The following is a 115,343-nucleotide window of genomic DNA, read 5'->3' as shown; positions in this document are numbered from 1 at the left end:
GACGTGGCGATGGAGTGCAGCCGGGGCGGCGAGTGGTCGCTGACCCGGGTGGCCGTCCGCGAACACACCGGCCGGCTCACCCGCCGTGGCCAACTCCAGCAGGTCGACTGGGACCGGGTACGCGGCCTGAGCGGCATCGGCGAGAACCGGGGCACGGCGAACCTGCTCGCCGTGCTGGAGGACCTGCGACCGGCCGACCTGGCCAACGCCCTCCAGGATCTGCCCGACGCCCGGCGGAACGAGGTGGCGGCGGCGCTGGACGACGAGCGGCTGGCCGATGTGCTCAGCGAGCTGCCCGAGCACGACCAGGTGGAGATCCTCGCCGCACTGGACCGGGAGCGGGCCGCGGACGTGCTGGAGGAGATGGACCCGGACGACGCCGCCGACCTGCTCAACGAACTGTCCCCGCCCGAGCAGGACGTGCTGCTCGACCTGATGGAGCCGAACGAGGCCGACCCGGTGCGCCAGCTGCTGAAGTACAGCTCCGGCACGGCCGGCAGCGTGATGACCTCGGAGCCGGTGATCCTGCCCCCGGACGCCACGGTCGCCGAGGCCCTCGCCCGGATCCGGGAGGAGCAGCTCTCCCCTGCGGTGGCCGCCCAGGTCTTCGTGACCCGCGCGCCGATGACCACCCCGACCGGTCGTTACCTGGGCATGGCGCACTTCCAGCGGCTGCTCCGCGAGCCGCCGGCCGACCTGCTCGGCGGGGTGGTGGTCAACGACATCGACCCGCTGCGCCCCGCCACCCCGCTGCCGGAGATCACCCGCCGGATGGCCATGTACGACCTGGTCGCCATGCCCGTGGTGGACCGGGCCAATCGGCTGCTCGGCGCGGTCACGGTCGACGACGTGCTGGACCACTCGCTGCCGCGCGACTGGCGGGACCGGGATGCCGAGTCCGCCCCGGGCGGGCCCGTGGTGCTGGACGGCACGGATGAGTGAGCAGCGTCGGGCCGAGCGGCTGGACCAGCCGCGCGAGCCCCGGGGGGTGAAGCTGCCCCGGTTCGACGCGGAGGCGTTCGGCCGCTGGTCCGAGGGGATCGCCCGGGGCATGGGCACGGCCAACTTCATCGTCTACATGACGGTGGTGATCGCCGCCTGGTTCGTCTGGAACACGCTGGCCCCGGCTGACCTGCGGTTCGACCCGTACACGTTCACCTTCCTGACCCTGGTGCTCTCCCTCCAGGCCTCGTACGCGGCGCCGCTGATCCTGCTCGCGCAGAACCGGCAGACGGACCGGGACCGGGTGGCGCTGGAGGAGGACCGGCGCCGGGCGACGATGCAGAAGGCGGACACGGAGTACCTGGCCCGGGAGGTTGCCGCGCTGCGGATCGCCTTGGGCGAGGTGGCGACCCGGGACTTCCTCCGCTCGGAGCTGGCCCGGCTGGCCGAGGAACTGGGCCGGCAGCGACTGGAGCGCCGGCAGCAGGACAAGCCGGCCCCCCGCGAGGCTGCGGAGTCCCGCGTGGCCGGGGCGCCCCGCAGTCGCGGGGAACAGCGCGGTCGCGGGGAACAGCGCGGTCGCGGGGAACAGCGCGGTCGCGGGGAACAGCGCGGAGGGGAGCCTCGTGGGGCGGAGGAGCCTCTTGGGGCCGAGGAACCGCCTGGGGCCGGGGGGTCTCGTAGGGCCGGGGAGCCTCTCGACGAGCCGATCGACGAGCTGGACGGCGACTTCAGCCAGGACGGCCGCCCGGAGGGCCCGGCGCAGGAACGCTGACAGCCGGCCCGGGAACGGTCCGGCCGGGACCCCGCCGGCCTAAGGAGATCGGGTCGGGGCCACCCGCCGTCCGGCGGGCCGGAGCGGTGATCGTCGGGGTCATCGATTCGCTCACACCGGTCCTGCCAGCGGCAGGCGCGGATCGCCCCCGACGTAGCATTGCGGGCATGTCAGCACCCGTCAGCACCGTCGAGGATGCCGTCCAGGCCGCCCTGGCCACCGTCGACGACCCGGAGATCCGCCGGCCCATCACCGACCTCGGCATGGTCCGCTCCGCCCAGGTCGGCGACGACGGCGTGGTCCGGGTCGAGCTGCTGCTCACTGTGGCCGGCTGCCCGCTGAAGGACAAGCTGCGCACCGACATCACCGCCGCCGTGGGCGCGGTGCCCGGGGTGACCGGGGTGGAGATCGAGTTCGGGGTGATGAGCCCCGAGCAGCGCCAGGGTCTCCAGGCGAAGCTGCGCGGCGGCGGTGCCGCCGCGGAGCCGGTGATCCCGTTCGCCCAGCCCGGCTCCCGCACCCGCGTGTACGCGGTGGCCAGCGGCAAGGGCGGCGTGGGCAAGTCCAGCGTCACGGTCAACCTGGCCGCCGCGCTGGCCGCCCGGGGCCTGTCTGTGGGCGTGGTGGACGCTGACATCTACGGACACTCGGTGCCCCGGATGCTCGGCACGGACGCCCGCCCCACCCGCGTCGAGGACATGATCATGCCGCCGCAGTCGCACGGCGTGAAGGTCATCTCGATCGGCATGTTCACCGCCGGCAACGCCGCCGTGGTGTGGCGCGGCCCGATGCTGCACCGGGCGTTGCAGCAGTTCCTGGCCGACGTCTACTGGGGCGAACTGGACGTGCTCCTGCTGGACCTGCCCCCGGGCACCGGCGACGTGGCCATCTCTCTGGCCCAGCTCCTGCCGAACGCGGAGATCCTGGTGGTGACCACCCCGCAGGCCGCCGCCGCCGAGGTGGCCGAGCGGGCCGGCGCGATCGCGTTGCAGACCCACCAGCGGGTGGTCGGCGTGATCGAGAACATGTCCTGGCTGGAGCTGCCCGACGGCACCCGGATGGAGATCTTCGGTTCCGGCGGCGGCGAGGCGGTCGCCGAGTCGCTGACCCGGACGATCGGCGCCCAGGTGCCGCTGCTGGGTCAGATCCCGCTGGACACCCGGGTCCGGGAGGCCGGCGACGCCGGCAACCCGATCGTGCTGGCCGAGCCGGAGTCGCCGGCGGCAAAGGCCCTGGACAGGATCGCCGACCGGCTGGCGGTGCGGCGGGAGTCCCTGCTCGGCAAGCCGCTCGGCCTCAAGCCCGCCGGCCGCTGACCCGGCCACCCGTCGTACGGAACGGGGGCGGCGCGCTCGGACGGAGCGCGCCGCCCCCGTTCGGCTACCAGCCCGGGGCGGGCCGGTCAGGTGGCGTCGTCGTAGCTGGCCGTACGGGGGGCGGGGGCCGTCGCGGCACCGCCCGCAGCCGAACCGCCAGGGGCCTTCTTCCGCAGGTCGACCGCAGCCGCCACGTCCTTGAGGTCGTCGTGCACGCCGGTGACGTCGGCCCGCAGGTTGTCGTACACGCCCTGGAGGGGCTTCCGGATCGCCTGCTCGTCTTCCTCGCTGAGCAGGTGCTTGCGGATGAACGCCTTCGGGTGCAGGTCCTCAAGCTGAATGTCGGTGCCCAACTCGCGGCTCAGGTCGCCGGTCGCGTTGCGGGCCATGGCGCGCAGGTTGCGAACCATCCGCAGCCCGTCGTTGATCACGACAGGCAGCCGGTCACCGAAGATCAACAGCGCCAGGAGCAGCAGCGCACCGATCTCCCACCAGTTCAGGTTTTCGAACACTGCTGGGCCTCCTCGTCGGCGTCAGGCCAAGACTACGCACGTCGGGCACCCGACCGGGAGGGGGTAACGGGTCTCACTTGGCGTCCGCGGCGAGGGTCACCGACGCGTTCTGCCGGCTCGACCCACGTCGATACTCCACGGTCACCACCGACCCCGGGGCGAACTTCCGCACCAGGGCGATCAGGTCGGTGGGGTCGGTCAACGGGCGGCCGTTGAGCCGCAGGATGACGTCCCCCGCCCGCAGCCCGGCCCCGGCCGCCGGACCGCCCGGTTCCACCGCCGCCAGCCGTACGCCGCCCGCGCCGCCGCTGGCCGCGCCGGTGCCGCCGACCTGGGCGCCGATCACCGTGCGCCGGGCCTTGCCGGTGCCGATGATGTCCTGGGTGACCCGTTTCGCCTGGTTGATCGGGATGGCGAAGGCGAGTCCGATGTTGCCGGCCTCCTGGCCGTCGGCCACCAGCGACTTGATCGTCGAGTTCACCCCGACCACCCGCCCCGCCCCGTCCACCAGCGGGCCGCCGGAGTTGCCGTGGTTGACCGCCGCATCGGTCTGGATGGCCGCGTAGTAGCGGGTGGGGCCGCCTGGCTCGCCGGCCTGCATCGTCCGGTCCACGGCGCTCACGATGCCGGCGGTCACCGTGTTGGCCAGCGACAGCGGCGAGCCGACGGCCAGCACCGGATCGCCGACCGCGAGCGCGTCGGAGTCGCCGAACTCCACCGGCCGCAGGCCGGTGCGGGACACCTTGATCACCGCGATGTCGGACTCCGGGTCCTGGCCGACCACGGTGGCGGCGGCGGTGCTGCCGTCGTTGAAGACCACCGTCGCCTTGCCGGCGCTGCCGGCGACGACGTGGTCGTTGGTGACCACGTGCCCATCGGCGCTGACGATGAAGCCGGAGCCCTCGCTGGTGCCGCCCAGGCTGGCCACCCGGATCGTCACCACGCTGGGCAGGACCTTCTCGGCGACCCCGGCCAGCGACTCCGGCCGGCGCTGGGCGAGCGCGGGCGGGTCGGTGGCGCCGGCACCGAGCACGACCCCGCCGGTCACGCCGCCGCGCACCGCGAAGGCGTACCCGAGGGCACCGCCGAGGGTGCCGGCGAGCAGCGCGGTGATCAGTGGGATCAGCAGCAGCTGGCGCAGGGCCGGCCGGCCGGGCGCGTCCGGGTCGGTGACCGGCTCCGGCTCGGCGTCGGCGTCCCCGACCGGGCCGGGCACGACCACCGCCGCGGGGGCGTACGGGTCCCGCCACGGGTCGGCGAGCGCGTCGGACCACCAGGGGGAGCTCGTCGGGCCGCCAGGAGGGCCGCCAAACGTCCCCGGGGACCCGGCCGGCGTCCCCCCGCTCCCCGGCGGGCCCGCCGGGGTCGGAGTTCCCCCGGGCTGGCGCCAGTCCCAGCCGTCGGTCACGTAGGCCTCCCAGTCGTCCCCGGCTCCCCCGCTTCGGACCGGCACGGGAGGCCGGTCCCGACGACGGGGGATACCGCATCCAGGATTACACGAATGCCGTGAGTGCAGTCAGGGGTTGCCGTCCGTGATCGTCGGCCGGCAACCCCGTCCGGGCACACCCACGTGATCGTCCGAGACCGGACTCGCGGCTGCATCCGTCCGGCCCCGCCTCTAGGCTCATAGCGCCAACCCGCCCCTGACGGAGGTGTCCTATCGCCACGGCCGCCAGTTCCGGCAGCTCGACGATCCAGACGTTGCAGTTCGCCGAGTCGTACGTCACCGAAGACCTCGTGCTGCGGACCGCCCGCAGCCTCGCCCACGAGGTGGGCCTCGACGCGGTGACCCCGGGTGCGGGGGCGGCACTGCGGCTGCTCGCCGCCGCCGGCAGTGCCCGGGCGGTGGTGGAGATCGGCACCGGCACCGGGGTCAGCGGGGTGTGGCTGCTGCGCGGCATGCGCGCGGACGGCGTCCTCACCACGATCGACGTGGAGGTGGAGCACCAGCGGATCGCCCGCCGGATCTTCGCCGAGGCGGGCTTCGCCGCCGGGCGTACCCGGATCATCACCGGCCGGGCGCTGGACGTCCTCCCCCGGCTGGCCGACGGCGCGTACGACCTGGTCTTCGTCGACACCGAGGCCACCAGCTTCAGCTCCTGCGTGGATGCGGCGCTGCGGCTGCTGCGCCCCGGCGGGGTGCTCGCGCTGTACGGCACCCTGGCCGGCGGCCGGATCGGCGACCCGGCCGCCCGGGACGTGGAGACGGTGACCACCCGGGAGACGATGAAGGCGATCCGCGAGTCCGAGCACTGGACGCCTGCGCTGCTCCCCGTCGGGCACGGACTGCTCGCCGCGGTCAAGTGCTGAGCGGCCACCGCCCGCTCGCCCCCGGCTGCCGCTGAGCCACGGGGTGCCCGCCCCGATCAGCGGCCCTCCGCCATCCGCGGCCCGGCGCCACCCGCTCAGCGGCGACGCCGGGCCGGGCGGCACGAAAGCGGGCCGACCGGGGATGTTGGGCCGGTGGGTGCCACGGCGGGGCGGTCAGTCAATGGTGCCGAGCCAGCGCAGCAGGCCCCGGACGCCCCAGCCGGTGGCGCCCCGGGACAGCTCGGCGGCGTCGCCGTCGGCCCAGGACGGCGCTGACATGTCGATGTGCAGCCAGCGCCCCCGCAGGTCGCCGGTGAACTCGCGCAGATAGAGCGCGGCCAGCACCGAGCCGGCACCCTGGTTGGGGGCGCTGTACAGGTCGGCCACCTCGCTGCCGAGGTGCTCGACGTAGTCGGTCGGCAGCGGCATCCGCCAGGCCGCCTCGCCGGCCGCGTCGATCGCCGCCAGCAGGTCGGCGGCCAACTCGTCGTTCTCGGAGTAGAGGGCACCGGTGCACTTGCCGAGCGCCACCGCGTTCGCGCCGGTCAGGGTGGCAAGGTCGAGCAACAGGTCGGGCTTGAGCTCGGCGACGGCATACGCCAGCGCGTCGGCGAGCACCAGCCGGCCCTCGGCGTCGGAGTTGGTGGTCTCGCTGGTGACGCCGCCGTAGTGCGTGACGACGTCGCCGGGGCGGAACGCCGACCCGCTGACCGCGTTCTCGGCCAGCGGCACCAGGGTGGTGACCCGGACCGGCAGCCGCAGCGCCGCAGCGCCCAGGGTCGCGGCGACCACCGCAGCGGCCCCGGCCATGTCCTTCCGCATCAGCTTCATCGCCGCCACCGGCTTGATCGAGATGCCGCCGGTGTCGAAGGTGATCCCCTTGCCGACCAGCACCACGTGGGTACGCGCCCCGGCCGGCCGCCAGTCCAGCTCGACGAGGCGGGGCCCGCTGGCCGAGCCGCCCCCGACGGCGAGGATGCCGCCGAAGCCCTCGGCGGCCAGCTCGTCCGGTTGCCGCACGCGCACGTGCAGGTCGGGCTGGTCGGCCACCGCCGCCTCGACCTGTTCGGCGAACCACTGCGGGTTCTTCACCGAGGACGGGGTGTTCGTCAGGTCCCGGGCCAGGTGGGTCATTCGCGCGGTGACCTCGGCCGCGGTCACCGTGTCGGCGTACCGGGACGGGTCGGTCACCAGCACGTCGACGCCGGCCAGGGCGGGCCGCTCGCCGGCCTCGGTCAGCCGGAACCGGTAGGACGCCAGCAGGAGCCCCTCGACGAGGCCACGCACCGCCTCGGTCGAGGCGTCGCCCGGCAGCCCGATCGTGAGATGCGTCTCACCTCCCGCAGTACGGGCCAATGCAGCGCCCGCCGCACGCCATCCGGCCTCGTCGCCGGCACCGATTCCGGCCAGCAGCAGCCGGCCCGGGGCACGCCCGGGGCGCAGATGCACGTGCACTTCGCCGGCCCGGCCGGTGGCCCGGGCCGCGGGTACGAGGGCGGCAGCCTCGGCCAGCACGTCGTCGGGCACGGGCAGGCCGGCCGGCAGCGCGGCCGGGGCGTCCCCGCCCTCGGCAGCCGCCGCGGGTCGGATGGGCAGGGCCAGGGAGTCGGGCCACTCGGGCCTGCTCACCAGACGGATGGCCAGCACGCTGCAACGACCTCCAGAACGATCGGGAGAACGGGTCCGGTGCCCGTACAAAAAGACGAAGGCCCTGAGCCACCGGCGGGGCCGGTGGCTCAGGGTTGTATGAACTGTCCGCTCGACGACCGCCGGCCGGACCGCTCCTCGGTCAGCCTGCGGCTGCCTTCAGTGCGTCACCGAGCGCGTTGGCCTCGTCGGGAGTCATCTCGACGACGAGCCGGCCACCACCCTCCAGCGGGACCCGCATGACGATGCCCCGACCCTCCTTGGTGACTTCCAGCGGACCGTCGCCCGTCCGCGGCTTCATCGCCGCCATGTTGTCTCCCCTCAGACCTACGCCAGGGTCGGTGGGTTGCCCCACAGCCTCTTCGCCATCGCCCGCCGCAACTTGCACGGCGGCACCGATGACGATTTTCCCTGATGAACACCGCCGGACCCAAACCGAAGCAGCATTGATGTAACAGCATCTAGCATATCCTGAGAAGGCCTGTCACAATGTGCGGTCATGCAGGCACGGTCGGCACTCTTCGACCTGTACGGCGACCACCTCCGACCCAGGGGTGGCCGCGCGCCGGTCGCCGCCCTGGTCAAGCTGCTCGCGCCACTCAGGATCGCACCCCCGGCGGTGCGGACAGCGGTGAGCCGGATGGTCCGCCAGGGCTGGCTCGACCCGCTCCGCCTGGTCTCCGGGCCGGGATATTCGATCACACCGAAAGCCGCCCGGCGACTCGACGAGGCGGCTGCCCGGATCTACCGGACCGGCCGGGTCAGCTGGGACGGACGGTTCGATCTACTCGTCCTGTCGACCCCCACCTCCCGCCGGGAACGGCAGCGGCTCGCCGCGAACCTGAGCTTCCTCGGCTACGGCACCCTCGACGAGCAGACGTGGGTGGCCACCCGGCCGGCGGAGGACGTCGACCTGCTGCTCGACGACGCGGGCGTGCGGTACGAGCGGTTCACCGCGTCCCACGCCGCCGGCACCCGGGGAGCGGTGGAGGTGGTCCGCCGGGCGTGGGACCTCAGCGAGATCGGGCGGGCCTACGAGCAGTTCGTCGCCGAGCAGCGCCCCTTGCTCGCCAAGGTGACCACGCGCAGCGACGACGAGGAGGCGTACGCGGCACGGTTCCGGCTCGTGCACGCGTGGCGTACCTTCCTTTTCCGGGACCCGCAGCTCCCCCCGGCGCTGCTGCCCGAGCGCTGGCCCGGCACCGCCGCAGCCAGTTTCTTCGACCGGCACGCCGCCCGACTGCGGCCGGCCGCCGACCGGTACGTCGAGCAGTGCCTCGACGCCACGAACCGCACCCCCCGACAGAAGGGTCGTTAGAACGTGACCGAGCCGCTGCTCGTCGACCGCACCGACTCCGTCGTCACCCTGACGCTGAACCGCCCGGCGGCGATGAACGCGCTCGACGTGGCGCTCAAGGAGGCGCTGCGGGACGCCCTGGCCGGGCTGGAGTCCGACCGCAGCTGCCGGGCCGTGGTGCTGGCCGGGGCGGGCGGGTCGTTCAGCGCGGGCCAGGACCTGCGCGAGCACGTGCAGACCCTCGAATCGGCCGGGGCGGACCCGCTGGCCACCGTCCGGGCCCACTACAACCCGATCGCGGCCCGGCTGGCCAGCCTGCCCAAGCCGGTGGTCGCCGCGGTCCGGGGAATGGCCGCCGGGGCCGGCGCGTCGCTGACCCTCCTGGCCGACTTCCGCGTCGGCGGGCCGAAGACCCGCTTCCTGATGGCCTTCGCCGGGGTGGGGCTCGCCGCAGACACCGGCGCCTCCTGGACGCTGCCCCGGCTCGTCGGCCACGCCAAGGCCGTCGAGCTGCTGATGCTCGCCGAGCCGGTGTCCGCCGAGGAGGCGCACCGGCTGGGCCTGCTGACCCGGCTGGTCGACGACGACGAGCAGGTGCTGCCCGCCGCGCAGGAGCTGGCCGCCCGGCTCGCCGCCGGCCCGACCGTCGCGTACGGGGCGATCAAGCGCCAGCTCTCCGTCGCCGACGCCGGCACCCTCGCCGACGCGCTGTCGGCCGAGGCGCAGGCCCAGTCGATCTGCGGCGCCACCGCCGACCACCGGGCCGCCACCACGGCCTTCGTGAACAAGCAGAAACCGGTCTTCGAGGGACGCTGAACGCGATCCGGCGGTCAGCGGGCCACGTAGCCGCCGTCGATCGGGACGGTGTGGCCGGTGATCCAGGCCGCGTCGTCGGAGGCGAGGAAGAGCACCACCCCGGCCACGTCGTCCGGGGTGGGGATGCCCGGCTTCGGGTTGAACGACTCCATCTGCCGGCGCATCTGCGCCGGGTCCGGCGCGCTGGCGATGAAGTGCTCCACCAGCGGGGTCATCACCACCGTCGGGGCGACCGCGTTGATCCGGATGCCGCGAGCCGCGTATTCGACGGCGGCCGAGCGGGTCAGCCCGACGATGCCGGCCTTGGTGAACGTGTACGGGGAGATGTTCTCCTGGGCGGCCAGGCCCGTGGTCGAGGAGGTGTTGATGATCGCGCCCCCGCCGCCGTGCAGCATCGCCTCGATGCCGTACTTGAGGACGTGGAACACGCCGTCGCCGTTGATCCGGCTGACCCGCGCCCAGTTCTCCACGTCCATCTCGTGCAGCGGCTGCTGACTGCCGTCGATGCCGGCGTTGTTGAAGATCACGTCGATCCGGCCGTACCGCTGCACGGCGTCCGCGAAGGCCTGCTCGACCGACGCCGCCTCGCCGGTGTCGGCGGTGACCGCGAGGGCGTCCGGCAGCTCACCGGCCACCCGCTGCCCGCCGTCGGCGTTGATGTCGGCGATCACCACCCTGGCCCCCTCGGCGGCGAACCGCCGGGCGGCGGCCGCACCGAGCCCGGAGGCGCCACCGGTGATGAACGCGACCTTGTCCTGGAACCGCATCGCACCTCCCCGGGGCCGGCCGTCGGTGCCGGCCCGTCACGAGCCCTCGTTACCCGGCGGGCACCGGGCTAGTCGTCCTCCTCCGGGTCCTGGTTGGCCTCGGCGCCGAGCACGAACGCCTGCATGGCCAGCTCGTCCCCGGACGGCGAGACGAACGCGGGCAGCTCCTGCGGGCCCAGGTCGCGCACGTACGACCAGAACACCCGGACCGCCTCAGCCGGGGTCTCCGCCTCGATCGGGAGGTCGAGGCTGACCAGCCACGGACGGCGTGCCGGCGGTGGCCCGAGCCGCTCGGCCAGCTCCCGGTAGGCGCCGGCTGGCAGCGCGGTGACCGGCCCGCCGAGGGTCAGCCCCTCGACCCCCACCGGCTCGTCGAAGGCCCTTCGGGTGTACGCGACCACGAGCGAGCCGGAGGCGGGATCGGACTGGGGATCGTCCGGATCCTCCCGGCGCTCGACGGTGGGCCGGGCGACCCGGCCCAGCGCCACCAGCCGCAGCGGCCCCTCGGTCAACACCGCCACCGGATCGCCCGGACGGGGCCCGGCGGGCGCGGCCGGCCCGGCGGGCGCCGCACCCGTCGGGTAGGCCGCACCGGCGGCGTCGACCCCGGTCAGCTCCAGCGTGTCGTGGTGGACGAGCCGCTCGGCGTCGTACCGGCCCGGTGGGAGGAGCACGGCCCAGGCGCCGTCACCCGGCCCGCCCTCACCCCGGACATGGATCGTGCCGCTCACGCGGCGATCGGTGTCGGTCATACGGCCAATCCCATCACGCCGGCCCCGACCCGCTGACGTGGCAGCCGGCCAGGTGGTCGTCCACCATCCCGGTGGCCTGCATCAACGCGTAGGACGTGGTGGGGCCGACGAACCGGAACCCGCGCTTCTTGAGCGCCTTGGCCATCGCGGTGGACTCCGGGGTCAGCGCCGGCACCTGGGTGAACGACTCCGGCCGGGCGGCCCGGGGCGGCGGCGCGAGCGACCAGAGCAGGGCGGACAGCCCGTCGGGCAGGTCCAGGGCGGCCCGGGCGTTGGCGATCGCCGCCTCGATCTTGGCCCGGTTCCGGACGATGCCGGCGTCGGCCAGCAGCCGGGTCACGTCCGCCTCCCCGTAGCCCGCCACCGCCTCGATGCGGAACTCGTCGAAGGCCAGCCGGAAGGCGGGGCGCTTGCGCAGGATGGTGAGCCAGGACAGCCCCGACTGGAAAGCCTCCAGGGTCATCCGCTCGTAGAGCGCGTCGTCGCCGCGCAGCGGCCGGCCCCACTCCCCGTCGTGGTAGGCGGCGTAGTCCGGGGTGCTCGCCCCCCACGCGCAACGGTGCAGGCCGTCCGCGCCGATCACCAGGTCAGTCACGGCGTACACGCTAGACCGGGAAGCCGACAGCCCGCCGCCGTGCCGCCGTAACGGGGGTGTCCGGGCACCGGGAAACCGCATTGTCACCGACCTGGCGGGCGCCCCGGGCCGACCGTCAGGGCAGGCGGCCCTGCTCGACCAGCCGGCCGAACCTCTTCAGCACCTGGGTGAGGCTGACCTTGGAGCCGGGCCAGAGCACCGGCCAGGCCACCCGGCCGGCGGTGCCGCCAGGGAGGTGGAACCACTCGTGCCAGACCACCTGGGTCCGGCCGCCCTCGATCTGGGTGCAGCGCAGCACCCCGGGGCCGCGCAGCAGCCGGCCGCAGTGCACCACGCCGACCTCGTAGGGCGCGTCGACCCGCACCACCCGCATCTCGTCCCGCAGGACCGCCGGGCCCAGCGCGGTGACCGCCTCCACGAGGCTGCCCTCGCCACCGTCGCCCTCGACCACCTTGACCGTGGTGAACGGGATCCAGTCGGACTGCCGCTCCCACGCGACGAGGGCGGCGAACACCCGCTCGGCCGGGGCGTTGACGATGACCGTCGCGGTGACCTCACCCGCGCCGGGCTGGGCCGCCTCGCCCAGGCCAGCGCCGTCGGCCCCGCCGGTCACGCCGGCTCCGGCCGGACCGTCTGCCCCCGCCCACCGGCCGGGTCCGCCAGCTCGCCGGCCCCGGCCGGGGCCGTCTCCGGGGCGTCGGCGTCGGCGGCCCGAGCGGGCACCGGTGCCGGCTCGTCGACGGGGCCCACCGGTGCCGGCTCGTCAACCCCAGCACCCACCGTTGCCGGCTCGTCGGCGTCGCCGGACACCGTGCTCCGCCCATCGGCGTCGGCGGACGCGGCCTCCCCGGGGTCGCCGACGGGGGTGGCGTCGGCCGCCTCGGCGGCGGCCGCCGCCTGCTCGCGGGTGCGACGCAGCTCGTCGGCGTCCGCGGCCCGTCCCTCGCGCAACGCGGTGACCTCCGCCTCCAGCACGCCGATCAGCTCGGACTTGTACCCGATGTCGTAGGCCGTCCGGCGCAGCGCCTGATCGACCTGGGCCATCCGGTACCCCCGCGTCGCCGTGTCGAAACGGACGTCGCCCACGTCGGACTCGCGCAGCGGCCGGCTGGCGGGCAGCGGGACGGCCCGCCCGTCCGGCTCGACCGGCACCAGGCCGGGATCGCGGCCGGTGACCAGCACCGTCACCCCGAAGACCACCGCCGCGACGGTGAGCGCGACGACCAGCAGGAGCAGCACCTGACCCATGTAGGAGATCGTGGCACGCGGACGGGCCGGGAGCGACCCCGCCGGGCAGTCCTCCCACAGATCGGTGCGGATCTGTGGGGCCGTGCCGGGCGGACCGGACGCCGGCCGACCGGCTAGCGTCGCAGGGCAGGCCGGGTCGCACGGCCGTGGCGAGATCGGGAGGCGAGCATGACCGGGGCGTTTCGGCTCGGAAGTCGCACGTTCGCGCCGGGCGAGCTGGCGGTGATGGCCATCGTCAACCGCACCCCGGACTCGTTCTTCGACCGGGGCGCCACCTTCGCCCAGGACAGCGCGCTGCGCGCCGTGGAGCGGGCGGTCACCGACGGGGCGGAGATCATCGACATCGGCGGGGTGAAGGCCGGCCCCGGCGACGAGGTGGACGTGGCCGAGGAGATCCGCCGCACGGTGGACACCATCGCCGCGGTCCGGGCCGCCTTCCCGGACGTGGTGATCTCCATCGACACCTGGCGGGCCGAGGTGGCGGTGGAGGCGGTCGCGGCCGGCGCCGACCTGCTCAACGACACCTGGTCCGGCGCGGATCCGGCACTCGCCCGGGTCGCCGCCGAGACCGGCGCCGGGCTGGTCTGCTCGCACGCCGGCGGGCTCGCGCCGCGCACCCGCCCGCACCGGGCCGCCTTCGACGACCTGGTGGCCGACGTGGTCGCGACGGTGACCGGCCTCGCCGAGCGCGCGGTCGCCCTGGGGGTACGCCCCGACGGCGTCCTCATCGACCCGGCGCACGACTTCGGCAAGAACACCCGGCACTCGTTGGAGATCACCCGCCGGCTCGCCGAGCTGTCCGGCACGGGCTGGCCGCTGCTGGTGGCCCTGTCCAACAAGGACTTCATCGGCGAGACGCTGGATCTGCCGGTCGCCGAGCGGCTGGAGGGCACCCTCGCGGCGACCGCGGTGTCGGCCTGGCTGGGCGCCCGGGTGTTTCGCGCCCACCAGGTGCTGCCCACCCGTCGGGTGCTGGACATGGTGGCGTCGATCCGGGGCGACCGCCCGCCGGCCGCCACCCGACGCGGCCTGGCCTGAGCGCCCGTCGGCGCCGGGTACGCGGGTCGACGCGCGGCCGGCGGGTCAGGTCCAGCGGAGGATGTTCCGGCGCCAGGCGTAGAGGATGCCGAGCGCCAGCACCGCCACGAAGATGCCCATCTCGGCGACGGTGACCAGGCCGAAGCCGGGCCGGTCGAAGACCACCGCCCAGGGGAAGAGGAAGACCGCCTCGACCGCGAACAACACGTACAGGTACGCGTAGACGTAGTAGCGGATCTGCATCTGCGCCCAGTCGCCGCCCACCGGGTCGAGGCCGCACTCGTAGCTCGCCCGCTTGCCGGGGGGATCGGCCGGGCGGGCGGGGCGTAACACCCGGTTGGCGGAGAACGCCGTGACGAAGAAGAGGACGCTGGCGAGCAGCAACAGCCCGAGCGTCGCGTACGAGCCCAGGTAGCCGGTCACGGTGGGTCAGCCTACCGCGCCCCGCCCGGCCTCGTACCGGACACGTTACGGAACTGTTTCCCGGTGGGACTGGTGTCCTGCGGCAACTATTGCCGAATAATGAATTCGCCCTGATGGTCCCGGAAGAGAGATGGCCCGCGTGGACGTACGCCCCGTTCGGCGGGCAGCCGACCGACGTGTCGCAGTGCTGCTCGCTGCGTCCCTCGCGTTCGGTGTCGCGGCGCTGCCCGGCTGGGCCATCGCCGCCCCCACCGTGGCCCGCACGGCGGCCGCGCAGGCCGACCCGCCCGGGGACCCGGCCGGCGAGCCCGGCGACGAGACGCCTCCGGTCGAGCCCACCGCGACCGACCCGGCGCCCACCGAGGCGCCGCCGACCGTGCCACCGCCCCCGGAGACCACCGCTCCGGCGCCCACGCCCACCGAGCCTGGGGCCACCACTCCGGCCGGGCCCGTCGACCCGCCCCCGGCCACCACCGCTCCGGGTACCACCGCGCCGCCGCCCCCGGCGACCTCCGCCCCGCCGCCCCGCCCATCGGCCCCCGGCCCGGACGCACCGGCGCCGGGCCGGCTGGGCGTGCGGGTCAGCACCGAGGACGTCACGCTGACCGAGGCGTACTGGAACGCGGAGGACACGACGACCACCCTGCGGGTCATCGTGACCAACACCGGCGAGGTGGCAGAGCTGATCCGGCTCTCGTACACCCTCCCGGCGGGCCTGACCGACGCTGGCACCCCCGGGTGCGCCGAGGCCGGCGGCGGCGAACACCACTGCGGCGGATGGCTGACCGCGGCCGGCGACCGGTTCAGCGCCCTGGTCAAGGTGCGTGTCGACGGTGCCGCCTGGCGGCAGATGCCGCTCAGCGGCGCGGTCCGGGTGAGCGCGAGCGCCCCCGGCGTGGCCGGCTCGACCGAGGACAACGAGGGCTTCGCGGTGCTCTTCCCGCCGGGGCCGCCCGTGCCAGGCATCTCCCTGGACGCCGACGGGGTGGCCTTCGACATCAGCGGGGCCGCGAGCGAGCTGGACGTCCGACTGGGCAACACGGGCAAGGTCGATGCCGCCGGCCGGGTCGAGGTGGTCCTGCCCGCCGGGGTGACCGTGTCGACCCCGCCCGCCGGCTGTGCCGCGCTGAGCCCCGCCCGTACCCGCTGCGACGTCGGCGCGGTGCCGGCCGGCGGCACCGTCACCCTCCGGCTCCCGGTGAGCGCGACCGCCGAGGCCCAGCGGGACGCGCCGCTGGCCGGCGCCGTGATCGGCCGGGTCGACCCGCGCAGCGGCCGGGCCCGGCAGCTCCAGATGAGCTTCCGGATCACCGCGGCGGCCGCGATGTCCACCCCGATCGCCACCCCCGCCCCCGCCGGCTCCCAGGGCGTGCTGGCTGCGGCCGGGGCGGGCCCGGACCCGGCCGGCGGTCTCACCTCGGTGCAGCGCAGCGCGGTCGTCCTGATCGTGGTGTCCGTGCTGCTGGTCGTGCTGGCGCTGGCGCTGGCCACCACCTCGCTGCGCCGCCGGCTCGCCGGCCCGGCCGGTCCCGCCCCCGCGCCGGCCCCGTCGGACTGACCCGGGCCCGCCGCCGACCGCCCGGCTCCGGTAGCCGCGCGGGCCGGGCCGGTGCCCGGCCGCGGTCCCCCGCCAGACGACGACGGCGGGGAGGGCCGCCCGGTGATTCTGATTACGGCGGGCGGGCCAAAACAGCATCAGACAGGGCATAACCGCCCCGAATTCGATCCCAGTCGGCGGACCACAGGGCAAGTTCCGCCCCCCACTCGACGTAGGCTCTCGGGTGAGGAACTACAGCGGACCGGACCAGCCACGGGCGGTGCGGGGCAGCGGTGCGTCAAGGAGGTCGCGTGGCCGGGCGAAGCGAGGTCACCATCATGTTCAGTCGCCCGCGCCACCGCGCCGAGCGAAGCGAGGTTCAGGCGTGACCAAGCAGATCCGTCAACTCGACCGGGTGGTCATCCGGTTCGCCGGGGACTCCGGCGACGGCATGCAGCTGACCGGCGACCGGTTCACCTCGGAGACGGCGCAGCTGGGCAACGACATCTCCACGTTGCCCAACTTCCCGGCCGAGATCCGCGCCCCCGCAGGCACCCTGCCGGGCGTGTCGAGCTTCCAGGTGCACTTCGCCGACTACGACATCCTGACCCCCGGCGACGCGCCGAACGTGCTGGTGGCGATGAACCCGGCCGCGCTCAAGGCCAACCTGGCCGACCTGCCGCGCGGCGCCGACATCATCGTCAACACCGACGAGTTCACCAAGCGCAACCTGGCCAAGGTGGGATACCAGTCCAGCCCGCTGGACGACGACTCCCTCACCGGCTACGTGGTGCACCCGGTCGCCCTCACCTCGATGACGGTCCGGGCGCTCGCCGAGAACGCGGTGTCCAAGAAGGACGCCGAGCGGGCCAAGAACATGTTCGCCCTCGGCCTGCTGTCCTGGATGTACTCCCGGCCGTACGGGTCGACCCTGCGCTTCCTGGAACGCAAGTTCGCCAAGCGTCCCGAGCTGGTCGCGGCGAACATCGCGGCCTTCAAGGCCGGCTGGAACTTCGGCGAGACGACCGACTCGTTCTCGGTGCGGTACGAGGTGAAGCCGGCGAAGATGCTGCCGGGCACATACCGGAACATCACCGGCAACGCGGCGCTGTCGCTGGGCCTGGTGGCCGCGGGCGTGCGCTCCGGCCTGCAGGTGTTCCTCGGGGCGTACCCGATCACCCCGGCGTCGGACATCCTGCACGAGCTGAGCAAGCACAAGCGGCTCGGCGTGGTCACCATGCAGGCCGAGGACGAGATCGCCGCCGTCGGCGCGGCGCTCGGCGCGTCCTACGGCGGGTCGCTCGGCGTCACCACCACCAGCGGCCCCGGCGTCGCGCTCAAGAGCGAGACGATCTCGCTCGCGGTGGCGCTGGAGCTGCCGCTGGTCATCGTGGACGTGCAGCGGGCCGGGCCGTCGACGGGCATGCCGACCAAGACCGAGCAGGCCGACCTCAACATGGCCCTGTACGGCCGACACGGCGAAGCCCCCGTCGCGGTGATCGCGCCGAAGTCGCCCTCGGACTGCTTCCACGCGGCCATCGAGGCGGCCCGGATCGCGCTGACGTACCGCACCCCGGTGATCCTGCTGTCGGACAACTACGTCGCCAACGGCTCCGAGCCGTGGCTGCTGCCCGACGTGGAGTCCCTGCCCGACCTGCGGGTCGAGTTCGCCACTGAGCCCAACGGCGAGGACGGCACCTTCCTGCCGTACCTGCGGGACCCGCAGACCCTGGCCCGGCCGTGGGCCGTCCCCGGCACGCCGGGGCTGGAACACCGGATCGGCGGCCTGGAGAAGGCCGACAAGACCGGCGACATCTCGTACGACCCGGCGAACCACGACTTCATGGTGCGCACCCGGGCGGCCCGGATCGAGACGATCCCGGTGCCGGACGTCGAGGTGGAGGACCCGGACGGCGACGCCCGGGTGCTGGTGCTCGGCTGGGGCTCGACGTACGGGCCGATCGGCGCGGCCTGCCGAGGGCTGCGCCAGCGCGGCCTGCCCGTCGCCCAGGCGCACCTGCGGCACCTGGCCCCGATGCCGGCGAACCTCGGCGAGGTGCTGGGCTCCTACGACCGGGTGGTCATCCCTGAGATGAACCTCGGCCAGCTCGCCCACGTGATCCGGGCCAGGTACCTGGTCGACGCCATCGGCTACAACCAGGTCCGCGGCCTGCCGTTCACCGCCTCCGAGCTGGAGACGATGTTGGAAGAGGTCCTGAAGAATGTCTGAGCCCGTCGCCCTCAAGCTCACCGCGAAGGACTTCAAGTCCGACCAGGAGGTGCGCTGGTGCCCCGGCTGCGGTGACTACGCGATCCTCGCCGCCATACAGCAGTTCATGCCGGAGCTGAACATTCCCCGGGAGCGGACGGTCTTCGTCTCCGGCATCGGCTGCTCGTCGCGCTTCCCGTACTACATGAACACCTACGGGATGCACTCGATCCACGGCCGGGCCCCGGCGATCGCCACCGGCCTGTCGGTGTCCCGCCCGGACCTGTCCGTGTGGGTGGTCACCGGCGACGGCGACGCGCTGTCGATCGGCGGCAACCACCTGATCCACGCGCTGCGCCGCAACGTCAACCTGAAGATCCTGCTGTTCAACAACCGGATCTACGGCCTGACCAAGGGGCAGTACTCGCCCACCTCCGAGGTCGGCAAGATCACCAAGTCGACCCCGGCCGGCTCGGCGGACGCGCCGTTCAACCCGCTCTCGCTCGCCCTGGGCGCGGAGGCCAGCTTCGTCGGCCGCACCATCGACTCGGACCGCAAGCACCTCCAGTCCGTGCTGCGGGCCGCGGCGGAGCACCAGGGCTCGGCGTTCGTGGAGATCTACCAGAACTGCAACATCTTCAACGACGGCGCGTTCGACCAGCTCAAGGAGCCGGCCACCCGGGACGACTTCCTGATCCGGCTGGAGCACGGGCAGCCCATCACCTTCGGCTCAGACGGGCAGTTCTGCGTGGTGCATCCGCCGGGCGGCTTCGGCCTGGAGGTGCGGGAGACCGCCTCGGTACGCCCAGAGGAGATCGTCGTGCACGACACGACGGTCAACGAACCGGCGTACGCGTTCGCGCTGTCCCGGCTGCCCGGGCTCGACCTGCGGAACACCCCGATCGGCGTGTTCCGCTCGGTCGACCGCCCGTCCTACGACAGCGTGGTGCAAGAGCAGCTCGCGGCGGCGAAGGCCGCGGTGACCGAGACCCCGGAGCAGCAGCTCGCCGGGCTACTCGCCAGCGGCGACACCTGGACGATCCGCTGACCCGCCGCTGACGGCGGCACAAAGTCGCCGCCCCGCGACACGGAAAGGGCCCGCAACCTTCGCCGGTTGCGGGCCCTTTCGTCAGTGCGGGGGAAACCCCGGTCGATCAGAAGACCAGGTTGACGCTGCCCCAACCGGTGGAGATGACCTTGCCGCTGGCGTCGATCCAGTTGCCGTGGCCGTCGGTGGTGTAGAGGCGCATCTGGTTGCTGCTGTTGACGCCCAACATGTCCATCATGTTGTCGCCGTTCCAGTCGCCCGGCGTGATGATGTTCTTGAAGTTGGCCCAGCCGCTGCCGATCTGCGTGCCGGCCGGGTTGGTCCAGCCGCCAGCCTGGTCGGTCTGGTACATCTTCAGGATGCCGGTCGAGGTGCGGCCGATCAGGACCTCCTTGCCGTCACCCTTCCAGGCGCCCGGGGTGAGGAACAGGTTGAACCCGTTCCAGCCGGTGCCGATCCGGGTGCCCGCCGGGTTGGTCCAGCCGCCCGCGCCGTTGCTGGTGTAGCGCCACAGTTCGCCGTTGGACTTGCGGACCATCAGGCTCGGCAGGTTGTTGCCCAGCCAGTTGTTCGTCACCATCAGGGCGGTGAAGTTGCCCCAGCCGGTGCCGATCCGCTTGGGGGTGCCGGCCGCGTTGCCCTGGCCGTCGGTGTTGTAGATCCACAGCTCGCCGGAGGTGGTCACCTCCATGATCGACGGGGTCCGGTCGCCGTTCCAGTTGTAGACCCGGAAGACCCGCTTGGAGCTGCCCCAGCCCGAGCCGATGTTCCCCTGGGCGTAGAAGCCGCCGTTGCCGTCGTTGGAGAACCCGCGACCCACGTACAGCCGCAGGTTGCCGGCGGTGTCCCGCGCCATCAGGTCGGTGTGGCCGTCGCCGGTCCAGTCGGCGTTCACCAGCGGCGGGCGGGTCAGGTCCGCGTTGATCGAGTCGGCGTAGTAGCTGATCCGCTCGTAGTAGCCCGGCTTGTCGCCGCACGGGCTGTAGCCCCAGTCGGTGATGCCGACCTGCTTGCCGTTCACCAGGATCGGCCCGCCGGAGTCACCGTCGCAGGTGTCCGCGCCGTTGTCCGGCCCCGCGCAGATCATCCGGTTGGCGTCGTACGCCTGGCCCGCGACGCCGGCGCAGTCCGCGTTCGACTTCATCGTCACGGTCGCCTTGCGCAGCTTCGTGTCGGCGTTGTCGCCGTCGGCCACACCGTAGCCGAGGATGTCCGCCGCAGTGCCCGCCGTGTACGGCGCCTGGTCGCCCTGGCCGCTCAGCGTGATCGCCGGGTACGCCGACGGGAGGTTCTGCTTGAGGGTCAGGACCGAGACGTCGTCCAGGAAGGCCGTCGCGGTCCCGGCCTCCTGCGCGGCGAGGTTGTAGCCCTGGTGGGTCCAGGTGGACGCCACCGCGCCGACGTACCCGCCGGGCGGGATGTTGCCGTCGTCGTCGAGCAGCTGGTTCTTTCCGGCGAGGACCAGGGTCGTTCCCGGCACGTCCACGGAGCAGTGCGCCGCCGTCAGCACCTTGTTCGGGGCGATGACGGTGCCGGTGCACCAGTAGATGCCGTCGAACGCGTAGGTCAGGATGCCGACGACGTACGGGTGATTCGCGACGTTGACCTCGGAGCCGCCGACGATGCGGGGCGTGGGCCCCTTCGTCGACGGGAGCAGGTCGCCCTTGACGCCGGGGCTGGGCGGGGTGAACTTGCCCGCCCGGAAGTTCTTCGACGAGGTCGTCCGGCTCTCACCCTGGATGTCGCTTGCCGACTTGAGCACGCCGTCGCTCGAGGGGGCCGCCTGGGCGACCGTTCCCGGCGCGACGACCGCCACGCTGCCGAGGGCGAGGCCGGCGATGATGCCCGCCGCCCGCCGCCGGACTCCTGCGGTGTTTGCCACTTCAGCCACTAAATTTCTTCCCGTCGTTCGATTAACGAGGTACTCGAAACTGCCGACGTGCGGTGCGTCGACCGGACGGAGAGATGACGACGAGGCCGGGGCATGATGTTGTGCACCCCGCGCGTTCCGTTGGATCCCCCGTGCCTGAGCCAATCGAGGGGCGCCGGCGACAATCGGATGCCACGCCCATTGGCAATTCCAAGCGGCCAAACGGTAGCAAGCTTCGCGCCGTCACAAAAGAACCGACAGGATGAATCTTCACTGACCGAACCCGCAGTAGTCGCAGGTCGATCGGCCGGCGACACTGGCCCGGAGGGCACGGACCCGGCGTCGCCAGCCGCCGCCGTTCTCCGGCGTCGGCGTCAGGTGCCGGGGTCAGCCCGGAGTGCTCGCCTGCTGGGGGCGGTCGTCACGGACGTGCACGAGCATGTCGCCGGTCTCGATAACCGCGCCGGCCCGGTCGCTGAGCGTGACCACCTTGCCCCGGCGGACCAGCGCGATGACCAGGGACTCCAGCTCGCGCGGCGAACGCCCCACCTCGCTGCGCTCGGCCGAGCGCATGGCCAGCGCCATGCCCTGACCCGGCGTGAGCAGGTCCTCCACCACGTCGATCAGCGGCGGCGCGGAGGTCGACAGCCCGAGCAGCCGCCCCGCAGTGGCAGACGAGACGATCACGTGGTGGGCGCCGCTCTGCTTGAGCAGCGGCGCGTTCTCGGCCTCCCGAACCGCGGCGATGATCCGCACCTGGCCAGCGGTGAGCTGCCGGACGGTGAGCGCCACCAGGACCGACGCGTCGTCGCTGTCGGTCGCGATGATCACCGACTTGGCGTTCTTCACGTGCGCCTCGATCAGCACCGACGAACGCGTCGCCGAGCCCTCGATCGCGACCAACCCGGCCGAGGTGGCCTGCCGCAGGGCGGCGGGGCTGCGCTCGACCACCACGATCCGGGACCTGTCCAGGCCGTTCTCCAACAGCGCCGAGACCGCGCTGCGGCCCTTGGTGCCGTAGCCGCAGATGATGACGTGGTCCTTCACGCTTCTCCTCCACCGCGACAGGCGCCGGCCGGTCCGGTACTGCTCGGTCAGGACTTCCAGGGTGGTGCCGACCAGGATGATCAGGAAGATCACCCGGGCCGGGGTGACGAACAGGACGTTGACCAGCCGCGCGAACGGGGCGGCCGGGGTGATGTCGCCGTAGCCGGTGGTGGAGAGGGAGACCACCGCATAGTAGAAGCAGTCAAGGAGGGTGAGGCCGTCCTCGTTGACGTCGCGGTAGCCGTCCCGGTCGAGATAGACCGCGGCGACCACGGCGAGGACCAGGCCCAGGGCGGCGGCCAGGCGCAGGCTCAGCGCGCTCAGCGGGCCCCGCCGCTGCGCGGGAAAATGGATCACCGTCGGACCCGCTCCGCCTCCGTCGCCTGCACGTGCACAACATAGCCGGTACGCGGGTATCCGCACCCCGGGGTGCCACCGGGACGCGTCCGGCCGTACCTGCTCGCCGGACCGGGACTGCCCGGCGGCCCCGCACCGGGCATGATGGGGTTGTCGGCGGAGAGATGACCGGGGGTGAGACCGCATGTCATTGCTGCGACGGGTCATCGGCGGGGTGCTCCGCCGGATCAGGACGCGACAGGGCCGCACCCTGCGTGAGGTCGCCGAGGCGGCCGGCGTGTCGCTGCCCTACCTGTCCGAGGTCGAGCGGGGCCGCAAGGAGGCATCGTCGGAGGTGCTCGCGGCGATCTGCCGGGCCCTCGGCATCCGCCTGTCCGACCTGCTGGAGGAGGCCCGGGACGACCTGCGCCGGGTCGAGCCGCGCACCCCGGTGGGTCCCCGGGCTGCCGTGGCGGCGCACGCCGTCGCGCTGCCGCTGCCCCGGTACGGCGACCGGCTGGCCCGGCTGGAACAGCACGGCGACCGGCTGACCGGCACCCGGCGGGGGGCCGACGTGCACCGGGCGCTGTCCAGGGCACCGCTCGCCGTTGGTCCGCGTACCACCGGGTTGGTGCACTGCGGGCGGGCCTCGGTGGGCCTGCGGCGGCCGGTGACCGTCTAGCGGCGTCGCCCTGCTGCCGACGCCCGCCCGGTTCTGCCGTCGGCGAATCTGCCGGCGGCAGAAGCGTTGGGGTCGGCGCCCCCGGCGGGCGCACCCTGGACGGGCCGGTCCCCGGGGCGGTCGAAGTCGCCCACCGGCGCGGTGGAGGTCGACATGATCAGGTACGACGTACAGATGCTGGACGGCGGGCAGCCGGCTTTCGGCGACCAGGTGTTCCAACGGTTGCTGCGGGAGCGGATCGTCTTCCTCGGCACCGAGGTCACGGACGAGTCGGCCAACCAGATCTGCGCGCAGCTCCTGCTGCTGGCCGCAGAGGACAGCGAGCGGGACATCCACCTCTACATCAACTCGCCGGGCGGCTCGATCAGCGCCGGAATGGCCGTGTACGACACGATGCGTTACATCCGCAACGACGTGGCCACCCTGGCGCTCGGCTTCGCCGGCTCGATGGGGCAGTTCCTGCTCTGCGGGGGGACGGCCGGGAAGCGGTACGCGCTGCCGCACTCGCGGATCATGATGCACCAGCCGTCGGGCGGGATGGGTGGCACGGCCGCCGACATCACCATCCAGGCGGAGAACATGCTGCACGTCAAGCGCACCATGCAGGAGCTGATCGCCCGGCACAGCGGGCGGAGCCTGGACGAGATCCAACGGGACTGGGACCGGGACCGGTGGTTCACCGCGGAGCAGGCCCGCGAGTACGGCCTGATCGACCAGGTGCTCACCCGGGTTGACCAGCTCTCGGCGTGACAGCCCCGGCGGCGGGCCGGCCCGGGGCGACACGGGGCGACACGGGGCGGCCCGCCGCCGCCGGTCACCGATGGTCCGGCGGGCGTCCCCCTCAGCCGTGTCCGGCGGGTGAGCGCGCTGCCGGGCGGACCCGGTCACCGGGTCCGCCCGGGCGGTCGGGTGGTCGGCCTGGTCAGGGGTAGCTGACCACCGGGCTGGTGCCGAACGAGCCGACGACTGGGGTGCCGACGTCGTTGACCGTACGTTCGATGCCGCCGCTGCCGTCGAGGAAGACGGTGATCATGTCGTGGAACCGCACGCCCGGCCGGCGGGGCGCCTCGATCGCCCGGTCCGCCCGGATGTCGACCCCCTGGTTGAAGTACGAGTACACGCCGAGCCCCCACGCCTCGTGCCGGCGCACGGAGTCGGCGATCTTGTACGACGCCCAGCCGCTACCGGTCGGGCTGACCCAGGCGGCCTGACTCGGCGGGTCGTAGGGCAGTTCGCTCTGGTAGAAGACGGTCCGGCCGCGCTCGCCGGTCCACACCGTCTGGTACCGCTGGTAGTGCTCGACGAAGAGCCCGTACGCCGTCACGTCGTCGCCGGTGACCAGCACCCCGGTGTCGGCGGTGTTCGCCGTCCAGCCGATGCCGTTGCCGTGGTCGCCGCGCCAGGCCCAGATGTTGTCGAGCAGGGTGTCGTCGCTGTGCACGGCGAGGCTGGTCCGGGCCCGGCCGACCCAGGGGCCGCCGATACGGAAGAAGACGTCCTGCACCGAGGTCGGGTTCGCGGCGTGGTCCCGGCGGCCGTCGCGCCGGCCGATCTCGACCAGCACGTCGGACTCGCGCCGGCCGGCGTCGACCAGCAACCCGGCGACGCGCACCCCGTCGACGTCGGCGACCCGCAGCGCCGCGTCGCCGGTGGTCGGGGCGAGGCTGGGCATGCCGAGTCCGAGCACGACGGTGCCCGGCCGGGTGACCCGCAGCGCCCGGTCCAGCCGGTACACGCCCGGGGTGAGCAGCAGGTGCCGCCCCCGCGCCAACTCCCGGTTGATCCGCTGGGCGCTGTCGGTGGGCCGGGCGACGAAGAAGTCGCGCAGCGACAGCGAGGGGGTCGGTCGGCCGCCGGCCGCCCAGGTGATGCCGGCGGTGTCGTGCCGCAGTCCCGGTACGGCCACCCGCCACCGGTCGTTGCCGTCGACGAACAGGTACGGCTTCTCCCGGGTGACCGGGCTGGTCGGGAGCGTGGTGTACGGGGGGTCGGGGAAGCTCTGGGCGGGTGCCCCGGTCACGCCGGAGAAGACCTGGTTCCAGACCCCGTTGCTCCATTGGCCGCCGAGCTCGCTGTCCCGGGTCAGCCACTGCTGCTGGGAGCCGTTGATGGTGGTCCCGTCGACCTTCGAGTCGGCGATGTAGCCGCCGCTGGAGTACCCGCCGTTGCCCGGTTCGAGCCAGAGAGGGCCGCGCACGTGCACCCGGCGCATCGGGGACGCCTGGGAGACCGCCCACTGGTTCGACCAGTCGGCGGGAATGACGGAGAGGTTCTCCGCCGAGCGCCAGAAGTTGGTCAGCGCGGAGATGCCCCCCGGCGAGTTCGGGTCGGGCTGGCCGACGACCCGGACCGCGCCGTAAATGTCGACGTCGTCCGGGGAGCGGCCGAGACCGGCCACGGTGGTGTAGTAGCCGAGCTTCGCGTCGACGTCGTACCGGCCGGGCTTGAACAGCACCGCGTGCCGGTCGGTGCCCATCTCGTTGCGTTCCTGCTTCGTGAAGATCGCGTCGAGGGTGGACTGGATCTCGGCGGTCGGGGTGGACGGGTCGTAGACGTGCACGTACGGGCCGAGGTCCGGGTCGCGGTCGTCGGGATGGCCGGGGTGGGCCAGTGCGGGCACCGGGGCGAGACCGGCGGCGGCGAGGGAGACGGTGGTGGTGGCCAGGGCCAGGAGGTGGCGGCGGGTGCGAGGTGTCATCAGCCTGCCTGTCGGGTGGCGGTGGCGAACCGGGCGGCTGTGAGAGCGCTCTCTCGATCCGCCGTCCGGCATCCCTTCACGATTTGGGGGATCGTCATGTTTCTACCCCCTCCCGCCCGGACGCGCCAGCCCCGACAGCCGGCGAGGATCAGCGGGCGTCCAACGGGAAGTGACGGGAGGAGCGCCATGTTGGTACCGGACGACGGATCATCGACATTTCCCGAGGAGTCACATGTCCATCGTCGTAACCGGAGCCACCGGCCACCTCGGCCGCCTGATCGTCGAGTCGCTGCTGCGTCGGGGCGTACCGGCCGGAGAGATCGTGGCGCTCGGCCGGGACACCGGCAAGCTCGCCGACCTCGCCGGACGCGGGGTGGTCACCCGGCGGGCCGACTACACCGACCCCGCCTCGCTGCGCGCCGCGTTCGCCGGGGCCGAGAAGCTGATGTTCGTCTCCAGCAGCGAGGTCGGGCAGCGGGAGACCCAGCACCGCAACGTCGTCACCGCCGCCCGCGAGGCCGGCGTGGGGCTGGTCGTCTACACCAGCATCGCCAACGCCGACCGGTCCAGCATGATCCTCGCCGGGGAGCACCTGGCCACCGAGCGGGAGATCGCCGCCGCCGGCCTGCCATACGTGATCCTGCGCAACGGCTGGTACCTGGAGAACTACACCGACCAGCTCCCGACGTACCTCCAGTACGGGGTGACCGGCGCGGCGGGCGACGGGCGGGTCAGCGCCGCCACCCGCGCGGACTTCGCCGAGGCCGCCGCTGCGGCGCTCACCGGCGCCGGCGAGGCCGGCCGGGTGTACGAGCTGGGCGGCGAGGCGTTCACCCTCACCGAACTGGCCGAGGAACTGTCCCGGCAGACCGGCCGGAGCGTCGGCTACACCGACCTGCCTACGGAGAAGTACGCCGAGGTGCTGGGCGGCGCGGGCGTCCCCGCAGGGTTCGCCGCCATCCTCGCCGACAGCGACCGGGGCCTGTCCCAGGGCGAGCTCTACGTCGAGGGCGACGACCTGGCGAAGCTGATCGGCCGCCGGCCGACCACCCTCGCCGAGGCGCTGCGCGCGGCGCTCTGAGCCCTTCTTTGATTCGTTTGCCGGCGTCCGTCGCCCCGCCCCGCGCCCTGTCTGTGCGGGGCGGGGCGACGGACGGCTCAGGCCGTGACCCGCTCCACCGGGATCCACAGCTCGGCGTCGGCCCGCGTGCCGTCCGCCGACACCCGGGCCTGGAGGATCTCCGGGCCCGGCCGGCTGCGGTACGGGTTGGCCGGGAACCACTCGGTGAAGACGTCCCGCCAGATGTTCTGGAGGGTCTGCGGGAACTCGCCCGAGCTGGAGAAGACCGCCCAGGTGCCGGCGGCCACCGGCATGGCGTCCAGGTCCTCCGGCGGGGTGGCTCCGGTGACCACGCCGTGCCAGTAGTCCAGCTCGGCGCCCTCCTCCCGGTTGTCCCCCAGCTTGTCGCTGACGTTGACGATCCCGCGCGGCTCCTGGTCGGACAGGGCCTCGATCCGCTCGACCGTCCCGGCGTCGATGCTCCTGACGAACGTGACGATGGCCGGATTCATCCCCTCGTGCACGAGGGGGACGCGGGCCTTCCGCCCGACCAGGTGGAAGGCGTCCTTCTCGGTGACGCGGTAGTGCATGGTGGCGCTCCCTTCGACGACGAGACGGAAGGACATCCGGGGCTGGGACCGCAGTACCGCGCCGGTCCGCCGGGCCTCGCCCGGGCCGACCCCGTGCACCGCCTGGAACGCCCGCCCGAACGCCTCGGCCGAGCCGTAGCCGTACCGGACGGCGATGTCGAGCAGCGTCGCCTCCCCCGCGAGCACCTCGGCGGCGGCGACCGTGAGCCGCCGACGCCGGACGTACTCGGAGAGCGGCATGCCGGCCAACGCGGAGAACATCCGCCGGAGGTGGTACTCCGACGTGACGGCGATCCGCGCCAGCTCGGCCACCTCGACCCGCTGGTCGAGATGCCGCTCGACGTACGCCATCGCCTCGTTCAATCGGTCCAGCACCCGGGCCTCCTTCCCTGCTGCCCACCACGCTAGGAACGACGACCCCGGCCGGACCCGACATCCTGTGCCCGATCCGATCGGGTGCTACCGGAGGGCCCCGGCCCGAGCCGGGCCCGACTCGTTCCCCCTGCCCGGCGGATCACACCGGCTGCGTGGTCAGCGCTGCCAGCGCACGACCCCGCCGACCACGGTGAGCGCCACCGTGAGGTCACGCAGCTCCGCCGGCTCGACCTGGTACGGATCGGCGGGCAGCGCGATGAAGTCGGCGAGCATGCCGGGGCTGAGGCGCCCCTTCAGGTGCTCCTCGTAGGAGGCGTACGCGCCGGCGACGGTGAATCCGTGCAGCGCCGCGTCGAGGCTGAGCCGCTCGTGCGGGTCCACGCCACCGGGCGGGGTTCCGTCGGGCTGCTGCCGGGTCACCGCCGCGTGGATGCCGTAGAACGGATCCGGGTCCTCGACCGGCGCGTCGGAGCCGAACGCCACCGTCGCGCCGGCGTCCAGCAGGCTGCGCCAGGCGTACGAGGCGAGGTCCCGGCCGGCGAGCATCCTGCTGGTCAGGGGAATGTCGCTGGTGCAGTGGGTCGGCTGCATCGAGGCGATCACGCCCAGCCGGGCGAGCAGTGGCACGTCCTCCGGCCGAAGATGCTGGGTGTGTTCGATCCGGTGCCGCAGCCGCCGTGCCGCCCCGGCGACGGTCGGGTCGGTGCGCGCCGACTCCTGCCAGCGGGCGTACGCCCGCAGCACCATCCGGTTCGCCGCGTCGCCGATGGCGTGCGCCGCCACGGCGATACCGGCCCCGGCCGCCTTCGCCACCAGCCGCTCGAACTCCTCCGCCGGGGTGACCGCGATGCCGTGGTTGTCCGGCTCACCGTCGTACGGTTCGCTCATCAGGCAGGTGTGCGAGCCGAGCGCCCCGTCGGTGAAGATCTTCACCGGTCCCGTACGCAGCCAACGGTCCCCGTCGCCGGTCGCCCAGCCCAGGTCGATCACCTCGTCCAACGAGGTCGACGGAATCGACTTGTGAACCCGCAGCGGCAGCTCGCCCCGCGCGTACAGGGTCTCGTAGGCGGCCCGGCAGTCCTGCCCGTCGAGGTCGTGGATGCTGGTGAGGCCGACGGCGAGCAGCCTGGGCAGGTGGGTGCGCAACTGCTCGACCATGTCTCCGGCGACGGAGGAGCGCAAAATGTCGTAGGCCGCGTCCCCGGCCGACTCCCGCAGGATGCCGGTCGGCTCGCCGCGCTCGTCGCGGGCGATCTGCCCCCCGATCGGGTCGGGGGTGTCGGCGTCGATGCCGAGCCGCCGCAGCGCAGCGCTGTTGACCCAGGTGGTGTGCCCGTCGATGCTGGGCAGCACGGCGGGACGGTCCGGGCAGACCCGGTCGAGGTCGGCCCGGGTCGGCTGCACCGGACGGGCCCACTTGTGGCTGTCCCAGCGTCCGCCGAAGAGCCAGGCGTCGGGCGGCAGGGTGGCGGCGTGCCGCCCGATCCGGGTCAACGCCTCGTCGAGGCTGGCGGTGCCGCGCAGGTCCACCTGCTCCAGGCCGCGCACGTACAGGGCGGAATGGATGTGGCTGTCGATCATCCCGGGCAGCACGGTCATCCCGGCGAGGTCGACCCGACGCGCTCCGCCGCCGGCCCGGTCCCGGCACTCGTCGCGGTTTCCGACGGCGACGATCCGCTCGCCGCGCACCAGCATGGCCTCGGCGCGCGGCCGGGCGGGGTCGAGCGTGTGGATCCGGGCGTTCTCGAAAACCGTACCGGTCATGGGGCTGCCTGCTTCGACGGTTGGACAGGGGCCAACCATGCTAGACGGCTTCCGGCGACGAGCAAGGTTGGCTTCGCGTACCGCCGGCTTCCCGCGCCCGCACCCCGGTGGTGCCGAAGGCTACAAACGGCGGCTGCGGGTGGCATCCGGCTGCGCCGGCCAACCGATCCACGTCGAAACGTATCCGCTGGCCAGGGACAGTTTCGGCTGACCTTCGAGGTGCCCCCGGCAGGATTCGAACCTGCGACACACGGTTTAGGAAACCGATGCTCTATCCCCTGAGCTACGGGGGCGCGAGGGCCCAGTCTAGCGACCTGCGGGTTCGCACGGGGTGGCAGGGAGTGGCCCGCGTTGACCTGGGTTGCCTGGGCCGGGTTTTCCCAGGTCAGAGCACACGCCGAGCACACGAACCCCGGTTTGCGACCACGGGTGTCGCGCAATCTACCCCGGCTGACACGCGTCGACCTGTGCCGGCACCCGCTGGGGAGCACACATCGCGCACATCATCGAAGATCATGTCGTGCTGTAGGTGCTTCCGCAGCCGTCGCTGGTACTGCACGCCCTGACGACCAGCGGCGTGGTGGCCTCGATGACCCGCATGTCGAGCACGAAGTCGTCGTCGGTGACGACGTCGGGGTCGGCGGCGGGGGCGTCGAGGACCGCAGTCGGCGGAGCCATCGACATCACTCTCCTCAGCTAGAAGGGTTGGGTGGTGCCACCTGGCCTAGGACCAGGAGATCGTGACGACGCCATGCGTCTTGTCCATAACCGGAGCGTCGGCGGGGATGAGAGCGTGGCCGCTGTCGGCGGGCCAGTAGCCGAAGGCCGGCTCGATGTGGCGACCGTCGCGATCCCACGCCTGGATCTGTTCGACCATGGCGGCGGCAGCTCGCTGCCCGTCCGGGCCGTAGGCGCGGGCACCGAACTCCACGCTTTCGCCCTCGATCGCCGGCCGCACCGCCAGGTAGGCGAAGCCCGACCCGCGAACGACGCCGAAGGGGAACCAGCCGCGCTCAGCGGCCAGGTCGGTTCCCTGGTCAGCGACGATCCGGCAGAAGCCGGGAAGGAACCACGCGAACCACAGGTGCAGGTCGGCGAACGAGACACCGTTGTCGATCGTCACACCGGACCACCACTCGGCGCGCTCCGTCGCCAGGACGCCGTCAAGTCGGCTCATCTCGCGGGGGATGCCGGAGTCGAACGACAGCCGGACGTTACGCCCGTTGCCGTCGGGCAGGAGGAACACCCGGTCGGGATGCCTGCCGTCACCCTGCATCGGCACGAACCCGGCGACCTCCACCGACGTGCTGGAAAGATGGCCGCCCTCCCGGCGGAACCCGATCGTCCTCGTGACGCCGTTCATAACCAGCGGCAGGACGAGGACGCCCTTGTCCCGCAGTTGGTTGAGCAAGGCCGGGGCGATGTCCCAGGCGCCCACCGTGACGACGATGGCGTCGAACGGACCCTCGTCCGGCACACCATGTTCGGCGTCGGCGACCAGGACCCTGACCCGATTGCCGTAGCCGTTCTGGTCCAGCAACGCCGCCGCCCGATCGGTGACCTCCGGGTCGATGTCGACGCTGACAACCCGACCATTCGGTCCGACGACCTCGGCGATGTACGCGGCGTTCAGACCACCCGAGCCGACCTCCAGCACGGTCATGCCCGGCCGCAGCTCAGCCGGCTCCAGCATCCGCGCCTGGATGTAGGCCGCGGACACCGACGAGATCGCCACGCCGTGCTCATCGCGCTTGGTGACCACCGAGTTGTCGAACCCGTAGGCAACGGCGAGATCGGTACCGGCGGGCATGAACCGCTCCCGCGGCACCCGGCGGAACGCCGCCTCCACCGCCCTGGTGACGATCTTGCCCTGCACGCGCAGCTCGTCCACCAGCACGGCGCGCAGGTCGGCCGCCCGGTCGGCACCGTCGTGCGTATCAGCCATCTGGATCACTCGGTACTTCCTTCTCCTCGGGTCGACAGGGCACCTTGAGCTGTGGTTCTCCGGGCGTCGCGGACTGGACCGCCGGCAGCGTCAGGGCCAGAGAACCCGTGCCGTTGCCCGCTCCAAACACTCTCGGACGGACAGGCGACTGAGTGAACGCAGGCCATGCGGACGAAGCACGTGTCCGCATGCCGAGGCACACATGAGCCCAGCGAGCCGCTCCCGGACAACACACGCGTCTTGACCTGGCCATGGCGCGCATACAAGACCAGCCATGGAGGTGATGCGTGATGACCGAATGATGTCGCGCTGTCGCTCTGCGGAAGGTAGCGTTTATCGATGGCAATGACGTTTGCCGCACGTGCCCAGCCGATCGGCTCTCGGGGGTTGCATGCCATGCCTGCGCGGCAAGCTATCAACCCAGCGTTCGGGGCGTGTCTGAAAGCGCTACGGCTGAAGCGGAACCTGTCTCTTCGTCGGCTCGGTCAGCAAGTCCACTGCTCTCACGGCTACCTGTGGGATCTGGAGGCCGGTCTCAAGCGACCGAGTCCTCCCGTCCTGGCGCTGCTTGAGACAGCGTTGGACGCGGGCGGTGAGCTACTCACGTTGGCCTCCGTGGTGTCAGCCGACGCTGGCGAGGCGTTAGCAGCCGTCGCTACCTCCGGCCACACCACAATCCCGGGGCTAGAGTTCGCAGAGGATTGGCAACGCGGTGTTGCTGTCGCGACCGAGCTGTGGCGGGAAGATATGCAACGGCGGGATCTGCTCCGAGGCGTCGCCTTCAGCGCGGCGGCGTACCTCTCACCAGCAGTGCGCTGGCTGACCGCTCCGCTGGATGAACGACCCTCAAGCGCCGGTGAGCGCCTTGTCGGGGAACCGGAGGTCGAAGCGGTCCGGCGCGTCACCGGTGTCTACCGGTCGCTAGACAACCAGTACGGCGGGGATCGGGTTCGGGACAGTTTAGTCCGGTTTCTCGACTCCGAGGTAGCTGGGCTACTGCGCGGCCGTTTCGACCCACGGACCGGCCAGGCCCTGATGTCCGCTGCTGCTGAAACGACTCAGGTGGCGGGTTGGTCGTCGTACGACGCTGGCATGCACGGGCTCGCGCAGCGATACATGGTGCAAGCGTTGCGACTGGCCGCTGCGGCGGGCGACCGGCCGTTGGGCGCGGAGATCCTGGCGGCGATGAGTCACCAGGCGGCTTATCTTCATGCCTCGACGGAGGCGGTCGATCTGGCTCGTGCGGCCGGGCTGATGGCGGCTCAGGCCGGGGTCACGGCGATCGAGGCAGAGTCGGCGGTACTTGAGGCGCAGGGCCATGCGGTCGGCGGCGACGAGGCGGCGTGCGCCGCTGCGCTTGACCGGGCCGAACGCGCCTTCGACCGCGCCGACCGCGGCAGCGGCCCGCAGTGGATCAGCTACTTCGACGAGGCGTACCTGTCGGCGAAGTTCGGGCACTGCTTCACCGCCCTGGAGCAGGGGAAGACAGCGGCGCGCTTCGCGGTCCGCTCGTTGGACATGGACGGCCAGGCATACGCCCGTGGGCGCCAGTTCAACCTCACGCTGCTGGCGGTGGCTCATGTGCAGGCCGGCGATCCTGAACAAGCAGCTGTCGTGGGTGTGCAGGCGGCCACGGCCGCAGAGCAACTGCACTCACGCCGAGCGCGGGACTACCTGGCTGACCTGGCCGATCGGCTCGGCCCGTACCAGGGGCTGTCTGCCGTGGACGAGTTCAGCGAGCAGGTCCAGCCGTTTCTGCGGTCTGCCTAGATTCGCCCGGACGCCTTGGCCAGCAGGGTGGCGAGCAGGCCGGTAACGGAGCCGGCACCAACGATCTCGCCCGCCTGGATGCGCTGCTGAACCTCTGTCAGCGGGATCCACCCGAGCCGTTCAGTCTCGTTGACGTCCGGCTCGGCCCCGGTGGGCTCGGCACCTCGAGCGAGGTAGACAACGTTCGGTTGGTCGATCGTCCCCACCATGGGCTGGAAGGCGATCAGCGGCTCCATGCTTTTCGGCCGCCACCCTGTCTCCTCCTCGACTTCCCGGGCGGCGCATACGGCCGAGTCCTCGTCCGGATCGAGGTAGCCGCCGGGGAGTTCCCATACCCAGCGGTCGATGATGAATCGGTGCCGCCACATCATCAGGACCCGGTCGCAGTCGTCGAGGACAACCACCATCGCAGCAGCCGGAACGCGCAGCACGTACTGCTCGAATCGCACGCCGTCCGGTAGTTCCACGTCGGCGACGCTGAGCACCGCGCGTCGCGTGTCATCAATGACGCGCTCGTCGTGAATTGTCCACTCGCTGGCCCGCCGGGCGTCCGTGGTCATGGCCTCACTCTAGTTCAGCCATCGGTGGCCTTGCTTGTCCGGGCGGTGGCGTCGGCTGACACCGGCTGACACCGGCAACGTTCATCTCACGTTCTGTTGGGGCGAGGCTACTGATCGACGGATGCGGTGGGTCGGATAGTTCGGCCCCCGTGCAACGGACCTTGGGCGGTGCTGGGGGTGAGGCTCGCCGACGATCGAGCGGATCCCACTGCCTTCGTCAGTCCTGCCGCCCCCCTCGACGGGAGATTGTGATGACCAGCGCCACGGCGGCCACATTCACTGCTGCGGCTGACAGCGTCCCACCCAGATTCAGCCAGAATACGCTCCGCGACTTCCTTCACGACAGGTCACCAACATCGGATGAGCGATGGCGTCGATGGTGCACCGGGCTGATCCATGATGGTCACCTCAGTGTCTCGGATCTGCTCGGCTGGTGGACCGAAGTTGTCGAGTTCGACCCGGCGCTTCGCAGACACATCGCACGGCCTGTTGCCGTGCCGGACGGCACGGTGGTCGTCGCCGGCAGCGGCAAGGAGCAGTTCAAAACGTTCAATGTCAGCACCGCCGCATCGATCCTCGCCGCCGCGGCCGGCACTTTCGTCGTCAAGGGAATCTCCCGGTCGGTGTCTGCGATCTCTGGTGCCGCGGACATCCTCGACGTCCTGAGGATCAGGCCGGCGGTTGACCTGGCGAGCATTCCGGACGCGCTACAACAGCACAACATCGCCTTTGTCCCCTATCCGCTTTTCTGTCCCCACTACGCGGCCAGGTACGACGGCGTCTTCGACGCGATCAACCCCGCAAGCTTCTTCATGCCAGTGGCGACGCTGTGCGTGCGCGCCTCCCGCTTCCTGTTCGGCCTCGCACACACCGACGTAGAGCTGTCAGCCCGCGCCCTTCGGGGCATCCGCCCCGACATCGCCGCCGGGACGGTCGTCTCGACCAACCTCAGCGACGGGGAGACCGTCGACGAGTACTGCGGCGTCGGCACCGCTCACCTCGCGCACGCCACCCCTGAACTGGTCAACGCGACCACCCGCGCGAGCCGTGCCCCCACAGTGGGGTGGCGCAGCGCGGTGGCCCATCGATCCACTCACGCCGGCAACGCCGCGCTCGCCACCGAGGCACTCGCGCCTGGCGGCGACTCACCCATCACACGACTCGTGGAGCTGAACGCTGCCCTCATCGTCGACTCCGGCGCTCCCGCCGAGGACTCGATCCATCGCGTGGAGCACGCCCGACGATCCGGCGAAGCCATACGCCTCCTCGAGGCGCTGTCCGAGAGCCGATAACCCAGCACAAGGAGGCCAAATGCCAGCCACCCCGATCGATCAGCACACCACCGAGGCTGTCGCCCGGTACTTGGGCCCGGTCGCGATGCGCTTCACTCACGTCGACGGTGCCGTACCAGTACTGGACCCTGCGGTGCGCGACTCACTGGCCATCGTCACCGGGTTCGGCCCGACGAATGCGCCGACTGCCGGCACCCTGTCGATCATGCTCGGCGCGGTGGACCTTCAGCGGCAACTCCGCGCGCCGATGACGGTCATCGTCTCCGACCTCGGCGCATGGAACTCCCGCAACGTGGCATGGTCGGCCCTGGTCCAGGTCCGCGACCAGATGTTCGCCTTCCTCGTCGCGCTTGGGCTGGACCGTGAGGTCACCGAATTGCGCTCTCACCTCGACCACTCCAACCTCGTGCGCGCTGGCCGCATCGCCCGATACCTGTCCCGGGCCGACTTTCAGGAGCACCGCGAGAGCCTGCTGGAGCTGTACGCAGACCATGGCCTACTCGGCAGCGAAGTCGGGGTGGTCACCGACTCGCTGTACACCGTTGCCGACGTACTCGGCCCCTTCGACAACGGCGCCAAACACGTGCTCATGGTCTCCGGCATGGAAGAGGCGTACTTCACCGACCTCGCCCGCCTCGCTCTCGAACGTCAGGCCAACGCCGACGAACTGAGCCTGGGGTGGACCGGGAACATCGGCGCTTTGTACTTCCGCGTGCTGGAAGGCCTCGCCGGCTATCCCAAGATGTCCAAGAGCATTCCGGCGTCGAGCATCCACCTCAACATGCCACCAGACGAGGTAGCCGAGCGGGTGATGAGCGATGACGAGGCGAGCCAGACTGCGGTGCTCTCGGCAATCGAGCTGGCCAGCGGTTGGGGCGCCGCCGCCACCGCTACCGCCCGCAAGAGGTTCGCGCACCGCGGCACCCAGCCGGGCCCGTGGCGCGAGGTCCGGGCGGACTTCTGTCACACCTTCAACCGGTACGCCATGCTGTGGAAGCAGTGCGCCTCGTGAAACCCACAGCGGTGCTCCTCGGCGCCTCCGGCCGCCTCGGCAGACATCTGGTGCCGCTGCTGTCGGCCGCTGGCATCGACACGATCGCAGTGGCGCGCTCACCCGACACCGGCCAGCCAGGCGCCGCCGAATGGATCGCCGCTGACCTGATGAACCGTCAGGATCAGATGAGGGTCGTTAGCGCTGTCGGCGTGCAATGCGGTAATGCGAAGCGGGTGGCCATAATCGACCTCGTCCTCGACCGCAGTGGCGTCGAGAGCATGCGGGGTAGCGTCCAAGCCGCGACCGACACCGTGCTGCGACTGCGGGACCGCCTTCGAGAGTGCGCCGCCCAGCCCCACTTGGTCGTTGCCAGCACCACCGCCGTTCTCGCACCCGGCCTCTACCAAACGCCGTACGGGCTGGCCAAACGACGCCAGGTCATCACCTACGCCCGCTCCGGCTTACCTGGCGTGGCGGTGCTCCTGCCCGTCCTGGGAGAACGTGCGGGCGACGCAGCTCCGCAGCGCTGGCCGGCGTGGTCGTTCGACCACGCCGCACACAGGCTGCATACGGCCGCCGGGGCGGCACCCGGCTCTGCGTTCATCATCAAGGTGCCGAGTTTGGACAGTGACCGTGTGGTCGCCACCGACGGGCGGGAAGGTCCTCTGATCCCAGCGGTACTGATGGCCCACCTCCGGTGCCTACTGACCGACCGGAGCAGCATGCAAGCCCATCGCAGCGCGGCGCGCTCCCGGCTGGGTCTGTCTCCGCCCCAGCTCCGGCGCCGCGTCGACCACCATCTCGCGCCCGCGGAGCTGGTCCGCCGCTTCGCCAACCGATACCACGTCACGATCGTCCGCGACCGTGACGTCTCCAGCCCTGAGCGAGAAGGAATGCCACCTCATGCCTGATTCGAGAAGGAGGGTCTTTGTCATCGGCGCCGGACTGTGCGGCCTCGCTATCGCCGTCACCGCCGCCCGGCGCGGCTTCGACGTCGCCTGCATCGGCGACGGCCGTCGCCGGGCCTCGCTGGCGAACTTCGGACAGCTGCACTCCGGCGCAGTCCTGGCACCGGTTCTACCTCACGTCGCTCGGGCCTGCTGGCAGTACCGGAACCACTGGCCCGACGGATTGCTCCGTCCCGCCCAAGTCGGCGAGCCGCACGGCTACGCGCTGTTCACCTCCGCCGAGGCCGTGCACGCGTACCGCTCCGCCTGGCAACACACTGGAATCAACGCCGAAGAGATCAACCCGAACCTTTCACCCGCCCCGCCGGCTCATCCGCCGGCTGCCGCCTTCCGCATCCCAGACTTCAGCGTCGACCTCGACCTCTTACATGCCCGCACCACAGCGCTCGCGCGCGACTGCGGCGTGTCGCTGCTGTCGCAGCGCCGGATCACGCTGCAGCGCAACCAGGAAACGGGGCTGGTGATACTCGACGACTACTGCGGCAGCCCGGACCTGGTCGTGTTGGCGACTGGTGCTGACACTCCCGACCTGCTGGCTCAGGCCAGCGTCACGCATACGCTCCGGCAGCGTCGGATCGCCTGGGGCCGGCACGCGAGGATCCGACCGAGCGCCCTGACCTACTGGCTCGACGGTGACCTTCTGGCCATCAGCCCCGATCGCGCCGACGCGCGCATCGGCCTGCCAGGCAACAACGGCGAGTACGGCACGAACGAAGCCGAGTACGCGCGGATCCGCACCGCGCTCGTCCAGCGCGGGCTGCACTTATCCGATGCCGATCTCCGCTTACAGTGGGGAACTGTCTGCGAACCTACGACAACTCGCGCCGACCCGACCAGCTTCGTGGCGGACCTTCGTGATCCCCCCACTGGTTGGAGTCGAGTTCCGAACCTCGTCGTCGCGGTGCCCGGCAAGTGGACCACGGCGTGGCACTGCGCCGAACGCGTCGGCAACGCCCTCGAACAGGAAGGTCAGCTCAACTGATACCGATGGCGTCGCGAACTCGCTCAAGTACCGGCCGGGTCTGCTTGCGCGCCTTGTCCGCGCCATGGGCCAACAGGTCGTCGAGCTCGCTACCCGATGCCACAAGCGCCTCGTACCGGTCGCGCATCGGTGCGAACCGGTCATTCAACGCATCGGTCAGCTGTGCCTTGACCTCTCCCCAGCCCATGCCACCCTCGATCAGGCGAGCTCGGGTCCCGGCTACTACGGCGGGGTCACCGAACCGCTCCAAGAGCGTGAACACTGCGGAGGAGTCCGGTTCCTTGGGTGCCTCTACAGGCACGCTGTCCGTCGTGATCCGCCGGATCACCTTCTTCAAGGCCGATCCCGGGGCGAACAGCGGGATCGTGTTGCCGTACGACTTGCTCATCTTCCGGCCATCAGTACCAGGCAGCGTGTGAGCGGTCCCTTCCTCGGGCACGACGGGCTTCGGGATCTTCAGCTTGTACCGGTCTCCGTAAATGCTGTTGAACGAACCCGCGATATCGGCGGCGTACTCGACGTGTTGAAGCTGGTCACGGCCGACTGGCACCACGTCAGCCTCCACGATCAGGATGTCCACAGCCATGAGTACCGGGTAGTTGAATAGCCCCATGTTCACGCCCACGTCGAGGTCTTCCCTACCGGCCTCACGGTTGCGGTCACGCGCCGCCTTATATGCATGCGCCCGGTTCATCAACCCCTTGGCAGTCATGCAGGACAGCACCCACGCCAACTCGAAAATCTCCGGAATGTCGGACTGGCGATAGAAGGTGGTCCGGTCCGGGTCCAACCCCGCAGCCAGCCAGGTCGCCGCGACCGACCGGGTAAAGTGCCGCAGCAGAGCGGGATCCCGGACCGTCGTGAGCGCGTGGTAGTCGGCGATGAAGTACATCGACTCGTAGCTGTTCGCCAGGTCGAGCGCAGGCAGGATCGCACCGACGTAATTGCCCAGGTGCGGCTCACCCGTCGGCTTGATGCCCGTCAGCGAGACCTTACGCGGCGTAGAACCCATACACAGACCTTACTATGCGCCCGAGGGTGGGCGAGTCCTTGTCGGCCTTGTCGAGCAGTGGTGGGGTCCGTCAGTTCGTCGGCATGGTGAGCAGTTTCGGCAACTCCGCCATGCTGTTGAAGAGCGCGTCAGCGCCGTCGAGCGTCCGGTCTCTCGCCGACACGAAGCCGAGTACCCGCATGCCAGCTGCCCGAGCAGCGGCAATCCCGGACTCGCTGTCCTCCACCACCACACAGCGCTGCGGCTCCGCCCCACAGCGCTCGGCTGCTAGGAGGAAGACATCCGGGGCCGGCTTGCCCCGTACCACGTCGGCGGCGGTGAAGATCCGGTCCTCGAAGAAAGCTGCCAGCCCACTCGCCCTCAGCGTTAGGGCCACCTTCTCGGGCCGCCCGTTCGACGCTACGCAGAACGGAATATCCAGCAGGCTTATCACGTCCAGCACGCCGGGCACAGAACGTACCCGAGCGCGAAGAGCCACGTCGACGGACTGCGTGAGCGAGTCGAACCAACCCGCCGGGACGGCTGTGCCCAGTAGCGCGGTGATGCGTTCGGTGGCCTTGCCCTGGGCTAGGCCCGCGAACTCTCGCTCGCATTCCTCGTCGGTAATCTTTACGCCGAGCTGTCGTAGCTGCTCCGCCAGCACACCCGCAACGATTGCTTCGCTGTCAACGAGCACCCCGTCACAGTCGAAGATGACGAGATCAGGGCGACGACCGACGGTCACGTCACTGTCCGCTTCACGATCACCTCCCACACCCTCGATTCTTGCCCATCGGGGTGCCTACGGCGAGATGGGGATGTGACGCCAACCCCTGGCGCGCCGAGTCCGCGCAGGACTGGAACTCGACGATCTTCGACTTGCCTGCACCGAGGGTAGAGAGCAGGCATTACGGTGGCGTCGGATCGCTGCGGTGCGCCGCGAGCACGGACCCGACGACGATCGCTCCGAGCCCGAGGACCGCAGACACGCTGATCTGCTCGCGGAGGAAGGCCACGCCGAAGGCGACGGCGAACGCAGGTGACAGGTAGAACGCCAGTGCCGCGCGGGCGGGGCCGACGCGGGTGATGAGCGTGTAGAACAAGGCAAGCGTCGCGCCGGTGCAGACTATCCCGAGGACGAGCAGGGCACCTGTCGCTTCCACGCCGGGCAACCGGGTCGGGACCGTCGCGGAGGCGGGAGCGACCACGGCTACGGTGGTGACGAGCATGGCGGAGGTGGCGACGCCGAGGGGCGGGGCCTCGGCGTACCGACGGTGGATCATCATTGCGCCAGCGGCGTAGCACACCGCCGCGACGAGGATGAGCGTGCCGCCGAACAGCGCCATCCGGCCTCCACGCAGGTCGACGCCGAAGAGCATGATCAGGCCGACCAGGCCGAGGACTATCCCGGTCAGGCCCTTCCAGCCTTGCGGGCGTTCATCGGGTGCGAACCAAAGGGCGAGGAGCGCGACGAACAGTGGTTGTGCGCCGACGAGGATGCCGGCGACGCTGGCCGAGACGTACTGCTGCCCGTAGGTGAGCAGCAGCAGCGGCGCGGTGGACTGCACCAGCACCGTCTCGATGATCGCCCGAGGGTTGCGCCAGATGGGCTGAAGTGCGTCCCGGCTTACCGCGAGGGGGAGCAGCAGGAGCGCCGCAAGTAGCACTCGCCCGAGGACGACGAGCGCTGGCGAGAAATCGTGCAGAGCGACGGTGATGAGCGGGTACACCGCGCCCCAGAGGGCGGACAGGACGACGAGTTCGATCCAGGAGCGGCGGGTCACAGCGGGTCGTGGCGGGTCGACGTACGCACGCGTTCTAGTTAATCAGGACCTGCCGGTACAGGCTCTGCACGCAGTCGAGGCCGGTCCAGGGCAGCAGGTCGACGAGGAGTTGGCGTAGCCGCTTGCGGTTGCGCTCTGATCCGGTGCGTCGGGCGAGCGCGTCGGCCTCGGTGGCGGCGTGGCAGGCCTGTTCGATCTGGTTCATCTGCGTGTACGCGATGGCGAGGTCGATGAACGTGCCGGAGCGTTCCCGTACGAAGTCGGCGGGCAGCAGGGTCAGCGCCTCGTAGAGGGACCGGGTCGCGTCGGTGGGGCGGCTCAGCCGGGTCAGGCAGCGGCCCTTGAGACGGGCGGCGTGGCAGTCGGCGTTGAAGAAGCTCAACCATGCGGGGGTGTTGTCCATGCTGACGCCGTCGAAGGCCCGTTCGGCCCCGGCCAGGGCGGTCATTCCCCGGTGGGGCTCGTTGAGGAGTCCGTACGCCTCCCCGGTGGCCTCGCCGAGCCAGGAGTTGACGGCGGGCGGGATGCCTCGGCCGCCGACGTCCCGGGCGGTGCCGAGCAGGCTGAGCGCGGTGCGGCCGTCCCCGTTGTGGAGGTGGATCTGGCTGAGTACGCCCAGGCCGTACGAGTGCAGGGCCCGGTCGTTCGCCTTCTCCGCGAGCGAGATGGTGAGCCGGCAGTATCCGTGCGCCTGCTGGTAGCGCTGCGCATCGATGGCGAGCCAGGCGGCGAGTTGGGCGGCGTCGGCGGCAGCGCGCAGCAGCCGGCGGTGGGTGCCGGTGTTCGTCGTGCGGTTGCTGACCTCCAGCATGCGGTGCAGGTGGGCACCGACATCCGCGCTCACCTTGCCGGAGCCCTCCCGGTAGTCGAGGCACCGGTACGTGTCGGTCAGGATCTCCAGGTCCTCGACGACCCGCTCGGTGACCCGTGTCAGGACGGCGCCGGAGGGCAACGGGGCACCGGTGGTGCGTTCGCTAGTGGAGCGGCCAGCGGGCGCTTCCGGTGCGCCCGCGTGTAGGGCCTCGGCATCGAGGTGGCTGTGGTCCTCGCCGCCGAGCAGGTCGCCGGCGGCGCACCGGTAGAGGAACGCCAGCTTGTTCAGCGTGTCCAGCGACGGTGCCCGGCCCGCCGGGCCCGGCCAGATCTCCCAGTACGAGATCTGCTTGGCGGTCTTCGGCGCGTCCGCGTCGGGCCACTGCTCGTTCCAGCGGCGCGCCACGTCGGCCTGCGTGAGGCCGTGGGCCAGTCGGAAGGCCACCCTCGGGTTGATGCGGTACCGCTGCTGCCAGTGCGAGGCGATCTGCCGATACGTCCATCCGCTGGCGCGAAGCTCGTCGGCCTCCCGCTGGAAACTACGCGCGCTCCTCGCCATCCCTGCCTCCGAAAGTGACCCGCCCCCGGGCCGACCGTCCGTAGCACGGTAGCGATCACCGTCGCCGCAGCGGAAGTCATCCATGCGCTACTCCCCGTGATCCGTGGAGTAGCGGGAGGTCGATGGTCCCCGCCAACGGGGGTCGATCTTCCCCGCTGCGGACGGGACCCTCGAAGACGACGCGGAACGCCTGTTCACGGCGCCTTCTCCCGACGGCGGACCCTCCGCGCCCTCCGGCGGCAGGCGCTGACGGCGACGCACCACAGGCCGGTTGGCCGCGACCGGCACACGACGTCAGGCGCGTGCAGTTGATCTACATGGAGAGGCTCGCTGATGCATGAGCAGAACGAGTTGGGCCGCTACGGCTATCGGCAGGAGCTGGCCCGGGGGCTGAGGTTCCGGGACCTGGTGGCGTACGGGTTGGTGTACATGGTGCCGATCGCGCCGATGGCGATCTTCGGCAGTGTGTACGCGGGGTCGGGTGGGATGGTGGCGCTGGCGTACGTGGTGGGTGTGGTGGCGTTGGTGTTCACCGCGTTCTCGTACGCGCAGATGGTGCGGGCGTTTCCGATGTCGGGCAGCGTCTACAACTACGCGGGGCGTGGGATCGGTGCGCCGGTGGGGTTCCTGGCGGGCTGGGTGATCCTGCTGGACTACGTGCTGGTGCCGGGTCTGTTGTATCTGGTGGCGTCGGTGGCGATGCACGCGAGTGTGCCGTCGGTGCCGGTGTGGTGTTGGCTGCTGGGCTTCGTCGTGGTGAACACCGTGGTCAACTCGGTGGGGATCCGGATGACGGCGCTCGTCACGCGGGTCATGCTCGTCGGTGAGCTGCTGGTGTTGGCGGTGTTCCTGGTCGTCGCGGCCGGTGCCCTCGCCGCGGGCAAGGGTCGGTTGAGCTGGGAGGCGTTCTACGACTCCGACACGTTCGGCTGGTCGGTGGTGGCCGGGGCGGTGTCGATCGCGGTGTTGTCGTTCCTCGGCTTCGACGGCATCTCCATGCTCGCCGAGGAGACCAGGGGCGGGCCCCGGCAGGTCGGGCGGGCGATGGCCGCCGTCCTCGTCCTCGCGGGGGTGTTGTTCGTCGGGCAGACGTGGCTGGCCGCGATGCTCGTTCCCGACCCGGACGCCCTGCTCACCGACGGCGACCCGGCGGGAACGGCGTTCTACGACGCCGCGCGGGTTGCGGGTGGGGGCTGGTTGGCGACGGTGTGCGCGGTGGCGACGGCGGTCGCATGGGGGTTGCCGAACTCGATGGTCGCCCAGGTCGCCACCAGCCGGTTGCTCTACGCCATGGCCCGCGACCGGCAGCTTCCCCGGTTCCTGGCGAGGGTGTCGCCCCGTCGGAGTGTGCCGGTCAACGCGACCCTTCTCACCGGCTTTGTCTCCTTGGTCCTGGGCCTGTACATGGCGGGTCGGTCGGACGGGGTGACGGTGTTGTCGTCGCTGGTCAACTTCGGGGCGATGGTCGCGTTCCTGGTGCTGCACGTGTCGGTGGTGGTGCACCATCTCGTCCGTCGGCGCAGCCGGAACTGGTGGGCGCACCTGGTCATGCCCACGCTGGGGTTCACGATTCTCGCCTACGTGGTGGTCAACGCGAACATCGCCGCCCAGCGTCTCGGTCTGGTGTGGCTCGGACTCGGAATGGTGGTGCTCGCCGGCCTCTACCTGGCCGGCCGGCGTCCCGTGCTGTCCGGCCTGGTGCCGGCCCAGCCGGCGCGCCGCGACGTGGAGCGGGTGTGACCGGCGTGGACAGGATCGTCTACCGGCCGGGCCCGGGGGAACTGGCGCACACCTTCGGTGCTCGTCTGCCCGTGGCCCACGTTCGCTCCGGGGATGTGCTGGAGGTGTTCACGCAGGACTGCTTCGGCGGGCTCGTGCGGGGTCCGGCAGACCTGCCGTCGGAGGTGTGCCGCATGCCGTACCTGAACCCGGTGTCCGGGCCTTTCTTCGTCGAGGACGCCGAGCCCGGTGACACCCTCGCCGTGCATATCGCCGCGATCACGCCGGCTCGGGACTGGGGTGTGTCGACGACGTTCCCGCACTTCGGGGCGCTGACCTCGACGTCCCGCACCGCCACCCTGCAGCCGCCGTTAGAGGAGCGGGTGTGGGTGTACGGGATCGACCAGCAGACGCGGACGGTGCGGTTCCAGGCCACCGGCAGCGACCACAGCGTCGACCTGCCCCTGGACCCGATGATCGGCACCATCGGGGTCGCGCCCGGCGGGTTCGAGGCCCGCTCCACGATCGTCCCCGACTCCCACGGCGGGAACCTAGACACCCCGCAGCTACGCGCCGGCGCCACCCTCTATCTGGGGGTGAACGTGCACGGGGCGATGCTGGCCCTCGGTGACGGGCATGCCCGCCAGGGCGAGGGCGAGGCGTGCGGCACCGGAGTGGAGATCGCCACGACCACCACTCTCATCGTTGAGGTGGTCAAGGGTGTGCCGACGCCGTGGCCGCGGCTGGAGACCGATATGTCGATCATGTCGGTCGGCTGCGCTCGTCCTCTGGAGGACGCCTACCGTGTCGCCCACCACGACCTCGTCGGCTGGACCAGTGCGCTGACCGGCCTGCACGTCCTCGACGCCTACCAGCTCGTGTCACAGGCGGGGCGGGCGCCGATCGGGAACGTGTGCGACCCGAACTACACCGTCCTCGCCGCGGTCGACAAGGCGCTGCTCCCCGTACCCGGCGCCGCTTATCAGGGGGCGCACGGTCGCATGCGGCGACTCGCGGCCGGGCTGCGGTAGGCGCGGACGATGACCGGAGTGCCCCGCCTGCCGCTGCGCGACGAGCTGTTCCTCCTTGGCCACAACGACGACACCGGCCGGCTGCATGTACACCGCAGGGCCCTCGCCCTGGGCTTGGCCGGCGCGGTCCTGATCGACCTGTTTCTGGCCGGGCGGGTCACCCTCGACCCGAATGACGCCACCCGCCCGGTTCCCGACCAGCGACTCCGCCTACACAGCGACCGGCCCGTCGGCGATCTGATCGCCGACGCGGCCATCGCCTCGCTCCGCCACGCGCGGCCCGCCCCGCCGCTGCGGGTATGGCTGCGGGGGTTCGCCGTCGACCTGTACGAGCGCACCCGCGCCGGCCTGGTGACCACCGGGATCCTGCACCAGCACCGTCGGCGGCGTCTCGGTGGGCTCGTCCACCGTGCGTCGTACCTGCCCACCCACGCCAGGTGGTCGGTGATTCCCCGAGCCCGGCTCTGCTACCTCGCCAAAGGCCGTGAGCGGCCTGACAACCACACGGCCGCCCTCGCGGGCCTCGTCGCCACCCTCGGCCTGGTCACCCATCTGTACCTCGACGACGACACCGCCTCACTGACGGCACGCCTCACCGCGGTGGCCGACCAGCACTACCGGCCCGTACGGGACATCACCACCGCCGTGGACACCGCCGTTGGTGACCTCGCCACCGCCGCCTACCGCTGACCAGCTTGCCCATCCTCCTGAGGAACGATCCACGTGAGCCCGCCGCCCTTCTCGCCCACCGCCGCCGCCCAGCCGTCCCGCCCGACACAGGGCCACCTGCGCATCACCGCCGTGCCGCTTGCCGGCCTGCCCGCCGCCGTCTCGGCGGTCCCCCTGGCCACCACCGCCTCGGGCGATACGCCCGAGGAAGCAGCACTGACCCGCCGGTGGGTGGACGCTGTCCGCCCTCCGGTCGAGTCGCCCCACCTCGGTGCCGGTTCGCACGCCGGCCGTTGGGGCGACAACGGCAGCCGACCCCAGCGGCTGCCGGGCCGGCCCCTGTCACCGCATAACCAACGCGCGGGAAGACACGCCGGCCAGTGGCCGGCGGCGGGGCGCTCCCCCAGCGCCTCGCCGCCGGCCGCACCACCGACCGCCGAAGAAAGCCGCCCCATGCCCACCCTGCAAAGCCGCCACGCGCCACCACCGCCAACAACAGCGCACCATCATTCGCACGACGCTCCCACCGGCAGGCAAGACGGAGCAGCCGACGCGGTGCGACGCAGCACGGCGCTGCGAGCAGCCGGCGCCCTGACCGACGCCTACAACTGGGCGCACTACGCCCACCGCCTCAACCGCCACCTAGCCATCGACGACCCGCACAGGATGCGAACCGCCGCGCTGCTTGCCTCCCTCGCCGCCCAGACCGGGGAACCCCATCTCGCCGTCGCCGTGTACCAGGACCTCATCACGGCCACGACCCGGACGCTCGGCGACGACCACGCCGAGACGCTGCGGGTCCGCGCTGCCCTCGCCCACCTGCGGCACACCCTCGGTGACTGCGACACCGGACTACGGGACCTCGCGGCCGTGCACGCCGCCGCCCGCCACCGGTACGGCCACCCCAGCCGACTGGCTCTGCGGGCCCTGACCGGCCTCGGCGGTCTCTACCGCGACTGCGGACACCACGACCTGGCCACCCGATGCCTCACCAGCGCGCACGTCGGCGTCGCCAGATACCTACCACCCGGCGACGCCCTCTCCACAGCCGTCACAGCCGCCATCGCCGCCCCACCCAGCCTCAACCACCCCGCCGTCTGCACCCAACGACGTCCACAACAAGGGACCAAGCGGTGACGGCCACCCACCAACCCATCCTGATCAGGATCAAGGAGTCGGTCTCGTGACACCGTCCGCTGCCTCTCCGGCCGGTATCTGCGCCTCTTGGACGGCCCTCAGTCCCTGTATCAACCATGCCGCCGACCACTTCTGGGGCCTGCTGGCCGACCGCCGGATGACGCTCCTGCCCGAGCGCGAGGCGCCCCTGTTCCTGGCCACCCTCGGCAGTCTCATCGCCGGCGATGACGACCACGCCGGTCGCACCGCCCTCCTGGCGGCGTTCGCTCCCACCTACCGGCACCTGGGCCTACAGCCCTACCACCACGAGGTGCTCGTCGACGCCCTCACCGCCACCGTCGCCCGCTTCGCACCCGCCCCCTGGACACCCGCCATGGCCGAGCGGTGGAGCCGTCACGGCCACCACGCCCTGAACCTCACCCACCGCGCCACCGGCCGCCTGACCGCCGGTCCCGCCTGGACGGCCGCCGAGATCATCGACCGCCACCAGGCGGCCGACACCATCACCATCCTCACCCTGCGCCCCCGACACCGCGTGCGTTTCGAGGCCGGCCAAGCCGTCCCCGTCACGACATCCCGCCGGCCTGGGGTGTGGCGGTGGTACTCCCCAGCCAACACACCACGCCCCGACGGCACCATCGAGCTGCACATCCGCGCGATCACCAGCGGGCCCGTCTCACCGCTGCTCGCCCAGCACGCCACCGTCGGCGAACGCGTGTGGCTCGGCCCTCCTTACCATGCGGGGCTCACCCTCGACCCCAGCGACCACGGGGATCTGCTCCTGGCCGCCGGCGGCACCGGCCTGGCACCGCTACGCGCCCTCGTCGAACACCTCGCCACCACTGGCATCCGACGCCGGTCACCCTCATCGTCGGCGCCTGCACCCTCGACGACCTCTACGACAGCATCACCCTCGACACACTCCAGACGGCCCACCAGGACTGGCTGGCCATCAGACCCACCTTCTCCGAAGACCCGCTCGTCGACCCGGCCGCCCGGGCCGACGTGTTGACCGCGGTCCTGGACCACTACCGGCCCGGTCAGCACGTCTACGTCGCCGGCCCACCCGCGCTCATCGACCACGCCCGACACCGCCTCCCCCTCGCCGGCGTGCCCGTCGAGCACCTGCACCTGGCGGAAACCTTCACCCACCCCGGACTGCCTACTGCCGTAGCCACCGGCCCCCGTCGAGACTTCCGCGACGCATCGAAAGTGCCCAACCCATGACAACACCGCTGACCTACGAGCGCCTCGCCGAGCTGCGACGACTGGCGAGGGGCGACCGTGGCCCAGCGCCCGGCGAGGCCGTGTCCGCCCACACCGTGTCGGCCTTGAACGCAAGCGAAGCCTTGCCAGCGACGGTCAGCGTGGATCACCTGCTCTCCCAGGCGCTGCGCTCGGAGAACGGCCGCACCCGCGCGCTCGCCGAGAAGATCCACACCCTCGCCGCCGACCTCGCCCAACGCGTACAGGACGAATACCACGCCCGACGGCACCGCATCGACGCCGAGGTCACCTCCCTCGAACAACAACTCGCCGAAGCCCGCGCCCGACTCCACTCACTCGACCGCGACGCCACCCCACCCACCGCGCACACCTCTCCCACCACCACCCCCACCCGACGAGCCGGCGCCAAGAGCGGCGTCGACGCAGCCGCCGTACGCGACTGGGCCGCCGACAACGGCTACCAGGTCAAACCCCTTGGCCGCATCCCCGCCAACATCATCGACGCCTGGCGCGACGCAACCATCAACGCCACGCCCTCCTTCAACACATGAAGCACAACCCGAAGGACTATCGGATGGCAGAGACGAATCTGGTTCCCCGCCACAAGGTCACGTTCGAAGACTTCTCGCGCCTCGCGCAGAGGCATGGTTGGAAGCTGGACCAGAGATCGGCGCGGACAGCCAGCCAGGACGAATCCCCCGCCTTCCTCTGGCACATCGGCGGCAGCGGCGCGGTCAAGCTGGTGCAGAGCGCAACCCTCAACCGCTGCTACATGGTGATTGCCGGAGACGAGCACGGTGTTCTGGCGGCCCACGTCCGGGAAGCGTTTCCCATCTTCTCCCCGGCTGAGATCATCGATCGGCTGTCCGTGGCCCGATCCGCCGAAGATCGGAAAGCCGCGCTCCATCTTGTGGCGGCAACCGCGACTCCCTGCTACGACCAGACGATCTACAACGCGGTGTGTGCGGGCCTCGAAGAGTCGGACCCATTTGTCCAGCTCGCAGCACTTGCTGCCGCCTTCTACTGCCGGTGGCAACAGTTCGAGCCCATGATCGAACGCATGGTCGGATCTCCGCGAGTGGGCGAGAACGTCAGGATCGTGGCCAGGAATCTACTCGGACTCACCCGATGGGACTGCGGGTAGAAGACCCCTTCCATGTCGGGCCTGCCGCTGAGCAGAGGCTCGGCTGGTGTCGCTCTCAGCTATGCGGTCTCGCGGCGGTTTCGGTTGATCTTCTTGGCGACGGCGTCGGCGGCGTTGTGGTGCATTTTCTTGGTGACGCTCTGGTAGGTGTCGCGGGTGAGGGTGGTGGTGGAGTGGCCGGGTTGTTCGGAGACGACCTTGATGTCGACGCCGGCGTCGAGGGCGATGGTGGCCGCGCTGTGCCGCAGGTCGTGCAGGCGGATCGGGGCGAATCCGGCCTGGCGTACGAGCTTGCGGAACCGTTGGGTGACCCCGTTGGGATACCAGGGCTGGCCGTTGGGGCGGACGAAGAACAGGCCGGTGTCGGGCCACGCCTCGCCGGCGGCGAGGCGCCACTCGGCGCGGCGGGCCTTGTAGGCGGCGAACACCTTGACGGTTTCGGTGTCGAGGGCGAGGTCGCGGTTACCTGCCCTGCTCTTGGGCTTCTTGCGCACGGCGGTGTAGCCGTGGTTGGCGATCTGGTGGTTGATCGTCGTCTCGCGCTTGTCGAGGCGGACCTCGGCGTCGAGCAGCCCGCATGCCTCGCCCCTGCGGGGCCCGCGGTAGGCCATGAAGTGCCACATCGGTACACGTCGGGCGCGTGCTCGCGGGCGTAGTCGAGGAACGCGACGATCTGCTCGTCGGTCCACACCATGACCGGTCCGGGAACCTGCCCGGTGGTCTTCCACCGCTGTACGCGTTCGGCCTCCCACACGATCGGCACCGGCCGGTCGCCGGGGCCAGAATCGTGACTGGCGTGCGGGATCCGCGCAGTGCCGGCTGCGCATTAGGAGAACAGCAGGAGTGGTACGTCGTCGAGGTGGGGTCTCGCTCGCGTTGTCGGAACTCGACACCGACAATGTCCGACTCTGACACCGCACCTCTTGACTGCCCTTGGAGTGTGGTCGTGCCGCAGTTCATCCGCGGCGTCACCGATTTGGCTCGTGCCCGACCACAGCACTCCGGTAAGCTTGACGAATCCACCCACCTGGCGGTTCGCGCAATCCCGCTCGTTCAGCACCGTTGTCGCGGCGTCCAACCAGACCCCTGCCAGCGAACCGAGCCGATTTCGCGGTCACGCTGTAGGCATCAAGCAGTCGAAATGCCACCGATACGAGCAGAGAAGGCCGTAGCCGCCTGCAGCGACGGCGCAAGGCCGGGAACCGGGGCCGCGAGCCGCCCCGACGCTCTCGCGTGGTCGATCGTGGCTCGGGTGTCGGCGTACCAGTCGATGAACCGGCGACGTGGCGGACGGGCTGCGGAAAGGTCGGCCACCGCCGTCGGATCCCGGCGGGTGGTTGACGGCGTGTGCGTCTCGGCGGTCGTCGGCAGGCGACGGCGGCTGATTTGCTGGGCTCGCTGGGCAGCCCGTACCGGCAGGCACGGGTAGTGCTGCCCGACGCAGAGCAGGCTCGCACAGCGGTCCGGCTGTCCCGGCTGCGGTTGGTGAACGGCGATGACTCTGGCGGCCGTACGCCACAGCAGAACATCCGTGACGTCTCGTGGGGCGTCGTGAACCGGGTCGTGGGCGGTGTTCGCAGCGGACATGGCTCGCCTCTCGTGTCGATCGACGTGAGTACGGTCGCCGCCACAGCCACACCCCTGCGGGGTACTGCCGGTTCCGACGTCGACCAAGACGATTCACGCTCGCATTCGGCCCGAGATCAAGTCCTTCAGAGCGGTCCGGAGTCGCTCCCGCCAGACCGCCGCCGCGGCGGCACCGAGCCAGGACACCAGCGCCCGTCGACGACCTCGTCGAGGGCTCAGCCGCAAGCCCGACGAACGTCGGTCCCGTCCGAAGATCGACCGACACTGAGAGTCCCTGTCAGACGGTGGCGTCGCCCTGGTCGCGCACCGGCTCGTCACCGGGATCGTCACCCGTGACCGCCGGACACCCGCAGAACAGTGCTGACCAGGGCTGTCAGTGCTGCACACGCCCCCTGACAGACCCTCCGTGCCGTCCCTACCCGGCCCAGACACCCCTCCTGATCGGGAGGGGACCCCTTCCTGCCTGGGAGCAACGTCGTGTACTCCCCTGTTGCCCCCGCTTCCCGCAACCCGGCGCGCCACCAGGCCCAGCACACCGAGACCGCTATCGTTCAACCTGAGCCCGTCGGTGCCAGATAACCAACTCCCTTCGGCAAGCCGGGGGAGCCTCACCTGCGACTGGTTCCGTTGACGTAGGGGCCCATATGTCGAGTCGGGAAGCCGGTCCGCCCCGAACCGGCTTCCCGTACGCCGACTTCGCCGACCCGGTCGGCGTGTCCCGTTGCCTGCGGAGGTGGAGCGGCGGGGGTGGTCGGATCTCGCTCGACGCGCTGATCATCGGTCGGGAGACTGGCGGTCGTGAAAGCCGAGATGGTGTTCCCGGACGGCGCTTGGCACGAGGTCAGGTTCGGCCTGTTCGAGCCGACCCTCGACTACAGCGGCAGCGCATGGGGTCGGGACGTCCTCGATCCGTGGGTTACTTCCCACTCGTCGATCTTGGCGGCGTTGCGGCAGGTCGGCGAGGCGAGGATGGCTGCCGTCGCGCTGGCGCACGAGGACCTGTGGACGTTGTACGCGTTGAGCAGGGTGATGGAGTTGCTGATCCTGCCCAGCCAGCCGCCCGCCACCGACCCCGGTGACCCCGTGGACTGGCTTCCGTCATCGGCGTACCGGCGGTTCGTCGCGGCGATCGGTGGCACGTTCCCGGAGGGGGAATGGTTCCATCCGTTCCTGCACGAGATCGTCGGGGTCGAGCCGGCGGACGATCCGCAGGCGCCGCCGGTGTTGGTCGGGCAGTGGTGGCCGGGTTGTCTCATCGGGTCGCTGCTGCTCATGCGTGGCGGCGTGAGCGTCCGTGCCGGTGCCCGTCACCTGGATCCCGCGCTCACCTCGACCTCGACGTTGTACTGGGCGTGGCGGCGGCGGTACCGGCAGGTGGCTGACCTGTCCCACGGCTGGGGCGGCAATTCGCAGTGGCGCACGGACTTCCGCCGTGACTACCGGCTGGCCGACCGGCTGGTCTACAACGCGGACGCCGCTCTGGACATGACGCCTCCACATCCCGGCGGCCCGGACCCGAGCACGGACGTGGACCTGCTGCGCTACCGGTGCAGCACCCTCGTGGACCACGGCGACGAACAGTGGGTGTGGGACAGCCATCACACCGAGCCGACGGTGCCCACCGCTACGCCGCCTGAGTAGGCGCCCCAGGCGGGAAGTAGTCCCGCCGCCCGACAGGGCAGAACGCCGACAGAGCGCCGGCTCGCGGCTCCGTCAGGGGCTGGCTGGAGTGACTCGCAGTTCGGGGAGGTGTTCGGTGGCGGCGTCGATCACGGTACGGGCGAGGGCTGCCGGTAGGCCGGCCTGTGCGGCGAGGTCCTCGATGGTCGTGCGCTGTTGGTCGAGGAGGTCGACGGCCCTGCCGAGGAGGGAGGGTTGTTCGCGGGGGCCGAGGTCGCCGGGTTCGGGGTGGCCCCACTGGGCGAGCAGGCTCATCCCGCGCCGGTAGGTGTGGTCCCGGTAGATGCCGAGTTCGTGTCCCCGGTACACGAGGGCTTTCAGGCTGATGCCCCAGCGGCGTTTCAGCTCGTGCAGCCGGTCGAAGTCCAGACGGGCGGGAAGCTCGCCTGCCAGGGTAGTGCTGGGGGCGAGGAACTCGGAGGCGAAGGCGGTGGCCTCCCGTTCCAGGATCTGGCTGCCCGGCTCGGCGTCGTGGTGCAGCAGCAGGTGGCCGAGTTCGTGGGCGGCGTCCATCCGGGAGCGGGCCTTGTCGTTCTTGGCCGGGTTGAGGAAGACGAACGGCCGCTGGCCGTACCAGTGCGAGAACGCGTCGACCCGTTCGGAGGCGTCCGGCAGGGACAACACGATCACCCCGTGCGCCTCCAACAGCCGCACCATGTGCGGCACCGGACCGTCGTCGAGCCCGAACTCCGCACGTGCCGCCGCGGCGACCGCGCGGACGTCCTCGGCCCGCGCCGGTTCCGGCCAGTCGAGCTGCGGCAGCCGCAACTCCGGCAGCCGCAGCTGCCGGCCCACGACCTCGACCACCCGCCAGGCGACCTCACCGAACGCCTCCGCCTGGTCCCGCTCCGCCTGGCTGGTGGCCCGCAGGCTGCGGAAGTGCGCCCGCCCAGGCGATGCCGGAGCCGGGACACCGGCGGCGAAGAACTCCACCGGCATCGCCAACGCCAACGCCAACCGCGCCAGCACCGCCGCCGACGGGCGGGCCTGCCCCAGCTCGTACTGGCTGACCGCCGCCGCCGTCACCCCGACCTGCCGGGCCAACTCGTTCTTCCGCATCCGCCGCCACCGCCGCGCCAACCCCAGCGCGTGCGGCTCGAACCCCGCCACGGCCGCGGTAACCGGCACCGGCGGACGAATCCCGCCCGTCACGCCCGTCGGCCAGCGACAACACCGAGAGTACGGCCGGCGCCGCCAGCGGGCCGCAGCGTCCCGATCGGCAGCTCGGGGACGGGCAGCTCGTCGTGCCGCTGCCCCGGCACCCCGGCCGGGCCGCCGACGATCGGCAGCGGGGTCCCTACCGTGACGGCGTCACCGAACCAGAGCGTCACCTCGAACCACGGCGACCCGCCCTCACGGTTGTCGCGGGGCAACCCAAGGTACGCCGTCGCCTCACCCGTGGTGATGTCACCGGTGTGCGCGACCCGCAGGTGCCGCTTCGGGGGCACCACACCGGCGAAGACCTCCGGGAACTGCTCGGCGTCGTCGAAGGCCAACTGCCCGTCGCGGCTGTTCTCCACCGCCCCACCGAGGCGGGCCTCGCTGCCCTCCCACCGGATCGACTCGATCCCACCCTGCAACGAGTACAGCCGCACCACGTACCCGGCGCAGAGGATCTCCAGGGAGTTGTCCTCCACCCGCACCCGCACCCCGTCGACCCCGTCGAAGGACGCCTTGCCCAGGTTCGTCAGGTTCCGCCACACCGTGGTGCCGAAACTCATCGCGTCGTCGCCGAGCTCCGGCTCGTGCCGGTCCGCAGCCCGCCGGTACACCTGCCGGATCAACCCGCCCAGCGGCTCCAGCACGCCCCGCTCGTCCAGCACCGCCACCGCGTCATCCAGCAACCCCATGCCGCAGAATCTAGCCGACGCCGCAGTTGATGTTGCGGAAATCAAGCGGCCGACACGCCCGACGTCGAACACGACGCTGTCGGCACGGCCCACCGAGATGACACCAGAGATACGCGCTTCCACCCAGGCAGCCCTTCCGATGCGGCTTCGGGTGCAAAGGCCTACTCCTCGTCGGGGTTCTCGATGCGGACGCCCAATGCCCCGGCGAGGGCGTACGACAGGGCAACGAGATCCTGGTGGGCGAGGATCGCGCCGGTCATGCTGGTCACGCCGCCGATCCCGGTGAGGTCGCAGCCGGCGAAACGGGTACCGTCCATGCTCGCCTGGGAGAACTGCGCGCCGGTCAGGTCGCAGTCGGTGAAGCGGGCGCCGCGCAGGTCCGCGTTCTGGAAGTCGGCCCGGGTCAGGTTGCAGCCCTCGAACGCCACGCTCGAGAAGGTGGAGAACCGCCACGACGACAGGTCCAGTCGGCAGTCCGAGATCGTGACGTCCCGCAGCGCCCCGTTGACCCACTGCAGGCCCGTCATCCGCGCCGTCGACAGCCGCACCCGGAGCATCGACGACCTCTCCGTCCGCAGGTTCGCCAGGTTCGTACCCTCGAACCCGCAGTCGGTGAACCGCGCTGCCTCCAGTCGGGTACCGCTGATGTCGGTGCGTGTGAAGCGGCACCGCGTGAACTCGGCCCCGTCCGCCGACCGCCCGGACAGGTCGAGGTCGCCCAGGTCCAGCCGCTCGAACGTCGCCTCGTCGCCGATGGTCAGGTCCCCGGCGGAGGTCAGGTCCGGCGACGCCGATAGTTTCGGTGCCGCGGGAGCCCGCCATCGGGCGGCACCACGAGCGGACGAACGCGCGACCATGCCGCGCACGCTAGCCGAGCCGGTAGAGACCCGCCGACGGCGGCACGCAGGCGGCTACGCGGTTCTGGGCCGGTTCTGTCGGATCTTCTTCGCGACAGCGTCGGCGGCGTCGTGGTGCATCTTCCTGGTGACACTCTGGTAGGTGTCGCGGGTGAGGGTGGTGGTGGAGTGGCCGAGTTGTTCGGAGACGACCTTGATGTCGACGCCGGCGGCGAGGGCGATGGTGGCCGCGCTGTGCCGCAGGTCGTGCAGGCGGGTCGGCGGGAACCCGGCCTGGCGTACGAGCCTACGGAACCGTTGGGTGACCCCGCTGGGATGCCACGGCTGGCCGTCGGGGCGGACGAAGAACAGGCCGGTGTCAGGCCACGCCTCGCCGGCGGCGAGGCGCCACTGGGCGCGGCGGGCCCGGTAGGCGGCGAGAACCTTGACCGTCTCGGCGTCGAGGGCGAGGTCGCGGTTGCCCGCCCTGCTCTTGGGCTTCTTGCGCACGGCGGTGTAGCCGTGGGTGGCGATCTGGTGGTTGATCGTCGTCTCGCGCTTGTCGAGGCGGACCTCGGCGTCGAGCAGCCCACAGGCCTCGCCACGTCGGGGACCCCGGTAGGCCATGAGGTGCCACATCGGGTACAGGTCGGGCGCGTGCTCCCGGGCGTGGTCGAGGAACGCGACGATCTGCTCGTCGGTCCACACCATGACCGGTCCGGGAACCTGCCCGGTGGCTCTCCACCGTTGTACGCGTTCGGCCTCCCACACGATCGGCACCGGCCGGTCGCCGGGAACCTTGACCAGCGCGGCGGGGTTGGAACCGACGATCACCTCCTCGGCGAGAGCGTCATTGATGGCCTTACGCAGGCAGGCGCGGATACGCTGCCGGGTCGACGCGCCGGTGGGCCGGACACCGACGACGGACGCGCGCACGTCAGGGTCGCCGCTGGCCTTCGCCGCACGGATCTCCTGGTTGCGGCGTTCGATCGCGGCGAACATGGCCTTGATGTGGCCGGTGCGTAGCCTGTCCAGCGGGATCTCTCCGAGGTGCGGGATCAGGTGCACCCGGGTGAGCGACTCGTAGCCACACGCGGTGTTGTCATCGACGGTGAGGTGGGTGAGCCACTCGGTGAGGTACTCGCCGACGGTCACCATGTCAGCCAGCGAACCGTCACCGCGCAGCCGTTGCCGGATCCGGTCGACCTCGGGCAGCGGCCGGCCCGTACGCACGCAGGTCTGCAGCAGGTCGGCGATCTCGGTGCGGCGGCCCCGGTCCCGGACCACGAGCGCGAGCAGGGCCCGCGCGTGGTCCAACTCGGCGGCGGCGTCACGGCGGGTCGACAGCCCGGACCGGCGCAACTGCCGACGGCGACCGTCACTGGTGGGCTGCAGTTCCAGCTGGTAGGCCCAGTGACCGTGCTCGAAGCTCCAGGCCCGGTTGGGACGGCGGAGCTTCGGGCACTCGTTGCCCAACGGCCTGCCGGTATCGGGATGGCGGCAGCCGCAGCGTTTGAAGATGCTCCCGTCTGGCATAGCTTGTGGTGCTCCTCGGGTTCGTGGTGCGGCATCGGTTTGTCGATCGACATCCACGCGTGACGCGCCGCGACGATCAAGTCATCGACGGACACAGGCCGGCGGCGGGGTCGACGCTGCGGCCGGCGGGGTCCGCCCTCCTGTCCCGGCGAGACCGGAGGGCACTGCGGGACGTGGCTGACACGCTGAGGGCGGTCAGGGCGGGTCCCCGAGGTTGTCAGCGTCCCCTGCGTCCGGCCCGGGACCGGTCGGATGCGGCAGGTGCAGCATGGCCATGATCGGCGCGGTCGGTACCCGGTAATGGGCACCGACCCGGTACAGCGGCGTGGGGAACGCGTCGCGGCGGGCCAGCTTGTAGGCGGCCGATCGGGACATGCCCAGGATGGCGGCGGCCGTGGCGAGGTCGGTGCTCGGACCCAGCGCGCGGATCCGCTCGGCGGTCCAAGTCTGCCGCTCCTCACAGCGGGACGCCTCACCGGTGGCGGGCGTAGCGGTTCGGGTTCGTCGTGGCGGTCGCATGGTCGGTCTCCCTGATGAAGAAACTCGCGGTGGCATGGTGATAGACCCGGCGACGAAGGACGCCGGGTCTGAACGGTGCGAGGCATGTCCTGCGGTACGGGCCGTGGCGCGGCGGTAACGTGGTCGGCCGGCGGCAGCAGGAGGTGAACGGTGGCCAGGACGTGGTTGTCGATCCGGGTCGAACTCGTCTCCGGGCGAGGCGAGGACTACTGGCCCCGGCCGGGCCGGATCCTCGCCGCCGCCAGATCGCACACGTTCGAGCAACTGGGCGATGCCATCGACCTGGCCTTCGCCCGCTGGGACCTCGCGCACCTGCGGCTGTTCACCCTGGCCGACCAGACCCCGGTCTGCTCCTTCCGGACGTGGGAAGACACACCAGACGGCGCGGTGGACAGCGACAGGACCAAACTGACCCGACTCGCCCCGGGCGATCAGTTCGCCTACGTGTTCGACATGGGCGACGACTGGGCCCACCTGTGCACCGTCGCCCGCAACCGCATCGACCCACTCGACGAACTCGGCCTTGTGGCCGCCCAACCCATCCCGTACCGGGGCTGGGGCGACCTACCGGATCAGTACGGCCGCCGCTGGGACGGCGACGACGGGTTCGCCGCGCCGAGACGACCCAGCGACCCCCTGGCCGATCTGCCGCCCATCCTGCCCTGGTGGGGACCCCGACGGCGGTAGCCACAGCCGACAACCGTCGTCGCCGCCCCCCACGCATCCGCGCAGCGCCACATGTCGCAGGTGATGCCGGCGGGACGGCGGTGACCGGGGCGGCCACTTTCTGCCGGTGACCGCAGAGCTGTGGGAACCCGGCGCGGGGATGAGGGCGCTCGCTGCGGCGACTGACCAAGCGAGCTGAGGTGAACCACATCGACCGGCCGGCTGCCGGCCATGCTCGCCGGCCACGATGCGCTCACACCCCCAAACCGGGCTCTGTCAGCTCTGGCGAACACTTCCCAGCCTCACAGCCCCCTGACAGCGGCTGACAAGGCCACGGCTGACCGCACAGAACGGACAGAGAGCAATGCTCGAAACCTGTGGATGAGCGCTGTGGGGCGTACCCTCCCGGCGAGCTCCATGTCCAAGGAATCGAGTAGAGCCCGCGCGCCAACGCGGGCCGGGAAGGTACGCCCGTGCTTACCGTAGTCAACCCGGAAGAGCCCACGCCAGCGACCGTGTCCGAGCCGGCCGTGTCCGTGTCTGGCGGGTCGTTGATCGACGAGATCGTGCGTGACGGTGCCCGCAGGATGCTCGCGGCGGCGTTGGAGGCCGAGGTCGCCGCGTACATCGCCGCGCACGCCGAGCAGGTGGATGAGCAGGGCCGCAGGCTGGTGGTGCGTAACGGTCACGCGAGGCCACGGGAGGTGCTCACCAGCGCCGGGGCGGTCGAGGTGGTCACGCCACGGGTCAACGACAAGCGGGTCGAGGAGAGCACCGGTGAACGCAAGCGGTTCGCCTCGGCGATCCTGCCGGCGTGGTGCCGCAGGTCCCCGCAGGTCAGCGAGGTGCTGCCGCTGCTGTATCTGCATGGCCTGTCCTCGCAGGACTTCGTGCCCGCCCTGGAGCAGTTCCTCGGCACCAGCTCCGGGTTGTCCGCGGCCACGATCACCCGGCTGACCGTGCAGTGGCAGGACGAGGCCCGCGCCTTCAACACCCGGGACCTGTCGGCAGCCGACTACGTGTACGTGTGGGCCGATGGCGTGCACCTGAACGTGCGCCTGGACGAGGCGAAACTGTGCCTGTTGGTGATCGTCGGCGTCCGAGCCTGCGGCCGTAAGGAACTCGTCGCCCTCGCGGAGGGCTACCGGGAGTCGACCGGATCGTGGGCCGACCTGCTACGCGACTGTAAACGGCGGGGCATGCGCGCCCCGGTCCTGGCCGTCGGTGACGGCGCGCTCGGGTTCTGGAACGCGCTGCGTGAGGTGTTCCCCGAGACACGGGAGCAGCGCTGCTGGTTCCACAAGATCGGCAACGTCCTGGCCGCGCTGCCGAAGTCGGCCCCTCCAGGGGCGAAGAAGGCCCTCGCGGAGATCTGGAACGCCGAGGGCTGTGACCACGCCCGCCGTGCCGTGGCCGCGTTCAAGCTGGCCTACGGGGCGAAGTTCGGCAGGGCCGTCGCCAAGGTCGTCGACGACCTCGACGAGCTCCTCGCGTTCTACGACTTCGCCGCCGAGCACTGGGTGCACCTGCGCACCACGAACCCGATCGAGTCGACCTTCGCCACGGTCCGGCACCGCACGAAGGTCACCAAGGGCCCCGGCTCGAAGGCCGCCGGCCTCGCGATGGCGTTCAAGCTCATCGAGGCCGCCCAACACCGGTGGCGAGCGGTCAACGCACCCCACCTGGTCGCCCTGGTCCGCGCCGGCGCCCGCTTCGAACACGGCAAACTCCTCGAACGACCCACCACCGAGGCCGTCACGAACACCGCCACGGCCGCCTAATCAAGATTCCTCATCCACAACTCTTGACTATTGCTCCGGACAGAAAACGCTGGCCACTGCTACTCACAGTCCGCCCGCTGGGCCCGCGGTATTCCGGTCTGCCCGACCGGTCGGATGAACCGGGCATCCTCCTGTCGGGAGCCAAGCCTCACCGCCCCTCGGCCGCTCAGAGACCAGGACCGGTGGGGTCGCCGGTTGGCCAGCGCTGTCAACCCTCCGACTCGTCGACGTAGCTCATGACAGTCGTCGTGACGCTGTCACTGTCTTCCGGGGTCGACTTCTGTCAGAGGTCCGCTGTCATGGCAGAGCCCGCGCTAACAGATGTCACCGCGCCGCGACAGTGTCTCTGACAGAGACCGTCGGTCCGACAGCTGTTCTCCGTGCTCTGACAAGCACGCTCACGAGCTGACGGGCGTCTGACAGTAGACGCTGTCAGCGCCGCCGACCGAGATGGCCGTCTTACCATCCGCGATGCTCGAAGACTCAACCGTCGGCGCCGACGCATCCCCGTTGGCTGGTGGCGCCGCAGCTCCGCATGTCAACTCGCAGTTCAGGTCCGTTCTGTCAGCGATCAGTCTGATGATCGTCGCTACCGCTGACCTGTCGGTTCCCCTCGACGAGAGCGTCCAGCCGCAGCGAGGTAGGAAGCCGGCACGGGAGCCGCGCTGGCAAAGGTGCATCAGCTCGTCGGGACGCAATCGGTGTCATAACACCTCCTGCCAGTGACACGAGCGTCGTGTCACTGACGGCCCCGTCGAGCTGAAGCTGTGACACGGGTGCTGTGCAACGCACGAATCGCCCCAGCCACCGTCGCTGCCCGCTCAGCGCGGGGACAACACCGCGTCCATGTCGCGTAGGGGTGTTCACCACCAGCGGCGCCTGACCTTGATCTCGCGTACGGGTATCTCGGAGGGGTGTAGGGGGCGTTCGACGACGGGGCGCATCGTGTGGGGTGTGATGCGGTCGCGTTCGTGCTCCTCGGCGAACCGGGCGGCCTGTTCGTGTTCGCCGAGGTTGTCTAGGGCCTTGAGGAGGTCGGTTACCAGGATGTCGAGGCGGTGGGTTTCGGCTTCGGTGGCGAGGAACCGTTCGTGGTGGGTGACTGCCCGGTGGCCGCACCACTGGCGTAGTAGTTCGTGACGGGGCCGGTCGTGGCGGCGGTACCAGTCGTACTCCCATTTCGGTGTCGTCGACCGGCTGTCGCGGCCGACGCGGTAGTCATCGCCGAACTTGCATTTGTGGCGCGACCGGGCTTCCTGCTCGATGACGAGGTCGAGGACCTGGGTCGGATGGGCGTGGCATGCGGCCTCGACCAGTTGGAGGGTGCCGGCCGGTGACAGGGTGGTCCGGCCGTCGTGGTCGAACCATTCAGCCGAGGCGAGGATGTCGTCGATCGGGCCGTCGATGATCTCGCATAGCCGGGCACTGTCGTGGATGTCGGTGGCGCACGACACCGGGGACCAGAGCAGTTCGGCTACGTCATCGCTGATCAAGAGGCCGAAGATCTCCTCGAGGCAGCCTTCCTCTGTACGATCGAGGCTCAGATCGTCGATGCGTTGCCAGTTCGCCATCAGCGTGTCGAAGGTCCCGACCTCGCTCCACGGCACCCGCAGCCGCGACCCGGGGACCTTCTCCACCCGTTCGTCGGGGTCGTCGAGGAATCTGATCTCGAGGCGGGCGCTGTTCTTCTTCGGCTCGACGGCCAGGATGCGGACGCGTTCGGACGGTCCGTGGTCTGACTGTCGGTACGCCCATTCGTCGCCGACGGTGAAGCGGGAGGGGTCGATTCTCATCCAGCCGTCCTTCGGGTAAGCGTCGCTTGTTGCGTGGTACCGGGTCGCGGTTCGCGCCGCGATGGCGGCAGGTCCCGGCGCAGGCTCGTGCGCATCCGGCCGGAATGTGGTGACGGTTGAGGTGTCGACGCACTTCAGGCGCGGCGGTCGAGCAGCCCGTGGTGCCACGATTCCGCCTGTCGGCGGATGCCGGCGTGGGCCTGCCGGTCGTGATCAGGGCGGTGCTTCTTGCGTGGTCTGTGGGGGCTCCAGTCACCGAGGAACGGGCGCAGGTCGTCGGGTCCGGGTTCGGGGTTGTAGTCGATGTCAGCCAGCACACGGGGACTGCGGATGGGGTCGATCCGGTCGGCGGCGGCCCTGCCCCACGCGACCCAGCTGGCGAGGTACCCGCCGGCGCCGGTCCGCCCCTCGGCCGCCTGTTCAAGGGCGGTGCAGAACGCGCGGATGCCAGCTGCGGTGGTCCACGCCTGGTAGGCGTTGCGGAAGGTGTCCGCGCGGATGTTGTCCGCGGCCCGGACGCGGGCGTCGGCCATCGCGGCGTGCCATTGCGCGAGGGTGGCTTCCTCCTGCCGCCGCCGGTGCTCGGCTGCGGCCTTCTCCTGCGCGACTTCGGCTGCCCGCCGTTGCTGTTCGTCGGCGGTGACGCCAGCCTCGAACCCTTGGATGATCTGCGCGACGCGCTGTTCCAGACGTACGCGTGCGGTGTCGGTCCAGGTGTCCCGGTTGTCGTATCCGGCCCGGGCGATCTCCAAGCGGAGCCTGCCGGAGTCGACGACGTCGAACTCCGCGGGTTTCATCCAGGGCCGCAGGCGTAGCACCTTCAGCTCCTCGGCGGTGGGTTCGTGCGGGACCTGGTCGCGTTCCTCGGTCAGGGTGACCGTGCGTCGGACCTGCCCGGCCTGGAGGAATACCCGCGGGTGTTTCGCCTTGGTGTTGACCCCGAGCCGGTGCCCGCGCCGGGCCGCCTCGTCGGCGAGCTGCCGGATCAGCAGTAACGCGCGGGGCAGCGAGTCCGGGCTGACGGCGAGGTTGGTCGGATCGGCTTCGAGGGCGCTGAACGCCAGGTGGGGGTCGGTGGTGACACGTCGGGTGTTGAGCCGGATCCGGTTCCAGTCGGTCTCGTCCGGGCCGGCGTCGGCGTACAGGCGGATGACGATGTCGCCGGCGTCGCGGCCAGTGTGGCGCAAGTGGTGACCCGTTGGCAGAAGTCCCTGCTGCTTCGCCGCGTGAAGGATCCGGCGGTACCGGGCCCGCGTTCCACTGTCGGGACTCTCGATACGGACCATGCCACCCTCGTGCTGTAGGCGGTCGAGCAGTTCGCGAGCCGATCGCAGCAGGTCGCCGACGAAGCGCCGCCGGCGATGCCGCCGGGTGCCGGCGCCTCGGACCGCGAGTGGGAAGCACGGTGGTCGGGATGATCGGGATGGTGACCATGCGCGAGGTAGAAGCGACCGGCATCGGTCGAGGACGCCCTCCACACCCCTGCTCTACGCGTCACCGTCACCAGGCCCCGGTCCTGCAGCGCACGTCCGGATCGACGGTGCACGGCCCCGTCCGGACCGCTGAGATCATCGCCTCCGGCGACGCGGCGAAGCACATCAAGCTGCCGCTCATTGAGCGAATCCCATCGCTGCACCCTCCAGACAGTAAGGGCCCGAGGTACGCGATGGAGCTAGACACGGCTGTACGTGGCATCCCGGTCCGACGAAGCGACCGAACCGGCCCACTGAGCCTCTTCCTGCGAGGACACTCCCACACCCGCTGGGAGCACAGCGCCGATCGCCCAGGGTGGCTGGTGAGGCGGTCCGACCCGGTTGCCTACCGGCGCGGGTGCGCTAGAGGCGAGTTCCACGTCGTGTCCGAGATGCCCGTCCTGTCAATGGTCGTGGCCGCTGGGTCGTCCGAGCGGGTGACGACGTCCCACGAGCCCGGCGCGTTGGGCGGCGACCCTCGAACTGGATGTGGGAGCGAATACCCGCGCCCAACGGGCAGGAAGGACTCGTAACGCCGATGGCGTCGCGGCGACCAAACCTGTCGTACGACCCGCCCGTGTCCGCACCCCTCGACGGGATGTTCGTCGGGGAAGACGTTGTCGACGCAGGCGTGACAGGCGCCGACCCCCGGTTCCACCGGAACTCACGGTGATCCTGCCCTTTAGGCTCGGATCGCGCGGCTCGCTGGCAGCTGCCGGTGGGTTGATTGCTACAGGGCGCAGATGCGGGCCGCGACCACATCGACCTCGCGGGTTGCCGGAGCGAGATCGACGTCGTCGGTCTGCAGGTGCAGGTTGATCACGTCGAAGCCGTCTCCGGACAGGGCGGCGCGGATGCCCTGGGCGACTCCGAGGCATGCCGTGACGACGCCGACGAAGGCAGCGCCGACGGATGGGCGGCTCATGACGGCAGGTACGCGGCCTGAGCACGCCGATCCGCCCCCCTCATTTCCTGTCTGTCCTCATTCATCCACCCCGCTGGTTTGCCCACCAGCACCTGCGCGATCGAGGTGTTGCAATGACCGGTTGAGATCGTTCACGCTGAGAGATAGCGCAGTCGCATCTCCGATGAGCGTTCCGTTAGCCAGCAGGCGGTCGATGATGACCGTCAGTCGCGTGGTGATCCCCAAACCGCGGCGGTTCCAGCCGTACAGGCGGGCCGCGGCAGTCGTCAGGTCGTCATGGTTGACCGTACCGCCGCTCCTGACGAGGTTGGTGATGGCAAGGCCGAGTTCCCCGTCGGCCACGTGTTCCACCTGGCGCTGGACACCGTCGGCGGGGACGCGGACGCTGGCGACAGGTCGGCCGGCGACGTCGATGAAGTCGCCGTCGGTTACGACGTGGGCCGCCCTGATCGCTGCGTCGATGTTGGCGCGGATCTTGCTGCCGACCCGCCCGATGTCCCAGGCATCCCGCAGGCGTTGCAGGACGACGTCGATGTGAACCGGCCCCTCGACGCCGGCGACCTCCTCGATGCCACTTGCCATGTCGAAGCGGCTTGCCGGATCGGAGGGGTCGACCCAGCGGCGAAGTGGTGTGACGTTGGCCCTGCGGTACGGCGACGTCCACTCAGGTACGGAGTCGCGGTCCACCTCAGCTGTCCGGATCACGGGGCGCTCGATGGCGTCGTGGAGGGTGGAGAGCCTGCCACGAACGGGTGCGGCGATGGCGGCGGTGATCGCGGCGAGGAGACGCTCTTCCTCTTGCCGACGGTTGCGGTACCACGCGGTGCCCCAGATCCTGTGCAGATTCCAACCCAGTCCGCGCAGCACCTGGTCGCGTAGCCGGTCGCGGTCGCGTGCCGCCGGAGAGGAGTGGTACATCACGCCGTCGCACTCGACGCCGAGGACGAAGACACCGGGCTGGGCGGGATGACGGACGCCGATGTCGATGCGGTAGCCCGCCGCGCCGACCTGAGGCTCCACGAGATAGCCCCAGGAGCGGATGGCAGCGATTACCGAGTCCTCGAACGGGCTGTCGGTGTCACGTCCGCTGGGACCGATGTCCAGGGCGAGGGCTTCCATGCCGCGCTCGGCGAAGTCGAGGTACGCGGCGAGGTGGCGGACACTCTCGTTGGTCGTGTCGGGAACGTTGCCCGCGCGGATGGACGTGACGATCTCGATGCGCTGGCGCGCTCGGGTGATCGCGACGTTGAGGCGCCGCCAGCCCTTGGGCTTGTTCAGGGCACCGAAGTTGCTGGTGATCTTGCCATGCTCGTCCGGACCGTACCCGATGGAAAAGATGATGACGTCCCGCTCGTCGCCCTGTACGGATTCGAGGCTCTTGGTGAAGAAGCCGTGGAGCCGGTCTCCGTCGAAGTGACGCTCAAGGTCGGGCCGCTCGATCAGGGCACGGTCCAGGGCCGCCTGGATGGCGTCAGCCTGGGCGACGGAGAAGGTGACGACGCCGAGGGTCGAGTCCGGCCGGGTGCTGTAGTGGTGCAGGACGCGCTCGACAACCTTCGCCGCTTCGATGAGGTTGTCGCGGCTGGTCCCCCGACGGTAGACGCCCGGCACGTGGAACATCTCCACGCCGACGTCCGGTCCGTCGGTCTGGGCGCCCGGATAGGTGACCAGTTTCCCTTCATAGAAGGCGTAGTTGGAGAACGCGATCAGCGCCTCGTGGCGACTGCGGTAGTGCCATTGCAGGGCTAGGTTCCGGAATGCTCCACAGGCCTTGGACAGTTCAAGGATGGACTGGAAGTCGCTGACGTCGGTAGCCGCGTCCTCGCCGCCGTCGTCCGCCATCCGATCGAAGAAGGAGGTGGGCGGTAGCTGGCGGTCGTCTCCGGCGGTGATCAGGGCCCTGCCACGGTAGATGCAGTTGACCGCATCACCGGGGGTCACCTGAGATGCCTCGTCGAAGATCACCACGTCGAACGGCATGTCGGAGGGCAGGTACTGGCTGACGGCCAACGGCGACATCATGAAGCACGGTTTGATCGCGAGCGTGGCGTTGCGGGTCGACCCGATCAGTTCCCGTACCGGGCGGTGCCGGGTTTTCTTCATGCCTTCGCGACGGATCATCGCGGGCTCTCCGACGTCCACCGAGGCCGGCCGGCGGGTGTTGACGGCGCGGATAATATCGCTGGTCGCGGCGGGGATGAGTTGCCGGTCGAGCCGCCGGTACTCCTCGATCAGGGCCCCGCGGTCCTGGGCGCGCAGGGGTAGCAGGGCGCTGTCGTCGCGGATGATGTGATCCGCCCAGGCCCGCAGCAGCGCCCGGTCGACGACCTGCGGCACCTGGGTCGCCGCGACGGCCTGGTTGATGCAGAAGTCGACAGCGGCGTCGAGGTGGTGGACAGCCAGGTCTTCGCGGGCCTGCTGGTAGGAGAACCATTCGTCCTGGCCGCTGCTGTCGTGGCGCAAGTCGTCCAGGAACTCCGCCCCGGTGAGGTAGTCATCCAGTTCGGTGAGCAGTTCGGTGTGCCGCGTCGTGGCGAAAGCGGTGACAATGCGACCGAGCGCCTCCTCCCACCTGGCGTACGCGCCGGCGAGGTTCCCGGTCGGCTGAGCATCGGCGAGCGCCTTCACCTGCTCCTCGGTCAGGGACTCGTCGGAGCCCATACGGGCACTGCGGGTCGCTCGCGCCCAGGCGAGCGCGCCAGTGAGCACGGCCTCGTCGGTGTCCGCGCCCCGGTAGGCGACGTCACCGAACGTCGCCCGGTAGGTGTCCGCGCGGCCGTGCAGTGCCAATTCGGCGTCGGCGGCGGCCTGCCGGTAGCGCAGCATCTCGTCCGCTTCGGCCAGACTCAGCGCTCGCCCAGTGGCCGCGCTGACGGCCCCGGCTCGGGTAGCGGCGCTGCGCAGCGGCGCGACGTGGCCGCGTAGCCAGGCGATCACCGCGGTAAGCGGTTCGAGGAGGAGTTCCGGGCGGGCGGCGGGCGCCGGTGCCGGCGCGAGCGTGGTGCGCCACTGGTCCAGGTCGGCGTGGACGTGCCCGATCAAGTCGCGTAGTGCAGCGGATGGGTCGGGAGCGCAGACATGTTCGGCTACTGCCAGGAGCGCGCCGGGAGGGGTCAGGCGCAGGATCTGTTCGGCGCACCCGACGGCTTCGTCGACGGCGGAGAAGTCGGTGGTGCGCTGCTTCCAATAGGAGCCGAGGGTCTGTGCGTTGGCGGTGGCGGCGGCGTCAAGGCCGGCGTGGGCCTGCTGCCAGGCGACCGCGAGCCTCACCTGGCTGATCGCAGCGTCCGTGGTGACACCGGTTGCGGTGAACGTGGCCAGGGTCTTTTTGTCCCGCCGGTATTGGCTGCGGAGTTTGCGCAGGCCCTTGTGCAGGTTGGTGAACCTGTCGTGTAGTTCGGGCAGTGGCGCGTCGAGCGCCGCGTCGGTGAAGTAGGCGCGGGCGGCTGACTCCGCCGCGTCCAGGGCAGCGATGCTCTGCCGAAGGGCGGACGCGGCAACCGTGACGGTCTGTGGGCCGTTCACGGCGAGCCAGGACCGCTCGGGGCGGTGACGCGCGTAGGCAAGGCCGGCCAGGGTGAGGACCTTGGTGGCGTCCTGAATCGTTCGTACCGGCGGCAGATGCATCAGGTCGGTGAGCCCGGCGAGTGACCGCAGCCGGGCTTCCAGTCGCTCGGCGCCTGCGGTGAACTGGTCGGCCAGGCTCTGTGCGGTCTCTTCGTCGAGTCCGGCAAGAACCAGCGGTGCGGGTGCGAGGTCCGCAACGGTCGGGGATGGTGGCAGCAGCGCCGGGTCAGGCAGCGACGCCCATTCCACGCCGCAGTGCGCGCGTGCGGCCTGGGCGGTGTCGCGGATGGCGGCCAGGTCGAGGGCGAGGTAGTCGGCCACCTCGGTGAGCGCGGCGAAGTCCGGCGTGGTCAGCCACGCGTCGAGTGCCTCGTCCGGGCGGTTCGCGTTCTGCGCGAGCAGCGTGAGCAGCGCGGGTGTGTCACTCGGTCGCGTGATCGCGAAGGCGCCGGCGAGAGGCCGGTTGAACCCGGTGATCCCCGCGAGTTCTTCGAGCGCCATCTTCGCCTGGTAAAGGCGGGTGTCTAGTGATGCCTTGTCGATGACGTCGTGCCACAAAAAGCTGTGGCCCTGCGATGCGGGCCGCCAGGCCCGGGCGGCTCGCTGGGCGGCGTCTCGGATGGCGTTAAGACCCTCGGGGGTCAGACTGACCGGGGGCAGGTCAGGGGTCGGCGCGGCCGGGATGTGATCGAGGTCCGCGATCAGGCCGAGGACGTCGTGCAGACTGTATCCGAGGGGTTCGCGGATCTTATTCATCGCGTCCGCGTACGCGTTGAGTTGTTCGCGCCGCTCGACGAGCACCTTGCGGCTGATGGTGTCCATGCCCGGCGGCGGCAGCGGGACGTTGTCGAGAGCCTGCGCCAAGGCCGTCGCCACTTCCTTGCGACTGGCCTTGTGACTGTGCAGCTCGAGTAGATAGTTGTCCAGTCCCGCCTCGGCGAGACGGTTACGCACGACTTCGAGCGCGGCGGCCTTCTCCGAGACGAACAGGACGGTCTTACCGGCATGCAGGAGCGCGCCGATCATGTTGGCGATGGTCTGGGACTTGCCCGTACCGGGCGGGCCGTCCATGACGAAACTGCGGCCAGCCACCGCGGCGGCGACGCAGGCGCGCTGCGAGGAGTCGGCATCGAGGACGAGCGGAGTGTCCTCCGGCGGAGCGTGTCGGTCGATGTCCTGCGGCCTGATCTCGTCGAAGAGGAAGTTCCTGGTCTGGTCAGCGACGCTCTGGCTGGCCAGCGCGCGCACAACCGGGTGGCCAATCACTTGCTCCTCGTTGTCCAGCAGGTCGCGGTACATCGCCTCCTTGTGGAAGGAGAAGCAGGACAGCACCGTGGCGTCGGTGACCTTCCACCCGTCGCGACCACGAACCACCTGCCGGACCTGGGAGAACAAGGCGTCAATGCTCAGATCGGCCAGGTCGTCGACGGTGGGCAGGGTGATCCCGGAATCCTGCATGCGCAGAGCGAGGGCCGGGTTGAATACGGGATCACCTTCGCCGATTCGCAGGCGGGGCCTATCTCGTGGACCGGTCGTTGCCAGCTCGACCGGAATGAGCAGTAGCGGGCTGGCCAGGGACGTGTCGTCGGTGTCCCGCCAGTTGAGCATGCCAAGAGCCAGATAGAGAACGGACAGGCCACGGTCAAGGTGCTCCTGCCTGGCTTTGCGCATAAGGCTGCGCAGCACCGGCGCAAGGTCCTTATCGGCCTTCGGGCTGTGCAGGACGCTACCGGAGGGGAGGGCGAGCGGTCCGTCCTCGTCCGCGTCGAACGGCTGGTCAGCCTCGCGAACTCCCTGGAACGACCAGGGGCGACGGGCGCGTAGGCCGTCCAGAATCTCCTGTCCTGTCGGGCTGGTGATCTGGACCGTGCCGGTCCTGGTGTGTTTGAAGTTGATCAAGCGGTTGACGCCGGTGAGGTTGACGAGGCTGTCGCGCCAGACCTTGAGTGCGTTGATGATGTCGTTGCGATGCACGTCACCGGCGAACATGCCATTATCGGTCCCCACGGGGGAATCGTCGCAGAGTCCGCCGACAGCTCGTATCCGCTCCTTGGCTGTATCACCACAGGGCCTTTCGAGAACCATGACCCCGCGCCCTCTCCGACGGGGGCGGGCGAGCGAGCACCGGCACGTGACGCTCCGCTGGTCAGCCGGAGGATGGTGCGATGTCGCTGACCGACACCATTGGGTGCCGGTTTGCAGGCGATAGTGCCGGGTGGGGACCGGTCGCAGCAGGCGGCTTGAGACCGTCCGAACCCGCGGGACCAGGGCCCGGCAGCACGCTGATGCGGCACTGGCGTAGGCCCGGCAGGTCGGTGACCTGGAAAACTACCCATGGGCGGCGGCAAAGGCAGCTGACCATCCACCACTTTCCCAGCCATCGCCGACCAGGACTCGGCACGACCCAGCCCTTCCTCCCCGATGACGTCACCACAAAGCCCGCTGGCCGGTCGGCGGATACGGCGCGCGGGTACCCGAGGTGAAGATTCTTTGGTGCCTTCCGGACGGAGGCAAATCACGGACGTCATGTCTGAGATGCGGATCAGGGGGGTTCAGTGAGCAGCGCCGACGTGAACGATCTGGATGGTGTGCCAACGCTGATCGCTCGGTACGGGCAGCTCCTGGGCGGCGATCACGACGAGCGGGAACGCAGCGAGCTGCTTCTGGACATCCTTTACGAGCTGCTGACCGCATCTGGCGTTCAGCTGCGACCGGCGACGCCTCTTGTCGGAGAGAGCCCGACGCTGGGTCTGCGTCGTGGTGACACGAAGCTACTGCTGGGTCTGGTCTGGCGCGACTCGCCGCTGACGTCGCTGGATGTCGCCATGTGGCAGCAGGCCGCGCGGCGGCGTAGCAACATGCAGGTCGCGCTAATCTCGATGTCGGGGTTCAACGACCACGCCGGCGAGGCAACAGACCCGCAGAGCTCGACAGTGATCTTACTGGATCGTTCGCATGTCGAGGCTGCGCTGTGCGGCCTGCTGACGATCGAGGAGGCGATGCAGGAGGTCGGTGACCGGGTGGTCTTCGACGGCATGGCCTTTACCCACCTGACCGAGCTGCTGCTGACGGCGCCGCGTCACGATCCGCCGTCGTTCGTGTCGTTCACCCGGGCGCCGATGCCGTGGGAATTGGAGATCGCCGTCGCAGGTGAGGTCTCGCTGCAGCATCTGCTCAGCGGAGGCGGGGGGTGGGGTGAGATCAACGGTTTCACCGTCGATGGTCCCCGGATGCTGATCACGACCGGTGAAGGTGTCGCGGAGGTCGACACCCTGCGCGGCACCGCTCACTGGCTCCTGCCGCTGGCGGGTTGCTCGGGAGGCGCTCTGGTTTCGGCCGACGGTGGGATCCTGGTCCGGCGGGGCTCGGCCGTCGTGGAGTGGAAGGACGGTGTTCTGACTCCGATAGCCGGGAATCTGGGCGATACCCGGATGCTGTTGTGGGGTCCCGGTGGGCAGGCATGGGCCTTGTGTGGCAGCGGCGCCGAGCTGGGCGGTGCGACGCTGGGCCTGGTCCGGCTGGGTGGCACGGTCGGTGACCAGCAGCGCTACTCGATCTCGTTCAACGCGAACGTACTCAGTGCGGTATGGCTGGGTAACCTGCGCTTCTTCCTCGGCGCGGAGGGCCACAGCGCCGTCGTGGACCTAGGTCGCAGCACCATGGTGCGGCGGGAGGACTGGATCGAGTCGCCCCTGAATCCTAAATACCTCGTGGCTCGGGGCGGCGAGGTGATCGCCGCAGGTTCCGACCGTACCGGCGTGCGAGTCTTCCTACATCGTGTCGATCCCGCCGCCAGAACGACCAGCCTCGTCGCGCAGATGCAGCTCAACCGAGCCCAAGGGCTCGGCGTCACCGCACAGGGGCGACTGCTCCTGCTCGGCGACGTGCGGGGCAACAGCCAAGTCCCACACCCGATCACCGTCGAGATAAGCATGGGCTCCGGAATCCGTACCACAGCCCGCACCGGCGCGCCGGCGAAACCGGTCGAAGCTGAGCCGCCTGCGGCCGATGCGGCGAGCGGAGCGCCGGTCGATACTGCGGTCCCCTCGGTTGTCGCGGCGGACACCGCTGATCCATACGTAGCCGTGCGGCTCGTGGCGCGTGGTGAGCGCAAGGACTATGCCTTGGAGCCTCGACCGCTCAACACCGGTGGGCAGGCACAGGTATTCCGGGCCAGGCACAAGCGCACCGGTACGCCCGTCGCGTTGAAGCGGCTGCGGATGACGGGAGAGGACCAGCGGGCGCGGATGCGCCGCGAAGTCGACGCGGCGGGCATGTTCGGCTCGAACCGTCACGTGATGCCGGTCCTCGACTTCAGCCCCACCCTCGACTGGCTCGTCATGCCGTTGGCGGATCACTCGGCCGAGGACACGGCCGCCGCCCTACGCTCAAAGGGACCGCTGCGGGAGTTGATCACGGCGATCTGCGAAGGCATGCGGGAGCCGCACCAGGCCGGGTGGATCCACCGCGACCTGAAACCGGCCAACATCCTCTGGCTTGACGGCCGCTGGGTCGTTGCGGACTGGGGCTTGGGCCGCCGTCCTCGCGGGCAGACCACCGCGCCGGGACGCACGCAGGTCGGAGAGCTCTACGGCAGCCTCGGCTATGCCGCGCCCGAGTTGTACACCGACGCCCACGCGGTCAGCCCGCAGACCGACATCTACAGCATCGGCCAGATCATCGGCTGGGCACTCCTGCAGACCGATCCCCGCGCGAACGTACCGCATCTGCCTCCGGCAAGCCCGTGGCGGGCGGTCGTCCGCGCCGCGACCCACCACGACCCACGCCAGCGCCCAGCGACCGTGGACGAGCTCCTCGCGCTGATCGCAACCGAACTCGACCCGCCGACTGTCGTCGTCAACCGTGGCCGAGCGCTCATCGCGGCGGCCGAGGAAGGAGACGCCTCAGCACTGCCCGCCCTTTTCCGCCTCGCCGCAGACACGACCAGCGACTACGAGCTGTACACGGAAGTGCTGGTCCGCCTCGACGACACCCAGATCGAACAGGCGGTGTCCGCCGACCACACGACCGCCCGCGCCGTAGCCCAAGGCGTCCAAGCGCTACACACAGGCAGGTACGTGACACTCGAATACGGGTCTGCTGCACCGGTAGGTGACAGTTTCAGTCACGCGGCCTGACTGGCCGGTGGGGTCATGATGGTCTCGTACTCGATAGGGGTCAACCGGGACAGGGATCGCTGTCGTCTGCGGCGGTGGTAGGTCCGTTCGATCCAGGTCACGATCGCGGTCCTGAGCTGCTGGCGGGTGGTCCAGGTTCGCCGGTCGAGGACGTTGTTCTGCAGCAGGCCGAAGAACGATTCCATGGCGGCGTTGTCGCCGGCGGCGCCGACTCTGCCCATCGACCCGATCATGTGATGCTGGTTGAGGGCGCGGATGAGTTTCCGGCTGCGAAACTGGGACCCGCGGTCGGTGTGTAGCACGCAGCCGGCCACTCGGCCGCGTCGGGCTACGGCGTTGTGCAACGCGTTGACGGCCAGCCGGGACTTCATCCGTGAGTCGATGGAGTAGCCGACGATCCTCCTCGACCAGACGTCCTTGATCGCGCACAGGTAGAGCTTGCCCTCGGCGGTGTGGTGCTCGGTGATGTCGGCCAGCCACAGCTGGTTCGCCCGTGGCGCGGTGAAGTCCCGGCGCACGAGATCGTCGTGCACCGGTGGGCCCACCTTGCCGCCCTTGCCGCGGCGCTTCTTCTTGCCGAACGCGCTCCACCAGCCGTTACCCGAGCAGATCCGCCACGCGGTTCGATCGGCCATCGGATGCCCAGCGTGCCGGGCCTCGTCAACCAGGAACCGGTACCCGAACTCCGGATCGTCGCGGTGGGCGTCCACCAGGGCGTTCGCGCGGTAAGCGGCAACGAGTTCGGCGTCGCCGACAGGCCGGGCGAGCCACCGGTAGTAGGGCTGACGAGCGATGCTCAATACCCGGCACGTCACCGCTACGGGGATACCGTCGGCGGCCAGCTCGCTCACGAGCGGGTAGAGCCTTTCCCCGGCAGGTTCGCCTGCGACAGATACGCCGCGGCCCGGCGCAGGACCTCGTTCTCCTGCTCCAGCAACCGGATCCGCTTGCGGGCCTCGCGCAACTCGGCTGACTCGCTGCCGCTGACACCCGGTCTGGTCCCAGCGTCAACGTCAGCCTGGCGCAACCACTTGAACAACGTCATCGGGTGGACTCCGAAGTCCTTCGCGATCTGCTCGACCGTCACGCCAGGGTCCCGGTCACGGGCCACCCGCACGACGTCATCGCGGAACTCACGAGGGTAGGGCTTGGGCACGGCAACATCCTTCCAGCCCGCCACCAGGGCAAGCCATCTCAGATGTCACCTACCGGTGCAGCAGACCCGAATGGGCTTGGGTGACGTGCGGGTGGCCGCGCTGCTCGGCGCGGCACTGGGCGCGCCGCCGGCTGACTTGCGATGTTCCTCGGCGACCTACTGCCCTTCGTGCTCGCCGTACCCGAAGCGCTGGCACGCCTGGCGCGGCGCCGTGCGCAAAGCACCGCCTTTGGTCCGCACCTGGTCGTCGGGGCACTGATAGCGGCCGTCGCCGATAGCTGATCACATGCCGAGATCAGTATCTATCGTGGGTGCACTGCGCGTAGGCGGCAGGCCACTGTGGGCTCTACGGCCGAGGCGCCGGGGACCCGCTAATCGGCCGTTCGGTGTCCTGATGCCTTGTGCTGCTTCCGCTACGCTGATGGACGTCACTCCGGCTCTTGTTCCACGACAGCGTCCGACAGGCCGTACTGCCTCGGCGCGTGGAGCCGCGACCGGTGGCGAGGCGGAGCAGGATAGAGGGGTGGCGTGGCCAGCAGGCGTTTCGAGGAGCGACGTGCCGAAAACCTTGAGCGCGCCCGTCGGAAATATTTGCCGGATTCAGTAGCTCGCCTGCTTGCTGTCGTGCAAGAACCACGATGTGATGGCGAGCCATCGTCTACAGAGTTCGACTCCTGCCTGGCTGCTGAAGTGGATCGCTTGCGTGCTCGCTTGTACGAGATGCAAGACCTCAACACAGATGGTCCCGGCAAGAACGGTGGAGTCGTAGAGGCGGAGGCGACCAAGGCTGCGCGAACCCTACTCGCCGCGGCCGAGGTGGCCGGGATGACTGCGGCAGCCGAGCTGCTGCGCTCAGCTCTCGGCCGGTGCGCGGTCATCCCGAAGCAGTCGTCACCGCCATCCTCGGAGCCTGAGTTCCCTCAGCCGGTGCGAGTTCTCGACCCAGATACAGGCCGGCCGATCGGCCTGTGGCGTTAGCGGATCAGTCGCGTACCACCAGGAATCCGCTGGAAGCCGGGCATGAAACGCGCGATCCAAGCCGCGAGGGTTTCCCACAGCAGACCTGGGTCCTCGATGGTGATGCCTCTTGCCGTGCAGAGTTCAGTCAGGCGTTGCACCGCTTTGATGGTGGATAGGTTGCTGCATTCCTGGGCGATGCGGCCGGTGAAGCCTTGTCGCAGGATCGCTCCGACGTAGGCGTTGAACGCTGGTTCGCTTTGGATACCGCGGGGAATTCCTAACGCTTGGAGCTCGGGCTGCACGAAGTCCGTGAGTTCCCTTTCGCGTTGTCCGTCGTAGACGAGCCAGAGCACTTCCGGCATCCGGTAGGAGGGCAGCCAATCTGTGCGGTCCACCGGTTCGACGGCGGCCTGCAGTGGTGCTGCGGGGAGCGCCGCTGCAGCCGCGAAAACAGCGTCGCGGTCCGCTTCCGTGGCCGTTGACGACGTCGCCCGCAGCACAGACATCAGCGCCACCAGGGCCGGGTCGCTCGGTGAGGTTTCGACAAGGATCTCGACGGCACCGGGGCGGCCCCATCCAAGGCCGTTCCCGGTGACGTTGGCCGAGCCCACCAGAGCGGCTGAGCCTGTCAAGTATCCCTTGGCGTGCACGATTGGGTGCAGCGACACCGTTCCGCCGCGGGTGCCTACCAGATCGAAGATGTGCGGGTCACTCACCCCGGCGGCGACCTCATCCGGCCGCCACCGGGTGTATACCTCGAGCTCGGCGTCCTGCGGCAGCGCCGTGAGGATCGGCCTGATGCCGGCTGAGGTGATGAACGGCGCGACGATCGTCAAAGTGGTTGCATTGGAAACGAGTTCGAGGACTCGGAATCCGCAGCGCTGAGGATCGACGTTTGGTTGCGTCATACACCGCTCTCGCTGTCGTCTTCGGCGCTGTCGGCGAAGAGCTCGGCAGCTTTGAAGGCAGAGTCCTGCACTGTCTCGGCGAGGCGTTGACCCCACTGGTCGCGGATCTGCTTCCATGTGCCCGCAAGAGGGTGTCCCTGGTACTCGTTTTCACAGCGAGCGTAGGCCAGCAGAAGCCAGGTGATGGCATCGGCACTCTTGGTGAGGAGCCTCTTAGATTCCTCTTCGCTCATCGCGGCGATGTCTTCGCCGGAGGCGCGCAACGGGTCGATGATGGCCTGGTATGCGGGGTGGGCGTTGTTCAAGCACAGCAGCTCCAGGTTCATGGCCTCGTCGGGCCGGAAGAAAGCTGGGACGTGTTTCTCTGCGTGCGTCAGGATCTGGACGGTCACACCACGCCTGTAGTTCTCGATGATTATCTTGCGGGTTTGATCGGGGACGTCGTCCGCCTTGAGTTTTGTCTCGATAGCGCCGGCGGCCTTCTCAGGGTCCGGATCATCCGCGAACTTCTTCTCGCCGGGCGTGGGGATAACGGTGGAGCGTGTCTTCTTGATGTTGGAGGCGACGCCCGCGATGTTCGGTGGGGCGGAGCGGCCTCGCGATGCCGCGTCTCGACCTTCTCGGCCTTCCTGGCGCAGAGAACGGACGAGCAGCAACAACTGGTGGGCCATCCCGTATAGCTCGGCGATCTCGTGCTCTTCGTCGAAAAGACCCTCTTCCAGGGCTTGTTCCTTCGGCAGATCGTAGGTGCGCGCCAGTTGCAGTGCCTGCGTCAGGTTGGGAACGTCCTGCTTGTTGTTCGTCACCCCGAAGATCTCGTCGAGGTCGGGGCTGAAGGAAAGCTCCACACCCCACCACCGGTCGGTGGCTTCCTCGTTCAGGGTCTGTTCGAGCACGAGTTCGCGGCCGGCGCGCACGACCGAGATCCCGGCGTTGTCTCGGGCATGGCGTCCCTGGTGGGTGTCTTTGCCGGGATTTCTACCCGGCCGGGCCTCGGGCCGGGCCAGAGACAGACGCGCGTGGACGGTGGAGCTGCCTTTGCCGTCCGCACGCGCGATCTCGAAGGTCCGAGAGTTGTGGTGGGCGGTGAAGGGCCCGGTGTCGGTGACCGGGACGTACTTTTCCTTCTCGCCGTCCGGGCCGGTCTGCTCCCAGTACTCAAGGGTGCTTTGGTCTGCGGGCAGCAGGTACAGGGGGTCGTTGGGGCGTACGTCGTGGAACTCGATGAGCCCGCCGATCATGTCTGCGTCGACAATGGCGATCTTGATGTGGCGCGGCTCGGAGCTGGCGGTCAGGAAGTTGCGGTAGACCCGCCCCAGTAGGTACTCAGCGTGCTTGAGGATGGTGCTGGCGGTGGTCCAGCGGACCTTGTCGAGCGCGGACCATCGAATGGCCGTGCCGCCATAGAGCGGCTGCCCCATCGATGTGTCCGCAGTGGCATGCTGCTTGAAGACGTCGAGGACCCAGTCGGGCATGGTTTCGTAGCCCGACTGACCGGGGCGTGTCGGCCACGGGACGGTGAGCGTGGATCCCTTGCCGGAGCGTGAGAGTTTTAGCAGATCGAGATAGGTGTGGGAGGCGTTCTCCGGTTGTGATTTTTGCCAGGTCCAGACATCGGTCTTCTTACACTGTGAGACGCTGGCCTGCGGCAGGCCCATGCCGAAGCGGCCGATGCCCGATCGGTCGTCGTACTTGCCGGATCCGCCGAACGACAGGGCGAGGTTGACGGCCTGATCCGTCATGCCGGTGCCGTCGTCGATGACCCAGATCTCGTCGGCACGTTTGGTGGCGCGCCGCTTACCCTGCACCATGCGCTGCACGATGACGAGCAGGACCGTACGGGCCTGACCCCACTGGAAAGAGTTGTCGATCAGCTCAGCGAGGGCGTAGTCGGTGCCCTTGTACCCGGTGTCTCGGATGGACTTGACGGTCTGTTCACCGGAGAGAAGCGGAGCTTCCTGGTGGGTGTCGGGTGTTACCACAAGTCCTCCCAGTGGGTGAAGGCGGCGGCGATGGAACCGAATGCGGGGACTGCAGGGTCGACCACGGTGACGACGACGGCCTTCCTGTTGCCGCCGGCCTTCGGGCCCCGGATGCCCCGGCCGACCATCTGGCTGTACAGCACGAGGGAACGCGTCGGGCGCGCGATCACGACGGCGCTGGTCTGTGGGGCGTCGAATCCGGTCGTCAGCACGCCGTAGTTGACCAGGACGCGAGGGATGGGTGCCGGGCTCTTATACATCCGGATTGCAGTGTCACGGAGTTCGGGTGCCGTCGTTCCGTCCACCGCATCCGCGAGGACACCGACTGATCGCAGCGACGCTGCCAGCGAGTGCGCCAGTTCCACCGAGGCAGCGAACACGATGATGCGGCGGTGTGACTCACTGACTAGCTGCAAGGTGGCGCCGAGAACCTCCTGCATGTAGTCATCCTGATTGAGGCCGATGTCCTCCGGTTCGTCATCGCCGCCGCTATCCGGTTCATCGTCCTCTGGGAGGTCTCCGAGGAGCCGGAATTCGGGCTCGGCGAGATAACCCTGACGGATCAGGTAAGCGACCGGATTGTCCGCCCTTTCAGCAGCGGTATCGAGCTCCACTTTCGTGTGTTCGAAGAAATTGGCGAGGTCTTCGTCCGATCGTCCTCCGAGGAAGGTCCGCCCCGGGGTCGCACTGAGCCCGATGATGGGGGTAACCGGTTGCCCGGCGGCGGAAAGTTGTTCGACCACATACCGGTAGGTGCGAGCGACCGCTTGATGCGCTTCATCGAAAACGATGAGCCCGACACGGCGACCGAGGTCAGGAATGAAACCGGGGTCGCTGCGACGTGCATGGACGGTCTGCAAACTGGCCACGATGAGGCCGTCGGTGAGGTCGGTGATGTCGGCGTCCTGACCGCCCCAGGCCGAGACGATGGGGACGGGCCGGTCACCTAGCAGAGACCACGCCTTGTGGAACTCGCGCGCCGCTTGATCCAGCAGCTCTCGCGTGGATGCGAACCAGAGGACCACGCGACCTTCGTTCTCGCGCAGATAGTCGGCCACCATGCTCATGGTGGTGCGGGTCTTGCCGGATCCGGTCGGCATGTGCAGCAACAGCCGGGTGCGGCCCAGCCGCAGCAGCTTGCGGGCGCGGACCACGGCGCGGCGTTGATGCGGGAAAAGGCCGTAGGCCGGCGTCGCGTCGGTCGGTGCCTGCGCCGCAGTGCTGCTGCGCACCTCGGGAAGGCCGAGAAATACCGCCACGGCACTCGGGTCCGCCAGAACGGCCTTGCTGTCGAGCTGATTCGGGCCAAGCGACAGGCGGGCGGACAGATCATGTCGTTGTTCATCCGGGAGCTCACCGGGCAGCACACCGGCCTCGGCGAGCCGACGGACCGCGCTGATCGGATCGCCGAGGCACGCAGCCGCGATCACCGCATCACTGGGCGCCTGCCGAACATGCCCGCCGTCGACGAGGCGCCCGATCGCTCGAAGGACCCGCTCGTCTATGAAGCTCGACGTCCGGCCCGACGTCCGCAACAAGTCAAAGATCGTGTATGTCATTGGCACGCTCGAGCGGCGGGGGTCAGGAGAAGGAGGGTGAGGGCGGCGGCCACCCGGCGACCGGCTGCGAAGCGCCGGGCACCTACCATCAAGACAGCGGTGTGGATCATCTCGACGGCATCCTCCGCGCGACTCGCCTCGGGGTCGCTAGTCACGTGGGCTATTGAACAAGATGCCTACGACATCGATTCAGGCGCTCACTCTATCGCGCCACCACGCTCGAAGGGGACCGCGGCTCACGGGCGTGCTCGTGCAGCTGCGCCTTCCTCTGAGGGCGTCCGGAGCGGCGTTGAACTTCGATGCGGCGAGCCGCCGCAAGCCGGCCTACGGGGGCGACGGAACAGAACATGCGTACGGTAATCTTGCCACCCATGATCACGGCTGGTGGCACGCGTCGCGGTTCCCAAGCGGGCCACCAGCCCATAAGGTGGGTACCGCGATGGAGGGAGAAGGATGGGTCACACTGGTGTTGATCCCCTCATCTACCTCGACTACAACGCCACTGCGCCCGTTCGTCCCGAAGCGTTGGCCGCAACTACCAGGGCGTTGATGGCAGTCGGTAACGCCTCGAGCGTGCACGTGGCAGGCCGGGACGCGGCCCTTGCGGTCGATCAGGCACGCGAGCGCGTTGCAGCACTGTTGGCATGCTCGCCGAACGAGTTGATCTTTACCTCGGGTGCGACCGAGGCCAACAACTTGGCCATTCGGTCGGCCGCCACGCCTGGCCAGAGCCTAGTGATCAGTGCCGTGGAGCACCCGGCGGTGACCGAAGCGGCAGTTGCGGTCGCCGACGCTGTTGGGGGCAAGGTTCACACGGTCGGGGTCCACCGGGACGGCACACTACGTCTCGACGAGTTGGAGGAAGCTCTCGCAACTTCACCTGCCCTGGTTTCGATCATGGCGGCAAACAACGAGACTGGCGTCCTGAGTGATCTCGACCTAGTGGTGAAACTCGCGCACGAAGCCGGGGCGCTGGTGCACTCGGACGCGACGCAACTCGTTGGTCGGCTACCGATCGATCTCCGTAGGCTGGAGCTTGATCTGCTGTCCATGTCCGGGCACAAATTCGGTGCTCCGCAAGGGGTAGGAGCGCTGTTCACGCGGCGCGGCACGGTGCCGGCGATCCGGCCGCTGGTGCACGGCGGCGGTCATGAGCGTGGACGGCGGCCGGGAACCCTGAATGTGCCGGGCATCGTCGGCCTAGGCGCCGCTGCGGAGGCTGCCGCCCGTTGCCTCGATCAAGAATCGGCATGTATCCGGTTGCTGCGAGACCGCTTCGAGACCGTTGTCATGACCGCCCTACCCGGCACCCGGCGCAACGGTCATCCTGATAGGCGGCTACCCGGCGTATCGAGTCTGACCTTCGACGGCCTACCGGCCGACGCGATGCTCGCTGCCATGCCCGCCATCGCGGCGTCCGAGGCCAGCGCCTGTGCGGCAGGTGCCATGGAGCCGAGCCGAGTCCTGCTTGCCATGGGCCTGAGCCGGGATGAAGCCGAATGCACCATCCGCTTCTCACTGGGCTACGCCACTACCGCCGATGACCTTGATACCGCCGCCCGCCACGTGATCGACGCTGAGCGCCGGGTTCGCGCTGCCCTTTATCCGAACACCACCACGACTGCCTCTGGAACCGCCCGGGGACAGGAAGGACCGCGGAGACACGATGCTTGAAACCAAGCTCAAGGACGTCGCTGAGCCGTCGTTTTCCCGCCATGAGACCTTTCACCCCCGGTTCGGGTGGCTACATAAGGCGTACAGTGCCCTGACTGACCCCAACATCGGCAGCGACGTGTTTCTGCGCGACAACGCGACGGTGACACTCGGCGTGGGTAAGAACATGGTCAACGCGATCCGGTTCTGGTCATACGCCTTCAAGCTCACCGTCGAGTACCCGAAGGACCCCGCGTCTCGGGCGAACGTCGCCTCACCGACCTGGGAGGCACGGTGGCTGCTCGACGAGAACGGCGCCGACCCCTACCTTGAGGACACTGCGAGTCTGTGGCTGCTGCATTGGTGGCTACTGGGAAAGCCCTGCCACACTCCCACCTGGTGGGTGGCCTTTCACGCCCAGTCGACGTCCCGATTCACCACAAGCGAGCTCACCGAGACCACGCTGCGACACGTACGGCTGGCTGGCTGGGAGCCCCCGGTAGAGGCATCGGTAGCCAAGGACGCGGATTGCCTCACCAAGATGTACGCACGCCGGCGTGAACCCACCGCGGGTTCTGGCGGAAGTTTCGAGGACCTGCTCGATTCCCCCTTCCGGGAACTCGGGCTGCTGGAGCCCACCGGGTTCGGCCGCAACAACGCTGCGAGCCGCTGGCACTTCACCAGCAACGCCCGCACCTCATTGCCGCCGGCCTTGGTCGCATACGCATGCCTGGACTACGCGGCGCGCAGCGAGCCTCTGCAGAGTGGTTCCATCGCTCTGGCCCGTCTCACCAATGAGCCGGGTGGCCCAGGGCGGGCCTTCCGGCTCAGAGAGCCGGAGATCGCGCATGCCCTGGAGGAAATCGCCGGCGAGTACCCGCAGATGGCCTTGCTGGAGGGCATCGGACAACGCAGCCTGCGGTTCGAGGGCAATCCCAAGGAACTGGCCTGGGACGTGCTCGACGGCTACTACGGCAACGTTCGCACCCGCGCAGGCTTCCCGGATCGGGAAGCTTGGTATGCCACGCAACCACCCGGGATGCTGCGCGAGATGCGGCGACGTGGCCGCACCGACCTGCTCGACCAGCCGACTCTCGATCGACTCGCAGGAGCCCTGGTATGACCGCCAATGGTGCACCATCGGGCATCAGTCCGCAGACGCCGGCCGGGATCAACATCGTCAGCAGCCGACTGCGGTCGACGAACATCGAACGCGACGTCCGCGACGAGCATCTCGGCCCGGTGCATATCGGCATCCGGGCACAGGACATGCTGGAACGGGTCACCGCCGCCCTGGAGGACCAAGCAAATACCCGCGCCTGGTCCCTGACAGGGCCCTACGGCTCAGGCAAGTCGACACTGGCTCTGGTCGTCGTGTCGCTGCTCGGCCGTGTGGGAAACCGCCGGACGGAGGCCGAAGAGGTACTCGCCGAGACGAGTCCGATCCTGGCCCGCCGGTTGACAACAGCTCGTGACCGCACCGCACCCGACGGATTCATCACCTGCGTCGCCACGGCACGACGAGAACCCCTGCTCGACAGCATCACGCGAGCACTGCTCCATGGTGCCGCCCGCGCCTGGCCTGACGACCACATGCCCGCACCCGTGCAGGAAGCGCTCGCGCCCCTCAAGGCTCCGGGTTTCAGCAATCGGGAGCTCGTGTCCGCCGTAAAGGTTCTCTGCGAGCAGGCGCCGGTCATGCTGGTCATTGACGAGTTCGGCAAGTCGTTAGAGCACCTCGCCTCCCATGGTGAGTTCAGCGATGCCGGTAGCGACGTGTTCCTGTTGCAGGAACTCGCTGAGCTCGGTGCAGGCTACCGCGGCGTGCCGCTCTACCTCCTTACGCTGCAGCACCTGTCTTTCGCCGACTACGCCTCCCGCGCGAGCACGCTGCAGAGCCGGGAATGGGCGAAGGTTCAGGGCCGGTTCGAGGACATCCTCATGACGATCCACCTCGGCGACACCGTCGAGCTGATCCGCCGAACCCTCGACCACGACGGCGTGTCGCCCAAGGGACGCAAGCTCATAGCCCAGCATGCCGCCGCGTCCGCTCAGGCCTGGACCGAACGCGGTCTCCAAGGCATCCTCGCCGCAGGCCACGACACGTTCGCCCACGTGTACCCCCTGCATCCGCTGACAACGGTGGTCGCGCCGTTGCTCGCCGCGCAGATCGGGCAGCACGATCGCAGCATGACCGGGTTCATCGCGAACGACGAACCCCACACGGTGCGACGCTTCCTGCAGAGCTACGCCTCGGATCGCCCCTCCTCCGCGTCCACCGTCCGCATCGCCGACGCCTTTGACTACTTCTTCACCGCCGGCCGCACCACCATCTTGGCCTCGGCTAACGCGAGCCGGTGGATGGAAATCGACAACCGTATCGCCGAGGCCAACGGCCTCCCTGACCAGGACCAGGTCATCCTCAAGACCATCGGCATGCTCAACCTCGTCGACGCCTCTGGCGCCCTGCGCGCCAGCATGGACGCCATCTTGTTCGCCTTGAGCGATCCCATCACGCTCAACGACGCCACGGCCCGACAACTGCTCGCTGACCAAGTCACCAGCCTCGTTGACCGCGGCTTCCTGGTGTACCGACACTTCAGCGACGAGTACCGGGTTTGGCGGGGCAGTGACGTCGACCTCACCAGCCACATCGAGCAGCTGATCAACGCCTGCGACGACCACGCTGCGGTCAAGGTCATTTCGGCCTACCTGCCGACCGCGGTCGTTGCGGGTAAGCACAGCCAACGCACCGGCATGCTGCGCCACTTCGTCACCAAGGCCACCGACGCAGGTTCGCCCGAGCTCATCGGGCCGTCCGCCGCTGACGCCGAAGACGGACTCCTCCTATTCCACTTCGGGGACGAGTACACCATCCCCACCGTTCGAACCAACCGCCCTGTCATCGCCGGCGTGACCGCCCACGCCGAGAAAGTACTCAGTACCGCCCGCTACCTCCACGCTCTGCACGAGCTACCGGCCAACGTCGACCTCGACGCCGTGGCCAGCACCGAGGTCAGCGAACGCATCGCGCAGGCAAGCGCCGAGCTGGCCACCCGGGTCGCAGAAGCCTTCCTGCCAAGCCAGCTGGCCCCCACCTGGTACCTACTACCGGCCAAGGCGGGGGCCGCCGTCTTCACAGCTGACGCCGAGACCATCAAAGGCAGAAGCCTCGCAGAGCTAGTCTCCAAGGCGTGCGAGAGCGTGTTCCCCCACGCCCCTCACATTCGCAACGAGATGCTGGGCCGGCATAAACTGACAAGCCAGGCTGCCAAGGCGCGCCGTGAGCTGATCATCGCCATGATCACGGCGCCCACCCAGCAGTACCTCGGGATTGAGGGCTACGGGCCAGAACGCGCGATGTACAGCGGAGTCCTGGAGTACCTCCAGCTGCACCGCCCCACCGATCAGCGCAGCGACGACGACACCGAACTGCTCCCATTCGGCTTCTACGAACCGGAACCCAGCAACTCCCTCTACCCGGCGTGGACCGCCATGCAGCAGCAGATGCGGGCTGCCACCGAACAGCCGCTGCGGCTCGACACCGTCTACGAGCTCCTCGAAGCGCCTCCTTTCGGGATACGGCCGGGCGTCATCCCGATCGTCGTGCTGACCGCGCTCATCATCGGGAGCCAAGAACTCGCCCTCTTCGAGGAGGGCACCTACCAGACACGGCTGACCGAGGCTTTCGCCGAACGCATGATCAAGAGCCCGGAGCGGTTCGCGGTCAAAGCCATGGGCGTTCAAGCGGGTCCGCGCAAGGCTGCAGTGACCGAGATCGCCCAGGTGATCGGTGCGCGGATGCCGGCAGCACCGCCGATGAACGTCCGCAATGTCGCGCCCCTGACGCTCACGCGTGAGTTGCTCGACCGGGCCCGGAGCCTGTCCGCGTACGCCGATCGCACCCAACGACTTCCCAAGCAGGCACGGGCTGTACGTCAAGCGCTCAAAACCGCTCGCGAACCCGACACTCTCCTGTTCACCGACCTGCCGTCCGCCCTCGATCTCGAGCCGATCCCAGCGAACGGTGAGATCGACGAGCAAGCAGCGCGCCGCTACGCCGAGTCGCTGAGCAAGGCGCTTACCGAAATCGGCCGAGCCGACGAACGTCTGCGCACACAAGTTGTTAAGGCCATTGCCGAGGCATTCCACATGCCCACGAACCTCGGCAAGCTACGTCAGCGCCTTGCGGTCTACACCCGACACCTCGCCGATGTGAACCTGGTCGAGGCGAAACTCCGTGGTGTCATCACTCTCGCTCAGGAGACCACGCTCAGCGATGACGAATGGCTCGACCCGTTCGTCGTCCGGATCGTCGGCCGCGGGCTCTCCGACTGGCGTGACGGTGACATCAGCACCTTCACCAACGAGGTCCGCGCAGCCGCTCGCGCTATCGAGCGGTTGGCTAACCTGCACCAGCCCACGACGGCTGAACCGACCGACGCCACTTTCGTCTCCCAGGCGATCACCGTCACCCAGGCCGACGGACACGAGCTCCACACCGTCGTCCACCTCTCCGACGAGGAACGCGCCAGCGCGCAGGCCCTGCTGCCGGAGGTGATCGCACTAGCCCGTAAGAAGATCAGCGAGAACGGTGAGCGGGCGCTGCTCGCCCTACTGGCCGAAAGTGTCATAGTCGAGAAGGACGCTGGCAGCGACGACGCACCATCCACGCGAAGGAAGCCGACCCGATGACTGCACCCCGGCAACGTACGCCCGGCGAGACCCGCCACGTTCTCGGCATCTCGGGAGGAAAAGACTCCTCCGCCCTCGCCATCTACATGCGCACGAAGGTGCCGCAGATGGAGTACTTCTTCTGCGACACAGGCGCCGAGCTTCCCGAGACGTACGACTACCTCAACCGGCTCGAAGCGGCCCTCGGTAAGCAGATCGTCCGACTGAACGCCACCCGCGACTTCGACCACTGGCTGCAGGTCTACCAGGGCACGCTGCCGAGCGCGTCCATGCGGTGGTGCACCAAGAACCTCAAGATCAAGCCGCTGGAGGAATGGCTCGGCGACAGCCCCGCCATCTCGTACGTCGCCATCCGCGCCGACGAAAACCGTCTCGGCTACGTCAGCACCAAGCCGAACATCAAGGCTGTATTCCCGTTCCGGGAAGACGGCATCGACCGTGATGGAGTCAACCGAATCTTGGAGGAGTCCGGGATCGGCTTGCCGGCCTACTACGAGTGGCGCACCCGTTCCGGCTGCTACTTCTGCTTCTTCCAGCGCAAACACGAATGGGTTGGCCTCGCCGACCGGCACCCGGAGCTGTTCGAACGCGCGGTGGAATACGAGGACAAGGTCAACTACCAAGCCACGGCGATGCGCGGCCGTCAGTACACGTGGTCTCAGGGTGAGTCGCTGCGCGACCTTCTCGAACGGCGCGATGCGATCGAAGAGCGGCATGCCGCCGCTCTTGCTCGTGCGGCAGCTAAACCCCGTCCCAATCTGCCCCTCATCGAGGTGCTCACCGATGCCCTCGACGAGGAGAGCGACGAGGCAGGCTGCGGCGTCTGCCACCTCTAGCTAGGTGTCCGCCTCCACCAACACCGGCAGGAACACCACATCTGGGTCCCGCGCCAACCTGTTGTACGGCTGCTGCCACCATGCCTTAGCCACTGCCGTGTCCGCAAATGCCCCAACCGCAGCCCCACGCCGACTTGCCGCATTTACGATTAGCGCTATCACCATGCCATCCCCCTTAGGCTCCGACGCACCGAACAGCGCGGACACCAACTTCGGTGGCAAATGGACCAGCAGATCTGGATTGCGGAAGGTGCCGGTCGACCGCTGAACGCCCGAGGGTGGGATCATGGCTGCAACGAATTCAGCTTCTCCGCCATCAGAGTTCTTGACCAGAAAGGAAACGTGGCCTGCGTCAGTTGTACGTGCTTTCAGAATCACTTTATCTCCAGTGGCTAGCCCTCTCGCTGGACAGTGACCGCTGAATATGCGGCTCAGTCAAGTCGGCCTTACTGATGTTGGAAGTTGAACTAGCGCTAAGTGAGCGTACCGAGCCCTACGGGTAGCGTGGCAGGGTGAGTGGAACAGGGGGCGGATGCTTCCTGCTGCGTGTACTCTTCGGGTCCTCGGCTACGAACCGGCAGAATCGTGAGCTATGGACAGCGCCCAGGTGATTCCCCGCCACCAGACAGCGATCGCCCGTCAGCACCTGTCCAAACCTATCGCGCTGGCAATGGCCGATGGCATCCTGAGCGCTAACTCCACGCTGTTCGACTATGGCTGCGGGCGCGGCGGAGACGTCGCGCGCCTCCAGGCCATGGGCTACGCCGCCCACGGCTGGGACCCAGGACACAGCCCCAACGCCGAACGGCACGCAGCGGACGTGGTCAACCTCGGGTACGTCATCAACGTCATCGAAGACCCCACCGAACGGGCTCAAACGTTGGCATCAGCCTGGGCTTTGGCCCGGCAGGTACTCGTCGTCGCGGCCCGAACCGACTGGGAAGCACGAGCCGTCACCGGCCACCGTCACGGCGACGGGATCATCACCAAGCGCGGCACCTTCCAGAAGTTCTACAGTCAGGAGGAACTACGCAACTGGATCAACGTTCAGCTGCGCACCGACTGTATCGCCGCCGCGCCTGGCGTCTTCTACGTCTTCCGCCAGGACGCTGATGCCCAGACCTTTCTAGCGTCGCGTACTCGGCACCGACCCGCACCCACGAGCCGGCCACGACGTCGGCAAGCCCTCTACGACGCCCACCGCGAAGATATGGACGCGCTGGTGGCCTTCATCGCCAGTCGTGGCCGAGTCCCCGATCCAGAGGAGATTCCCGGAACAGCAAGTCGGCTTCTGGGCGTCTTCCCTTCGCTGAGACAAGCTGCAGCGCTGTTACGGGATGTTACCGGCAGCCAGGACTGGGACAGAGATCTTACGCGAGCTCACCATCAAGCAGAACGGGATCTCCTGGTCTACCTCGCACTCGCCGCGTTCAGAGGCCGACCCAAAGCGTCGGATCTACCCAAGGGCGTAGCGCTCGACGTACGAACGCTATTCGGATCCTACCGAGCTGCCTGCTCCCAGGCGGACGAGCTGCTCCACGCCATCGCCGATCAAAAAGCATTGAACAATGCATGCAGTCTGTCTGGTATCGGAAAGCTAACGGCCGACGCCCTGTATGTGCACGCTACGGCAATCCAGTTGCTTGATCCACTCCTCCGTGTTTATGAAGGATGCGCCCGGACGCTCACCGGGACAGTGACGGAATGCACAATCATCAAGTTCTCGCGGATAATGGCCAAGGTCTCCTACCTCTCGTATCCAGACTTCGACAAGGCGCCACACCCCGCATTGGCGACATCCTTGAGAGCAGATCTTAGGAAGCTAGACGTCAAATACACTGACTTCCGCAGATCAACCAACCCGCCCGTGCTCCATCGTAAAGAAGCGTTCGTCCCCCTTGACTACCCCGGCCGCGACAAGTTCGCCCGGCTGACCAAGCAGGAAGAGCGCGCCGGATTGCTGCACGAAACCGCGACCATTGGGACTCAAACCGGGTGGGAGCAGCGGCTACAAGACCGGGGCTACCGGCTAGCTGGGCACCGCGTCGTCCGCACCGGGATCGCGTAATGAGCAAGTCAGACAGACTGGCCATGGCTTCAGGCTGGCGATCGTCGCCGACAGTCCATGTTGCTACTGGTACCGCCTAGGGTCTGTCCTGTCGATCATGGAAGCCAGATGACGGCAGCGATGATGACGAGGCTGGCCCGGTAGAGGCACGCGCATTTGGCGCAGTGGGCGGCCAGGTCACGCCACTGCTTGAGCCGGTTGAAGCAGCGTTCAACGACGTTGCGCTTGCGGTAGATCGCCTTGTCGAAGGCTGGTGGTCGCCCGTCGGCGCTGCCCATCGCGGCCCGGCGGGCAACCCTGGTCGCTGCGTTCGGGGATGATGTGCCGAATCCCTCGCTGCCGCAGGGCTCGACGCGTCGAGTCATGCGCATAGCCCTTGTCGGCGATCAGCGCCTCGGGACATTTGCGGGGCCGACCGGGGCGGGCTCGTTGACGGCTCTTCGAAGTCGAGCGGGGTTCGCGGCTGAAGCCGACCCGGGCCTGAAGGGCTCGCAGCTCATCATTGATCATCTGAGTGTCTAGATCGGATAGTCACAAGTGAAGAGCTGCGAGCATGGTCAACGATACGACGCGGCTCCTGGGCCTGGACGGGCTGGTCGCGGAGCGGGTCGAGCTAGACGCGACCGGGGTTCCGGTGGTGGACCTGTCCACCGGGTCTGTGCAGGCGCGATGTTGCCCTCAGTGTGGGCAGCGGGCGGTACGGGTCAAGCAGTGGACCACGACCCGGCCGCGGGATCTGCCGGTCGCCGGACGGCCGGTGCGGCTGCGCTGGCGTACGGCGCTGGTACTGCCCGACTGCGGCCTGTCCGCGCCAGTCGTTCACCGAGCAGGTCGACCAGGTCCCGGCCCGCTCACGGCTGACCACCCGGCTGCGGCAGGCGGCAGGTGCCGCCGTCGCCGACTCCGGCCGCACGATCGTGCAGTCCGCCCGGGACCACGGCCTCGCGTGGCCGGTTGTCGCGGCCGCGTTCACCGTCCACGCGAGCGCGGTGCTGCCGGACGAACCGGAGCCCGTCGCGGTGCTCGGCATCGACGAGGTCCGCCGCGGCAAACCGCACTGGAACTGGGACGAGCAGGCCGGCTCGTGGACCACGACCGCAGATCGGTGCCACGTCGGCTTCGTGGATCTGTCCGGCGGCCAAGGGGCTGCTCGCCCAGGTCGAAGGCCGCACCACCACCTCGGTCACCACCTGGCTGACCGAACGCCCGCAAGCCTGGCGCGACCAGGTCCAAGCGGTAGCGATCGACATGTGCACGGTGTTCAAGTCCGCGATCCGGCAGGTGCTGCCGCATGCGGTGCTGGTGGTGGACCACTTCCACGTCGTACAGCTGGCCAACCGAGCCGTCACCGAGGTCCGCCGGCGCATGACACTGACCTGGCGCGGGCACCGCGGCCGCGCAAGTGAGCCGGAATGGCGGATGCGTAACCGACTGACTCGCTCGGCGGCCCGTATGAGTGGCAAACACGTCGATCGCCTGGTCGACACCCTGCAAGCCCTGCCTGCCAAGATCGGCGCCCCGTTCCTGGCCGCGTGGAACGCCAAGGAGGATCTGCTCGACCTGCTCGCGGTTGCCCGAACCCGCCCCGACCGCGAGCACGTCCACCGGTTGCTGCACCGCTTCTACGCCCGTTGCGCCTCTTCCGACCTGCCCGAACTCCACCGGCTCGCCACCACGATCGAGATTTGGTGGCCGCAGATCCACGCGTTCCTGACCACCGGAATCACCAACGCCGGGAAGGCACCAACCGCGTCATCAAAACCGTCGCCCGCGACGCCTACGGCTTCCGCAACCCCGAAAGCCAGCGGCTACGCACCCGCACCGCGGACACCCGCCGCCACCGCGGACACCTCAACCCCGCTTAACTTCGAAGAGCCTCGTTGACCCGGATCGCGTCCAGCAGCGCCAACAGTTGCGGGTTGTCGCCGGCCTGGCCGGGGTGAGCAGGATCGACGTCGGCCGCCCCGTCCGTCGACAGCCAGGTGTGTCTTCGTGCTCAGCCCGCCTCGGACCGGCGGATGGCCTCGCCATCTTGCGCACCAGGCGGCCGCACTTGTTGGGGAGCCCCTCTTTTGCGGGCGCCAGCGGAATGCTGGTGCGCCCGCCGGATCGACGGTTCGGTGCTGATGGTCCACTGCCCCGGTGTGCCATCGTCATACGCCTGCGCCGCGGCGAGGATCGGAGCCCACGTACCGTCCGCGGTCCACCGTCGCAGGCGTTCGTGGCAGGTCTTCCACGGCCCGAAGGGTTCCGGCGGGCCACTCCACGGTGCACCTTTTCGCAGCTTCCACAGAATCCCGTTGATGACCTGGGGATGATCCCGCCACCGCCCCGTGCACGTGAGTGCCAAGCGGCGCCCACTCACGTGGCGCTCCCTGGGAACGCGGCGCCTCATCCGCGTGTTGGCGCATGTCCAGCCGAAAAGTGCGGAAGCATGCGAAGCATGGTTCCGAGGATGGAGATGAGTGCGACTAGGCCGCGCGACGAGATCCGCCTAGACGCACCGCCGTAGCCGCCCAATTCCGCCACGAAGCCGACAATCCGTCGCGGCAGGACTGTCGGCCGGCGCCGAAGCTCCCATTCATCTCCAAACGCCAAGAGCAGCGACAGCCGCGTGATGTGCAATCATCACATGACCGACCGAAGGGCGGCCCATGCCTACGCAGGCAAAGGAAATATTCGAGGCTCAGAGTAAGAGTCTCCGTGAGTTGTTGTCAGACAATGGCCTCGGCTTGTACCTTCCGCCATACCAGCGCCCATATGGCTGGGGTAAAGACAAGGTCGAGAAGCTACTCGACGACACTCTACACGGGTTGAAGAACCTCGGGGACTCCCCTGACAGCTTCACCTTTCTGGGCACCGTGATCACGATACACGACGTCAATCACGTCACCGTACAGCCGATCGTAAAACCCGAAGTGCCGTCTAAGGTGCTTACCGTGATCGACGGCCAACAACGCCTGTCGAGCCTGCTCATCTTGCTTGTTTGCCTTCACAATCTGATCCGTCAACACTCATGGAAGGTATTCAAGGAGAACGAACCGAACCATGCGGCTAATGCTGATGTCGCGCTCTATGCAGAAACAGTTAACATCCTGCAAACCCTTGGCACAGCCATCTACGAAAAAAAGAACTTTGGTGCTGCACCAATCTATCCTCGTCTGATCCGCGCCTTCGACGACCAGTGGTCCAAGGATGTAAATCTCAAACAGTACGAATCCCCGATTGCCAACTTGATTTACACCTATTCGGTAACAGCGGACGCGGAAGGTCTGACCTCCAAGCCATCCGACTTCCGACCGAAGGCGCGCTCCGCCGCTGGTGAGGGCGAGAGTGATCTCATCAAGCGGCTTGCTGAGATTCGTTCCGCATTGACCAAGCTCGCTCAGACCAAACCGATCGAGGAGCTCGAGGACCTACCACCGCTTTCGGTCCTAGCCAATAATATCGAGTTTCAGCGTGCGCTGTTCAACCATGAGTTGGATACCGCCCTAAGCGTACGGCTTCGCGAGCTTAAAGACGAACCCCATGCTGTCCTGATGCGGCTCGTGATGTTTGCTGCGTACGTCCTGAACCGTATTGCTTTAACGGTGGTACAGGGCAAGGACGAGGACTATGCCTTTACAATCTTCGAGTCACTGAACACTACAGGCGAGCCCCTCACCGCCTTCGAGACATTCTTGCCACGCGTGGTGATGGCGGAGAAGATCCGAGATTATCAAGGATCTGACGCGCACGACCACATGCGGGCTGTTCAGAAATATCTCGACCGGTTTGACGTAGGTGAAAAGCTGCAAAACTCGACACGGGAGCTGCTGATTACCTTTGCCTCCGCCGAGACGGGCAAGAAGCTCTCGAAGCGGTTACCTGACCAGCGAACCTATATGAAGGACACTTTCGACCGCCATAAGGACTCCGACGGAGATCGCGCTGCCTATTTGCGTCATCTAAGCGACACGGCGACGTTCGTTGGCATGACATGGGAGCCGGCGAAAGACGCTACTCGCCAGCTCGTCGGACTCCCCACCTCCGCGATGACGGATACGGTCAAGCTCTGCCTAGCGTTCCTTAAAGACCTAAATCACACGATAGCCATCGCACCCCTGTTGCGGTTTTACTCAGAGGCCGTGCATGCGGAGGAGGGGGAAGAGAGAGACAAGCGGGTCACAGATTTCGATACAGCCATCAAGGCGGTTACCGCCTTTACGGTCTTCTGGAGAGCAACCCGGCGCGGCACGGGCAATATCGACGGCCAGTACCGAGCAGTCCTGGCGGGAGACACCCTGACCGGCATGGGGCCCTTGGCGCGTCAGCGCACCGCCCCAGGTCCCCATAGGCTTGAGCCAGGGGTCGACGCCGTAGCCCTGAGGGCGGAGCTAGCAGCGCGCTTGACCAACACGGACAGCAAGTTCGGAGGGGTTCCGAACCTTGCCTCGTTTGTGGCAGCGGCATCAGCGCTGCCTCTTTACACGATCAGTCGGCCGCTTACGCGATTCCTCTTACTAGCGGCTTATCATGACACCGTCGAGGACGCCGATCGCCCCGGCCTGATAAAGCAGGGGAAAGTGGGCGTCTCTCCTTGCTTCACCTCGGATGGCTGGTCCGATGAGACGCATTTCACGATTGAACACATCGCTCCTCAGCAAGCAACCGGTGGATGGGAAGAGAGGTTCTATAGCGAAAAGGAGATCGTTCACAAGCTCGGTAATTTGGTCCTCGCCCCAGGGGCAGCGAATGCGTCACTGAGTTCAAGACCGTGGACTGAGAAGAAGGTTCTGTACGCCGCCCTTGGCGCAACGACGGCTGATGAGTCCAAGGCCATCCTCAACGGTTCGGGCTTGACGTTTGCGCAGTCGACCGAAGAACTGGCCAAGCTGTCACGCTACATGCCCCACCTGAGAGCACTCGGGCAGCGCGAAACGGAATGGGACCCTGCCTTTATGGATGAGCGCGCTGCCGTTCTCCTTCGGCTCGCCTATGTGCGGCTCAAGGACTGGCTTGGCCTAGAGTGGTCGGACTCGGCGACAGATTCGGCAGTTCACCGTGTCGCTGACGAGATTGAGCCTGCCGAAGATGAGTTGAACGGAACGGGCGCCGGGATTGTCGGCCAGCGCACCGCCGACGGGTGGGTCACGTCCAGAGGGTGAATGAAAACCTCGTGGGAGTCAGCTTGCGCAAGGGAGAAGCGACCTGGCGTCCCTATGGGCCAGTAGGATTAGGATCGACCAGACTTGCAACATCAGGGGCCTGAGCCGTGAACGTGCGGGTCAGGCCCTTGGCGTGGGATGGCCTGGATAGAGGCTCTTCGAAGTTGAGCGGGGTTCGCGGTCGGCGGTGACCGCGCCTCCCGCCGGCGTCAGCATCGCGGGCGTCGCGGACACGGTCGAGGCGGTTGGCGAGCCGGGGAACCCGGCCGAGAGTGTCAAACGCGCCAGGCAGCATGAGTACGAACCCGGCCCGCGGACAGGAGGACCCCGGTGGCCAAGACGGCTGCAAGCGCGACCACCGGCACCGTCTACGTACTCAGAGACCCCCGCGACCTGCGCGTCTGTTACGTCGGCGCGACCACCGTCCCACTCGCCACTCGACTCAACGGGCATCTCAGCTCACCCGCGTCGGATGCGCTGCGGGCTTGGATCGCCGAGCTTAAGGCGGTCGGTCTCGTGCCGATGATCGAACCGCTCCGGGAAGGCGTGCCCGTCGCAGGGCTCGCCGTAGCGGAGACTGCCGAGATCCACGCCCGGACGTTGCGCCGTGAGCCGTTGCTGAATGTCAACGGTAAGGCCGCAGCACGGAGGATTCTCGCCGAACGCGAGGCGGAGAAGGCTCGTCGGCGCGAGTTGACTCACTGGCGGGCCACCGCCGCGCGGATCCGGGCCGTCGCCGGTCCGCTGCCTCCCGGTTTCGACACTGCAGTAATCCTGTCCGACGAGACCTGGGAGGCGATCCAGGAAGTCGCGGCCGTTCATGCGGCAATGCCCGCGCACAGCCGCCAAAACCTCTACACGAGATTTCTGACCCTGACCACTACCTGCCGGAGAGCGCGCGGTTGCTCGGGGAGTTCGGCCGCGCGGTCCGCGAGGCAGAAGGTCTCCTCTTGGACGACGCGTACCACCAGGTCGGTCTCGCCGACGACTGGGGCCGCTGGGAGGAGCAGGTCCGAAAGTGTGTGAAAGCGGCGGCGGGAATCAAGCACTTCACGAGCCGCTACGAAGCGGGCCGCTACCTCGCCCTCGTCCGGTGGTACCTCGCCGTCATGCCGCCGTGGCGGCGCCTCGCCTACCGCTGCGGCATCCCTGCGGCCGGCCCCGAATTCATGCCTGGGTCACGGATGAGGAGGACGTCCGCGAAGCCCTGCGCATTGTGGAGAAGCGTGAGCCCTTCATCGGCCGTGCCGCCGACGCCATCAGCGGCGGCGACCCATTCGAGCCCGGGCTCCTCGACATCCTCGACGCGCTCACCACCGTGTACAGCCGCCGGCGACTCGAACCTGGTGCCGTCGGGCCAGTACTGCGCCTCTTCGCCCGCCACGGCTGCCTCGACAAGAAGATGGCTGAGGCCCTACTCACCGTTGACCCGCACGCCCTCGACCACATCTACGGACCCGACCACGCCACCCGCATTGACCACGACCTCGACCTGCCTGCCGGCACCGCAGCCCAGGTCATTCGCCACCTCGGCGGACGCTTGAAACACAACGATGGCCTGCACACCCTCGTAAAACGGGTCGACGCCCAGCTCCCCGTCGCGGCCCTGCCCGACATCACCGACGACGGCATCCACACGCCCGGCGCCCGCGCCATCGTCGCCACCCTCATCACGACCGGCCGGATCAAGGCATCCGTCCCCGAAGCGACCGCCTACGTCACGATGGTGCGTGCTTGGTGGACACCACGACCGCCCCGCAACTAGGGCGTAGACCCGGACCCGGCACTATGAAGCCATGAGACGTGCACGCCGTTGGACGATCGTCGCTGTGGGAGGCGTTGCGGCGCTGGCTTCGGCGCTATCCGCCGTGCTGTTCGGACTCCGGGGTGTCGAAGTCGCCAGCTGGCTGGCAGGGGTGGCCAGCTTCGTGGTCGCGGTCGCGGCATTGTTGGTAGCGCGATCCGATGGTCCTGGCACAGACTCCGAGTCCGGGCCAGACCCAGCCATCTCCGTGCATGCCTCTGGTGCACGGTCGGTCGCGGTGGGTGGCCATGTCGGCGGGATCGTTTCCACAGGCGATGGCTTTTCGCCCCGTCAGCAGCGGTGAGCCCTCGACGGAAAAGTGAGGGGCTACCGACTACAGCCGAAACGCGGTCGTCGGTGGAGGCGGCCGGCGCGCAGTCGGTCGCGATCGGTGGCGATCTCGCCGGGATCGTCTCGACCGGGTCGGGCACAATTAACGTTCAGGTGGCGGCCGCACAGGCAATGGTCCTGCCTCCAGCCGCGATGCTGCCGCCCCGTCAGGTCGAGGCACCACCCGCTCTGATAAACCTTCCGGTACGTCCGGGGGTTTTCATCGGCCGCACTGCCCTGTTGGATCGCCTCGACGCGCATCTGACGGCACCGGCTGGAGTGGTAGTTCAGGCCGTGCATGGCCTCGGCGGGGTAGGCAAGAGCACCCTGGCTGCCCGGTGGGCAGCGGGCCGAACGAGCGATTTCAACCCGGTCTGGTGGATAGCGGCTGACACCCCTGCGGCGATCGACGCAGGCCTCGTTGGCTTGGCGGTCGCATTGCAGCCGGAATTGAGCGGACTGTTGCCGTCAGAGGCGCTCCGCGAACGCGCCGTGCAATGGTTGGCCAGTCACCAGGAGTGGCTGCTGATCCTCGACAACGTCACGGACCCCGCTGACATCACTGGGTTGCTCGCGCGTTGCCCAAGTGGCCGCTTCCTCGTCACCAGTCGGCGGGCCACCGGCTGGACCGGCCTGGCCGCCACAATCCGGCTGAAGGTGCTGGACCTCGATGAGGCGGTACAGCTGGTCGCCGCCACACTGCGGGACTCCTCTGACGAGCCGGACCTACCTGGCATAGCTGAAGTCTGCACGGAACTGGGATGCCTTCCCCTCGCGGTCGAACAGGCCGCTAGTTTCATGTCGGAGGCTGGGATTCCGCCTCGCGACTACCTCTCGATGCTCGCCGCCTACCCCGCGACCATGTACTCAGCAGCTGGCGAGGGGCGGGACGCTGAACGGACCATCGCCCGGATCTGGCGCGTCACCCTCGACCGTTTCGTTGACCAGCCACTCGTCGCCCACACACTGAGGGTACTGGCCTGGTACTCCTCTGAAGCGATTCCCCGGACCTTACTCGATGGGTTGGCCGCACCACCGGCCATCGCCAAGGCGATCGGTCGGCTTGCCGCCTACAACATACTCAACATCGACGTCGACGCCGGGACCGTGACCCTGCACCGGCTGGTGCAAGCTGTCGCCCGTACGGTTGATCCGGATGACCCGCACAGGCAAGCAGACGACATTGAGGCGGCACGGCAATTCGCGGTCCATGCCCTCATCGCTGCTCTTCCCAGCGACCGGCACGATCCGGCATCGTGGCCGGCATACCGCTCCCTGCTCGTTCACGTCGAAGCGTTCGCCCGGCATTCTCCTCAGCACCCCGACTCAGTCACCGGCGTCCTGCTCACCGGGCTCGGCGCCTTCCTAACCGAGCAGGGCGCCGTGCACCGGGCCACCATGCATCTCGAACGGGGCGTGGCCGCCCTGCGCGATGACGAGGAGCACGGTCCTCTAAGCGTGCTGGGTGCCCAGACACTACTGGCCAAGGCCTACCTGGCCGCCGGCGACCTGAAGCGGGCGGTTTCGCTACACGAGCAGATCCTCGCCGAGACTCGGCGAATCGTCGGTGACGACAATACCCGGACCATAACTGCTGCCAACAACCTCGCTGCCTCCTACCGGGCGGCGGGCAGCCTCAAGCGTGCGCTTCCGCTGCTCGAACAGACTCTCGCCAACAGCCGTCGAGTCCACGGTGACAACAACCCCAAAACACTGGCCGTAGCCAACAACCTGGCCTCCGTTCTTGAGGCCAAGGGCGATCTGAAGCGTGCAATCGACCTCCAGGAACAGATCGTGACGGGGTACGTCGAACTCCTTGGTGGCGACCACCCGAACGCTCTGACCGCTCGGAACAACCTGGCCTGCTCGCTGGCGAGGGCCGGCGAACTGCAGCGAGCGACGTCTCTTCACGAGGAGGTACTTGAGGGTCGTCGCCGGGTACTCGGCGACGACCACCCGGCCACGCTCGCATCCGCAAATGATCTAGCGGGTGTTTATGAGGCCGCCGGGGATAGGGTGCGAGGCTTCAAGCTCTACCGACGTACGTACGACGACCGTCGCCGCGTTCTCGGTGAGGAGCACCCCGACACCTTGACTTCTGCCAGCGACCTTGCCGATACATACATCCAGATTGGCAACTTCGCCCGTGGCATCCCCTTGAACGAGAAGACACTGGCGGCGCGCCGTCGGATTCTTGGCGACGACCACCCAGACACGTTGCAGTCCGCGAGTAATCTCGCGGATGCCTACGCTGCGGCCGGCCGCCCGGACAAAGCTGTCCCATTGAGCGAACGGGCCTTGGCCGGCCGTCGCAGAGTCCTCGGCGAACACCACCCCCAGACTCTGATCTCGGCGGTACACGTCGCCTGCGCCTACCACCTCGATGGACGCGCCGACCAGGCATACGCCTTGGCCGAACAGACATACGCAACCGCTCTTCGCGTTCTTGGGGCGGGCCATCCACAAACGCTGAAAGTCGCGCTGCTACGCGCCACGCTGGCCAAACTTCGGCGCTAACTTAGTCACTGCGGTTTGCTCCCGTCGGCCGCGTCCGGTTGCCCAGCGCACTGCCTCTATCGTCCAAGACATACAGCACCTCGCGGCTCGTATCCGGCCAGAGCCCGGCCGTCATAACATGTCGTTCACTGCGATAACTAGCTCTTTGATGGCCTGCTGATAGCGTGGATGGGGTTCGTCGCCGGGCTCGCAGCATGCGAGGACCTCAGTGAAGAATGTTGTTGGATGCTGCTTGGCCCTTGACAGGCCCATAGCCTTAAGCGCCCACTTCTTGAACGGCACGAACGCTGTCGAGTCATCCTGCTCAGCGCGCCATCGCTGGAGGAGGGCGTCCCAGCCGGGGAACACTGCGTCAGGGAACGCTCGGCGGACGGCTGCCTCTGGGAGTGCGCAGACTACGTCGGGGGCGTCGTAACGAACAAACCGCATCGAGTCACCGAGTTCACGGGCGAGGTCCAGCAACGCCCGCTCGGCCTTGTTCGGCATGGGGAGGTGCTCCAGTTCCTCGCGGGAATTGCCGCGGATCTCATCTAGGAGTGCGATGACGGGTAGACCCAGGGCCGGGATGACTGCGGCATCGGCCATCCCGCCGAGTTCGTTGCTGCCCTGTAGCGGCACTACCAGCACCCGCTGCTGCGCCAACTGTGTCCCGTAGAAATGGTGCAGCAGCCGGCGGTCCCATTCGCCTTCTACGATCGTGACGGCCCGGGTGAGCTGGGCTAACGCATCACGGCCTAACCCAAGGTCGAAGCCGAGGTCCCGTGCCCGGCCGATCGCGTCCATCCCATGGACGGCTGGTAACGGCCGCACCTCAGTTGCGCCGCCTACTCGGGTGACCTGGCAGGTGGTCACTTGGTGCGGAGGAAGCGTCACGAACACCGGGGAATGCGTGGCGACGACGACAGCATGATGACGCTGGGCCTGCTCCAGGCACCATACTACGACCTCGTTCTGCGCTGCCGGATGCAGGTGTTGTTCCGGTTCGTCGATAAGCAGGATCTGCGGCGTCCGGGAGGATGGGTTCTCCGCGCGAGAGTCTGCTGCGAGTCGTACTGCGGTTGCCACCCAGCGGCGTACGCCGGCTCCAAGATCGGCGAGCGGGACGACTGATGCGAGGGCACGCTGTGGGGTCGTGAAGCCGACAACACCGATAGATCCGCCCCAGGCCGCCACCGGTCGCTCTGGCGTGTAGCGGTGCTGCTCGAAGGTGATGCGGCAGCGGCTCGTCGCAGCGTCCCACTGCGGCACCGGCCGGATGCTGAGTCGCACTGACCCCTGGGCCGCGACGAACGGGATCAGGCGCTGGTTCGCCTCGGCCTCAATTGCATCGAGGGCTCGGAGCAGGTCTGGACGCACCCGGACCCACTCGTCTTCTTGTTCGAGCCAGTCGGAGCTGCCGGCATAGACGAACCCGTCGTCGTTCGCATCTTTCCCGGGGTGATCGTAAGCCGACAAAGGATCGACGCGGCCCCCGTGATCTGGGTGCAGGCACTCCTCGCAGACCAAATCGTCCGGCTGGTCTTCGGGGTCGTCGTATGGCCGGTGGAACATGCGGTCATGAACGGCCTCGACCGCTCGGTCGAGAAATTGCTCTACGGCTACAGGATCACCGTTGACCACACGGACCCCGCCGAGTTCCGTTGTGATCCACGTAAAGCCGGCGGCAGCGGTCGGGTGCTCGACCGCTGGGCCTCGGGTGAGGGCCGTCAACGGTGGCCAGCGACCTGTCCACAAGGTAAGCACGCCGACGAGGTCAGACAGGGCGCCCCTGGTGAGCAGCGGACCGATCCGGTGGGCCAGGGCCATGATCTGCTTGCCAGAGTCAGGCAGTCGATCACAGGAGAGTTCGACTTTGAAATCCTCCTGAACAATAAGGACCGGCTCTGTAAGCAGCAAATCGATCAGCCGGTTCGCGTCGTCGGCCACGTCCAGAGGCACAGGTGCCACCAGCGTGCGGCGGACGACGTCGTAACAGCCCTTCAGCGTTTCCTGGGCGGCTTCGTCGTACAGGTCGCCTCCGTACAGCCACCAGGCGCTTCCGCAGTAGGCACCGATCCCCTCCGTGATTTCTGACGGACGAAGCCCTTCCTTCCATGGCCAAATCAACATCTGCCGCAGCGTCTCGCTGTCGGTGCCGCTCCCGTCTACGTCGATGTCGAAGGCGACGGTCAGACCGACCCTTGCCCTCATCGCCACGGCACTGTCTCCACGGCGCAGAGCGTTGCGGGCTACGGGGTCGTGGAATCCGATTGCCTCGATCAGGTTCGTCTTGCCGGATCCGTTGGGGCCGAGGAGGACTGTCAATCCGGAGAGGGGAACTTCCACCTCGCCGATTGACTTGTAGTCCGAGACGATCGCACCGACGACGCGCATGGTACCTCCACGGCTAATCCCGGGTGTGACGTACGACAGTAGCGTCATCAGAACGAGCACGTGAGTGAGCGCCATGGACGCTGGAGGTGCGACCCAACGCCCATCTACAAGGACGCGGCAGCGGCTCGTGGTGACGGCAGGATCTAGCGATGGCCGCCCACGCGTGGCTGGTCGTGACCCGATCCCACGACGATGTCCTGCGCCGGTGATGCGGACACGGCGGCTTCGGCTGATGTTTGACACCTGGTTGATGGATGTGTCGCACCGCGAGGGCGGTGAGGAGTCTTCGGATCTCCCGGTACGGTGAAGCCGGTCACCGCGGTCGTCGGGGCTGGTTCCCCCATTACAGTCAGAGGATTCGAGGATGTTCACCGCCGCACCCTTGGTCGCCCAGATTGGGCTCTCGGCGCCTCGCGTCGTAGTGGTCTTCGACGGAGGCGAGGATTGGCAATACTGGGCTCGCCTGGCTCTTCATGCGGCGACACGGCTGTCGGGCGGACGTGGCTTTCTTCTCGTTCCTCACGTTGGCGGCTTCGTGGAGCCGGCACTGCTGCGTGCCGCCCGGACGTATGACCCGGACTACGTCGTGTTGCTCAACACCACGCTCGGCCAGCAGGAGCGCGCCGCGCCTGGGACCGTCCCGCTGAGTGTTGATGGCCGCGTCGTCGATGGTGAGGAGCGGGTACGCCTGCTGGAACAGGTATCGGATGTGCAACGCGACGATCCGGCTGGAGAACGGGCTCGTCAGGCGGTTGCCGAAGCGTGCTCACCGTATCGTCGTCGAGAGAACGGGACGGTCGAGGAACGTCTCGTGTCACTCGGCCTCGGTGACGCTGCCGCCCCGCTTACACCGTTGTCGGCCATCCCGCACGTGGCAGGTGGTCCCTACCTGTCTGCTCCGCCCAGGTGGGGTGGCGCCTTGGGCGTGATGGTCGCGGCACGGTGCGGCATCTTCGATGAGCCCGAGTCCGGTGAGGCACCGGTCCTCGGCGAGACGAAACAGCAGCAGTTGCTGGAATGGCTACTTCTCGATGACAGCCCTCTCACTGGTGGGCCGCCCGAGGCGTTGCTCGGAGACCTGCTTGCCCCTTTCCGCGACGGCGACGACGCGCTTCGCAGCGGGACCGCGTTCCAGCGCACGACCTACGGCCTGGGCCAGGTGAGCTTCGGGCACCGGCCCCATAACCACGTCACCTTCGTGATCGGTGACAGCGCGGCCGACTTCGCTGCTGCGTACGCCCGTGAGTTGATGTACGGGGACGGGTGGTGGTTACCCAGCGAGCTCTCCCCCTGTGGCACTAACACCAAAGCCGAGCGGATGCGTCTTCTGCTCCAGAACGCAGCCGTGACCAAGAGCGCATACCGTCGTGGCCGCGTCACTGTATGCACCGCATCGGCGACTGCCGAAGCAGTTGCCGCGACCGTTGAGGCGCTGCGCACGCCTGCAATCGAGTTGGTCAGCTCTACCGGTACTAGCCAACGGCAGCTATACGAGAAGGCCGTCGTGTCAGGCGACCTCGGCTTTCCTCGCAGCGGTGCAATGGGTTACGCCTTGGAAGCGGACCTCGACCACCCGGTAGCCATCCCGGCCGCAGCTGACGAGGATGGCACGGTCACCATGCTGTCACCGACTCCGGCGCCCGACGTTTCCGACTCATGGCTTCGAGAATCGGCCGAGCTGACATGGCAGGTCGAGGTTCGTCCGGAAAGCCTAGGTGCGCCTCCCGGACGAGGGCTGGACGGTAGCCACCTGCTCGCCCCAGGAACGAACCCATACTTGACCTGGGTGCGCAGCGGCCGCTACGGCACGAGGTTCGAGTCGCACCGGTACGACTTTGTCGCGGCTGGGACACCCAGGCTGTCCCGCTTGGCACGGCCCAAACTTCGCGAGCTATCCCTGCGGCAATGGGCCGACTGTCTCGCCGGGCAGCAAGAAAAGTCGGTACGACTCTCGGACGCCGGCCGGCGAGCCGAGGTACTCGCCAGGCTCCTAGGCGGACGCGAGCAGCTTGCGGCGACCTTCGCTGGGCCACTGCTGCCCGTCCTTTGCGGCTTTCTCAGCGAAGAGCCGGCAACCAGAGATCGTTACCCCGGCGGGGAGGGCGTCGTGCTCCACGCCGCAGGCACCAACGACGCCGGCTACGAGGGCTACCTGACCTTCGACGGCATGAAGAGCTTCGACCCACGCGGCGACGAGAACGCTTTGGCCATCGACGTCGATTCTATGGTCACGGCCCGACTGCTGATACGCGGCATCATCGTCGACTGCAAAGTATGCGGCCGCGTCAACTTCATCAGCCTCGACCGGGCCGGGGGAACCATCACCTGTCCTCGGTGCCAGGCCAGCAACCCACTGACCAGCACGAGATGGCGCCAACCGGTCAGCGGTCCAACCTGGTACTTCGACCTGCACCCAGTCGCCCGCGATCTTCTCCGGAACAACGGAGAAGTCCCCCTCCAGCTTGCACATCATCTGCGAGCCCAGGCACGTCGCTACACCGACTCCGCCGAGTTCGAGCTGTGCAATAGCTCAGGCTCCGCGCTCGTCGAACTTGACCTCCCCGCATACGCCGACGGGCAGGTGATCGTCCAGGGTCATTGCATTCTGGGGTAACTGCTGGTCACGGCGGTGATCAGGTCGTGTGATCGGCGGTTGGCTTGGCGGGTGGCGCGGGCGATGTTGGTCGCGCCGGTGATGCGGTGCCAGCCGATCGCGGTGTTACGCAGCGTTGCGATGACGGCGGGTCCGTTGCCTGTCCGGGCCTGGTGGAGGTCTTCATGGAACGTCACGTCGCGTACGTGATGGAGGCGGTTCTCGATGTGCCAGTGCCGGCGGATCCAGGTCTGCAGGTCACGGGGCAGTGCCTGGCCTGCGGGCAGTGACACGGTCAGGTAGGCGGTCTCGCGGCTGGTCTTGCCAGCGACGATGCGGGTGCGGGTGATCCGCACGGCTTGCTGGGCGTGCGGGAAGGCGATGCCGCCGGGCGTGGCGACGGTGACGGCTTTGACGGTGCGGGTCTCGCGGCGGCCGTGACCGCGGTCGCGGGTCCGGTCACCGACCGGGATCTGCGCCCAGGGCAGCCGTTTGAGCTGCTTGAACAGGGTAGGCTGGTTGGCCTTCACCTGTACGAGCAGGTGCGCTCGGCGGGCGGTGACCTCGTCGGCGTGCCCGGTCTGGGTGTGCAGGGCGTCGGCGATGAACAGCACCCCGGCCAGGGTGCCGAGCACCGTCTCGACGGCGTCGAGCAGCGGGGCGAACGCCGGGATCTCATTGCTCTTGGCGTCCACGGTGACCTGGGCGAGCACGATCCCGGTGGTGGTGTCCAGCGCGGACAGCAGATGCACCTGGCGGCCGTCGCCCGTTCGGGCGCCGCGCAGTGTCTTGCCGTCGATGGCGATCACCGTGCGGTACCGCCTCGGCCTGGTCACCTCGACGGGATTGCGGGTGCGCAGCCAGCCGGCCAGGACGTTGCCGAGCAGCGTGTCGTCGAGGCGCGTCAGGGTCCGCCAGACAGTGCTGCCGACCGGCACTCCTGCGGTGAACCCGAGCCGTTCCTGGGCGCGTTCGTCCAGGTCGTGCAGCCAATCCGTGATCGCGGCGAACGACGACGCCCCGGCCATGACGGCGCAGACCGCCACCGCCAGCAGCGCGGTCAGCGGGTAACGCACGCCTCGTGGGTCGCGTGGATCAGGAACAGCGGCGAGCGCGTGCAGCAGACCGCGGTGTTCACCGTCGGTGACTGGCACGGCCTCGGCGATGGAGGTGGGTGCTGCTACGGCCAGTGCAGGGATGAGAGATGATGTCATCGGCGGGTGGGGTCTTCCTCGGAGTCGTGAAGCGTCGCAACTCCATGATCACCGATGCGGCCTCACCCGCTCCTTACGCCTCCACAGAGGCCGAACTCGTCTCGAAACTCCTGGTCAACGGCCCGCTGGCCGACTATGCAATCGCCCTGGGTGATCGTCGCGGAGGCGAAGAGCAGCCGGACGCTCGGCGACCGCCCACCAAGGGAAGCAAAGAAGAAGGTGGAGGCGGCTGATACCTTTCAGGCCGACCAGCTCATCTTCGCCACAACCGAGACGGCTTGGGAGAGCAGAAGTCTTTCAGCAATCCATAACGCCGTCCACCAACACAGCTGGGCAAGCGGCGAGCCACCGGCCCTCCGAATCATCACCGCCCTCGGCCTAAATACTTGCCAGGACCAGCGAATGGATTATCAGGACGGCCAGCTTTCGCCCTGGTGAAGCAGTCGCCCGCACCGACGTCTGGACGCGCCCTGTAAACCTCCAACCAGCGAGCACAGCAACACGCTGCTGCGACCGAACTCAAGGGAAGGGAAATAAAGAATCCGCAGGCGGTCGGCCTGCGGACACCGGCGGAGCGTCGGGTTAGGAAACCGATGCTCTATCCCCTGAGCTACGGGGGCGCGAGTCGTCAGTCTAGCGACCCGGGCGTTCACCTGGGGTGGCAGGGAGTGGCCCACGTTCGCCCACGTCACCCGCACCCCTGTTCTCCCAGCCCAGGACCACACCCCGAGCACACGAACCCCGGTTTGCGACCGGCAGTCGCCACGGGGACCCGCGCTGGCACCGGTCGACCCGCGTTGGCATCCGCTGGCGAGCACACACCGCGCACATCACGAAAGATCATGGGGCGCCGCCCGCTCTACCGGCCCCGGGGTCGCCGGCATCCCTCCGCGTGCTTCGAGCGCTGGCTCAGGTCACGACGCGGACGCCGGGGCCAGCGTTCGGCGGGGCGGTGGCGGGCGAGTCGTTGCCGGGATATCTCCGGGCTGACCCTGGTCGGGTTGCGTCGCCACACCCCGTCGAGCAGGTCATCCAGACCGTGCGGTGCACAAACCCCCATCTGATCGTGTGCGTCGAGACGCACGGCCACGGCGGTGGCGTACTCGGGCCAGGTGACGACCGCGTCGGCGATGGTGCGCAACGTGGCCACCGGGCCCCCGCCGAAATTCGCCGGATACCAGGTGTGCACGGCCGCCTGGTTCTTCGCCTCCCACGGCGGATCCGGCCAGGCCACCACCAGCCGCCGGGTGCCTGGTGGTCATACTCCCGGCTCAGGTCCGCCGGTCGAGAAAAGGCGACATCGACGTCACGCACCGATGAAGGGTCGACGCCGCCGCCGTGGCCGGCGCCCCGCGCCGATGCAGGACTCCGACAGGCCGGAGTCCTGGATCGATACCCGGTGCCCGGATCAGCCACGGGCTGCGCTGGATCAGGTCCTGCAGCTCGTCCTCCCGCGCGATGCCACCCTGGGCCGGGGACCTGTCAGCTCACGGGGGTGTGCGACGGGTTTTGGCGGGCGTTACAGGTTCGGCAGGGTGGTGCGCCAAGCTGCGGCGAGTGCTGCCACATCGGAGTATCGGTCGGCAGGTGTCGTGGTGGTGGCGCCTACGGCCACCTGTTGCTGGCTGCGGGAGCCGCGCCAGCCGTGTGAGGAGTCGAGGAGGTGGTGGATGGTTCGTCCTAGGGTGTAGACGGTGGTGCGCTGGTCGATGACGGCACCACGGACGAATTCTTCGGGGGCCATGTAACGGCGGGATCCGGGGAGGCGGTCGGTGTCGAGGGTGAACGGCCCGGGGCGGTACTCGTCGAGGTCGATCAGGCGTAGTTGGCGGGCGTGGAAGTCGTAGAGGAAGCAGCCGTCGTAGAGGTCGACTGCGACGTAGCCGGCGGCGGTGATGGCCAGGTGCGCGTCGAGGATGGTGTCGATGGCCGCTTCGACGTCGCGCAGGGGTAGTTGCTGGAAGCGGTGCAGTGCGCTGCGATCCGAGCCGTGGGTGGTGGCGTGGTTCAGCACGCTGCCGTCATGCCACGGGTAGACCAGGATCGGCCCGTCGAGGAGGTGTTCGGGGCGCACGATCGCCGGGTGCCGGGCCACGGCGTGGAACCGGGCGGCCCGCAGCAAGGAACGGCGGCTCTGCACGGTGGTGGCGGTCTTGATGAACCAGCAACGTCCGGACGCCTCAACGCCGTAGGAAACGCACCCCGAGCCCTGGGCGTCAAAGACCGCGAACGCGGAGTCCAGGGGTAGTTCCATCACGTAGGGAGAGTAGGGCCGTATCCCCTTCGCAGAGCTCGAATGCCGTCTGGAGCGGACGTGGCGAGTCGCATGGTTGTGGCATCGTGTCCCCGGAGGGGGAGGTGACGCAGGTGGATGTGTCGTCCGCGCCGACGAGGTACGCCGAAGCGTTGCTGTTCGCCGCCGAGGTGGTCGATGCGGCCACCCGTCCTCCACACGGTGACCACGGCGAGGAAGTGCTACGCGATCCCTACGCGCAGGAGATGCTGAGACATCAGAGCGACTGGTCGTGGTGCGACAACCGGCAGGATGTCGACCTAGCCGCCAGCGGGGCGCTGCGCGCCACCGTCGAGTACGTCGCCCATCGTCACGGCATAGCGCTGCCCAACCGCACCGGTCGCGCCTATGAACGCTGGCCTGACGTCGATGACCGCCTGGCCCGGCTGGAGTCGGCGCTGCGCTTCGCCGTCGAAGCCGCCGAGCAGGCCTGGCCCCACCGGCTGCAGCAGGTCTTGGCCCCCTGGGTACGGCAACGCCTCGCCACGCTGCTGGCCACCGCCGCCCGGGCGGAAGGGCTGGGCAGTCTGGACGCCCGCGTGCGGCGCGCGGTCGTGCTGGCCTGGCAGTACCGGTCGGTGCGGTACGAGCTGTTCGCCGACCACCACTGGCAGGGGCGACCACCAGCGCCGTGGTGGTGCCTCGACGGCACGCTCGCCGTCCGCTCGCCGTTCGACGGCTACGCCACAACCCAGGTGCCGTCCTACGCCCTGCACATGACCCACCTCGACCTCACTGCGGGGCGAGGCGAAGGTGAGCTGACCGTCGCCTATTCCGGCACCGTCCCGCTGACGTCATACCCGGTCGCTGTCACCGATGGTGTGCCGACGCTGCCCACCGACATGGAGGTCGGGCACCGGACGGCGGTGGCCGACGCGCTGTCGGCCTTCGGCCTCACCCGCGCCGAAAAATAGGGACCGACCTCGTCAGGCCGGTAGGCCGGGCTTACCCTTGTCGGTCAGGGTGTCCTTACGCATGTAAAAGTTGACGTCGACGTAGGTCTCCGGCTCCGCAGCTCCGCGCCATAGTGACGCGTGATACCTCCAGCAACAATCGACGCCCGGGGCGAGCCGAGCGGAGTGGCTACAGGCGTTCGGGCGGACACCTACCGGGACCACGCCAGCATCAGGCCGTCCACACCACCCTCACGCAGTTCGGTGACCATACCGCCGAAAGCATGGGGAATTCGGTATAGAGCGATGCACCTATGCCTCTTCCCAGGCTCTCCCGCGACGGACGATGATCTCGACATCGATCGATGCGTAAGCATCTCGGATTGGGAGGTCGATTTGAGATCAGCCCTTGCGCTGGCCAGCATCACCGCGCTGGTCAGCAGCGGTCTCGTGGTCACCGCCACGAGTGTGTCCGCCGCCCCGCCACCCACGCCGGCCCCCGCGCTGGTCACCGCCGCCGACGCGGCGCTGAAGGGGAACGCCCGGACCGTCAAGGCCTCGGCGAAGGACCGGTACGCCGTCCACAGCAGCAAGCGGGACGCGAACGGCGGCGGCGTGGTCCGCTACACCCGCACGTACGACGGGCTCCGCGTCTACGGCGGGGACTTCGTCATTCGCACCGAGGCCGACGGCGACTTCGCCGGCAGCTCGGTCGGCCTGACTGCCCCGCTGAGCCTCGGCACCACCCCGAAGGTCAGCGCCGGACGGGCCCAGAAGGCGGCGACCGCCGAGTTCTCCGGCAAGGTCACCGCCACCGGCGAGGCGGAGCTGTTCGTCGACGCCAGCAGCGGGACGGGGCGGCTCGCCTGGGAGACCGTGGTGACCGGCTGGGCGCCGGACGGGCAGACCCCCTCGAAGCTGCACGTCATCAGCGACGCGCTGACCGGCACACTGATCGGCTCGTACGACGAGATCGAGTCCGTCACCGGCAGCGGCACGGGCATCTACACCGGCGCGGTCAGCGTCGACACCACGCTCTCCGGCAGCACGTACCAGATGATCGACCCGGTGCGCGGCAACGGCCGTACCTGTGACATGAACAACGGCACGTCGACCTGCACCACGTTCACCGACGCCGACAACGTCTGGGGCACCGGCGCCAACACCAACCGGCAGTCCGCCGGCGTCGACGCCCACTTCGGCGCCGCGATGACGTTCGACTACTTCAAGAACGTGCACGCCCGCAACGGCATCTTCGGCAACGGCACCGGCGTGCCGAGCCGGGTGCACTACGGCAACGCCTACATCAACGCCTTCTGGGACGGCGCCCAGATGACCTACGGCGACGGCGCCAGCAACGCCCGGCCGCTGGTCTCCATCGACGTGGCCGGCCACGAGATGAGCCACGGCGTCACCGACAACGTCGTTCCCGGCGGCCTGACCTACTCCGGTGAGTCCGGCGGCCTCAACGAGGCCACCAGCGACATCTTCGGCAACATGGTCGAGTTCTACGCCAACGCGCCGAGCGACCCGGGCGACTACCAGGTCGGCGAGAAGATCAACATCAACGGCAACAACACCCCTCTGCGCTACATGTACAACCCGACGCTGGACGGCTCGTCGCACGGCTGCTGGTCGACCGGCACCAACGGCATCGACGTGCACTACTCCTCGGGCGTGGCCAACCACTTCTTCTTCAACCTGGCCGAGGGCACCGGCGCCACCGGGTACGGCACCTCGCCGCTCTGCGGCACCGCTGCCCCGATGACCGGGATCGGCCGGGCGAAGGCGGAGAAGATCTGGTTCCGCGCCCTGGACGTGTACTTCGTCTCGAACACCCGCTACGTGAACACCGCCCAGCCGACGAACACCGCGCGGCTGCACACCCTGTCGGCCGCCACCGACCTGTACGGCCTCTGCAGCACCGAGTACAAGGCGGTGATGGCCGCCTGGACCGCGGTGAACGTGGTTGGCTCCGAATCCTGTGCCGCCAACGACTTCTCCGTCTCGGTCGCCCCGGCGTCGCTGACGATCGACCCGGGCGCCTCGGCCACCACCACGGTCAGCACCGCGGTCATCCGCGGCACGGCCGAGCAGGTGACCTTCTCGACCGGCCCGCTGCCGGCGGGTGTGACCGTCTCGTTCAACCCGCCGTCGGTCACCGCCGGTGGGTCGACCACGCTCACGGTCAGTAGCACCGCCACGGCCGGCAGCGGTTCCTCCGCGATCACCGTGATCGGCACCTCCCCCTCGGTCGCCCGCACGAGCACCCTGAACCTGACGGTGAACGGGCTGCCGGGCTGCTCCGGCACGAACGGGACCGACGTGACGATCCCCGACAACACGACGGTGGAGAGCGCGATCGTGATCAGCGGCTGCGCGGCGACCCCCTCCACGACGAGCAAGGTCGAGGTGCACATCGCGCACACCTACATCGGTGACCTCGTGGTCAGCCTCGTCGCACCTGACGGCAGCGCGTACGTGCTGCACAACCGCTCCGGCAGCAGCACCGACAACATCGACCAGACCTACACCGTGAACCTCTCCACGGAGACCGCGAACGGGACCTGGCGGTTGCGGGTCCAGGACGCGGCGAGCATCGACACCGGCTACCTCAACAGCTGGACCCTGACCCTCTGACCGTACCGGCGTGAAAGCGGGCCACCCCGGTCGTCCGGGGTGGCCCGCTCCGCGCGTTCAGTCCCGGGCCGGCGCCACCCCGGCCCGTTCGGGCAGGTCCTGTTCCGCGGTTCCCGGACGTTCGACGCGGGTGGGGTTGCCGCGTACGAGCTCATCGTGGATCTGCCGGCGGGCGGCGGTGGCGGCGCGCCGTGCCGCCTCGTCGCCGTGCTCGATGCGTTGTCGCAGCAGTTGCAGGGCGAGGCGGCGATTGAGGCTGAAGTGCCGCTCGGTGTCCACCACGACGACGATCCCCGAGGGGCGGTGGGTCGCCCGCACCGCCGTGCTGGCCTTGTTCCGGTGCTGACCACCGGGCCCGCCGGTGCGGCAGGCGACGATGTCGACATCCGCTTCCGCGAAGGTCGTACGCGTGGTGTCGACCTGGCACGGTTGCGCGATGACGTACCAGTTCTTTCGGCCGGTGTTGGCCCGGTAGGGGCTGGGGGCCTGCCAGCACAGGGTTCCGGTCCACGAGGCAGCGAAGGCCCCGGCGGCGGCTCCGGAGATCCGGACCAGGACCGATCGGTAGGTGCCGGGCCGCTCACCGGGAACGGTCTGCACCCGATCAGTCCCCAGATTCTGCCGGGTGGCGTCGGCTTCCAGGCGGCGCAGCAACCGGGCCAGCGCCCAGGCGCACTCCTGCGGGCCGCGCCCGGCCGACAGGAGCAGGTGGGTGTTCACGGCCGGCCTCGCTCGCGGCGGTGGTCCCTGCGATCCCGACGAGGTGTCGACCCGAGGTCGGGTGTCTTGTAGGTGACCAGGGGCACCGTGGTGGCCACGGGCGTGGCCAGGTCGTGGTCGACAAGGTCGGCGATCACCTGCTCGATGCGTTTGTAGGCCGTTGGTGCCTCCTCGAAGAGCAGTTGGCGGTCGCCGCACACCACCAGCGACCCCACCGGCGTGCGGCGCAGCTCCTCGACCGTGTGCTTGGCCCGGCCCCGGCGCAGGGCGTCGGCGCGCGACATCTTGCGGCCCGCGCCGTGCGCCACGGAATGGTTGGCATCCGGCCCGGCGTGGGCGGCCACAAGGTAGGAGGGGGTGCCTCGCGTACCGGCGATGAGCACGTCGCGGCCGTCACCCGGCGCCGCCCCCTTACGGTGCAGGTAGACCCCGTCGCGGATCTCGACCAGGTTGTGGCACTCGTCGACGATCGGCTCGGTGGGCTCGGCTCCCAGGGCATGGGCGACCCGGGCGGCCATCAGCCGCCGGTTGAGCGAACCCCAGCGTACGGCGTCGTCATGCATCGCCAGGTAGGCGGCGGGGTCAGGGGCGGGGGCCGCGCCGTGGACCGAGGTGTGCGCCCGCAGGATCCGCTCGCCCAGCCCTCGGGAACCGCTGTGGACGATGAGGACGAGGTCGCCGGGGGCCAGTCCGAGGCGGCTCGCCTGGCCTGGTTCGAAGACGGTCTCGATCCGCGCCAGCTCGACGAAGTGGTTACCCCGGCCGACCGTCCCGAGGCCCTCCAGGTGACCGGCGGGAACATCGCCCTCCACCACGGCCCAGGCCGGGTCGTCGGCATCCCGTTCGGGGTCCAGCGCGTGGTCGAGGTCGGGGAACCGGGCGGCGAGCTTCTCGGGTACGGCGCGCTTGAGCTCGATGGGGAACACGGCGATGCCGCAACCGATGTCGGAGCCCACCAGGAACGGGTACAACACGGTCGACGCCATGGCCGCACCGATGGGTGCGCCCTTACCGGGGTGCAGGTCCGGCATGGCGGCGACGTGGATCATGCCGTCGAGGGTGGCCACCTGGTGGCACTGCGCGAGGGCGTCGGACTCGATCCAGCTCGTGGGGGAGGCGAACACGGCGACGGTGGCCGGGCCCAGGGACGGGGTGGACTGCGGCAGGGGCTCCTGCCGGGAGTGTCGCTGGGACAAGGACGCTCTCTTCGCTGAGAAGGGCATGGGCGGACGGCATTACGGCGCGGGTCGGCGCCGTGGGGCCTCGAAGCAACGCAGGTGCTGTCCGTCAGAACGTCATGGACACCACGTTTCCCTGAGTCGGCCCCGCGCAGCAAGCGGTTTTCGGCCGGCCCGGAGCACGTCTCGTCGGTTCTCCTGGATTACGCACCCAATCGGCGGGTAGCCGGGGCAGGTTGGCAAGGCGTGGCCCGGGAGGTTCCTTGACAGTGACCGCCGCTTTCTTCGAGCAGTTGGCGCGCACTGCCTACGATCCACGGTTCACCAAGGTGCGGGGCAGCGTCCGCCTGGAAATCCACGACGGTGAGCAGGTTGACAAGTGGCTGATCACCATCGACGACGGCCGGTTCCGGGTGGACCACGGTGACGGTCCGGCCAGCTCTGTGACGAGCATGTCCGCCCCCCCTGGCCGAGAGGCTGCTACGGGGCGAGATCAACGCGCTCGCCGCGATCCTGCGCGGGGAGATACTCGTCGACGGGGACCTCGGTCTGGCGCTCAGGTTGGGGCGGCTACTGCCCGCGCCTCCTGCCGACCCCGGGATCCGCATCGCCAACGGGAAGGGATGAGCTGGTGCGGAACACCGTGTCCTGCATCGACGGCAACACGTTCATCGTGTCCGATCAGAGTGGGGATGTGACGCCTCACCCAGCACCCCGGTCGGATTGTTCTCCGCTGACACCCGTTTTCTGTCCCGGTGGGTCCTCACCGTCAACGGCGAGCGGATGACCGCGCTGTCGGTGGACGACAGCCAGTACTACGAAGCCGCCTTCTTCGTGGTGCCCGGCGGGGAAAGGGACTATGTCCAGTCCGACGTGTCCGCGATCCGGCGCCGCCGGATCGGGCCGGACCTGGCCGAGTCGCTGACATTGTTCAACTACGGGGAGGAGGATCTCGACCTCGACGTGCGGCTGGAGGTGGCCGCCGACTTCGCCGACATCTTCGACATCAAGTTCGACATCCAGGAGAAGGCGGGCAGCTACTACATAGACGTGGGTGACACCGAGCTGCGTCTGGGTTACCGACGTGGAATTTTCGGCGGGAAGTGGGGATCTCGGCGAGCGGGCCGGTGACCCTCAACGCCCAGGGCCTGCGGTTCCAGCTCCGGCTGTGCCCGGGACAGGACTGGTCGACGCAGCTACGGGTGGTGATGCGGGCGCTGCGTCCGGACTGCGTCGACAACCGGTCGGCGGTGCGAGCGGTACGCCCGGACGAGTCCGCCGTGTCCGAGAGCGCGCGACGCTGGGTCGAACAGGCTCCGGATATCGACACCGACCACTTCGCTCTTGAACAGGTGTACCAGCGCAGCGTGGTGGACCTGGCGGCCCTGCGCTTCGCTCCACTCTCGCTTCGCGGCGCGTCCGTTCCGGCGGCGGGGCTGCCCTGGTTCATGACCCTGTTCGGCCGGGACAGCCTGCTGACGTGCTTGCAGGTGCTACCCGTGGCACCGTCGCTGACACCGCCGACGCTTCGGATCCTCGCCTCGTTGCAGGGCACGCGCACCGATGCCGTCCTGGATGATGATCCTGGTCGGATCCTGCACGAGTTGCGGTACGGCGAGTCGGCCGCGTTCGAGGAACAGCCGCACTCGCCGTACTACGGAACGGTGGACGCCTCACCGCTGTTCGTGGGGCTGCTCGACGAGTACGAGCGGTGGAGCGGGGACGGGGCGTTGGTCACCGAGCCGGTACGCGAACCTGATGTCCGACGGCTATGTCTGGTACGAGCGGCGCAACCGGACCACCGGCCTTGAGAACCAGTGCTGGAAGGACTCCTGGGACAGCATTTCCTACATCGACGGCAGACTGCCGTCGTTTCCCCGGGCGACCTGTGAGGCGCAGGGCTACGCCTACGACGCGAAGATCCGCGCGGCCCGGCTGGCCCGTACGTTCTGGAAGGACCCGGGCTACGCCGACCGTCTGGAGCTCGAGGCGGCCGAGTTGAAGGACCGGTTCAACCGGGACTTCTGGATCGCCGATCGCGGCTACTACGCTCTCGCCCTCGACCGCGACGGCACGCAGGTCGACGCGCTCTCCTCCAACATCGGCCACCTGCTGTGGAGTGGCATCGTCCCGCCTGAACGGGCAGCGCAGGTCGCCGAGCATCTGATGAGCCCGGCGCTGTTCTCCGGCTGGGGGGTGCGCACCTTCGCCGAGGGCCAACGTCGCTACAACCCACTTGGGTACCACAACGGCACAGTCTGGCCGTTCGATAACTCGTTCATCGCCTGGGGCCTGCGCCGCTACGGCTTCGACAACGAGGCCGGCCGGATCGCCGAGAGCATCATCGACGCAGCCCAGTTCTTCGACGGCCAACTCCCGGAGGCCTTCGGCGGATTCGCCCGCGAGACCACCCACTACCCGGTGCGATACCCGACGGCGGGCAGCCCTCAGGCGTGGTCCAGCGGGGCATCGCTGCTGTTGATCCGGATCCTGCTCGGCCTTGAGCCGTATGAGGGGCATCTCGCGGTGAATCCGGTCCTGCCCCCCGCCATCGGACGGTTGGCCCTGCTGGATATCCCTGGGCGGTGGGGACGGGTCGACGCCTTCGCCCGCCACCGCCCGCCCCGAGCGCCGGCGTCGACGGCCAACCGCTGAGGCCAGCGAGCGGACCGACCGGCACGCCCTGCCGCGGGTGCCGGCCGGGCACCGGCCGGAAGTGGCCCAGTGCCCGACCGGGCGGTCTACCGGGGGGCGCTGCCGAACGCGCTGGACAGGTACGCCCGGGAGTCGGCGATGGCTCCCTCGATGATGCGGGCGGCTTCCCGGGCCTCCTCGGGCCGGTGACCGGCCTGCACCTGGAGCCGGAACCGGGACGAGCCGGTCGGCGTGACCGGGAACTCCACCATGAACGCGAGCACCCCCCGGTCGAAGAGCAGCCGGTTCGCGGTTCGGGCGAGCTTCTCGTTGCCGATCAGCAGCGGGACGATCGGCGACGGCTCCCCCATGCAGGTCAGGCCCCGGCTGGTCAGCTCGTCGCGCAGCGCATGGATCGCGGTGAACAGCCGTCGGGCCATGGCCTCGACCCTGAGCGGGTGCGATCACCGACTCCTGCCCAGATTCGCCCGACTCAGTCGAACAGCCGCCCCAGGAGAGCACCCTGGCCGGACTGCAGGACGTGCGCGGCCTTCAGTTGTATCCAGAAACACTCGAACCGGGTGGGCTCCTGCTCACCGTC

At 68.9% G+C, this 115,343-nt stretch carries 87 protein-coding genes, 1 tRNA gene and 7 pseudogenes (2 of these 95 cut by a window edge); 47 read left to right on the top strand and 48 right to left on the bottom strand.

All coding sequences use genetic code 11. The features are described 5' to 3' along the window. The 3 genes and pseudogenes from OG617_RS17620 to OG617_RS17610 form a co-directional block, all read left to right on the top strand. Positions 1 to 942, top strand: partial view of a magnesium transporter MgtE N-terminal domain-containing protein gene (locus OG617_RS17620; protein ID WP_405103137.1) — the 3' portion only. Its footprint begins 342 nt before the window's first position; 942 of the gene's 1,284 nt are visible here — the last part of the coding sequence; its start codon lies off the left edge, out of view; the stop codon is at positions 940 to 942. Then, a pseudogene (locus OG617_RS17615) lies at positions 935 to 1,501 on the top strand (DUF1003 domain-containing protein); the annotation flags it as partial. The gene OG617_RS17620 and the pseudogene OG617_RS17615, both read left to right, overlap by 8 nt. Positions 1,502 to 1,884: 383 nt before the next feature. Continuing rightward, positions 1,885 to 3,033, top strand: coding sequence for an Mrp/NBP35 family ATP-binding protein (locus OG617_RS17610; RefSeq protein WP_405103135.1), 1,149 nt, complete (start codon positions 1,885 to 1,887; stop codon positions 3,031 to 3,033). Positions 3,034 to 3,119: 86 nt separating this feature from the next. On the opposite strand, the gene OG617_RS17605 is transcribed toward OG617_RS17610, so the two are convergent. Continuing rightward, positions 3,120 to 3,545: a preprotein translocase subunit TatB gene (locus OG617_RS17605; RefSeq protein ID WP_396683764.1), complete on the bottom strand. Its 426-nt coding sequence runs from the start codon at positions 3,543 to 3,545 to the stop codon at positions 3,120 to 3,122. 73 nt (positions 3,546 to 3,618) lie between these two features. Continuing rightward, complete coding sequence (locus OG617_RS17600) at positions 3,619 to 4,953, bottom strand: S1C family serine protease (protein ID WP_405103132.1); 1,335 nt, start codon at positions 4,951 to 4,953, stop codon at positions 3,619 to 3,621. A gap of 293 nt (positions 4,954 to 5,246) precedes the next feature. Between OG617_RS17600 and OG617_RS17595 the strand changes: the two genes are divergently transcribed. Further along, complete coding sequence (locus OG617_RS17595) at positions 5,247 to 5,855, top strand: O-methyltransferase (RefSeq protein ID WP_396683768.1); 609 nt, start codon at positions 5,247 to 5,249, stop codon at positions 5,853 to 5,855. Positions 5,856 to 6,029: 174 nt separating this feature from the next. On the opposite strand, the gene OG617_RS17590 is transcribed toward OG617_RS17595, so the two are convergent. Next, on the bottom strand, positions 6,030 to 7,502 hold the full coding sequence (locus OG617_RS17590) for a leucyl aminopeptidase family protein (RefSeq protein ID WP_405103129.1): 1,473 nt from the start codon (positions 7,500 to 7,502) through the stop codon (positions 6,030 to 6,032). 142 nt (positions 7,503 to 7,644) lie between these two features. Next, positions 7,645 to 7,812 carry a DUF3117 domain-containing protein gene (locus OG617_RS17585; protein WP_007455245.1) on the bottom strand — a complete coding sequence of 56 codons (168 nt, stop codon included), beginning with the start codon at positions 7,810 to 7,812 and terminating at the stop codon, positions 7,645 to 7,647. 189 nt (positions 7,813 to 8,001) lie between these two features. Here OG617_RS17585 and OG617_RS17580 point away from each other — a divergent pair, with 189 nt between their 5' ends. Both OG617_RS17580 and OG617_RS17575 read left to right on the top strand, forming a co-directional pair. Then, positions 8,002 to 8,820 carry a PaaX family transcriptional regulator C-terminal domain-containing protein gene (locus OG617_RS17580; protein ID WP_405103124.1) on the top strand — a complete coding sequence of 273 codons (819 nt, stop codon included), beginning with the start codon at positions 8,002 to 8,004 and terminating at the stop codon, positions 8,818 to 8,820. A 3-nt stretch (positions 8,821 to 8,823) separates the two neighbouring features. Beyond that, on the top strand, positions 8,824 to 9,615 hold the full coding sequence (locus OG617_RS17575) for an enoyl-CoA hydratase/isomerase family protein (protein ID WP_405103122.1): 792 nt from the start codon (positions 8,824 to 8,826) through the stop codon (positions 9,613 to 9,615). 14 nt (positions 9,616 to 9,629) lie between these two features. Here OG617_RS17575 and OG617_RS17570 read toward each other — a convergent pair whose 3' ends face one another. The 5 genes from OG617_RS17570 to OG617_RS17550 form a co-directional block, all read right to left on the bottom strand. Then, positions 9,630 to 10,382: an SDR family NAD(P)-dependent oxidoreductase gene (locus tag OG617_RS17570; RefSeq protein ID WP_405103120.1), complete on the bottom strand. Its 753-nt coding sequence runs from the start codon at positions 10,380 to 10,382 to the stop codon at positions 9,630 to 9,632. A gap of 68 nt (positions 10,383 to 10,450) precedes the next feature. Continuing rightward, positions 10,451 to 11,134 carry a hypothetical protein gene (locus OG617_RS17565; protein WP_405103118.1) on the bottom strand — a complete coding sequence of 228 codons (684 nt, stop codon included), beginning with the start codon at positions 11,132 to 11,134 and terminating at the stop codon, positions 10,451 to 10,453. Between the two features lie 13 nt (positions 11,135 to 11,147). Beyond that, complete coding sequence (locus OG617_RS17560; protein WP_405103116.1) at positions 11,148 to 11,729, bottom strand: DNA-3-methyladenine glycosylase I; 582 nt, start codon at positions 11,727 to 11,729, stop codon at positions 11,148 to 11,150. Between the two features lie 115 nt (positions 11,730 to 11,844). Beyond that, positions 11,845 to 12,342, bottom strand: a complete 498-nt coding sequence (locus OG617_RS17555) for an SRPBCC family protein (RefSeq protein ID WP_405103114.1) — start codon at positions 12,340 to 12,342, stop codon at positions 11,845 to 11,847. Continuing rightward, positions 12,339 to 12,977, bottom strand: coding sequence for a DivIVA domain-containing protein (locus tag OG617_RS17550; protein ID WP_405103112.1), 639 nt, complete (start codon positions 12,975 to 12,977; stop codon positions 12,339 to 12,341). Before OG617_RS17550 ends, OG617_RS17555 begins: the two co-directional genes overlap by 4 nt. A gap of 168 nt (positions 12,978 to 13,145) precedes the next feature. Here OG617_RS17550 and folP point away from each other — a divergent pair, with 168 nt between their 5' ends. Beyond that, positions 13,146 to 14,015: a dihydropteroate synthase gene (gene folP / locus OG617_RS17545; RefSeq protein WP_405103109.1), complete on the top strand. Its 870-nt coding sequence runs from the start codon at positions 13,146 to 13,148 to the stop codon at positions 14,013 to 14,015. Between the two features lie 45 nt (positions 14,016 to 14,060). Here folP and ndhC read toward each other — a convergent pair whose 3' ends face one another. Continuing rightward, a complete protein-coding gene (gene ndhC, locus OG617_RS17540; protein WP_396683787.1) occupies positions 14,061 to 14,438 on the bottom strand; it encodes an NADH-quinone oxidoreductase subunit A in 378 nt (125 codons plus the stop codon). A gap of 184 nt (positions 14,439 to 14,622) precedes the next feature. Here ndhC and OG617_RS17535 point away from each other — a divergent pair, with 184 nt between their 5' ends. From OG617_RS17535 to OG617_RS17525, 3 genes are all read left to right on the top strand, one after another. Then, the gene (locus OG617_RS17535) at positions 14,623 to 15,996 is read left to right on the top strand and encodes a hypothetical protein (protein ID WP_405103106.1); all 1,374 of its coding nucleotides are present in this window, start codon (positions 14,623 to 14,625) and stop codon (positions 15,994 to 15,996) included. A 364-nt stretch (positions 15,997 to 16,360) separates the two neighbouring features. After that, positions 16,361 to 18,205, top strand: a complete 1,845-nt coding sequence (locus OG617_RS17530; protein ID WP_405103104.1) for a 2-oxoacid:acceptor oxidoreductase subunit alpha — start codon at positions 16,361 to 16,363, stop codon at positions 18,203 to 18,205. Then, positions 18,198 to 19,232, top strand: coding sequence for a 2-oxoacid:ferredoxin oxidoreductase subunit beta (locus OG617_RS17525; protein ID WP_396683793.1), 1,035 nt, complete (start codon positions 18,198 to 18,200; stop codon positions 19,230 to 19,232). The genes OG617_RS17530 and OG617_RS17525 overlap by 8 nt, the downstream gene beginning before the upstream one ends. A gap of 106 nt (positions 19,233 to 19,338) precedes the next feature. Here the strand turns inward: OG617_RS17525 and OG617_RS17520 are convergent, their stop codons facing one another. Then, positions 19,339 to 21,114 (bottom strand): trypsin-like serine protease, encoded by a 1,776-nt coding sequence (locus OG617_RS17520; RefSeq protein ID WP_405103102.1) that lies wholly within the window; start codon positions 21,112 to 21,114, stop codon positions 19,339 to 19,341. Between the two features lie 375 nt (positions 21,115 to 21,489). After that, positions 21,490 to 22,506 (bottom strand): potassium channel family protein, encoded by a 1,017-nt coding sequence (locus OG617_RS17515; RefSeq protein WP_405103100.1) that lies wholly within the window; start codon positions 22,504 to 22,506, stop codon positions 21,490 to 21,492. Between the two features lie 184 nt (positions 22,507 to 22,690). On the opposite strand from OG617_RS17515, the pseudogene OG617_RS17510 reads away from it, so the two are divergent. Both OG617_RS17510 and OG617_RS17505 read left to right on the top strand, forming a co-directional pair. Then, positions 22,691 to 22,928, top strand: a pseudogene (locus OG617_RS17510) (helix-turn-helix domain-containing protein); the annotation flags it as partial. Between the two features lie 392 nt (positions 22,929 to 23,320). Further along, positions 23,321 to 23,917 (top strand): ClpP family protease, encoded by a 597-nt coding sequence (locus OG617_RS17505; RefSeq protein WP_405103098.1) that lies wholly within the window; start codon positions 23,321 to 23,323, stop codon positions 23,915 to 23,917. A gap of 172 nt (positions 23,918 to 24,089) precedes the next feature. Here OG617_RS17505 and OG617_RS17500 read toward each other — a convergent pair whose 3' ends face one another. Beyond that, positions 24,090 to 25,865: an adenylyl cyclase gene (locus tag OG617_RS17500; protein WP_405103096.1), complete on the bottom strand. Its 1,776-nt coding sequence runs from the start codon at positions 25,863 to 25,865 to the stop codon at positions 24,090 to 24,092. Positions 25,866 to 26,097: 232 nt separating this feature from the next. Here OG617_RS17500 and OG617_RS17495 point away from each other — a divergent pair, with 232 nt between their 5' ends. Then, a complete protein-coding gene (locus OG617_RS17495; RefSeq protein WP_405103094.1) occupies positions 26,098 to 26,946 on the top strand; it encodes an SDR family oxidoreductase in 849 nt (282 codons plus the stop codon). 77 nt (positions 26,947 to 27,023) lie between these two features. On the opposite strand, the gene OG617_RS17490 is transcribed toward OG617_RS17495, so the two are convergent. From OG617_RS17490 to fxlM, 5 genes are all read right to left on the bottom strand, one after another. Beyond that, complete coding sequence (locus tag OG617_RS17490) at positions 27,024 to 27,890, bottom strand: helix-turn-helix domain-containing protein (protein WP_405103092.1); 867 nt, start codon at positions 27,888 to 27,890, stop codon at positions 27,024 to 27,026. 156 nt (positions 27,891 to 28,046) lie between these two features. Continuing rightward, entirely contained in the window at positions 28,047 to 29,654 is a 1,608-nt protein-coding gene (locus OG617_RS17485) for an amidohydrolase (RefSeq protein ID WP_405103090.1), read from the bottom strand. 220 nt (positions 29,655 to 29,874) lie between these two features. Continuing rightward, positions 29,875 to 29,947 (bottom strand) — tRNA-Arg (locus OG617_RS17480). Between the two features lie 220 nt (positions 29,948 to 30,167). Then, positions 30,168 to 30,338 carry an FxLD family lanthipeptide gene (locus OG617_RS17475; protein ID WP_405103088.1) on the bottom strand — a complete coding sequence of 57 codons (171 nt, stop codon included), beginning with the start codon at positions 30,336 to 30,338 and terminating at the stop codon, positions 30,168 to 30,170. A 40-nt stretch (positions 30,339 to 30,378) separates the two neighbouring features. After that, a complete protein-coding gene (fxlM, locus tag OG617_RS17470) occupies positions 30,379 to 31,599 on the bottom strand; it encodes a methyltransferase, FxLD system (RefSeq protein ID WP_405103086.1) in 1,221 nt (406 codons plus the stop codon). A gap of 339 nt (positions 31,600 to 31,938) precedes the next feature. Here fxlM and OG617_RS17465 point away from each other — a divergent pair, with 339 nt between their 5' ends. After that, positions 31,939 to 33,369, top strand: coding sequence for a helix-turn-helix domain-containing protein (locus OG617_RS17465; RefSeq protein ID WP_405103084.1), 1,431 nt, complete (start codon positions 31,939 to 31,941; stop codon positions 33,367 to 33,369). Here OG617_RS17465 and OG617_RS17460 read toward each other — a convergent pair. Further along, positions 33,366 to 33,929 carry an NUDIX hydrolase gene (locus OG617_RS17460; RefSeq protein ID WP_405103082.1) on the bottom strand — a complete coding sequence of 188 codons (564 nt, stop codon included), beginning with the start codon at positions 33,927 to 33,929 and terminating at the stop codon, positions 33,366 to 33,368. The two genes, OG617_RS17465 and OG617_RS17460, sit on opposite strands and share 4 nt — an antisense overlap. A 251-nt stretch (positions 33,930 to 34,180) precedes the next feature. Here OG617_RS17460 and OG617_RS17455 point away from each other — a divergent pair, with 251 nt between their 5' ends. Genes OG617_RS17455 through OG617_RS17440 form a run of 4 tightly spaced genes read left to right on the top strand, consistent with a single transcriptional unit; the run spans position 34,181 to position 38,165 of the window. Then, positions 34,181 to 35,221, top strand: a complete 1,041-nt coding sequence (locus tag OG617_RS17455) for a hypothetical protein (RefSeq protein ID WP_405103080.1) — start codon at positions 34,181 to 34,183, stop codon at positions 35,219 to 35,221. 19 nt (positions 35,222 to 35,240) lie between these two features. Next, the gene (locus OG617_RS17450) at positions 35,241 to 36,233 is read left to right on the top strand and encodes a hypothetical protein (protein WP_405103078.1); all 993 of its coding nucleotides are present in this window, start codon (positions 35,241 to 35,243) and stop codon (positions 36,231 to 36,233) included. Next, positions 36,230 to 37,126, top strand: a complete 897-nt coding sequence (locus tag OG617_RS17445) for an NAD-dependent epimerase/dehydratase family protein (RefSeq protein ID WP_405103076.1) — start codon at positions 36,230 to 36,232, stop codon at positions 37,124 to 37,126. The genes OG617_RS17450 and OG617_RS17445 overlap by 4 nt, the downstream gene beginning before the upstream one ends. Continuing rightward, on the top strand, positions 37,119 to 38,165 hold the full coding sequence (locus tag OG617_RS17440) for an FAD-dependent oxidoreductase (RefSeq protein WP_405103074.1): 1,047 nt from the start codon (positions 37,119 to 37,121) through the stop codon (positions 38,163 to 38,165). Before OG617_RS17445 ends, OG617_RS17440 begins: the two co-directional genes overlap by 8 nt. On the opposite strand, the gene OG617_RS17435 is transcribed toward OG617_RS17440, so the two are convergent. From OG617_RS17435 to OG617_RS17420, 4 genes are all read right to left on the bottom strand, one after another. Then, on the bottom strand, positions 38,158 to 39,177 hold the full coding sequence (locus OG617_RS17435; RefSeq protein WP_405103072.1) for a tryptophan--tRNA ligase: 1,020 nt from the start codon (positions 39,175 to 39,177) through the stop codon (positions 38,158 to 38,160). The two genes, OG617_RS17440 and OG617_RS17435, sit on opposite strands and share 8 nt — an antisense overlap. A 70-nt stretch (positions 39,178 to 39,247) precedes the next feature. Then, complete coding sequence (locus OG617_RS17430; RefSeq protein ID WP_405103070.1) at positions 39,248 to 39,901, bottom strand: HAD family hydrolase; 654 nt, start codon at positions 39,899 to 39,901, stop codon at positions 39,248 to 39,250. A 163-nt stretch (positions 39,902 to 40,064) separates the two neighbouring features. Beyond that, positions 40,065 to 40,940, bottom strand: coding sequence for a DMT family transporter (locus tag OG617_RS17425; RefSeq protein ID WP_405103068.1), 876 nt, complete (start codon positions 40,938 to 40,940; stop codon positions 40,065 to 40,067). A gap of 34 nt (positions 40,941 to 40,974) precedes the next feature. After that, positions 40,975 to 42,312 carry a hypothetical protein gene (locus OG617_RS17420; RefSeq protein WP_405103066.1) on the bottom strand — a complete coding sequence of 446 codons (1,338 nt, stop codon included), beginning with the start codon at positions 42,310 to 42,312 and terminating at the stop codon, positions 40,975 to 40,977. Between the two features lie 333 nt (positions 42,313 to 42,645). Between OG617_RS17420 and OG617_RS17415 the strand changes: the two genes are divergently transcribed. The 8 genes from OG617_RS17415 (at position 42,646) to OG617_RS17380 (ending at position 49,239) form a co-directional block, all read left to right on the top strand. Beyond that, entirely contained in the window at positions 42,646 to 44,052 is a 1,407-nt protein-coding gene (locus OG617_RS17415; protein ID WP_405103064.1) for an APC family permease, read from the top strand. Continuing rightward, a complete protein-coding gene (locus OG617_RS17410) occupies positions 44,049 to 45,062 on the top strand; it encodes an acetamidase/formamidase family protein (RefSeq protein ID WP_405103062.1) in 1,014 nt (337 codons plus the stop codon). Before OG617_RS17415 ends, OG617_RS17410 begins: the two co-directional genes overlap by 4 nt. Before the next feature lie 9 nt (positions 45,063 to 45,071). Next, positions 45,072 to 45,752: a GPP34 family phosphoprotein gene (locus tag OG617_RS17405; RefSeq protein ID WP_405103060.1), complete on the top strand. Its 681-nt coding sequence runs from the start codon at positions 45,072 to 45,074 to the stop codon at positions 45,750 to 45,752. A gap of 534 nt (positions 45,753 to 46,286) precedes the next feature. Next, positions 46,287 to 46,868 carry a hypothetical protein gene (locus tag OG617_RS17400; protein ID WP_405103058.1) on the top strand — a complete coding sequence of 194 codons (582 nt, stop codon included), beginning with the start codon at positions 46,287 to 46,289 and terminating at the stop codon, positions 46,866 to 46,868. A gap of 46 nt (positions 46,869 to 46,914) precedes the next feature. Further along, on the top strand, positions 46,915 to 47,880 hold the full coding sequence (locus OG617_RS17395) for an FAD-binding oxidoreductase (RefSeq protein WP_405103056.1): 966 nt from the start codon (positions 46,915 to 46,917) through the stop codon (positions 47,878 to 47,880). Then, the gene (locus OG617_RS17390) at positions 47,775 to 48,095 is read left to right on the top strand and encodes a hypothetical protein (RefSeq protein WP_405103767.1); all 321 of its coding nucleotides are present in this window, start codon (positions 47,775 to 47,777) and stop codon (positions 48,093 to 48,095) included. Before OG617_RS17395 ends, OG617_RS17390 begins: the two co-directional genes overlap by 106 nt. Next, positions 48,092 to 48,646 (top strand): histone-like nucleoid-structuring protein Lsr2, encoded by a 555-nt coding sequence (locus OG617_RS17385; RefSeq protein ID WP_405103054.1) that lies wholly within the window; start codon positions 48,092 to 48,094, stop codon positions 48,644 to 48,646. Before OG617_RS17390 ends, OG617_RS17385 begins: the two co-directional genes overlap by 4 nt. A 23-nt stretch (positions 48,647 to 48,669) precedes the next feature. Then, the gene (locus OG617_RS17380; RefSeq protein WP_405103052.1) at positions 48,670 to 49,239 is read left to right on the top strand and encodes a hypothetical protein; all 570 of its coding nucleotides are present in this window, start codon (positions 48,670 to 48,672) and stop codon (positions 49,237 to 49,239) included. A gap of 59 nt (positions 49,240 to 49,298) precedes the next feature. Here the strand turns inward: OG617_RS17380 and OG617_RS17375 are convergent, their stop codons facing one another. Next, positions 49,299 to 49,850 (bottom strand): site-specific integrase, encoded by a 552-nt coding sequence (locus OG617_RS17375; protein ID WP_405103050.1) that lies wholly within the window; start codon positions 49,848 to 49,850, stop codon positions 49,299 to 49,301. A gap of 1,774 nt (positions 49,851 to 51,624) precedes the next feature. On the opposite strand from OG617_RS17375, the gene OG617_RS17370 reads away from it, so the two are divergent. Then, positions 51,625 to 52,467: a hypothetical protein gene (locus OG617_RS17370; protein WP_405103048.1), complete on the top strand. Its 843-nt coding sequence runs from the start codon at positions 51,625 to 51,627 to the stop codon at positions 52,465 to 52,467. Between the two features lie 72 nt (positions 52,468 to 52,539). Here OG617_RS17370 and OG617_RS17365 read toward each other — a convergent pair whose 3' ends face one another. The 5 genes from OG617_RS17365 to OG617_RS17345 all read right to left on the bottom strand — a co-directional run bounded on the left by OG617_RS17365 (position 52,540) and on the right by OG617_RS17345 (position 57,247). Continuing rightward, the gene (locus tag OG617_RS17365) at positions 52,540 to 53,634 is read right to left on the bottom strand and encodes an XRE family transcriptional regulator (RefSeq protein ID WP_405103046.1); all 1,095 of its coding nucleotides are present in this window, start codon (positions 53,632 to 53,634) and stop codon (positions 52,540 to 52,542) included. A gap of 20 nt (positions 53,635 to 53,654) precedes the next feature. Next, positions 53,655 to 54,356: a hypothetical protein gene (locus tag OG617_RS17360; RefSeq protein WP_405103044.1), complete on the bottom strand. Its 702-nt coding sequence runs from the start codon at positions 54,354 to 54,356 to the stop codon at positions 53,655 to 53,657. A gap of 161 nt (positions 54,357 to 54,517) precedes the next feature. Further along, positions 54,518 to 55,213 (bottom strand): pentapeptide repeat-containing protein, encoded by a 696-nt coding sequence (locus tag OG617_RS17355; RefSeq protein ID WP_405103042.1) that lies wholly within the window; start codon positions 55,211 to 55,213, stop codon positions 54,518 to 54,520. 54 nt (positions 55,214 to 55,267) lie between these two features. Further along, positions 55,268 to 56,728, bottom strand: a complete 1,461-nt coding sequence (locus OG617_RS17350) for a tyrosine-type recombinase/integrase (RefSeq protein WP_405103040.1) — start codon at positions 56,726 to 56,728, stop codon at positions 55,268 to 55,270. 195 nt (positions 56,729 to 56,923) lie between these two features. Continuing rightward, positions 56,924 to 57,247 (bottom strand): helix-turn-helix domain-containing protein, encoded by a 324-nt coding sequence (locus OG617_RS17345; RefSeq protein ID WP_405103038.1) that lies wholly within the window; start codon positions 57,245 to 57,247, stop codon positions 56,924 to 56,926. Between the two features lie 150 nt (positions 57,248 to 57,397). Between OG617_RS17345 and OG617_RS17340 the strand changes: the two genes are divergently transcribed. Both OG617_RS17340 and OG617_RS17335 read left to right on the top strand, forming a co-directional pair. Continuing rightward, entirely contained in the window at positions 57,398 to 57,934 is a 537-nt protein-coding gene (locus OG617_RS17340) for an IS1096 element passenger TnpR family protein (protein ID WP_405103036.1), read from the top strand. A gap of 452 nt (positions 57,935 to 58,386) precedes the next feature. Beyond that, positions 58,387 to 59,694, top strand: a complete 1,308-nt coding sequence (locus OG617_RS17335) for an IS256 family transposase (protein WP_405103034.1) — start codon at positions 58,387 to 58,389, stop codon at positions 59,692 to 59,694. A gap of 863 nt (positions 59,695 to 60,557) precedes the next feature. Here the strand turns inward: OG617_RS17335 and OG617_RS17330 are convergent. The 4 genes from OG617_RS17330 to OG617_RS17315 all read right to left on the bottom strand — a co-directional run bounded on the left by OG617_RS17330 (position 60,558) and on the right by OG617_RS17315 (position 69,458). Continuing rightward, positions 60,558 to 61,655, bottom strand: coding sequence for a hypothetical protein (locus OG617_RS17330; protein ID WP_405103032.1), 1,098 nt, complete (start codon positions 61,653 to 61,655; stop codon positions 60,558 to 60,560). After that, positions 61,622 to 62,674 carry a hypothetical protein gene (locus tag OG617_RS17325; protein WP_405103030.1) on the bottom strand — a complete coding sequence of 351 codons (1,053 nt, stop codon included), beginning with the start codon at positions 62,672 to 62,674 and terminating at the stop codon, positions 61,622 to 61,624. The genes OG617_RS17330 and OG617_RS17325 overlap by 34 nt, the downstream gene beginning before the upstream one ends. Positions 62,675 to 63,689: 1,015 nt before the next feature. Beyond that, positions 63,690 to 63,884: a hypothetical protein gene (locus tag OG617_RS17320; RefSeq protein WP_405103028.1), complete on the bottom strand. Its 195-nt coding sequence runs from the start codon at positions 63,882 to 63,884 to the stop codon at positions 63,690 to 63,692. 57 nt (positions 63,885 to 63,941) lie between these two features. Further along, positions 63,942 to 69,458: a DUF3320 domain-containing protein gene (locus OG617_RS17315; RefSeq protein WP_405103026.1), complete on the bottom strand. Its 5,517-nt coding sequence runs from the start codon at positions 69,456 to 69,458 to the stop codon at positions 63,942 to 63,944. Between the two features lie 548 nt (positions 69,459 to 70,006). Between OG617_RS17315 and OG617_RS17310 the strand changes: the two genes are divergently transcribed. Continuing rightward, positions 70,007 to 72,589 (top strand): serine/threonine-protein kinase, encoded by a 2,583-nt coding sequence (locus tag OG617_RS17310; protein WP_405103024.1) that lies wholly within the window; start codon positions 70,007 to 70,009, stop codon positions 72,587 to 72,589. Here OG617_RS17310 and OG617_RS17305 read toward each other — a convergent pair. From OG617_RS17305 to OG617_RS17290, 4 genes are all read right to left on the bottom strand, one after another. Next, positions 72,577 to 73,745 (bottom strand): IS3 family transposase gene (locus OG617_RS17305; protein WP_405097895.1). Its coding sequence is split into 2 segments (ribosomal slippage): positions 72,577 to 73,458 and positions 73,461 to 73,745, totalling 1,167 coding nucleotides; the frame shifts between segments, so codons are not numbered across the junction. The genes OG617_RS17310 and OG617_RS17305 overlap by 13 nt on opposite strands. A gap of 974 nt (positions 73,746 to 74,719) precedes the next feature. Then, positions 74,720 to 75,613 carry a hypothetical protein gene (locus OG617_RS17300; protein ID WP_405103022.1) on the bottom strand — a complete coding sequence of 298 codons (894 nt, stop codon included), beginning with the start codon at positions 75,611 to 75,613 and terminating at the stop codon, positions 74,720 to 74,722. Continuing rightward, positions 75,610 to 77,595, bottom strand: coding sequence for an ATP-binding protein (locus OG617_RS17295; RefSeq protein WP_405103020.1), 1,986 nt, complete (start codon positions 77,593 to 77,595; stop codon positions 75,610 to 75,612). Before OG617_RS17295 ends, OG617_RS17300 begins: the two co-directional genes overlap by 4 nt. Then, positions 77,589 to 79,154 (bottom strand): DEAD/DEAH box helicase, encoded by a 1,566-nt coding sequence (locus tag OG617_RS17290; protein ID WP_405103018.1) that lies wholly within the window; start codon positions 79,152 to 79,154, stop codon positions 77,589 to 77,591. The genes OG617_RS17295 and OG617_RS17290 overlap by 7 nt, the downstream gene beginning before the upstream one ends. 453 nt (positions 79,155 to 79,607) lie before the next feature. Here OG617_RS17290 and OG617_RS17285 point away from each other — a divergent pair, with 453 nt between their 5' ends. From OG617_RS17285 to OG617_RS17270, 4 genes are read left to right on the top strand one after another with little or no spacing between them, the layout of a single operon-like run. Beyond that, on the top strand, positions 79,608 to 80,828 hold the full coding sequence (locus tag OG617_RS17285; protein ID WP_405103016.1) for a cysteine desulfurase family protein: 1,221 nt from the start codon (positions 79,608 to 79,610) through the stop codon (positions 80,826 to 80,828). Continuing rightward, a complete protein-coding gene (locus tag OG617_RS17280; RefSeq protein WP_405103014.1) occupies positions 80,821 to 81,930 on the top strand; it encodes a DUF4007 family protein in 1,110 nt (369 codons plus the stop codon). Before OG617_RS17285 ends, OG617_RS17280 begins: the two co-directional genes overlap by 8 nt. Then, entirely contained in the window at positions 81,927 to 85,502 is a 3,576-nt protein-coding gene (locus OG617_RS17275; RefSeq protein WP_405103012.1) for a hypothetical protein, read from the top strand. The genes OG617_RS17280 and OG617_RS17275 overlap by 4 nt, the downstream gene beginning before the upstream one ends. Beyond that, entirely contained in the window at positions 85,499 to 86,338 is an 840-nt protein-coding gene (locus OG617_RS17270) for a phosphoadenosine phosphosulfate reductase family protein (protein WP_405103010.1), read from the top strand. Before OG617_RS17275 ends, OG617_RS17270 begins: the two co-directional genes overlap by 4 nt. Here the strand turns inward: OG617_RS17270 and OG617_RS17265 are convergent, their stop codons facing one another. Next, complete coding sequence (locus OG617_RS17265) at positions 86,339 to 86,716, bottom strand: hypothetical protein (RefSeq protein WP_405103008.1); 378 nt, start codon at positions 86,714 to 86,716, stop codon at positions 86,339 to 86,341. A 214-nt stretch (positions 86,717 to 86,930) separates the two neighbouring features. Here OG617_RS17265 and OG617_RS17260 point away from each other — a divergent pair, with 214 nt between their 5' ends. After that, positions 86,931 to 88,406: a DNA phosphorothioation-associated putative methyltransferase gene (locus tag OG617_RS17260; protein WP_405103006.1), complete on the top strand. Its 1,476-nt coding sequence runs from the start codon at positions 86,931 to 86,933 to the stop codon at positions 88,404 to 88,406. 95 nt (positions 88,407 to 88,501) lie between these two features. Here OG617_RS17260 and OG617_RS17255 read toward each other — a convergent pair. Further along, positions 88,502 to 88,826 (bottom strand): annotated as a pseudogene (locus OG617_RS17255) (transposase); the annotation flags it as partial. A 133-nt stretch (positions 88,827 to 88,959) separates the two neighbouring features. On the opposite strand from OG617_RS17255, the pseudogene OG617_RS17250 reads away from it, so the two are divergent. The 3 genes and pseudogenes from OG617_RS17250 to OG617_RS17240 all read left to right on the top strand — a co-directional run. After that, positions 88,960 to 89,130, top strand: a pseudogene (locus OG617_RS17250) (ISL3 family transposase); the annotation flags it as partial. Beyond that, a pseudogene (locus tag OG617_RS17245) lies at positions 89,090 to 89,317 on the top strand (hypothetical protein); the annotation flags it as partial. The pseudogenes OG617_RS17250 and OG617_RS17245, both read left to right, overlap by 41 nt. Next, positions 89,292 to 90,290, top strand: coding sequence for a transposase (locus OG617_RS17240; RefSeq protein WP_405103004.1), 999 nt, complete (start codon positions 89,292 to 89,294; stop codon positions 90,288 to 90,290). The pseudogene OG617_RS17245 and the gene OG617_RS17240, both read left to right, overlap by 26 nt. Here OG617_RS17240 and OG617_RS17235 read toward each other — a convergent pair. Further along, positions 90,283 to 90,738, bottom strand: a pseudogene (locus OG617_RS17235) (IS5 family transposase); the annotation flags it as partial. The gene OG617_RS17240 and the pseudogene OG617_RS17235 overlap by 8 nt on opposite strands. 322 nt (positions 90,739 to 91,060) lie before the next feature. Here OG617_RS17235 and OG617_RS17230 point away from each other — a divergent pair. The 4 genes from OG617_RS17230 to OG617_RS17215 all read left to right on the top strand — a co-directional run bounded on the left by OG617_RS17230 (position 91,061) and on the right by OG617_RS17215 (position 98,204). Continuing rightward, positions 91,061 to 93,553: a DUF262 domain-containing protein gene (locus OG617_RS17230; protein ID WP_405103002.1), complete on the top strand. Its 2,493-nt coding sequence runs from the start codon at positions 91,061 to 91,063 to the stop codon at positions 93,551 to 93,553. A 330-nt stretch (positions 93,554 to 93,883) separates the two neighbouring features. Then, positions 93,884 to 94,579 (top strand): hypothetical protein, encoded by a 696-nt coding sequence (locus OG617_RS17225; protein ID WP_405103000.1) that lies wholly within the window; start codon positions 93,884 to 93,886, stop codon positions 94,577 to 94,579. A 91-nt stretch (positions 94,580 to 94,670) separates the two neighbouring features. After that, on the top strand, positions 94,671 to 95,318 hold the full coding sequence (locus tag OG617_RS17220) for a hypothetical protein (protein WP_405102998.1): 648 nt from the start codon (positions 94,671 to 94,673) through the stop codon (positions 95,316 to 95,318). 396 nt (positions 95,319 to 95,714) lie between these two features. Then, positions 95,715 to 98,204, top strand: a complete 2,490-nt coding sequence (locus OG617_RS17215; RefSeq protein ID WP_405102996.1) for a tetratricopeptide repeat protein — start codon at positions 95,715 to 95,717, stop codon at positions 98,202 to 98,204. Positions 98,205 to 98,315: 111 nt separating this feature from the next. Here the strand turns inward: OG617_RS17215 and OG617_RS17210 are convergent, their stop codons facing one another. Beyond that, positions 98,316 to 100,577 (bottom strand): AAA family ATPase, encoded by a 2,262-nt coding sequence (locus OG617_RS17210; RefSeq protein ID WP_405102994.1) that lies wholly within the window; start codon positions 100,575 to 100,577, stop codon positions 98,316 to 98,318. Positions 100,578 to 100,941: 364 nt separating this feature from the next. On the opposite strand from OG617_RS17210, the gene OG617_RS17205 reads away from it, so the two are divergent. Continuing rightward, positions 100,942 to 103,191 carry a hypothetical protein gene (locus tag OG617_RS17205; RefSeq protein WP_405102992.1) on the top strand — a complete coding sequence of 750 codons (2,250 nt, stop codon included), beginning with the start codon at positions 100,942 to 100,944 and terminating at the stop codon, positions 103,189 to 103,191. On the opposite strand, the gene OG617_RS17200 is transcribed toward OG617_RS17205, so the two are convergent. Beyond that, positions 103,173 to 104,324: an ISAs1 family transposase gene (locus OG617_RS17200; RefSeq protein WP_405094854.1), complete on the bottom strand. Its 1,152-nt coding sequence runs from the start codon at positions 104,322 to 104,324 to the stop codon at positions 103,173 to 103,175. The genes OG617_RS17205 and OG617_RS17200 overlap by 19 nt on opposite strands. Positions 104,325 to 104,534: 210 nt before the next feature. Between OG617_RS17200 and OG617_RS17195 the strand changes: the two genes are divergently transcribed. Beyond that, positions 104,535 to 104,822: a hypothetical protein gene (locus OG617_RS17195; protein ID WP_405102990.1), complete on the top strand. Its 288-nt coding sequence runs from the start codon at positions 104,535 to 104,537 to the stop codon at positions 104,820 to 104,822. A 421-nt stretch (positions 104,823 to 105,243) separates the two neighbouring features. Here OG617_RS17195 and OG617_RS17190 read toward each other — a convergent pair whose 3' ends face one another. Next, the gene (locus tag OG617_RS17190; RefSeq protein ID WP_405102988.1) at positions 105,244 to 105,621 is read right to left on the bottom strand and encodes a nucleotidyltransferase family protein; all 378 of its coding nucleotides are present in this window, start codon (positions 105,619 to 105,621) and stop codon (positions 105,244 to 105,246) included. A 282-nt stretch (positions 105,622 to 105,903) separates the two neighbouring features. Beyond that, the gene (locus OG617_RS17185) at positions 105,904 to 106,638 is read right to left on the bottom strand and encodes a serine/threonine protein kinase (RefSeq protein WP_396683832.1); all 735 of its coding nucleotides are present in this window, start codon (positions 106,636 to 106,638) and stop codon (positions 105,904 to 105,906) included. A gap of 104 nt (positions 106,639 to 106,742) precedes the next feature. On the opposite strand from OG617_RS17185, the gene OG617_RS17180 reads away from it, so the two are divergent. Together OG617_RS17180 and OG617_RS17175 are read left to right on the top strand one after the other, a co-directional pair. Then, positions 106,743 to 107,591 carry a hypothetical protein gene (locus OG617_RS17180; protein ID WP_405102985.1) on the top strand — a complete coding sequence of 283 codons (849 nt, stop codon included), beginning with the start codon at positions 106,743 to 106,745 and terminating at the stop codon, positions 107,589 to 107,591. 375 nt (positions 107,592 to 107,966) lie between these two features. Continuing rightward, complete coding sequence (locus tag OG617_RS17175; RefSeq protein ID WP_405102983.1) at positions 107,967 to 110,210, top strand: M4 family metallopeptidase; 2,244 nt, start codon at positions 107,967 to 107,969, stop codon at positions 110,208 to 110,210. Between the two features lie 57 nt (positions 110,211 to 110,267). Here the strand turns inward: OG617_RS17175 and prfH are convergent, their stop codons facing one another. Then, positions 110,268 to 110,930, bottom strand: coding sequence for a peptide chain release factor H (gene prfH / locus OG617_RS17170; RefSeq protein ID WP_405102981.1), 663 nt, complete (start codon positions 110,928 to 110,930; stop codon positions 110,268 to 110,270). Next, positions 110,927 to 112,126, bottom strand: coding sequence for an RNA ligase RtcB family protein (locus OG617_RS17165; RefSeq protein WP_405102979.1), 1,200 nt, complete (start codon positions 112,124 to 112,126; stop codon positions 110,927 to 110,929). Before OG617_RS17165 ends, prfH begins: the two co-directional genes overlap by 4 nt. 610 nt (positions 112,127 to 112,736) lie before the next feature. Here OG617_RS17165 and OG617_RS17160 point away from each other — a divergent pair. Continuing rightward, positions 112,737 to 114,763, top strand: a pseudogene (locus tag OG617_RS17160) (glycogen debranching N-terminal domain-containing protein). Positions 114,764 to 114,849: 86 nt separating this feature from the next. Here OG617_RS17160 and OG617_RS17155 read toward each other — a convergent pair. Continuing rightward, positions 114,850 to 115,182 (bottom strand): aminotransferase class I/II-fold pyridoxal phosphate-dependent enzyme, encoded by a 333-nt coding sequence (locus OG617_RS17155; protein WP_405102977.1) that lies wholly within the window; start codon positions 115,180 to 115,182, stop codon positions 114,850 to 114,852. A 53-nt stretch (positions 115,183 to 115,235) separates the two neighbouring features. After that, positions 115,236 to 115,343, bottom strand: partial view of an NUDIX domain-containing protein gene (locus OG617_RS17150; RefSeq protein WP_405102975.1) — the 3' portion only. It continues 198 nt past the right edge of the window; only the last 108 of its 306 coding nucleotides appear in the window; the start codon falls outside the window, past its right edge; the stop codon is at positions 115,236 to 115,238.

Origin of the sequence: Micromonospora sp. NBC_01412, assembly GCF_045040215.1 — a bacterium.
Lineage (GTDB): Bacteria > Actinomycetota > Actinomycetes > Mycobacteriales > Micromonosporaceae > Micromonospora > Micromonospora rubida.
The sequence above is the reverse complement of the archived record's forward strand: the minus strand, read 5'-3'. Positions and strand labels throughout refer to the sequence as shown.

Bases quoted from the DNA above. Each gene is read 5' to 3' on its own strand.
- OG617_RS17610 (WP_405103135.1), top strand. From the start codon at position 1,885: ATGTCAGCACCCGTCAGCACCGTCGAGGATGCCGTCCAGGCCGCCCTG.
- OG617_RS17585 (WP_007455245.1), bottom strand. From the start codon at position 7,812: ATGGCGGCGATGAAGCCGCGGACGGGCGACGGTCCGCTGGAAGTCACC.
- OG617_RS17580 (WP_405103124.1), top strand. From the start codon at position 8,002: ATGCAGGCACGGTCGGCACTCTTCGACCTGTACGGCGACCACCTCCGA.
- OG617_RS17570 (WP_405103120.1), bottom strand. From the start codon at position 10,382: ATGCGGTTCCAGGACAAGGTCGCGTTCATCACCGGTGGCGCCTCCGGG.
- OG617_RS17565 (WP_405103118.1), bottom strand. From the start codon at position 11,134: ATGACCGACACCGATCGCCGCGTGAGCGGCACGATCCATGTCCGGGGT.
- OG617_RS17550 (WP_405103112.1), bottom strand. From the start codon at position 12,977: ATGGGTCAGGTGCTGCTCCTGCTGGTCGTCGCGCTCACCGTCGCGGCG.
- folP (WP_405103109.1), top strand. From the start codon at position 13,146: ATGACCGGGGCGTTTCGGCTCGGAAGTCGCACGTTCGCGCCGGGCGAG.
- OG617_RS17525 (WP_396683793.1), top strand. From the start codon at position 18,198: ATGTCTGAGCCCGTCGCCCTCAAGCTCACCGCGAAGGACTTCAAGTCC.
- OG617_RS17505 (WP_405103098.1), top strand. From the start codon at position 23,321: ATGATCAGGTACGACGTACAGATGCTGGACGGCGGGCAGCCGGCTTTC.
- OG617_RS17500 (WP_405103096.1), bottom strand. From the start codon at position 25,865: ATGACACCTCGCACCCGCCGCCACCTCCTGGCCCTGGCCACCACCACC.
- OG617_RS17495 (WP_405103094.1), top strand. From the start codon at position 26,098: ATGTCCATCGTCGTAACCGGAGCCACCGGCCACCTCGGCCGCCTGATC.
- OG617_RS17485 (WP_405103090.1), bottom strand. From the start codon at position 29,654: ATGACCGGTACGGTTTTCGAGAACGCCCGGATCCACACGCTCGACCCC.
- OG617_RS17475 (WP_405103088.1), bottom strand. From the start codon at position 30,338: ATGTCGATGGCTCCGCCGACTGCGGTCCTCGACGCCCCCGCCGCCGAC.
- fxlM (WP_405103086.1), bottom strand. From the start codon at position 31,599: ATGGCTGATACGCACGACGGTGCCGACCGGGCGGCCGACCTGCGCGCC.
- OG617_RS17465 (WP_405103084.1), top strand. From the start codon at position 31,939: ATGGCAATGACGTTTGCCGCACGTGCCCAGCCGATCGGCTCTCGGGGG.
- OG617_RS17460 (WP_405103082.1), bottom strand. From the start codon at position 33,929: ATGACCACGGACGCCCGGCGGGCCAGCGAGTGGACAATTCACGACGAG.
- OG617_RS17455 (WP_405103080.1), top strand. From the start codon at position 34,181: ATGACCAGCGCCACGGCGGCCACATTCACTGCTGCGGCTGACAGCGTC.
- OG617_RS17450 (WP_405103078.1), top strand. From the start codon at position 35,241: ATGCCAGCCACCCCGATCGATCAGCACACCACCGAGGCTGTCGCCCGG.
- OG617_RS17440 (WP_405103074.1), top strand. From the start codon at position 37,119: ATGCCTGATTCGAGAAGGAGGGTCTTTGTCATCGGCGCCGGACTGTGC.
- OG617_RS17435 (WP_405103072.1), bottom strand. From the start codon at position 39,177: ATGGGTTCTACGCCGCGTAAGGTCTCGCTGACGGGCATCAAGCCGACG.
- OG617_RS17420 (WP_405103066.1), bottom strand. From the start codon at position 42,312: ATGGCGAGGAGCGCGCGTAGTTTCCAGCGGGAGGCCGACGAGCTTCGC.
- OG617_RS17415 (WP_405103064.1), top strand. From the start codon at position 42,646: ATGCATGAGCAGAACGAGTTGGGCCGCTACGGCTATCGGCAGGAGCTG.
- OG617_RS17405 (WP_405103060.1), top strand. From the start codon at position 45,072: ATGACCGGAGTGCCCCGCCTGCCGCTGCGCGACGAGCTGTTCCTCCTT.
- OG617_RS17385 (WP_405103054.1), top strand. From the start codon at position 48,092: ATGACAACACCGCTGACCTACGAGCGCCTCGCCGAGCTGCGACGACTG.
- OG617_RS17380 (WP_405103052.1), top strand. From the start codon at position 48,670: ATGGCAGAGACGAATCTGGTTCCCCGCCACAAGGTCACGTTCGAAGAC.
- OG617_RS17375 (WP_405103050.1), bottom strand. From the start codon at position 49,850: ATGGCCTACCGCGGGCCCCGCAGGGGCGAGGCATGCGGGCTGCTCGAC.
- OG617_RS17360 (WP_405103044.1), bottom strand. From the start codon at position 54,356: ATGGGGTTGCTGGATGACGCGGTGGCGGTGCTGGACGAGCGGGGCGTG.
- OG617_RS17355 (WP_405103042.1), bottom strand. From the start codon at position 55,213: ATGGTCGCGCGTTCGTCCGCTCGTGGTGCCGCCCGATGGCGGGCTCCC.
- OG617_RS17350 (WP_405103040.1), bottom strand. From the start codon at position 56,728: ATGCCAGACGGGAGCATCTTCAAACGCTGCGGCTGCCGCCATCCCGAT.
- OG617_RS17345 (WP_405103038.1), bottom strand. From the start codon at position 57,247: ATGCGACCGCCACGACGAACCCGAACCGCTACGCCCGCCACCGGTGAG.
- OG617_RS17320 (WP_405103028.1), bottom strand. From the start codon at position 63,884: ATGAGCCGCCCATCCGTCGGCGCTGCCTTCGTCGGCGTCGTCACGGCA.
- OG617_RS17300 (WP_405103022.1), bottom strand. From the start codon at position 75,613: ATGACGCAACCAAACGTCGATCCTCAGCGCTGCGGATTCCGAGTCCTC.
- OG617_RS17290 (WP_405103018.1), bottom strand. From the start codon at position 79,154: ATGACATACACGATCTTTGACTTGTTGCGGACGTCGGGCCGGACGTCG.
- OG617_RS17285 (WP_405103016.1), top strand. From the start codon at position 79,608: ATGGGTCACACTGGTGTTGATCCCCTCATCTACCTCGACTACAACGCC.
- OG617_RS17280 (WP_405103014.1), top strand. From the start codon at position 80,821: ATGCTTGAAACCAAGCTCAAGGACGTCGCTGAGCCGTCGTTTTCCCGC.
- OG617_RS17275 (WP_405103012.1), top strand. From the start codon at position 81,927: ATGACCGCCAATGGTGCACCATCGGGCATCAGTCCGCAGACGCCGGCC.
- OG617_RS17270 (WP_405103010.1), top strand. From the start codon at position 85,499: ATGACTGCACCCCGGCAACGTACGCCCGGCGAGACCCGCCACGTTCTC.
- OG617_RS17260 (WP_405103006.1), top strand. From the start codon at position 86,931: ATGGACAGCGCCCAGGTGATTCCCCGCCACCAGACAGCGATCGCCCGT.
- OG617_RS17230 (WP_405103002.1), top strand. From the start codon at position 91,061: ATGCCTACGCAGGCAAAGGAAATATTCGAGGCTCAGAGTAAGAGTCTC.
- OG617_RS17210 (WP_405102994.1), bottom strand. From the start codon at position 100,577: ATGCGCGTCGTCGGTGCGATCGTCTCGGACTACAAGTCAATCGGCGAG.
- OG617_RS17205 (WP_405102992.1), top strand. From the start codon at position 100,942: ATGTTCACCGCCGCACCCTTGGTCGCCCAGATTGGGCTCTCGGCGCCT.
- OG617_RS17185 (WP_396683832.1), bottom strand. From the start codon at position 106,638: ATGGAACTACCCCTGGACTCCGCGTTCGCGGTCTTTGACGCCCAGGGC.
- OG617_RS17155 (WP_405102977.1), bottom strand. From the start codon at position 115,182: ATGGCCCGACGGCTGTTCACCGCGATCCATGCGCTGCGCGACGAGCTG.